The organism is Algoriphagus aurantiacus (genome assembly GCF_035156405.1).
GTDB lineage: Bacteria > Bacteroidota > Bacteroidia > Cytophagales > Cyclobacteriaceae > Algoriphagus > Algoriphagus aurantiacus.
Window position 1 is genome coordinate 57,672 of sequence record NZ_JAXRUT010000011.1, and the last position, 113,781, is coordinate 171,452.

A 113,781-nucleotide genomic window follows, 5' to 3' on the forward strand; every position below is an offset into this window, starting at 1 on the left:
CCTATTTTACCAATCAATTCTCAACCCATATACCTAATCATATGAAAAAATTCAATTTACTTTTAGTAGCACTTTTCGCTTTTGCAACGGTCGCCTTTGCGCAAGCCCCCATCAAAGTAGCCTGTGTAGGCAACAGCATCACGCAAGGGCCAGGCAGAGACAATCCTGAGAGTTACCCACTTCAGATGCAGGCAATTTTGGGTGATGCATATGAAGTAGCCAATTTTGGAGTAAGCGGTAGAACTTTATTACGCAAGGGAGATTATCCGTATTGGAATGAGCCACAGTTTCAGCAAGTGAAAGATTTTCAGGCGGACATTCTCGTGATTATGCTGGGTACGAATGACTCTAAACCCCAGAACTGGAAATATGCTTCGGAATTCAGACAGGACTACCTGGATATGATAGCTGAGTTCAAAAAGACCATGCCAGCAGACGGCAAAGTATATGTAATCATGCCAGTGCCTGTAACCCGTGAAAATTTCGGAATCACTCCCGAAGTGATGAATAATGAGCAGCGAATGATGATCATGGATATAGCTAGGGATTCAGGTTCTGAGTTGGTGGATTTATATACTCCATTGATGGACAAGGCTGATTTACTTCCTGACGGCGTACATCCCAATACCGAAGGCTTGGGGATTATGGCTAGTGTGATTGCTCGGGCGATTAGGTTGTAGGAAGAGGGAGGTTGGAAGTTGGAAGTCCGATGTTTGGTAAAACCCTCTAGGTTTTTAGAAATCTGGGGGGGGTTGGTTTTTTATTGCCTACAAACCCAATCTGCTTCCACTCTCCCTCGATGGGATCATTTTCTCTTTGATGGATGGAAAAACGGAGATAGGAAACTGAGATTGCTTCTTCACTAATACATCGCTCAGTCGTATCCGATAGCTACCTGATGACGATCTGTTGACCAAATCAGTATAAAAAAAGCTTTATGAATTAGGACTTCCCGCCTTCGGCGATTCTGACATTCAGGATAAAACTAATTTGACTAATATTGAATAACTATGTTGCGCTCTCTGCGTGACCTCTGTGGTAAAAACCATTCTTGCTATACCAGCAGTAAAAACAAAAAAACCACAACCCTTGCGAGTTATGGTTTTGGAAAGTAGGTCTATCGTTTCTTACTTACCTCCAAGTGCATTAGCACCAGAGACTATTTCTAGAATTTCATTTGTAATAGCTGCCTGACGTGTTCTATTGTACATCAATCGTAGCTCTTTCAGCAATTCACCGGCGTTTTCTGTCGCCTTATCCATCGCAGTCATTCTAGCGCCATGCTCTGATGCATTGCTTTCTAGAATAGCCTTATAAAATTGGATCTTCAATGAAGTAGGAACCAACTCTTCGATAATGTACTTTCTGGATGGTTCCAAAAGGTAATCTGTATCAGGTGTTTTCTCTTCTTCAGAGGAATCTTCTTTTGCCATTGGCAGAAATTGCTCCAACTGAACTTCCTGCGTAGCTACGTTTTTGAATTCGTTGAAAACCAGTACAACCTGATCGTATTCTCCTGCAATAAATGAGTTCATCGCATATTCTGCTGCATTTCTCACATTGTCGAAAGTAAGATCCTGAAATACCTGATAGTAATCAGATACCATCTTGACTTCACGCTTTTTGAATGCTTCAAACGACTTTTTACCAATAGGAAGAATAGTGATATCCTTACCGGCAAACTGTCCAGCTATAGCAAGATTTACTGCTTTAATGATATTTGAATTGAAAGCACCACAAAGTCCTTTGTCCGAAGTCACAGCAATGATCAAGACATTTCTTACTTCTCGCTTTTGAGCAAAAACAACATCTGCCGCTCCATCAGAAGACGCTGATACGTTATTCAGGATCTGTGTCAACTTCTGAGAGTAAGGACGCATCTGTACGATTTTGTCCTGAGCTCTTCTAAGTTTGGCGGCGGACACCATTTTCATGGCCTTAGTAATCTGCTGGGTAGAGACTACTGAGGTTATCCGTTCCTTTACTTCCTTAAGGTTAGCCATCTTGCTTGCGTTGTGCTAGGGTATAAATAACCGGAAGGCTGCTGCCCCCCGGAATTCAAATCAATTATTTTGCGAATTTAGGAGCTAATTCTGCAGCTGCCTTGGAAAGAATTTTTCCTGCTCCATCCACGTCACCTTTTAGGATCAACTCAAGAGCCTCAGGATAAGAAGTATCCAATAGTGTATAGAATTCTTTCTCAAATGCTCTGGCTTTTTCCACAGGAACTGTATCCATCAATCCTTTGGTAGAAGCGTAGATAATAGCTACCTGATGCTCTACAGATACTGGAGAGTACTGAGCTTGCTTCAAGATCTCTTGGTTTCTTCTTCCTCTCTCGATAGTACGTTTGGTAGTGGCATCTAGATCAGAACCAAACTTAGAGAATGCTTCCAATTCACGGAAGGCTGCCTGATCCAATTTCAAAGTACCGGCAATTTTCTTCATTGCTTTGATCTGTGCGTTACCACCTACTCTAGATACAGAGATACCTACGTTAATCGCAGGACGGATACCAGAGTTGAACAAGTTAGTTTCAAGGAAAATCTGACCGTCAGTAATAGAGATTACGTTAGTCGGGATATATGCGGAAACGTCACCAGCTTGAGTTTCGATAATTGGAAGTGCTGTCAAAGACCCGCCACCTTTTACCAAATGCTTGATAGAATCTGGCAAATCGTTCATCTCCTGAGCGATTTTATCAGACTTATTGATTTTCGCAGCTCTTTCGAGCAATCTTGAGTGAAGGTAGAATACGTCACCAGGATAAGCTTCACGTCCCGGAGGTCTTCTCAATAGTAGAGATACTTCACGGTAAGCTACTGCTTGCTTAGAAAGATCATCATAGACAACCAATGCCGGACGACCTGTATCCCGGAAAAATTCACCGATGGAAGCTCCGGTAAATGGCGCAAAGAACTGCATTGGAGCTGGCTCAGATGCCGGAGCCGCAACTACCACTGTATAAGGAAGTGCTCCACCTTTTTCTAAAGCTGCTACTACACCAGCAACGGTAGATGCTTTCTGACCGATCGCAACGTAGATACAGAAAACTGGCTCACCTTTATCGTAAAATTCTTTTTGGTTCAAAATAGCATCGATAACTACGGCAGTCTTACCAGTCTGACGGTCACCAATTACTAATTCTCTTTGTCCTCTACCGATTGGAATCATCGCATCAATAGATTTGATACCTGTCTGAAGAGGCTCGGTTACCGGCTGACGATAGATTACACCTGGAGCTTTACGCTCCAAAGGCATTTCGTACAAGTCACCAGTGATAGGGCCTTTACCGTCGATAGGATTACCCAAGGTATCCACTACACGGCCAAGCATCCCTTCACCTACTTGAAGTGAAGCAATTCTCTTAGTTCTCTTTACTGTATCACCTTCTTTAACCCCTTTGGAATCACCGAAAAGTACAGCTCCTACATTGTCTTCCTCAAGGTTAAGTACCATTGCTTTCAGACCATTGTCGAATTCGAGCAATTCACCGGACTGCGCCTTAGAAAGTCCATAGATACGAGCGACACCATCCCCCACTTGAAGGACTGTACCCACTTCTTCGAGTTCAGCTTCGGTTCTTGCACCAGAGAGTTGCTCCCTTAAAATTGCCGAAACTTCATCAGGTCTTACTTCTGCCATGATATATTAAGATTATGCTTTTGATTAAATTTTACTATCGTAATGATTTTGGGCAAACCGAGTTTTCAATTGTCTTAGTTTGCTACTCAATGACTCGTCAAGCTGACGATCATTTATTTTCAAAATATATCCGCCTATTAAGTCTGGATTTATTTTCTCTACCAACTGTACTGTCTGCTTACCAGAAATCTCTTTCACTACCTCAGCAAACTCCTTACGAAGCATGTCATCAATAGGGAAAGTTGTAGTCACTTCAGCTACCTGAATAGACTTATGTAGATTATATTGGTTTTCAAACTCCTTTGCTACATCAAGAAGAATCCCTTCCCTATTCTTTCGGGAAACGATCACAAAGAACGTCATCGTAAGTGGATCAGATTCTTTAGCAAAAAGTGCTTTTAGAATATTCAGTTTCTTATCAGAATTGATCACTGGATTCTTAAGAACCACTTCCAATTCGTAATCACTATCTGCCAAAGCAGTCAGCCTTTGAAAATCTCTATGCACCTCCTCTAGTCTTCCTTTTTCCAAAGAAAGTTCCATGATTGACTTGGCATAGCGGGATGCTACTCTCTGGTTTGACATGGAGGTGTATTAGTTAAGCTTAAGTTCTTTGATGAATCCTTCTACCAAATCCTTTTGAGACTTGTCATCAGAAAGATTTGCTCTCAACAATTTCTCTGTAATGTCCAAAGAAAGAGAAGCAACCTGATTTTTCACATCTGCCAAAGCAGCTTTCTTCTCAGTTTCGATGACTGCTTTAGCATTCTCTATCATTTGAGCGCCAACTTTCACGGCATCCGCTTTAGCCTCATCGATCATTTTCACAGAAGTATCCTGAGCCTTCTTCAAAATTGTATCTCTTTCCAGTCTGGCCTCAGCAAGAAGTTTCTCATTCTCCGCTTTCAAGTTTGCCATTTCATTTCTGGCAGTCTCAGCAGCTTTCAATGCATTATTGATACTACCTTCTCTTTCGTCCAAAGCAGCTAGCATAGGCTTCCACGCAAACTTGATTAGAATGAAAAGTAGGCCCAAAAAGCCAAATAATTGCCAGAAAATAAGACCGGTACCTGGTGTAATTAAATCCATGGAGTATGTTTTATTTCAGATTGTTCAATAGAAGAAAGAAAAGGGAAAAGCCTAACGCCAATCCCTTTTCAATGTAAATTATGCGATCTCCGCGATGTTTAGCGCGATCAACAAACAGATTACCGCTGCGAACAGGGAAACCACCTCAATCAAGGCTGCAATAATCAACATTGCACCCTGGATTTTACCAGCAGCCTCAGGCTGACGAGCAATAGCTTCCATAGCCTGACCACCAATACGACCGATACCTAGGCCTGCGCCAATCGCAACAATACCTGCACCGATACCAGCTCCCATTAGAGCGTAACCAGCAGTCAACAAGATAATAGTTAACATAAGTTTGAATTTATAAATTGAACAAAGAAATTACTAAAATTAATGATCTGCATGAGAATGGTCGGCTACTGCAGAACCAATGTACATCGCTGAGAACAACGTGAATACATAAGCCTGAATAGTAGCAACTAATATCTCAATTAGATTTATAAAGGTAACCATCAGGGTACTTGCCACACCGATAGTATACGATTCGAAAATAAAGGCCAAAGCTATAAAGCCTAGGATTACAATGTGTCCTGCTGTAATGGCCACGAAAAGTCGAACCATCAAAGCGAAAGGCTTGGTAAACAAACCAATAATCTCTACAGGAACGATAATCAGCAACATCAGTGGCGGTACACCTGGCGTCATAAAGACGTGCTTCCAGTAATCTTTATTACCATTCACATTGGTGATGATAAATGTCAATACTGCCAACACCATGGTGACTGCAATATTTCCAGTCATGTTAGCAGCTCCTGGGATAAGCCCAAGTAAGTTACCAAACCATACAAAAAGGAAAAGTGTAATCAAGTAAGGCACAAAGCGCTTATACTGTGGGCCAATAGCCTCTTTTGCAATATCATCTCGTACGAAAATAACAATTGGCTCAATGATCGCAGCGGCACCTTTTGGAGCGACAGCACCGTTTTTCTTGTAGAATGAAGCCGCAGAAAGAGCTAACCAACCAACTACGATTAACACTATAAATAGCATAACCACGTTTTTGGTGATGGAGAATTCAATGAAGCTCGCTCCATCTACTCTACCTAAATGGTCATGCTCATCGATGAAGTATCCTTCGTGTGCATACTCTTGACCAAAGGCATGAGTTTCGTGATTTTGAAAATCAGAAGATTTAAAAAACTCTAATCCTCTATCACCAGAATAGACGATAACAGGAAGAGGAAGAGTGACATGAGTATGTCCCAAAGTCACCAAATGCCATTCATGTGAATCCTTCACGTGATGCATGATGAAGCTAGTCTTGTCTTCTTCTTGCCCTGCGGCAAAAGTGCTGCTATTAAAAACGAGCAAAAATGCTGAAATTAAAAGACTTAGGGCCAGTATTTTACGCTTCATTAACTCTATTTTTTGAGGGCTACTTTGAAATCGGGCGCAAGTTAGACAGAAAGGTGTAGATATCAAAAACTAAGTAGAACAAAAAAACTACGAAGAAATCTGCGATAAACAGAATTATCTTCTCCATCCCTGGCCAAACAGCCAATCCTATAAAGACAATTGTAGCTATAAATCTCAGAATCATAGCTAATACCATGATATTGAAGAAATTTTCTGCAAATGATTTCAACAGAAACCCGTTCAATAAGCTGATCAAAAAGGACAGAATTAGCATGAAAAAATAAATGTTCCAGATCTTTTCGTGTACAATATCCGGCAATAAAACACAAAATAAACCGATCAACCCTGCGACGGCAGCTGAGAAAAGCAGGAATTGAAGGTGCATATTTTTAGGCAAGCGCATAGTTTTTGACTTTTGCCTGCAAAATTACTTCATTTTTTTTAACTCACTTATTATCCTGCTTCATGGACATCCAGAGCTGGTAGAAAGCAAGGATAATCGACAGGAAACAGAACAGAAGTAACCAGATGGGAAATTTCATATCGCTTTTCTGTTGTAGCCACCAGCCAAACCAAGTTCCTGCCCCTATTATCCCAAAAAGCTGAAAGGAAAGTCCTATGTATTTCACATAAACCGGGGTACCCTTTGGCTTGTAATCTTTATCGTCTTGGCTCATAACAACTGCTTAGAAAGCTTAATTTTGTTAATAATCATAAAGTTATCTCATAAGGAGTTGATACGGTACAAATAATAGACCACAGAATTCGTTCACTAAGTAAATCAAAAGACCTATTTTGCTACTTGAATTGGGCAAAACAACTCATGAGGATATTTTCCAGGTTATCAGTAATCATTCTAATTTTTTGCGGCGCGTGCTCATCTGAGCGCAACACCTTTGTTAACAGGACATTTCACAATGTCACTGCGCATTTCAATGCCTACTACCTTGCAGATGTCAAATTGAAAGAAGTAGAAGCTGAAGTTTTTCAGAATTACAAAGAAGACTACACGCAGATCCTTCCTGTCTTTATTCCACTTGATTCGGCAACTATACAATCCAACGCGGAGAAACTTCAATCTTCCCGTGAATTGGCTTCTAAAGCTATAGAATGGCACAAAATAAGCAATTGGGTAGATGACAGTTATTATATACTCGGAAAACTCGATTACTATCAATCAAATTTTGATGATGCACAAAACACGTTTAAATATATCAATGTAAATTCCAAAAATGATGACGTACGGCATCAGACACTAATCACTTTGCTTCACCTTTATGTAGATCAGGGGGAATTTGAAAATGCGAACTTCACCATTGACTATCTCTCTAAAGAAAGTGGAATATCAGAGGAAAATCGGTATGAACTCTACAGAACGCTCGCCTATTATTACGAAAAAAGAGGAGACAAAAGTGGTGTAATTGGTGCTTTGGACAAAGCCATAGAATATTCTCAAAGTATTAAAGAAGAGTCTAGAATCAACTTTATTCTCGCTCAACGCTATCAGCGCGAAGGCTTTGATGCTTTGGCTCATGAATATTATGAAAAGTCCCTGATAGGAAATCCTCCCTATGAACGCAGCTTTTATGCACAACTATATGCACAACAGGTAGCAGAACTAAATGCGTCAAAAGATCTGAGGAAAGTCCGTAAATACTATAATGATCTCTATGAAGATCCAAAGAACAGCGATTTAAAAGATGTGGTGATTTACGAAATGGCTCTTTTTGAAGAGAAACAGGGAGATACTGAGCTTACCCTTGATTTACTCCACCAAGCTGCAAAAGAACCTGGCAGTAACCCACGGGTGAAAGGCTATATCTACCAGAAACTCGCAGAAATAAATCTTGCTGAATTCAAAGATTACCGGGCAACCAAGTATTATTTAGATTCTGCTCTCACTCATATCAATGAAAGTGATCCAGTCGCTATTGAAATTACAAGCCAGAAAGAATCCCTGGATCAGTATGTATTCCACTTTGAGCGAATCCAAGGCAACGACAGTTTACTGACCTTAGCGAAATTAACTCCAGATGAGCAAAAACTAGTTGCTGAAAATCATATAAAATCAGAAGAAAAGCGACTGATGAATGAGGCGGAGGCACTTCAAAAACCACAAAGCACTAGTATTTTCGACAATCTTTTAGCGTTCAGTGACAGAGGCTCTGGTTCTTCATTTTACTTTGACAATAGTGTTGCGATGCAGCAAGGCGCTATAGATTTCAGAAGAACTTGGGGAAACCGACCTTTGCAGGATAATTGGAGAAGAAGTGCTATGAGCTTCCAAAGTACTGCCCCTACTATTGCCGAGCCAATAGAAAGTGACTCTACGGCTACAGAAACTGAAAGCCTTGTCAGTCAATTACCAACTTTGGATAATCTTTTAGCGGAGATCCCAAATTCTCCTGAACAAATCGAAACGCTAAATCTAGAATTAGAAGAGTCCTATTTTGAATTAGGCAAACTCTTATACTTTGACCTAAAAGAAACCGAGCAGAGTATTGATAACCTAGAAACATTGGTTAGTGAATATCCTATTTCGACTAGAAAACCAGAAGCTTATTATTTATTGTACTTGGCACGAAAAGATTTGGGAGGAAATTCACAGCAATATGTCAGTCGTCTAAACAGCGAGTTTCCTGAATCTCAATACACTTTTTCTGTAAATAATCCTGATGCAGCCTCTGGCAATTTGGCCTATGTGGAATCCTCAAAAAGATACGAGCAAGCTTATAATACATACTATGACGGTCAATATCAGTCCAGTAAAACGATTATAAAATCTGCTCTAGAAGAATATCCACTTACTCGAAATACAGAGCGACTTCTACTACTAGATATCATGGTTACAGGCAAAACTGAAAGCCGCGCCAGATACAGAGATCGACTGGAAAGTTATATTCAGAATTCTCAAGATTCGAATTTAGTAGAATTGGCAAGGAATATGCTGAAACCTATGCTATCTCAGGCAGAACTGGCAGAACTTAATCCTAAAGAAATAGAAGCAAGTGATTCCACCCAAGTTGAGAACATGGAATTGACAGGCAAAGGAGAAGATGAGACGTTGGCTGAGTCACCCTATACATACAGTGAAACTTCAACTCACATTTTTGTGATTGCGATGGAACCAGGGCAGGAAGAAGCTGCAAAAAGTCTTTTGCCAGATTTAGAGAGTTTTCATACTGCAAATTTCTCTAAGGAAAGATTGAGAACAGGGAATATGACTATGAACAGGGAGAATTCGATTTTCATCATTAGCCCTTTTTCAAATGCCGAAAAAGCAAAAGAGTATTATAGTAAGTTTCAAAAAGAATTCAAGTCGGAAGGACTTCCGGATGAGGTGAAATCCAATTCATTCGTGATATCGATTGAAAACTTTCAAGTACTGCACAAAAGCAAAAATTTAGAGGAATACAGGACTTTCTTCAAGTCCACTTATAAGTAAACTATGAGTAATAAAGCAAAACCCCAAACTTCCACCTGGGTATCCAAGACCGTAAAGTACCTTTGGATCGCCTTTATAGCAGGATTTTTTGGTTTCATTCTGTTCGTTTGGATGATCAGTATCAATTTTCTTGGGCTATTTGGATCTCTTCCAGACTTCAAAGCTTTGGAAAATCCTGAATCTGAAATCGCATCAGAATTATATTCTTCTGATGGCTTACTTCTAGGACGTTATATTCGAGAAAACAGAAGTCCAGTCAGTTACGAAGAACTTTCTCCAAATCTAGTCAATGCTCTGATTGCCACGGAAGATGTGCGTTTTGAAGATCACTCAGGTATAGATATGAAGGCCATGTTGCGGGTATTTGTCAAATCCATTCTGCTTGGTCAAAATGCCGGCGGTGGATCTACTCTTAGCCAACAAACAGCCAAAAACCTTTTTAAGACAAGGACGGATGCAAGCAATGGTCTGCTCAGCTCGGTTCCTGGGCTTCGCATGCTAATCATCAAAACGAAGGAATGGATTGTTGCCACACAATTGGAAAAAGCCTATACTAAGAATGAGATTCTTACACTTTATCTCAATACGTCAGATTTCGGGTCGAATGCATTCGGAATAAAAACTGCTTCAGAGACATTTTTCAATAAGAAACCTTCAGAACTAGCCACGCAAGAAGCCGCAGTACTCGTAGGCCTATTCAAAGCCCCTTCTTACTACAGTCCTGTGTACAATCCAGATAATTCACTTAGGAGGAGAAATACAGTACTTGCCCAGATGATGAGAAATGATTACCTGAGCAGGGATGAGTTTGATTCATTATCCGCTTTACCAATTGAGCTAGACTACAGTGTGGCAAATCAAAACAAGGGTTTGGCAACATATTTCAGAGAAATCGTAAAAGCCGACCTACAAAAATGGGTTAAGGAAAACCTTAAATCTGATGGAAGTACTTATGACTTGTATGGAGATGGATTAAGGATTTATGCCACCATCGACAGCCGGATGCAGCGCTATGCAGAAGAAGCAGTAGCTGATCACATGGAAGTCTTACAAGGAAAGTTTTATAAGGAAATGGGCACAAGAGATCCATGGGTAGATGAAAATAACCAGGTAATTCCGAATTTCATTGAAGATGCAGTAAGAAGGACAGAAGTTTACAGACTGCTAAGGATTAGATATGGAGACGACACTGATTCCATTAATCTCAAGCTGAATGAAAAGAAGCAAATGAAAGTGTTTTCTTGGGAAAAAGGAGAAGTAGATACACTGATGAGTTCCATGGATTCCCTCAGATATTACAAAAAATTCCTTCAAACAGGATTTATGAGTATGGATCCACACACCGGACAGATCAAAGCTTGGGTAGGTGGATTGGATCATAAATATTTTAAGTTTGATCACGTAATGAGAGGTAAGAGACAGCCGGGATCTACCTTCAAACCATTCGTATATGCCGCGGCAATTGAAAATGGATACAGCCCATGTTATAGCGTTATCGATCAGCCAGTGGAAGTCTATATTCCGGGTCAACCGGCATGGAGTCCTTCTAATGCAAATAGCAAATTCACTTATGAGAAGATGACTATTCGACAGGCCATGGCACAATCAGTCAACTCTGTCACTGCTTACATGATGAAGAAGCTGAGTCCAAAAATAGTAGTGGAAACAGCCCGCAGATTAGGTGTAACAAGTGACTTAGAAGAAGTACCAGCGTTGGCTTTAGGAGTAAATGATGTCTCCATTTTCGAAATGGTGGGAGCTTTTGGAACATTTGTCAATAAAGGTGAGCATACCACACCTTTCTACATTGATAGAATTGAAGATAAAAATGGAAATGTAATCCAACAATTCACCACTAAGAAAAGACCAGCAATGAGCGAGGAGCATGCCTACTTAATGACTTATATGCTTAGAGGAGGATTTGAAGAACAGGCTGGAACCAGCCAAGGTGTGCCTTATTCGCTTCGTGAAGGAAATGAACTTGGAGGTAAGACAGGAACGACTCAAAATGCATCCGACGGATGGTACATAGGTATGAGTAAAGACCTAGTGAGTGGGACTTGGGTTGGTGGTGATGATCGCGCTATCCATTTTAGAAGCTGGATAGAAGGACAAGGCGGAAGAACTGCTAGACCTATTTGGGTAAATTATATGACAAAAGTATATGCGGATGAAAGTTTAGGATATACCAAGGGGCCTTTCCCTAGACCAGATCGACCACTAAGTATAGAGATAGATTGCGATGTCTATGAAAAGGAAAGCCAACGATTTGCTGATTTTGATTACGATGCGAAGAAAAACGATTTCTAGAATAAATATAAATCCTCTTTCAAACAGCCTTAATCCAAGGCTGTTTTTTTAATTTTAGACCATGCAGTCATCCTCCTTTTTGCCTACTGACCATCTTACGCTTCCCGATCACCCGGGAGTGTATAAGTATTTCAATGAGGAAAATGAATTAATCTATGTAGGCAAAGCAAAAAGCCTTAAAAAGCGGGTAAGCAGCTACTTCAATAAGAATACTGGAGTCAATCTCAAAACCAGAAAAATGGTGAAAGATATTCGTAGAATAGAAATAACATTGGTGGATAGTGAGTTTGATGCGCTACTTCTTGAGAATAACCTGATAAAAAAATCTCAGCCAAAGTATAACATTCTTCTCCGCGACGATAAAACATATCCATATCTGTTGCTGACAAAGGAGAACTTTCCCCAAATTTTTCCGACAAGGAAAATGATTCCACGAAGGGGGACCTATTTTGGTCCCTTTGCAAGTGTGAAGGCAATGAATAATGTGCTAGACTTGATCCGGGAGTTATTTACCATACGAACCTGTAAGCTTGATTTATCTCCTTATAAAATCGCTGAAGGAAAATACAAAGTTTGCTTAGAATACCACATTGGAAATTGTCAGGGTCCATGTGTCGGATTGCAAAATGAGGCTAGTTACCTAAAGGAGTTGGAGCATGCCAAGCATGTTCTAAAAGGAAATCTTGGAGTGGCAAAAACTTATTTCAAGCAGGAAATGCAACAGCATGCAGAGAATCTGGAATTTGAAAAAGCTCATAAGATAAAGGTAAAGCTTGATTTACTTGAAAAGTATCAAGCCAAATCACTGATTGCAAGCCCTTCGATTAACAACCTTGATGTATGTACAATAGTCTCCGATGAGAAGAGTGCTTATGTAAACTTCATGCGAGTGAAAAACGGTTCTTTGATCACATCCAAGAATGTAGAGCTCAAAAAGAAGCTGGATGAATCAGATGAGCAATTGCTTCTAACTGCATTAATCCGACTTCAAGATCAATTCCAAAGTGAGGCTGAAGAGGTTTTGTTAAACATTGAATTGACAGAACCAATTGAAGGATTGAATGTGTTTATGCCAAAAATTGGAGACAAGAAAAAGCTAATTGAGCTCTCTCTGAAAAATGCGCTATACTACAAAAAAGAAAAAGCGATGTTACTTGGCCTAAATCAGGACAAGAAAGACCGTGTGATCCGCCAACTTCAACAGGATTTAAGCTTAACAGAAATACCGGATCACATCGAATGTTTTGACAACTCAAATATCCAAGGCACAAATCCTGTGGCCAGTATGGTGTGCTTCCTAAACGGTAAACCCGCTGTAAAAGAATATAGACACTATCATATAAAAACGGTAGTAGGACCAGATGACTTTGCAAGTATGAAAGAGGTGGTAGGGCGTAGATATAAGCGCTTATTAGATGAAGACAAGCCATTGCCAAAGCTTATAGTAATCGACGGCGGAAAAGGCCAGCTTTCCTCAGCTGTAGAAGCCCTGAAAGAATTGGGAGTCTATGGACAAATGCCAATTATCGGTATTGCAAAACGACTGGAGGAAATCTACTTTCCAGGGGATTCGTACCCAATTCACATTGACAAGAAATCTGAAAGCTTAAGACTATTGCAAAGAATTCGTGATGAAGCGCACCGATTTGCAATTACATTCCACAGAAATGTGAGAAGCAAAAATGCATTTGGAACTCAGCTCACTGCAATACCCGGAATTGGGGAAACTACTTCCGACAACTTATTAAGCCACTTTAAATCAGTAAAGAAAATAAGTGAGGCTAGTGAACAGGAAATAGCTGAGGTAATTGGTGCCAGTCGAGCAAGGGCTTTAATAGCATGGAAAGAAAAAAATAAAGGGGCTTAAAAGCCCCTTATTATTTTACCACTCCCAGAGGGAGTTTTCATATTCTAATAATTTGTACTCAAATTCGAGCGCATTTACATAAGCTTGCATCTCAGGATTAGGATGATCTACAGCCACGAGATCCGCAATCAATGCTTCCTCCGAATTAGTAAACCTTCTAACCACAGATCTGAATAACCTAGTTTCGAAAGCTTGGTCATAGGTTAAGCTTTTAGAAATGTTCTGAAAATTAATCCATCTTGCTTCAGGATGATCTTTGAAGTAGTTATAGAAGTCTTTGTATCGAATGAAAGCAATAGTTTTTTGACCAGCGTTAGAATTGGTTTCAGAAGGCATCACCAATTCAAGATATTTGATATCAAATACCATATCTGAATGATGCTTGTCAAAAACAAAATCTTCTCTAAAATCAAGGTAATACAATTGCTTAGAGAAGATACTATCCCCAGTGGCATTCAACCAGAAATTATCCTGAAATTCAGCAATAGATAATGGCTGCGTAAATTCTTCATCGCCAAAAACCTCTAATGCATTCTCCTCCACAATGGCTTTGTAAATCTGATTTATAATTCCATTTGCTTTGGTATCTCCTTGCCCATATAGAGGTTTATTGTACTTTTCACGAAGGTCAATTCTTCTCCATACACCAATTTGGTACATTTTATCATCTTCTCTGATCCTTTTGGCGGAAAAGACGGTGTCCATATCAAATTGACGATCACCATATCCTGAAGGACTCACGCTTGTAGCTAGAATCTGTGCCTCACTCGCGAGTGGCGCAATGCCTACTGCAATCAGCAGGGATAGGATTAATTTTGGAATAAACTTTTTCATAATCATTCATTTATCTTAATCCCCAATAATGTTTTACTTAACACGAATAGGGACAACTTGTCTTAATTCTGAAGGAATTTTATTTCCCCTGAAGTTTGTTCTAGTTACCTGTCTGATTTCAAAAACCACAACATCACCAGTTCTTGCACTTTCTAATAACGAACGCATCGCTAAACTATTACCATTGGAAATCTGAACAGTCTGTCTTGGGACCTCATTTCTCAATAATCTCATTTCACCACCAGTCACTTCGAAAGCAGCATCTTTAGCCATTGTTCTTGCGAAAGTAGGTTCTGCTTTCGCCAGCATCTTAAGCCCCATCAGAGAAGCTATTGCCTGAGCTTGGCTCAAATCAATTTCAGATCCATTGGATGTAACTGGAACTAAAGAAGGTAAAGGAACCGGCTTAATCTCATAATCAACGTTACCAATTTTATTACCTCCACTACTCACTCCAATATCAACTTTGCCAGATGCTCCTGGAACTATAGTCAATTGTCCTGGCTTACTTCCTTTGATTGATTGCCCATTGGTAACAGTAAATTCCGGGGAATAAGTATTACCTAAAGCAGGAACTTCAATCAACAACTCATTAGCGCAATCTGCATAGAGCTGATTGACTACTTCCGAAGAAACCTTAATAACCGGTTGGGCTACGAAATATTCATACTCTACTGGGAGTGTCTTATCCTCACCACCAATATTGGTGATAATTTCACCATTAATAGTTCTTCTTGCCAATCCACGCTCATCATACTGAGTTGCCGGAGTCACAGTAAATTCAATCTTTCCGAAGCCTTTCGGATCTACTGGGACAGCACGGCCATCGATAGTCATCGTCGGAGCTGCTGAAGTAGAACTGGAAGCAATAAACATATCTGCTTCAAATTTGGTGCCTGCTGCTACTACATTTGATAAGGCTGCAATTCTAGCTTCAGTCACATCCGCTTTGAAAAAGAACGAGCCGATTGTGTTCTGTACCGCTGTCAGTGACTCACTTTCAATATTTAATACCTCATTTTGATACTGAGAAATCAAAGCAATAACTGCGCCCACAGGAGATTTCACAAAGTTAAGTTTCTCAAAACTCATGTTCCTTGCCTCGCGATCATTTGCAAATAATTCAATGTCTTTGGCATCTTTTGCAATTGCATCAAACGTTAAGTCTCCAAGACCAACACTAGACAATATCTCAGTGATTTGAGCAGGATAAGCATTCAGCCTAGCTTTCATCTCCTCACCTTTACCCTTGTTAACGAAGATATTACCGGTAATTTCTGTATTCTTAAGGTTAGCATTAACAAAGTTACCTTCGTCATTCTTGGCATTAGATTGTTCAATCAAATCCAGTTTGATATCTTCTAAGTAATCAGTGATCTCAGCTGTTGCAGTTCTGATTTGCTGTGCTGCAGCCACTTTAGGCACATCTACTTCCTTATTACCTTGTTGCTCTACAGTATATGCGATAGACTCAACTGTTTTTTCATTCTTATTGATAAAATTCCGGGATGTTCGTTCCATCCCATCATTAATAAGCACAAATTTCTGGAGGATTTGGTTGCTTACCTGAAGGGCCAATAGGGCCGTTAAAACCAGGTACATCATACCAATCATCCGCTGTCTAGGTGTCTCTTTAGCTCCTGCCATTTTTAAGTTTTAATGGATTGTAATTTGAATTGAAGAGAAATTAACCTTTCATAGCGGATAGCATTCCACCATAGATTTTATTCAATGAACTAACGTTCTGATTCAATTTTGATAATTCTGTTTTGAAAGCCTGAGTTTCTTTGCCTGCCTCGGTAAGTCCTTCCATAGCTGCAGTCATGTTTGAATAGAATTTATTCAATGTCTTCACATGACTATTTGCATCTTGAAGCTCCATCTCATAGACAGAATTTAATGCAGATAGATTTTTGGTAACTGTTACCACTTGATTATGATAAGCTTTCGCATCTTGAGATGCAGATGACATTTCAGTAAGTGCAGCTGCTGTTTTGCTATATGAAGCGTTCATATCCACCAAGGTCTTAGCAGCAGTTTTTACATTTGTAGCATATTCGTTAGTAGCTACAGCTGCATCTGATAGGTTGCCCATCTTCTGAGCTGAGGTAGCTAGATTTTGCATGCCTTTACCAAGGCTTTCTATCAATTCCGGACCTACTTTAGCATTAGCAAGCATTTCATCAAGCTTTTTTGAAACCTGATCACCACCAGCTACTGTTCTTTGTGATTTTGGAGCTCCTGGTGCATCACCTGCAAGTTCTGGATATACTTTTGACCAATCCACCTCTTCGTTGCGTGGCTCGAATGCAGAAAGGAAAAATATTAATGCCTCAGTAGATAGTCCAACTCCGATCATGAGATTAGCAAACTGCCAATCCAAGATTTTGAACATGGCACCAAGAATAACTACTGCTGCACCGATACCGTAAACCTTCGGCATCCAGGAGGAATAAAATTTAGCTGAGAAAGAGTTGCTGTTACTAGCCATGTGTAATATTGAAATTAAAGTTTTAAGGTGATTTTCGTTTGTATAAGAGTATTTTACTTATCTTCTTCGTCTTGTTGAATTTTTCACATCCATTGAGCCTGAGCGACCAATGAATGTCATTTTTGTTCTGAACCCGATGTGAGCCTGCGCGACATCTTCGTACTCATAAGTTCTTGTACTTGTTTCAAGAAAATGGGCGATATCTTTCCAGCTACCACCTCTTACAACTTTTCTTGGTTCGTTAGGATCCTCGTAAACTGGATTCAAATCCCAAGTAATAGAACTTGATGTGGTTGCATAGGCATCAAGTACCCATTCTGAAACATTTCCAGACATATTGTACAATCCATAACCATTTGGAGCAAATACATCCACAGGTGCAGTATATGCAAAACCATCATCTATATAATTACCTCTTCCAGGCTTAAAGTTTGCCATTAAGCAACCTCTTTTATTCTTCAAGTATGGGCCACCCCACGGATATTTGGCTACCTCTTTACCTCCTTTGGCAGCATACTCCCACTCTGCTTCTGATGGAAGTTCAAATGCCGGGCCGTCAAAATCGACGTCATCATTTGCTCTCATATGATAAGTCCTCCATTCACAATATTTTTTAGCCTGATCCCAAGTAACTCCGACAACAGGGTAATTATCGAAAGCAGGATGATCAAAGTAAAACTCCATCAATGGATCTCCATAATGATACGCAAAGCTTGTCGACCAAACTGTAGTATCTGGTCTTAACTCATCATAATTCAATTGAGGAGGATCTTTAAGAGTTGTAGGTGTACCTGTTTCGTAGGTTCCGCTTTTCACAGATTCTAAGAATTGACGGTACTTGTTATTGGACACTTCATATTTGTCCATAAAAAATTCCGAAATGGTAATTTGCTTGTTCAAGGCAGATTGAGTGAATGCGATATCTTCATCAGCTTGACCCATCCAAAAAGTACCAGCCTTTACTGGAACCATATCATATGGAAGATTCTGTTGCCAATTTGTACGATCCGCAACACCCGTCACTTCACCTCTTCTATTCATCTTTTCGCTAGCTGAACCCTTCTTACTAAAAAGACCGCAACTCGGCAAAAGTGTCACTATTGCCAAACCTAAGGTAATGGACATTAAGCGAACATTGATTTTTCTATACATAAATGACGTTTTTTCGTTCATCAAATAATTACGCTCTGTAAACTATTTTCAGGATTCGAAATTTAGCTGAATTTGGCACATAAATGCAAATAACCTGCCAAAATATGGGAAAATGATAACACCTTGTTAAAACATATCCCAAACATAAATTTACTATATCAGAGAATTTCAAAACCTAAACCTTGGTGTTCTTTGAATTACTCGTTGTACTTCCCTACTAACATTTGACAATGTGTAGCGGAGCATAAGTTCATGACTAGTGGGAGATTTAGCCTCCACTCCACTAAATACCAAATCAAATGCATATCCTAACTTAAGGGAATTATCACTTAATAAGCTGTATCCAAGAATTAGGGATACTGATTCCTCTCCTCTAAAACCAAACCCTCCACTTATCTTATTCTGATGAGTAGCAATAACGCTCACTTCATAAGAAAAATTATTAAATGACACTGATTTTAAAAGAAAACTAGGCTCAATAGTGAGTTGACCCACTGGCCTAAATCTATAACCAACCAACAAATATGAGTGGTTTTTTAACTGATTGGCGTATGAACCGTCTCCAAAATCAAAGTTAGGCTCATTTATATGTCTGCTGCTAAGCCCTATATAATAGTCACGCCCATCTAATAATAAGCCTGCCCCAAAGTTCAAATTTATTTGACTCTCTTTACCTGCAACAGGAAGGTTGGGCTCAGGGTTCACTACTATGAGTTCACCATAATCTAAAGAGCTTGAAAACATACCTACATATACTCCAAAACTTAGGATTGATCTATTGAGTTTTTTATGATATGCTCCCTGGAGATTAATTTCCAAATTTCCAGTAGCGCCTATTTGATCATTGACAATGGTAAGACCGTAACCTATATTTTTCCCTTCAAGTCTTCCTTGTGCTGTCACCAACTGAGTAACTGGCGCTCCACCTTGTCCAGAATTTGTGGTATAATTCAACCACTGAGAGCGGTGTAAGGCAGAAAATCTAAATCCGCCGTCTTTTCCAGCAAAGGCAGGATTGTAATACATGCCGTTGTACATGTACTGAGTAAATTGAGGATCTTGCTGGGCCATCAGCGAAGAAATCTCAAAAAAGAACAATAAGAGAAATGAATATCTCAAAAAGTATTTACCATGGCCTCTTTGAATCATTGTATCGTGGTTTCGTCGAACATAATATCTATTGTAAGAATTTAAACTGAAAAACCACAGATTTAGGTTCTATGTTTTACAAATTATTCGCCTTTTTGATATAAAGCTCTAGTGCACCAGTCATACTTGGGGCATTTGGCATAGGCGCTTCAATATCCAGAAACAAATCCAAATCTCTAACTGCTTGGGCTGTAGTAGGTCCAAATGCAGCTATTCGAGTGTTCCCCTGTTCGAAATCAGGAAAATTAATCTTCAATGATTTGATCCCAGAAGGACTGAAAAACGCTAAGATGTCATATTTAACATCTGCCAAATCAGACAAATCTGCCTCTAAAGTGTGGTAAATGATAGCTTCAGTAAATGCAATCCCATTTTTCTCCATGTATTCAGGGATATCGTCTTTACGGATATCTGAGCAAGGAAATAAATACTTTTCTGATTTATGCTTTTTGAAGTAATCGAATAAATCCTGTGCAGTCTTCTGACCTACGAATAATTTACGCTTTCGGATTACAATATACTTCTGAAGGTAATGGGCGGTTTGATCGGAAATACAGAAATACTTCATATCTGCTGGCATTTCGATTTTGAAATCTTTGCAGATCGCGAAGAAATGATCAATAGCATTACGACTTGTAAAAATCACGGCTGTATGCTTGAGAATATCAATCTTCTGCTTGCGGAATTCCTTTGGTAAAACTGGCTCTACCTTTATAAACTGACGAAAGTCAATCTTCAGGTTATATTTCTCGGCCAGCTGCACGTAGGGAGAATTTGCGCCCGCTGGGGCTGGTTGAGATACTAGGATACTTTTTACTGGTCTAAACCTGTCTTTGGTAACTGCGCTCATGCTTCTATTATTCCTTTTTGGTGATTATCGAGATTAATGACCCAAATCAAGCACCAATTTGGCCAAGATTAAAAAGGGCACTAATTCTGCGATGCAAAGGTAAGTAAATAAATGGTATTTCTTAAAACCCAATCTATTCACCATAATTAAGAACAATCCTATAATTCCTAAAATGTATATCCAGAAAAACCCAGTAAATGTAAGCTCTAAGGCTGTATTAATAAGTGAAAATTCATTGAGTAAAAAAAACGCACATACCAGTATCAAGGCAATTGTCGCAATAAACACTATCCGCAATAAATAAAAGAAATGAGGGAATTCTAGTTTCCCCAAATCAAATAAATAAGACAAAATTTTAATGGCTGTAAACTTGAGAATAGTGAGTATAAAAATCAATAAAGCTCCTCCTAACCAAAGTATAATTAATGTATTGAAATTCAATACTATTCTTGCTTCTAGCCATTCTTGACGAAAAACCACCATACCAGTCACCATAGCGAGGGACAAAAGCATATTAACTATAACCACATATAACAGAATATCTGCAGAAAAAAACTTCTGCAAACTCCCACTTTCAGAAAAATCTTCTGCATTTAGCAATGAAACCGGTTTGATCATCATTGCGAAAATGAATGGGTATGCCAATTTATAGAGTGTAATCAACAATAAGGAAATCAGCAGCCCCACCACAAAAAAATCACGAATGCTTTGCCGATCAAAACTTCTTTTTTCTGACAGCAGGCCCTCTTCATTTATGCTGGATTCTGAAGCCTCAGATTCCAAGATTTTCTTTACACTTGCCTGAGTTGAAGAAATCCCATCTTTAAAAACTGTTAGACTCACTTGATCACCTGAAAACACTCTTTTGAGATTCCCTACTTGTTCTGTAAATGCGGTATCCTGATCGGTAAAAAACCATAGTTTTTCCCCAATAAAAACTACTGAATGATCAGGAAATGCGAATGAGAAATAGGCTAAAGGAAAAGTCTCTAGATCCAAATCCAAGACCAATCTATCATTTGAACTAAACCAAGTCTCTCGCTCACCTTCTTGCCACTTTGAATTGTAATCTTCCAAAACCTGTGAAAAGGTTTGCTCCCCTACTGCAAAAAGCAGTATTAATAATAGTATTGACTTGTTGATCCATTTTTTCATACTCAAAATCTGGCTAGATAGCCAAAATGTATCCTAGAATAGGAGAATTGTAAGGGTTGCAAATTAGACTTTCCGACTCCGTATATAAATTTAAATACACCAGAGCCAGTATCCAGATTGATTCCCGCACCAAAAGAAACAGGTTTATCAATCGACTGTGCAAAGTACGGGTTTTCCAGAATCCCAAAGTCAGCAAAAACCATGAGAAATGAGTTTTCACCAAAAAAAAGTCTTTGTTCCATATTTAGGTAGCCATAAGATCTAGCGAAAAAGTAGTTCTCATTAAAGCCACGAATACTTTTCAGCCCTCCCAGGCGAAAAAGATCATTTAAGAGAAGATTTTGGTTTTGAGTAAAACCTCCACTTCCTCTAAACCACATTCCCCAGGTTGGTCTGATGAAAATATGTTTTTCAATTTCGCCCTTTCCCAAATATTGCGGACTGTTCAAATCCAAATTATCATAAACCTCTTGGGGAAATCCAGTATTCTCCAAAATCCTCTTATTTCCCAAAGCAAATTCACTGTTAATATAAAACCCCCTCCTAGGAAAAAAAGGAGAATCCAACTTATCCAAAGTCCATCCTAACCCGTATTGATTCCATCTGTAATCTGCCACATCCGGTAGTTCAGTCACCTCATCGTAAGCTTCGGTATTAAGTACATCGCTGGATTGTCTTCTTGTAAAAAAACGCAGATAACTATTCTGGTTCAGATGATACCCAAAGTCCAAACTCAAATACCTATTTAAAAAAGTAGAGTCTTGCTTAAGCAAATTGAACCCTACACTTACATCCAAAGGTGAATTAAATAAAAACGACTCTTTTGCAGAAATATCCAGAGACTGTGTCGCTATGTTTAGCCGTTGCCAATGGACAGCCACATCTCTTCCTTTCCCTCCCAAATGATACAATTCCAGATCTAATTGCCCAGTGATAAGCACTTTCCCCGGCTCATTTGCATTGGGCAATAATCCTATTATCCCGTCCAGTACATTGGTATTTCTGTCTCTCAAGGTAAATGTGGGCTGAGCCTTTTTGATCTGAAAATCAACCTCTGGAGCTTGTGCCTGTACGAAATAAGGAGAGCGACTGAGCACTTGATTTGCCGCATCCAGTTGTTTTTGGGAAAAAGGCAAGCCGGGTCTAATTCCCGTTATGTTCTGCACATAATTCGCTTGAGTTTTGGTGTCTCCGGCTACTTTCACACTATCCCAAAGTATGAGTGGGCCTGAGTCGAAGTTAACTACTGCAGAAAGCGTATTGCCACTTCGCTGAATACTATCGAGTTTTATCTGGGCAAAAGGAAAACCATTATTCTCTGCCTCTCTGACTACATTTCTAATCCACTGTGAAGCTGAAGCATATTCGCGGGTTATCGGGTCCATATCTTTATAAAATTCCTTTGGCACATTTCCTTGAGAAATTGATTCCCAGAAATACTTCTCTCCAAGAGACAATTTCACCTGCAGGGAATCTTTGGAGATTTTTTCTTCGGTTGCAAAAAGTTCGAGATACCCTGCATTTTGAAATGAATTTTGAATTGAATCGATGTATTTCTCTCTTTCTAGATTCGAAGAAAAAGCAACCCAAGTGGAATTAAGCTGGAGCTCATCACTTGACCATTTTACCCAATAGGCATTTTGAGCTTGGCAAATCTGTCCTCCAGCCAGAAAAAAAAGGAAGCATGCCAAAAGGAAGGTTTTCAAAGGGCTGACTGGGATTGATTATATTCGCAAAATAATAGAATTCAAATTGGCAGGCATATACATACATATTCCTTTTTGTAGGCAGGCTTGCCATTATTGCGATTTTCATTTCAGCACCAACTTGGACAGAATGGATCAGATGGCTGAAATGATTTGTAGGGAACTGGAATTAAGGGCAGATTATTTTCAAAACAGGAAGATAGAAACCATCTACTTTGGCGGTGGAACTCCGTCACTTTTACCTCCAAAATTGATTGGAAAAATTCTAGACCAAATTGCCAAGACTTACAATTCGAATTGGCGAGAAGTCACGCTTGAGGCAAATCCTGATGATTTGAGCGTAACTAATCTTACATCATGGAAGACCCTAGGCATAGATCGTCTAAGTCTGGGGATACAGAGTTTTGATGAGGAAGTCTTGAAATTCTACAATCGTGCACATTCCTCCGCAGAATCTAAGTCGGCGATACTAAAAGCAAGGAAAGTTGGATTCGAAAAATTCAGCTTGGATTTGATCTATGGATACCCACAGCAAAATCATGACCTGTGGAAACGGGATTTATCTGAAGCAATCAGCCAAAATCCCGGGCACATCTCTAGCTATGCACTTACTGTAGAACCCAAAACGGCACTTGGGAATTGGACAAAAAAGGGGAAATTTCAGCCTGCTGAGGAAGATTTCGTCGCAGAGCAATTTGAAATCCTACAGGAACAAACCGATAAAGCTGGATATATTCAATACGAGGTTTCCAACTTTGGTAAGCCTGATCAATTCGCATTACATAATACAAACTACTGGAAAGGTGTGCCCTACTTGGGTGTGGGCCCTAGTGCCCATTCATTTGATGGCAAAAACAGAGGTGCAAATCCTTCCAACAACTCGCTCTATATGAGAAGTATAGGAAGCGGGACTATTCCATTCATTGTGGATAACCTTTCTAATGAGGAGAGATTAAACGAATATATACTTACTGGACTGAGAACACTTTGGGGAATTGATTTTGGAGATATTCATAGGGATTTTGGCCAAGATCTTTTGATTTCCAAAGAAGCCATCCTATCCAAAATGGATTCAGAAGGCTGGCTCATTTGGAAGGATAAAAACCTATCTTTGAGCAAAAGCGGAAAACTGCTCGCAGACAGCATTGCAGCAGCACTTTTCGTTTGAGAATAACACTGTTATGGGGAGAGACGGATATTTCAGCAGAAAAAAGGAAGTTGCACCACTTGAGTCGGCTTTCAATGATCTGCTCAAAGCATACCGATTGGAAGGTAAATTCAGGGAAAAATCGTTGGTTCACGATTGGCCGGAGCTTGTGGGCAAGACCATAGCAGACCGAACTACCTCTGTTTTTATCCGAGACAAAAAACTCTTTGTAAAACTAAGTTCAGGACCAATCAAGAAGGAATTGTTGATGAACAAAAGTAAAGTGCTCTCGATGATAGAAGAGAAATATGGTGCTGGTGTAATAGACGATCTGGTGTGTTTGTAGCTCCCTTGAATTCATATGAATATAATTATTTTTCGATGGTCATTACCTGTCCCGAAAATCGGGATGGAATCTCGCATACTTGATAATCATCCCTCCGTGTGACTCTTGAGTCATGCTCGATTTCATCTCAGGGGTTCTTCAATTTACACTTTTTAACATCTGGTCACGTTCAGTAACTTATCCACCTTCACTATTTTCCAATCTGTAATGAGTATTATTGTGGAATCGCATCCATGATCAAACTACCACCAATCCATATCGGAAAGCTAAGCTTACTGCTCGCCATCCTTGTATGGCTTTCCTTGTTATTTGTGAATTTAGTGCGACTGGTTGGGGTCCTCAATCAAATAGATTCTGGTATTGCAATCGAATTCACCTGGATCTTGCAAACCTTATTCTTCATAACTGTTTACAGTTTTTATAAATATTCGATCACTAAAAGCACTCAAAGTGATTTTCTCAATCTAATATGGAGAGGCGCATCAACTGGGATTTTCGCAGTAGCCATCTATATAATCATTGAATTGTTTTATAACTCGCTTGGTGAAAGTAAGCTCGCAACAGACCCATTTCTTAAAACATTTTTCTACCATGTTCGCTTCGGACTAGTAACGATGTTTTTGGTTTCCACATCGATCTTATGGCAGCATCTTATACTATACCAAAAGACTAAGCGAGTAGTCAATCAATGGCAGACATACGAAATAGCCATGTTAGTAGCCATGTTTTTAGTCTTTTTTGACAGAGATTATAATGGATACAGCTTCTACTTTGGTATGGTGCTTTTAGGGATTTTAGCAGTTATACTTTCGACCAATTTGAAATGGATTCCCTACTTGACTTTCAAAGAAAAGTGGAAATCCTTGCTTTTCCTTTCCATTATTATTTCGGCTATATGCTATTTTCTTTGGTATACTTATTCAGTCGATAAAGAATACGATTATTCAGTTAACCTAACATGGAATTTATTTCTGATTTCTCTTTTTTGGTTTGTCTTGGTTTATGCAGTTCTCAGCTTTTTAGTCACTCTTTTTAACCTTCCTACCTCATCGGTTTTTGAGCAAAAGCTTACAGAAGCGATTAATTTCCAGCGCTTAAGTCAGTCCATTCAGCCTGAAGAAAATGAGGAACAAGTGCTGGATATTCTAATGGACTCGTGCATGAGTGCGGCATATGCCGATGCAGCCTGGCTGGCTATGACCAGCGAAGAATTCCCTGACGGCTTTTTTCAAGAGAGGTTTATAGATCGAAAGACTAGAGAAGAGATTTCAGATTTGATCGAGCAACAGAAAACTGCACAAGAATGGGCATCTGAAAAGCGTTCAGACAATCTGAGTCCAATTAACCTTAAAATCGTTCATCCAAAATATGAATCTGTTCTCTTGGTTCCTCTGGTCATAAATAAATCTGTAATAGGTAAAATAGTGCTGTGCAAAGAAGTGCGTGATGGGTTCAACAAGGAGATGTTGAACATTATCAGCACTTTTGGAAGACAAGCCTGTATTGCAGTAGAAAATCATCGGCTGCTCAATCAAGCTATCCTAAACGAACGCTATCAGGAGGAATTGAAAATCGCCCAGCGTGTGCAGAAATCTCTGCTTCCTGCCATACTGGATCACAATCAGTCTTTTGATATTTGCGCCTTTTCTCACGCTGCTGATGAAGTCGGTGGAGATTATTACGACACCTATAAACTTGATGAAAATAGGTATGTGTTAATAATTGGAGATGTATCCGGTAAAGGAACGTCGGCGGCTTTTCATATGTCCCAAATGAAAGGAATTTTCCAAAGTCTTATTCAGCTGAATCTCAGCCCATCAGACTTTATGGTAAAAGCCAATTCAGCGCTTAGTAAATGCCTAGAACGCAACCACTTCATAACCGCATCGATATTTATTATCAATACCACAGAACAAACTATCTGTCATTCGCGTGCAGGTCATGTACCTACCCTTTTTCACAAGAAAAAAATGAACAAATCAGAGTATTTGGAGATTGATGGCTTGGGTTTGGGTATTTTAAGAAACATGCAATATCAAAAACACGTTGTGGAAAAGACACTTACCTATCAATCAGGTGATGTGTTAGTCCTATTCACAGATGGAATAGTGGAAGCAAAGAATGACAAATCCCATCAATTCGGTTATGAGCGCATCAGAACCTTATTAGAAGTATATCACGAACTAGATCCACAAGAAATTCAGACAAAAATCATTGATTCTCTGCATGAATTTGTAGGTGGAGACAGATTGATTGATGATGATTATTCTATGATGGTAGTGAAATTCACCAAACAAAATAAAGAAAGCTAGAAGATGATAACGATAGAAACCCAAGAAGAAAACGGTCACGATATTTTACTACTGAAAGGGGAAGTGGATGCCAGCAACTCGGTAATACTAGATGAGGCGATTACCAAATTGGTTGCTGAAGGAAGCAATTCTATTTTAGTAGATGGCTCAGGTCTGGAATACATTTCTTCGGCGGGTTTAGGTGTATTCATGTCTTACCTGGAGGATTTCCAGGAAAAAGAAATTGATCTTAAAATCTATTCGCTTTCCGATCGCGTATTCGAAGTGTTTAAAATTTTGGGTTTGGACAAACTGATGCGTATTTATCCAGATAAAAAAACTGCCCTCCTAAACTGAATGAAATATCAGATGAAAATATCTTGTCAAACCACAGCACTCTCCGAGTTGCGTGTCTTTTTGAAAAAGACACTGGGAGAGCTAAAGCTGCCTGACAACGACCAACTCCAGATCACTCTGGCGGTGGAAGAGGTATGCGCCAATCTGATCATCCATTCCCATAAGTGTAACGCGCTGGATTATATCCAACTCAAGATCAAACAAAATCCCGGCAAATTGATTTTTGAAATTACCGATGAAGGTAAAGCATTCAATATGCTTGATTATGAAGTGCCGGACCTAAATAAAGTTAAAGGAGAAAAGCGAAAAGGAGGTTTAGGCATAATTTTGGTCAAGAAGATAATGGATGAAATCGAGTTTGAGTCTAGCAAAGGCATAAATACCTGTCGGCTGATCAAATGGTTTCAGTCCTAATTCTTGTTAAAAGCTTAGTATTCGGGACTTTTGACTTGAAATCCTAATAAATTTGTAAAATTGCATTCTAATTCTGCCATTTAACACATGACAAACCGAACCATTTCGGCATTTATTATCACCCTCCTCTTAGCGTTTGAGTCTCCCGTGTCAGCGATGGCTTTTGTTCAAGTATCTGAGCAGGAGGACCCTTTATTGACAATAGGAGGTAAAGCTGTAGACAAGGATGAGTTGATATACCTACTTTCGAAGGGCAATAAATCTGAACCCGGCACTCCGGGAATGTCCAGAGAGGAGTTTGATGAGAATTTTGATCTTTTTATCAATTACAAACTAAAAGTAAGAGAGGCTGAAGCTCAAGGTCTTGACCAATCTGAGGAATTCCTCAGAGAGTTCGAATCCTTTAGAGAAAATCTCAAGGCTCCATTTTTAATAAGAAACTCTTTGGAAGAGGGAGAATTAAGAAAAGCCTATTCACGGATGCAGGAGATTATACGAGCCAGTCACATACTTCTCCAATTTCCGCCAAATGCCACTAAGGAAGATAGCCTTATCGTCCTGCGTATGGCCTTGAAAATTGAAGAGGAAATAAAAAACGGAGGAAGTATAAATGAACTTGCGGTAGAATATTCTGATGATCCATCAGCACAAGTGAATAAAGGTGATTTGGGCTATTTCTCTGCACTTCAAATGGTACAACCGTTCGAAGACGCAGCGTTTTCTCTTCAACCTGGCCAAGTTTCTGATCCAGTGTTGACCAATTTCGGGTACCACATCATCAATGTGAAAGATCGTCAACCCAACCCTGGGCAAGTAAGAGTCTCACACATATTAGTGAGGATAGATGAAAATTCAGAAAATGGTGAAGACCTTGCCAAGCGCAAAGTGGCAGACATTTACAATGAGATTCAGAAAGAAAGTACTATATGGGAAGATATTGTAAAAAATTATTCTGAAGATCCTGCTAGCAGTCAAAAAGGAGGAATGCTTCCTTGGGTAAGTATTGGATCAATGATCCCCGATTTTGAAATGGCGGCATTTTCATTGACTGAAATAGGTGAAGTATCACCACCTATTAGAACCCGATATGGTTATCATATTCTGAGGTTAGAGGACAAAAAGCCATTGGCAAGTTTTGAATCAATGGAGGAGAGTATCCGCTCCAGAATTTTGAGAGATTCTCGCTCAACTATGATTCAGTCGCAGGTGATGGCTATTCAGAAATCCCGGTACAATTTTGACGAAAACGAAGAAAATGTAGCCAAATTAAGATCGGAATTAAATACTACCTCAAAGAATGATTTTGCTAAGTCTTTGGCCGAAAAAGATCAAGCAAATGATCAACTCTTTACCCTTAAGGGCAAAAGCTACAACGCTCAGGATCTTCATGATTATATAAATGAAGAGGAAATCAGCCTACAAAGCAATAGCGGAATTTTCGATGTCTGGTATGAACGCTTCTTGGCTTCAGAACTAAACAAAGCTGAGGAAACTGATTTGGAAGCAAATAACAAAGAATACCAAATGCTCTTGAAAGAATATAGAGATGGTATTCTGCTGTTTTCCCTCATGAACGAGAAAGTCTGGCAAAAAGGACTGATGGATTCTGTAACCCAAAAGGCGTTTTACCAAGAAAATATTGAGAATTACCAGTGGAAAGAAAGAGTAAACGCCCTCATTGTAAAAGTCCTTGACATGACCCAATTGGATGCTGCAAGGAAATTTCTTGAAGGTAAAACACTTTCAGATGAACTTATCTCCTCTTTCGAAAGTAGCTACGAAAGCACTAATTCCTTGGCTTACCAAACAGAAAGTGGAAATATCGAATACAGTGATCATCCTGTTTTATCCAAGGCAGATTTGAACGCAAGCTATCAAGAACTTGAAGCTAACGGGCACTTGCATCTAGTGATCCTTGGTGAAAAGACCAATGCAGGCCCTAAAAAATTCGAAGAAACGCGTGGATTAGTAATACGAGACTACCAAGAATATTTGGATAAAAGCCTAGTGGAATCCTTACGGAAAAAGCACCCTATTAAGATTAATCCAAAAGCTAAAGAGGAAACTTTCATAGCTTTGAATCAATAATAATTTATAAAGGAAAACCGCCACCGAAATATCAATAGGCGGGAAAACACACATGAAATCGAGCATGACTCAAGCGTCACACAGAGGGATAATTATAAAACCTGCGAGATTCCTCCCGATAGCTATCGGGATGACCTTTGAAAGAAAAATATAAACACATGAAATTGTTAAACCGACTTACCTTCACTCTAATTGCCAGCTTGCTGATTACTGCATCATTAGCACAAGAAGCTCCACCCACGGGTCAGGTTCTTGATAAAATCGTCGCTAAAGTGGATAATTATATCTTGCTTGAGTCAGACGTGCAGAAAGCATATATGGAAGCTTTATCTCAAAATCAACAGGGACAAGTAGCTCCTACAAGATGTCAAGTTTTTGAATCCTTGATGATCAATAAATTGATGGTGGCCAAAGCTGAAGTCGATTCGGTAATCGTCACTGATGCAGAAGTTATGCTCCAAACAGAACAACGATTCAGTATGGTAATGCAGCAATTTGGCGGAGATGAAGAGACGCTTGTACAAGCATATGGAAAAACTTCTGATCAGCTCAAGGCAGAGATAGAAGATGTGATCAAAGAACAACTAATCGTACAACGCATGAGAAGTCAGATCACTGAAGGATTGACTGTTTCTCCAAATGATGTTAGAGAGTTTTTCAAAAGTATCCCTACCGATTCTCTTCCATTGTTCACTTCAGAAGCTACAGTAGGTCAAATCGTGGTAAAACCTGAAGTAAATGCACAGACTAAAGACGATATTTTTAAGCAGTTAAATCAGTTCAAAAAGGATATAGGAGAAGGTAGGGCTGAATTTGCGGATCTTGCAAGGCAGTATTCGGAAGATCCAGGCTCTGGAGCACAAGGAGGCGATTTAGGCTTTTTCAGAAGAGGTGAATTAGCGCCTGAATATGAATCAACTGCATTAGCTTTGAAACCCGGAGAATTGAGCGATCCAGTAGAATCAGCATTTGGTGTCCATCTGATTCAATTACTCGAAAGGCGTGATGATGGATCATTCAATACTAGACATATCCTGAGAATCCCTAAAGCTACCGAGGCCGATATAGCAAAAGCAGAGAGATACCTTGATAGTCTAAAAACAGAAATCGAAGCGGGAAGAATGGACTTTGCCAAAGCAGCTAAAGACTTCTCTGATGATAGAAATACCTCAGATAATGGCGGATTCTTCACCGATCCTTCCAACAATTCAAATCGTCTTTCCTTAAGAACTCTTGAAGATCCACTTCTATTCTTTATGATAGATACTATGCAAGTAGGCGATATCACGATGCCTATGCAATTTGAAGATCCTAGAGAGGGTACCAAAGTTCGCATTCTCTACTATAAGGCAAAATACCCCGCTCACCGGGCAAATATGGAGGATGACTACGAAAAGCTAAAAGCAGCGGCCCTCCGTAAAAAAGAAGATGATCTTCTTAGCAAATGGTTTATCACAGCCAAAGAGGATATTTTCATTGATCTCGATCCGACTTATGATCGATGTAATGCACTCGCAGAGAAATAACAAAAAATGCCCGAGAAAAACCTCGGGCATTTTTTTATACCAAAGTATAAAATCCTAGCTGCCTATTTCTTACGAAATAGTGTCTTAAATGCTAATCCTATTTGTTTCAATCCCTCTTTGAACAAACCTTTAGATTCCTTCAGTTTCGGCTTAATATCTTCAGCTCGTTCCTTGAATTCGCGTTCTAAAATCTTCTTACCTTTATTAAACTCAGCCTCCAGTGAAGTTTTATTCTCTTTCAAGTCTTTAATCTTTTTTTCGATGTCTTCCTTCGCTTCAGACCCCGCTTCAGATCCTTTTTTGACAAGTTCTTCGATTTTATCGCCAATTTCCTTAAGTACTTTTTCTATGTCTTGAGTAGTGGATTTCTTTTCTTCCATGACTAAAAGTGGTTAGATGAACTGATACTTCTCAATTTAATTACTTTTTTTTGAATGACTCTTTTCAGAACAAGAATATGAATTGAAAACCCCTAATTATCAACAGATTCTCCAGCCTGAGTTTGTTTTTCGTAAAGCTCAGCATACACTCCTTTTTGCTTCATTAAAGACTTATGATTACCTCGTTCGATCACTTTACCATCATCCAGCACGATGATCTGATCTGCTAGCTTGGCTGAGGAAACCCGGTGGGAAATAATGATGGAAGTGCGATTTTGCATAATTTTCTTCAGCGCAGTCAAGATCACATTCTCCGTCTTGGTATCCACCGCCGAAAGGCAATCATCCAAAATAAGAATTTTTGGTTCCTTTGCTATCGCACGTGCAATAGATACTCGCTGCTTCTGCCCTCCGGAGAGCGTAATCCCCCGCTCGCCCAACATGGTTTCAAATCCTTTGGGGAATTCCACGATGTTCTGATAGACATCAGCATCTTTCGCAGCCTGCTCAATAATCTTTGGATCCGATTCCTCTATTCCGAAAGCAATGTTATTCCCGATACTATCTGAAAACAGAAAGACATCCTGCGGTACAAAGCCTATTTGTCTTCGAAGATCAGAGATAGAGAACGAATCAATTGGATAGCCATCAATCTTGATTATGCCGCTGCTTGGGTCATACAAACGCATCAATAGATTCGCAATTGTAGATTTCCCTGATCCTGTGGTACCGATGATTCCTAGTGTTTGTCCTTCTTTGATTTGGAAGCTGACATCTTTTAGCGCATTAATTCCAGAATCAGGATATACAAAAGACACATTCTCCAATTCCACTGTACCATGAATATCTCTCTTGATTTCATCTGTGCTTAGAATGCCATTCTTTTCATCCAAGAACTCATTAATCCGAGTCTGAGAGGCTGATGCCCTCTGCACAATACTTGTCACCCAACCTAAAGAAGTAACTGGCCAAGTCAGCATATTTACATAAAGAATAAACTCAGCAATCACCCCATAACCAATTTCGCCACTGATCACCTGTAATCCTCCAACATAAACCGTAATGATGGTAGAAATACCCACTAATGCCATTATGATTGGAAAAAACAGTGCATTGACTTTGGTCAATCGAATTGATTTCACTTTGTAATCATCACTTGCGGTAGCAAAATCATTAGCACTATCACTTTCTCTAACGAAGGCCTTCAGTACGCGAATTCCCGAAAAAGCCTCCTGAACAAATGTGCTCAACCCGCTCAGACTGCGCTGAATCTTCTCGGATCGCTCATTGATCATATTATTCACATAATAGATACTCAAGGATAGGACTGGCAGTGGCAAAAGCGCATAAAGCGTCAGTATAGGATTGACAGTGATCATATAGGTGATCACCAGAGGAAAGAGTATCAGTAGATTCAACCCATACATGATTGCAGGGCCAAGGTACATACGCACACGACTTACATCTTCTGTGATCCTAGCCATCAAATCTCCAGTACTATTTTTCCTATAGAAGCTAAGAGGTAATTTTTGGTAGTGATCGTAGATCTCATTTTTCATATCATACTCCACTTTTCTGGACATGATGATGAGTGTCTGTCTGATGAAAAATAAGAAAATCCCTCTCAGCAAAGCCATAACTAAGATCAAAACTCCAAAGACGAAAACGAATTTTAGAAAAATATCCTGTGCCTGATTTCCCATTCCACCCTGTGCTAAAGGCTGATAAATAGAAAAACTTTCAACCACATAATCTATTGCAAGTCTGACAAGTTGCGCTGGGATAATTACGAAAATATTAGAAATCACCGTAAAAAGTATCCCCAAAAGGATCAAGCCCTTGTATTTGAATAAATACTTATTGAGTCGCCAAAGTGGTTTCACCAAATAAAAATTTTAAAATGTAGGAAATTGAATAGGAAAACTGGGTATATTAATCCTTTGAAGGCCAATAAAAGTATTTAATTTTGTATCGGCTATTTTCGCAAGGAGTACCCAAATATAACACATTCTAAAAAGCTAAGTTCACATGTTAGAGATTAAAGCTACCGAAACAATACGTGAAGGTTCAATCTTTGGCCAAATCACCAAGATGGATCACGAGCAATTGGTGATCTGCCACGATGAAGCAACCGGCCTAAAGGCATTGATCGGAATTCACAACACCACCTTGGGCCCTGCACTGGGCGGAACCCGCATGTGGCCTTATGCTTCTGAAGAGGAAGCTATTACAGATGTCCTTCGTCTTTCCAGAGGGATGACTTTCAAAAATGCCCTTGCCGGATTGAATCTCGGAGGTGGCAAGGCAGTGATTTTGGGCGATCCAAAATTAAAAAATGAAGCTTACCTCAGACGTTTCGGAAGATTTGTACAGAGTCTCGGTGGCAGATATGTGACAGCAGAGGACGTAAACATGAATACTTCTGACATGGAATTCATTGGTTTAGAAACTCGCCATGTCACTGGACTTCCGGAGATTAAGGGCGGCGGCGGCGATCCTTCTCCGGTCACAGCCTATGGAGTGTACATGGGCATGAAGGCTGCTGCAAAAAAAGCTTTTGGCTCAAACTCTTTGGAAGGAAAAAGAATCGGAGTTCAGGGCGTAGGTCAAGTGGGCAAATACTTGATAGAGTATTTGGTCAAAGAAGGAGCTAATGTGTTAATCACAGATATTTTCGAAGACAAACTCCAGGCAGTAGCCAAAGCTACTGGAGCTCAAGTAGTAGATCCAAATGTGATTTACGACTTGGAAATGGATATCTACTCTCCATGCGCCCTCGGCGCTACGATCAATGATCAGACCATCGATCGTCTGAAATGTGCGGTAATCGCTGGTGGTGCAAATAACCAATTGAAAGACGAGGCGAAGCATGGCCAAATTCTGGTAGAAAAGGGAATTGTGTATGCACCTGACTTTCTTATCAATGCCGGTGGTGTCATCAATGTAGGTGCGGAATACTTCGGTGGATACAATAGAGATACCGTTTACAAACAAACTGAGAGAATCTACGATACCTGTTTGGGTATTTTGAATAAATCAGAAAAAGAAAACATCCCTGCACAGCAAGCTGCTATTGAAACAGCAAAAGCAAGAATTGAAGCTATTGGAAGAGTGAAGCTTTCTTTCTAAGCAACATAATATCCTTACCACAACCACCGGGAATGACTTCCGGTGGTTTTTTTGTCTCATCCCACTAGGTAATAGCCACCTCAAATTACCTATATTTGCAACTCATTTCGAAGACATGCTAAACAGAAGAATACTCAGAGTAAAGGCTTTTCAAAACCTATATGCATACGAGCAGTGCAAAGGTTCCAACCTCAACCTGTCGAAAGATTTTATCCGAGCCTCATTTATGCCGGATCTGAACAGTATGGAAGTGCAAGATAAAACTGCACTTAACAAAGAAGCAGAGGAAGCAATCAAGCTTTTTGATCAAAACCTTACTTCAAGAGACTTGCTCAAATCAAGTGAAGCAAGCAGAAAAATCAAGCAAGTGGTTTTGGATGCTCTGAAAAAGTTTCATGAGGCAAACGAAAAAGATCACCAGTTTCTCTTGAAGAACATGGTGGTATCTGCCGAACGCATTCCTCAGTTATATTTATTGGCTATTGAGCTTTTGCAGGCATTTGCAAAGCATGTAGAAAAAGAAATTGAAAAGAAGAAGAAATTCTCCGGAAATAACCCGGTTGGCTTTGGGAATGAGCTCAACTTTCCAACCAATCAAGTGCTAGCTACTCTGCGTGAATCCGATTCATATAAAGCTGCATTAGCTAGAAATAACGTCAATTTGAATGATATAGAGCTTGAAATCAGAGAATGGTTCCGAGACTACATTAAGCCTTCTGAGCAATATCAAGCTTATCTTCAACTAGAGAGCCCAACGATTGAGCAGGATTTTGACTTAGTAGATAATTTGCTGAAAAAAGTCATTTTCAAAAATGAAGTCATCTTAAACTATTTCTCCGAAAAAGACCTCAACTGGACTGAAGATAAATCAGTAGTTAGAAGCCTAGCTTCCAAGGTATTAAAAAATGCGGCCAATCTTAATGAGGAAAATGAAAGCCAAATGCCGGAGATTGCCATGAACTGGGACGAGGATAAGGAGTTTTTTCAAAATATCTTTAACTTCACCATTGAAAATGATATAAATAGTAAAGCTCTTATCACTCAAAAAACTAAAAATTGGGATATTGACAGACTCGCTTTCACCGATAAAGTAATTATCTCGATGGCGATAGCGGAAATGAAAAATTTTCCCAGCATCCCAGTCAAAGTAAGTATTAATGAGTATATCGACATTTCTAAGACATACAGCACCCCTAAAAGCAAACAATTTGTAAATGGATTGCTGGATGTGATGGCGAAAGAGTTAACCGATAGTGGAGAAATCCGTAAGAGTGGTAGAGGACTATTGGACAATAAATAACATAACTATGAGCAAGAGCAGTAATTCACTCATCGCATTCTTAATAGGTGCAGGCGCGGGCGCAGCACTTGGAGTACTATTTGCACCAGATACGGGAACAAATACCCGAGATCGACTTACTTTCAAACTTTCTAAATACAAGAAAGAGTTGGAAGAGTTGATTGACGATTTAGTAGATGGAAAAGAGATGCATCTCAATGAGGCAAAATCCGAAGGTAAGCGTGTAATCTCGGAAGCAAAAAACAAAGCAGAAAATCTGCTTAGTGACGTCAATAAGTTAATAGATCAAATCAACCAAGGAAATAATTAATAGATATGAAAATCAACGTAATGAATATGGCGGTATTTTCCGTCATGCTTGCATTGGGAACTTCATGTAACCAGAAGAGTGACCAAGATGCCAAGATCCAAGCACTTGAAGATAAAATCGCACAACTAGAGACAAATAACACTGCTATTACTCCAGTAAATGCACAGGCTACTTCAGTTGCTGATCCTGCCACATTGGGTGCATTTGAGTTTGAAGAAATGGAATACGACTTTGGTGCAATCAACGAGGGGCAAGTGATAGAGCATGTCTTTAAGTTCACAAATAATGGTCAATCTCCATTGGTAATCTCAAACATTACCGCTTCTTGTGGATGTACTACTCCTGACTGGTCAAAAGCTCCAATTAAATCAGGAGATGAAGGTTATGTGAAAGTAGTATTTAACTCTGCTGCAAAGTCAGGAGCACAAGCTCCTACAGTAAGTATCCAAGCAAACACCAACCCAACTGTAACCCGATTGAGAATGAAAGGCACAGTTACTCCAAAAATTGCAGGCGCCGCCGCTCCAGTAGGCCCGGTTAAACGATAATTATGATTTCTACAATATTAGCTCAAGCTGCTGCAGGTGGTAGTGGTATATTAGGACAAGTATTCCTTTTCGGTTCTATTATTTTGATTATGTATTTCTTCATGATCAGACCTCAGCAAAAGAAACAAAAGGAAAGCAAGAAATTTATTGAAGAAATAAAAAAAGGGGATGAAGTAGTAACTATAGGTGGGCTTCATGGCAAAGTAAGTTCTGTAGAAGGCGATGCCGTGATACTCGAACTTGATAGAGGCCTTAAAGTCAAAGTGGAAAAATCTGCGATCTCCCTAGATTTCTCTAAGAAGACAGAAATAAAAAAATAAACTGAATTTTGCCGGAAACCAAAAAATCCTCTAAAAGGATTTCTCCCAAAAAACTCTCTAATCTAAAAGTGGTAGTTCTCTGCATCACAGCAGCTACCACTTTTTGGATTTTAAACGCCCTCAATAAGGACGACTACAATACTGTTGTCGATTTCCCAATTGACCTCATTTACGATCAAAGCCAGTTTGTCGCTGTGGCAGATCTCCCAAAAACACTGGAAATTGAAATTTCAGGAAATGGCTGGGATCTACTCAGAAAGTATTTTAATTTCAACAGCGATTCTTATCCTATTGAGCTGAACAACCCTGCCTCAAACAACTACATTCTTACCGCGGATCTCAAAAGATCTCTTGGAGAATTTCTTTCTCCAACACAGCTGGTTTCAGTTCTTCAAGATTCACTGAAGTTTAATATTGACCAAATTACAACCATTGAAGTCAAGCCAGTCCTTGACTCGACAAGTTTTTCATTAGGCAAGAATTTTAGAATTATCGAACCTGTTACATTTAGTCCGGAAATCATTACCCTCACGGGCCCAAGTTCAGCTCTTGATAGCCTCACCACTTTCCCTATTTTTCTAGACGAAAACCGAATAAATAAATCTATTGATAAAGAAATCACCCTTGCTGTACCTGAAAACTTGGGTAATCAGGTAACTATTGAAGAGGAGAAAATCCGTGTAAAACTGGGGATTGTCGAATTTCTTGAAGGCAACAAACGTCTAAAAATTAATAAATTAAACTTCCCTAAATCAGTCACATTAGTGGATGAAGATGTTGTGATTATGATTTCCTATTTGGTAGATGAGCGGAAATCAGCTGAATTGAAAGAACTAGAGTTCGAAGCAGTACTGGATTACTACAAAAGGAATAAGGCAGACAGCACACTTACCGTCCAAGTGAAACCAATGCCAGATTACCTTGAACAAGTGGTGGCAGTACCAGCAATCCTAAAACTCAAATATGAGTAAACACTATCCCGTTTTAGTAGGAATAACCGGCGGAATCGGATCTGGAAAATCCACTGTGGCAAAGATTTTTTCTATACTTGGTATTCCCATTTATTACGCTGATGATCGAGCCAAATGGCTGATGGGAAACAATGAGGAACTCAAGACTCAAATTAAAGATGCTTTCGGGTCTGAATCTTATCTTTCCGATGGTAGTCTAGACCGAAGTTTTCTAGCAAAAACAGTCTTCTCTAATCCTGAGAAAGTCCAATTAATTAACTCACTTGTTCATCCTGCCGTTGGAAAGGATTTTACGGTTTGGGCCTCTGGCCAAAGCTCTCCCTATGTACTAAAAGAAGCAGCTTTGATCTTTGAGACAGGAAGCAACAAAACACTGGATTTTGTAATAAATGTTAGCTCTCCTCTAAAAGTACGTGTGGCTAGAACACTGATGCGGGATTCTTTTCGCTCCGAAGAGCAGATCAACCAAATTATCAATCAGCAACTTCCCGACGAACAGAAAAATGAACTGGCTGATTTTGTGATCAAGAATACAGACAATAAACTCCTGATTCCACAGGTTTTGGAAATACACCAGCAACTGATTTCTGGGTCTTAGATTTTTATCATTTGTGATAAAAGCCATTTAATTCTTATTTTTCTTCTTTCAGCACAAATCCACCCTTCAATTATCATATGAAATCGAGCATGACGAAAGCGCCACAGAGAGGGATGATTATCCTCCATGCGAGATTCCACCTGCCTGACAGCAGTCAGGTGTGACCAATAAAATCAAATTATAATCATATGAAAGGATACAATCCTAAAGATTGGTTTAAAATTCTATTTTTAGTCCAAAAGTCTGACACACTAGTCAAGCTTGGCCCATTCATGGTCGTAATTTTTATTTACTCTTTAGGAATAGCTTGGCTGGAGATGGATTACCTCAATATTGGGAAGAATAGCTGGGTTCAGAACATCCCGATCATGCACAGCTTACTTAGTTTTGTCATTTCCCTTCTATTAGTTTTCCGAACAAATACAGCCTACGACAGATGGTGGGAAGGAAGAAAGCTTTGGGGACAATTGGTCAACATCAGCAGAAATCTGGCGCTCAAACTAGCTGGGATTCTGGACAATAATGATGAAGACAGTAGGCGCTTTTTCCGAAGGACTATCCCTATTTATGCATTTACCCTGAAAGAACATTTACAGAATACTGTGACGCTGTATATGCTGGATGATGAGAAAGATGAAGAAATAAAGCCTGAGATCGACCCCGAAAAACATGTGCCAAATCAGGTGGCAAAATTGATGTTTGCCAAGGTAAATGACCTTTATAAATCAAAAAAAATCACGGGAGATCAATTAATCATTTTGAACCAAGAGTTGGTTTCCTTCACTGATATTTGTGGAGCTTGCGAACGAATCAAGAATACGCCAATCCCATATTCCTACAGCTCCTTTATCAAAAAATTCATTTTGGCTTATGTGCTTACCCTTCCGCTAGGATACGTTTTCTCGCTCGGATACTATGCGGCTCCTATCGTGACCTTCATTTTTTACGTCTTAGCCAGTTTGGAATTAGTTGCAGAGGAAATAGAAGAACCTTTTGGCAACGACGCAAATGACTTGCCGATGGGAAAATTGTCACAAAATATCCAAAAGCATGTGGAAGAACTGATCTGATTAGTCTTTCAAACACACTACAATTTTGATTGCTGAAATTTTGTTCGGTATTTCATTGAGGAATCTTGTCATTGAGACATTTTTTCTTTGGAAGCAAAAAAGTCTCAAATAAAAATCCAATGGGTGAAAAACTAATATTACGCACGGTAAACGTGACTCGTTATATCTTGCCTCTACGTGAGGGTGGCTCCTTGCCTGCCCTTGCCGATGCAGATGATGGATTCAAATATGTTCTGAAGTTCCGTGGAGCTGGTCAGCGGGAAAAAGCCCTTATTGCAGAATTGCTGGGTGGAGAAATCGCAAGAGCCTTGGGATTGAAAGTGCCGGAATTAGTTTTTGCCAATTTGGATCCGGCATTTGGAAGATCCGAGGGTGATGAGGAAATTCAGGACTTGCTCAAAGGAAGCCAGGGACTAAACCTTGCTTTGCATTTCTTGTCCAGTGCGATTAATTATGATCCAGTTGCCATGAGCACTGATCCCTATCTTGCTTCCAAAATCGTATGGCTGGATATGTTGATCACCAACGTTGACCGGACATTTAGAAACACAAATATGCTACTATGGAACCGAGAACTTTGGCTTATTGATCATGGTGCCTCCTTTTTATTTCAGCATGCCTGGGTCAATTGGAAAAAAAATGCTGAGGGACCTTTTCCAATAATTAAAAACCACGTGCTTCTTCCAGTAGCTTCAGAGCTAGACACTGTAAATAAAGAATTCAAAAAGATTTTGACGTCTGAAAAAATCAACCTAATTGTAAATACTATTCCAGAGGAGTGGCTACTTGCCGGAGGTGACTCTGAGCATATAGCTGAGATCAAACAGGTGTACCAAGATTTCCTCAATCTCCGCCTTTCTTATTCCGATCAATTCATAAAAGAAGCCCAAGATGCAAGAACAGCACTTATATGAGTACGCGATCATCCGTGTAGTTCCACGGGTAGAAAGGGAGGAATTTATCAATGTCGGAGTGGTTATCTGTCATTGGAAAAGGGATTTTCTGGCTTGCAAGATACATCTGGACACTAAAAAATTACTGACTCTAGACCCTCTGGCTGATGTGGAAATGATCCAACTAAATCTGGCTTCATTTGAAAAAATATGCAGTGGTGCAGTCAATGGAGGAAATATCGCTTCCATGGATTTAGCCTCAAGATTTAGATGGCTTACGGCCGTTAGAAGCTCTATAATCCAGACTTCGAGACCCCACTCGGGTTATGCGGATGATTTAGAAAAAACGCTAGAAAGGTTGTTTCAAGAGAATGTAGGGTAATATCGTATACGAGGTGAGAAATAAAAAGCGGTAAGTAGTAAATTGTGGATGGTTCCAACAGGAATCTAAGGTCAAACTTGTTTGGTTCAAGACTCCAGTCTTGGACCTCTCTCAATGCAGTCTTTAGACTGCCAGAGAAACCCTTGTATAAAATCCTATTTTTCAACTACCCATTTTCCGTGAGTGAGACACTCACGGAGGCTTTAGTGTTAAAACCGACTTGCAGATAAAAAGCGTGGAGATCAGATCCCCACACCTTCTTCTAAAAGTGTTATTTTCCTAAGAAATCTTATCAAAGCCCAGATAAGGATGAAGCACTTTAGGCATGTTAATACCATCTGCCGTTTGGTTATTCTCCAAAATAGAAGCAACAATTCTAGGCAATGCCAGGGCACTTCCATTCAATGAATGTGCAAGTTGAGTTTTCTTATCTGCACCTCTAAAACGCAACTTCAATCGATTAGACTGGTATGTCTCAAAGTTAGAAACAGAGCTCACTTCCAGCCACCTCTCCTGAGCAGCAGAAAATACTTCCATATCATAAGTCAGAGCAGATGTAAAACCCATATCACCTCCGCAAAGTCTCAGTACACGATAAGGCAATTCCAGCTTTTGCAAAAGTCCTTGCACGTAGCTGCTCATACTTTCCAGTGTTTCGTAAGATTTATCAGGATGTGTGATCTGCACGATCTCCACCTTGTCAAACTGATGGAGTCTGTTGAGACCTCTTACATGAGCACCCCAGCTTCCCGCTTCTCTTCGAAAGCAAGGAGAATGCCCCACATTTTTTATAGGAAGATCACTTTCAGAAAGAATCACATCACGATAAATATTCGTGATTGGAACCTCACCTGTCGGAATCAAGTACAAGTTATCAGCATCTGCATAATACATCTGACCTTCCTTATCCGGCAGCTGGCCAGTGCCCAAGCCGGAGTCTTCATTGACTAAGATCGGTGGCTGAATCTCCTCATATCCTTGTGCCAGCGCTTCGTCTAAAAAGAAGTTGATCAACGCACGCTGTAGTCTAGCTCCTTTCCCTTTATAAATAGGAAATCCCGCTCCTGTGATTTTCACCCCAAGATCAAAGTCAATGATATCATACTTCTTGATTAAATCCCAGTGAGGAAGCTTATCAGCATGTAGTGTTGGGATTATTCCATTCTCCAGCACCACCTCATTATCCTCTGCTGATTTACCAGCTGGGACAGAAGCATGGGGAACATTTGGAATCGTATAAAGCAAAGCCCTCAATTCCTCCTCAGCTTTGGAGTTTTGATCTTCTAGATCCTTGATCTGAAGTTTGAGTTCTGCTGTTTTTTCTCGGATTTGAACTGCTTCTTCAGCTTTGCCCTCGCGCATCAATGTTCCAATCTGCTTCGATATAGCATTGGATTCACTTTGTATTTGATCACGCTCTGCCTGAGTGGATTTTCTCAATTCATCCAGCTCCACCGTCTTATTTAGGACAGTTTCTGCATTTGGGAAATTTCTCTTTTGAAGTCCGGCGAGTACACCGGCGTAGTTTTCTCGAATATGATTAATTAAAAGCATCTTAAAGTCTTTGAAATTGAAGCTCCAAAGATAAGCATGTTAGCGAACAATGATATCTTTACTCACACTTGAAAACGGCCCATCTAGCGCTTTTCCATCTGTACGTAGCAAGCTAACTTTCACTTGATAAGTACCTGCGGGGAGATTTTCTACTCTGACAGGAGCCATATGATCAATTTCATAGTTTAGGTCATTTACTGCAATAGCAACTTTAAGCCCATCAAGTTTCATATCCCCCCCAATGACCAAAAAATCAATAACCACTTCGCTACCAACTTCATACATTTGATCTGAGCGGGGAAAATTCAAGGCGAGATAAGGCTCAGCCGAATAAGGAAACGGCCTAGAGTTTCCAACTTGAAAATCTCTATCCACATAATTCCCAAAATTTTTCAAAGCTAACCCTTCTTCATCAACCAAATATGCCACAACTCGGTAGCTGCCTTCTGCTAAGTCTCTTTGAAATATCGGCGAATAAAATCCTACCGGATCCCCGCCATTCAAGATATTAAAGAGTTTAAACTCTTTTGTTGCGTTTAGGTCAAATGGAAAATTCTTTACATTATACTCAAAAGGAACCTTCCCCGGTTTGAAGATCTGATTTCCCAACGGGGTATATAATTCAAGGATGGCATCGGGATATGCTGCCTGATCTTCATACTGAAAGAATTTTACCTGTGGTGCGGAAGGCGGTTGAGCATCTTGGCTAGAAGGCATATCTACTATTTCCTCATTGACTCTCTCTTTCTCGGAAGAACAAGCTGAGAAAAGCCAAATCAATGAGAGTAATGTCAGGATTTTATTCATACAGCATGTAAATTGAGATTAAAGATATTTAATTTTAAAGATTAATTAGATCTTGAACTATAATACATCCCCACATGGACATTCTATTTGATGAAATCCCAAGTTTAGATTTAGCTGATTTTACGGCTGGCACTCCAGCGCAAAAAGCAGCATTTGTACAGAAGCTTGGAGAAGCTTATCAAAACATTGGCTTTGTGGCTATTAAAAACCATGGCTTGTCACAAGACCTTCAAGATAGACTATACGGCTCAATAAAGGACTTCTTCAAACTTCCTGATACGGTTAAATCCAACTATGAGAAACCAGAAATCGGATTTCAACGCGGCTACACAGGTAAGGGAAAAGAACATGCCAAAGGCAGAAATACAGGTGATCTAAAGGAATTTTATCATGTAGGGCAAGAACTCAGCCGAATCCCTGATACTGATCCCATCAAATCCGAATATCCTCCAAACATCTGGCCTTCGGAGCTACCTGAGTTTCAAAACGATGCCAATGAAGCCTACCGCACTCTTGAAAGTGCCGGGAAATCCATGCTTAAGGCCATCGCACTTTCTTTGGATCTGAATGAAAATTATTTTGAAGATAAAGTAGCCTATGGAAATTCCATTTTGAGACAAATCCACTATTTCCCAATAGAAAATCCCGATGAAGTACCTGCTGATGCAGTAAGGGCTGCGGAGCATGGAGATATCAATTTGATCACACTATTGATGGGAGCAAGTGCAGACGGACTTCAAGTGTTAAGAAGGGATGGAAAATGGATTCCTATCACGGCACTACCTGACCAATTGGTAGTGAACGTAGGTGATATGCTGGAGAGATTGACGAATAAGAAATTGAAGTCTACTATTCACCGGGTGGTCAATCCACCAAGGGAGAAGATGAACACCAGCAGATACTCTATCCCATTCTTTATGCACCCCAGATCAGAAATGGATTTGACCTGTCTTGACAGCTGTGTAGATGTCTACCATCCAAAACAATTTGAAGACGCAACTGCAGGTGAATTTTTGGAGGAACGGCTTCGTGAACTTGGGCTGAGAAAATAGGGATGTCGGTAAAGCAAGTCCGATATTACTTATTTTTGAAAGACATACTAGCTCTTTCTCTTACTGCATTTGGTGGACCGCAGGCTTTTCTTGCGATGTTGCTGGAGCGTGTGGTCAAGAGGAAAGCATACATTCAGGAAGATGAGCTCTGGGAGCTCAATGCGCTATGCAATATGCTTCCAGGCCCATCTTCCACTCAGCTAGTCTGTGCAATTGCCTACCGGGCGGGAGGTCCCAATTTAGCTTATCTCGCGCTACTCGTATGGATTTTACCCGCCACATTGCTCATGATTTTTGCGGCCATGCTCATTTATTTTCTTCAGGAAAACACTCCTGGAGCGTTGAATTTTGCACGATTTATTCAGCCAATGGCAATTGGTTTTATCATTTTTGCCGCGCAAAAAATAATTGGGAAGACAATTAAAACCACCGAGGCAATGGTTCTTGTATTGATTTCGGCATTTGTTTCATTTTTCTATAGTTCCCCTTATATCTTCCCTGTCCTTCTTATGATTGGAGGCTTAAGCACTTCTATCAAATACAAGCAACAACCTAAACTGAAAAAAGATGAACCCTTGAAAATCGAATGGGCCAACTTTTATCTTTGGGGTGGAGTGCTCGTCTTAGCAGCAGTATTGGGGGCGATCACTAAATACCAACCTATCATCCTTTTCGAGAACTTCTATCGGAACGGAAGTTTGATCTTCGGTGGAGGCCAAGTCCTTGTTCCCTATTTATATACTGAGTTTGTTGACTTCAAGCACTTCCTGAGTTCAGAAGAATTCCTTACTGGATATGCTATTTCGCAAGGAATCCCTGGACCTACTTTCAGCATTTCTTCTTATGTAGGAGCTCTTTCTATGAGAGAATTCGGTACAGTAGGTTTTTTTGTGGGAGGAATTATAGCCGCTGCAGGAATTTTCCTTCCTGGAATTTTTCTCATTTTCTTTGTAATCAGATTTTGGGATCAGTTGAAAAAATACCGACCTGTAAGGGCTGCTTTAGAAGGAATTAATGCGGTATCATGTGGAATGCTGATCGCTGCAGCCTACTTGCTTTTTGAACCACTTGAGGCAAATGGTCTGAATATTTTATTTATTCTAGCCACTTATGTGTTACTTCAGTTTACAAAAATCTCATCGCCCCTAATCATTGCCGGCGGGGTAGTGCTAGGCATTATTTATAATAATTTCTTCCTTTAAAACTGATGAAATCGAGCATGACTCAATCGTCACACAGAGAGATGATTATCAGCCTTGCGAGATTCTCCCGATCCGCCGCGGCGGACGGGACAGGCTATGTGGCCTTTTAAAAAACAATTGTAAACACATGAAATTGCTACCTATTCCCTTCTACAGGAACAAGAATAGGCGTTGTCACGTTTTATAATCTAAATTCCCTATCTTTCTTCTATGCACGCCTACGAATACATCAATAATCTGATCCCACCACTAAAGCTTTCCGACAAAACGGGAATGGCTTTGGCATGGATGGAAGAAATCAGAACTGACGTACTTCCAATTATTGATAAGGGCTTTTTTTTAGGTCTTATAAAAGAGGAAAGGATTTTTGAAGTAAATAATCCAGAAACCTTGATTGCCGATATAGAACCGGCCAATCCTGCCTGCTGGGTGTTTTCGGATAAGCATATTTATGATGTGCTACGCGTTAGTTCGGAGCAAAATTCGAATATAGTTGCGGTTTTAGACAGAGAATTAAATTACCTAGGAATAGTAACTCTGGAGGATTCTATATCTGCTTTTGCTGATAGCCTTTCGATAAAATCGCATGGCAGTGTAGTAATTCTATCTATGGCCATGACTGATTATAGTTTAGCGGAGATTTCTAGAATTGTAGAATCTGAAAACACAAAAATCCTCAGCTCTTTTATCACAACTGATCCGCTGGATGACAATAAGATCAAACTCACATTGAAACTCGACCAAACTGAGCTTAGACACATTAAAGCTACGCTGGAGCGATTCGGATATAAAATCATAGACCACTATCAGGAAGAATCCGGAGTGAGCAGCGAAGAAGATAGAATCGGTAACTTGCTAAGATTTTTAGATATTTAGGACATGAAAGTCGCCCTTCATGGCTTAGCTCTGAAAGCAGAACTGTTTTCAGACGTTCAGTCACTTTTCAACGAACTTACTAAGCATCATTTCGAAATATTTGCTACTGAGCAATTTGATCGGCAATTGCGTATGCATGGCAACAAGGCGTTAAATTATTGGGTATTGGAAAGTAGAGAGGATATGGCGGCTATGGATGTTGTCATTTCCATAGGAGGAGATGGCACCTTACTGGATGCTGTCTGCCAAGTGGGTGAGCTCGAAGTCCCAATTTTAGGCCTCAATACAGGAAGGCTTGGCTTTCTAGCTACGGTAGCAAAAGAAAAGATTTCTGATGCCATTGCAGACTTGGCTACAGATAATTATCAGCTAGAAACAAGAACCCTGATATCAGTACAAAGCCATCGAAAGTTATTCAATGGCTTAAATTTCGGTTTAAACGAATTCACCATTCACAAGCGTGATACCTCATCGATGATTACGGTACATACGTACATAGACGGGAAGTATTTAAACAGCTATTGGGCTGATGGTTTAATCGTCTCTACCCCTACCGGCTCTACAGGCTACTCATTAAGTTGTGGCGGCCCCCTCATTTCACCAGAGGCAAAAAACCTGGTAATCACCCCTGTAAGTCCCCACAACTTGAATGTCCGACCAATAATTGTTTCAGATGAAAGTGAGATCAGTTTTGAAATAGAGGGACGGGCAGAGAAATTCTTAATATCTTTGGACTCTCGATCTACCTCAATTTCCTCGGAAGTGAAGCTAAGTGTGAAGAAGGAAAACTTTTCAGCAAAATTGGTAAAGTTGCCTCATTATCATTTCTTTGATACACTAAGACAAAAGCTTAATTGGGGTTTTGACATGAGAAACTGAATAAGTATCCTTAAGACTTAGCCAATTTGAGCTTAACAATTATTAACCCGCTAAATACTGAGATGCGTTTTTTAAACGTTAGGTACTTCATATCTTGCACCGTCTTGAAAAAGGTCAATTTTCAGATTATCAGTTACTTAGTCGTATTTCTGCTGTTTTTTTTCGGTTTTAACCAAAAAACTCAAGCTCAGAATTACGAAATAGGAGGCGGATTGGGTGTTGCTGCATATAGTGGTGATATCATTCGGAAAATAGACCCGGGTCAATTAGGACCTCAAGGCACGTTGTTTGGCAGGAGAAATTTTGACAATGTGTGGTCATTGCGAGTTGCTGCAACTGCGGCACTTCTAAATGCAGCAGATAGTATCAAACCAATAGATCGTTTGGCAGAAGTCAGAGATGGTAGGTTTAGAGCTGGAATATTGGAGGCTTCGGCAGTTATGGAATTTAATTTCCTTGACTACCTTACTCCCAATTCAGGGTTCCGCTTTTCACCTTACGCCTTCTTTGGAATAGGGTATACCTACGCTTTTGCAAAGGGCAATACCTATGCCTTTAACATTTCAACCAAGTATAATGTCGGTACGGTAGTAATCCCATTTGGCGGAGGTATCAAGTATCAGCTAAATAATCGCTGGACTTTAGCAGGTGAATTAGGCTTTCGACCGACTTTAACAGACTACTTAGACAAAATAGATAGTACAGAGCCAACAATTCCGAGATTTCAGGATCCTAACAACCCTGAAGGCCCTTATGGGATTAATTTTGGCAATGCTTATGACAAGGATTGGTACTACTTCTTAGGAGTAACAATTAGCTATACTATTACGACTACCAGATGCTACGCATATTAATAAATCGAGCCTTAGGGCAAATATTCGGAAAAGAAATGGCATTTTTGAACCTCCAAAAAAGTAAGGAACCGGAGACGGCTGGAATGAAGGAAGAATCTGACAATATCAACATCCCAAAGCATATTGCTATTATCATGGACGGTAATGGACGCTGGGCCATGAAAAAGGGGGCCATGCGAATATTTGGGCATAAAAATGGTACTAAGGCAGTCAGGGAGGCGATAGAAGGCGCAGACAGTCTCGGGGTTAAGTACCTGACTTTATTCTCATTCTCAACGGAGAATTGGTCTAGGCCAAAAGCTGAAGTTGATGGGCTAATGGAACTTCTGGTGAAGACCATTTCTGATGAGATTCCTATGCTGATGAATGGCAACTTCAAACTAGAAAGTATTGGAGATGTAGAAAGCCTGCCACCCTCAGCATATAAAACACTGATGAGAGTGAAGGAAATTACCTCTAAAAATACCGGACTCAAAGTGATCTTGGCGTTAAGCTATAGCGGTCACTGGGAGCTCACTCACGCAGCGAAGCACATTGCTCAAAAAGTCTCAGAAGGAAAATTGAAAGTGGAGGACATTACAGAGAAAGTGATGGCCGAACATTTGGCAACAGCCGACTACCCTGATCCAGAATTATTGGTCAGAACTAGCGGTGAATACCGAATTAGCAATTTTCTACTTTGGCAATTGGCCTATACGGAGATGTATTTCACTCCTGTACTATGGCCGGATTTTAGAAGAGAGCACCTCTTTGCTGCAGTTTCCGACTACCAATCACGGGAAAGGAGATTTGGCAAAACGGGTGAGCAAGTTAAATCTTAAGTAATTAATGAAAAAAAGTTTACTGATTCTGTTTTGTCTGGTTTGGGCAAGTTCAGCAATGGCGCAAATACGTTTGGGCCAAAGTCGCTATGCCACAAGCAAGCCAATCGATATTTTGGAGCTGAATTACACTAAGCCCCAAACCTTTAGAATCGCAGAAATAAAAGCTGTGGGCCTTACCACCTTGGATGAAATCGCCATTCTTTCCTTATCTGGATTGAAAGTAGATGATAAAATCGAGGTACCGGGAGATGCTATCTCTAATGCTTTGAAAAAGCTATGGGGACAAGGGATCATCGGAGATGTGAAAATCTTGGTGACAAAAATAGAAGGTGAAGATATTTCGCTACTCCTGGATTTGACTGAGAGACCTAGATTCTCACGAGTGGAATTCACTGGAATGAATAAAACTCAGGAAAGTGAACTTCGAGACAAAGTAAATATCCGGGGACGTGTAGTAAGAGACGATGTGCTAAATAATGCCAAAAGAAATATTGAGAAATATTACTTGGATAAAGGGTTCATGAATGCTGATGTAAAAATTAGGCAGGAAAGAGATACTACCCTACCCAATTCTGTGAAATTGATATTCGACGTAGAGCAAAATGCAAAAGTCAGAATCAATGCCATCGAATTCTATGGCAATGAGGAAGTCAATGATTCTAAGCTAAAAAAGAAGCTTAAGAAGACTAAGGAACATGCAAGGGTAAGCATTTTCAAAGATGGTTATTCCCGATTGACCGATGCAACTGCTACAGACGTTAAGAATACCATTCTATACACGGACTCAGTGTCCAATGAAGAGGTAAAAGATTATATCAATAAAAACTTCAAACTAAATTTCTTCAACGGTTCAAAGTATATTCCTAAGGAATACCGAAATGACAAGGACAATGTGATCAACTTCTACCAGAGCAGAGGCTATCGCGATGCCAAAATCGTTGCCGATTCCGTTTATAACTTTGGGCAGGATAAAATCAACATTGATATTGCCCTGGAGGAAGGTCGAAAGTACTATTATAGAAACATTAGCTTTAACGGGAACTTCATTCACCCTGACCAGGTCTTATTAGCTAAGCTGGGCATACAGAGAGGTGATGTATACGATAAGGAACAACTAGATAAGCGACTCAATTATGACCCTGCTAAAGGGGATGATGTTAGTTCCCTTTACCAAAATGACGGCTACCTATTCTTCGATATAAAACCAGTAGAAGTAAATGTCGCAGGTGATTCCATTGATCTCGAGATGAGAATCTTTGAAGGACCACAAGTAACTGTAAATAGTGTCAATATCAAAGGAAATGAGCGGACATCCGATCACGTAGTAATGCGCGAAATCCGTATACTTCCAGGTCAAAAATTCAATAGAGAACTCCTAGTTCGTACGATTCGTGAACTTTCCACACTAGGTTATTTTGACCCTGAAAAAATCAACCCGGATCTACGTCCAAATTTCGAAGCTGCGACGGTAGATATTACGTTTGAGCTAGAAGAAAGACCAAATGATCAAATTGAGCTCTCCGGTGGTTGGGGTGGATTCTATGGTTTCGTAGGTACAGTTGGCCTTTCGTTCAATAACTTCTCGATCAAAAACATCAAGGACTTCTCCAAGTGGGATCCACTGCCTGTAGGTGATGGACAGAAGCTTTCCCTTAGAGTTCAGGCCAACGGTCGATCTTTCCAGAACTACTCCGTATCCTTGACAGAGCCATGGTTTGGTGGCAAAAAGCCAAATGCATTAAGCTTCTCCTTCAATCACTCTGTACAGCGACAGGTAGATTTCTACAATCAAGCTAACTTTGGAGCTGAATTAGGCTTTTTCAAAATTACTGGTGTGACTATGGGTCTGGCAAAGCGGGTAACCTGGCCGGATGATAACTTTAGTATCAGTAACTCCTTGCAGTTCCAAATTTATGAGTTTGATCAGTTTGGTACTTCATTCGGTCTAAGCTATCCTACAGGAACCTCTAATAGTCTCACTTGGAATACAACCATTGCCAGATACAACCTTGATAATCCAACCTATCCAAGATTTGGTTCTAATATTATTTTGTCCACAGCGTTTACTCCTCCTTATACTTCATTAAACAAGAATATTAATGATGAGTCCACAGATCAGGAAAAATACAAATGGCTAGAATACCATAAGTGGATGTTTGATGCATCGATCTATACACCACTATTTGGTTCAACAAAATTGGTAGCCAGCGCTAGGGCTCATATGGGCTTTCTGGGATCCTATGGCTCAAAGTTGGGAATTATTCCCTTAGAGAGATATGTGCTGGGAGGTGATGGTATGACAATGAATAACTTTGCCTTAGGTCAGGAAATAATCGGTTTACGTGGATATGAAAATCAATCCCTTACACCGGGTGCATCGACAAGAGGTCAAGTAGGCGCAGAACCATATGGCGGGGTAGTTTATAATAAGTATGTCATGGAAGTGAGATACCTAATTTCTCCAAATCCTTCCGCAACTATCTTTGTGTTGGGTTTTGCAGAAGCAGGAAACAACTGGGGATCGTACAAAGATTTCAATCCATATGATCTGAAGAAATCAGCAGGTTTGGGCGCTAGAATCTTTATGCCAGCATTTGGTCTTTTGGGTATTGACTGGGGCTACGGTTTTGATACAGCTCCAGGAGCTTTTAAGAGAAGCGGCTCACAATTCCACTTTACCATAGGTCAGCAAATAAGATAAGAATGCATTTAGAGCAGGGAATAGTTAATTTATGTAAAAATTAACGTTATAAGAATGTCGAAAAATCTAGTCATTGTTAACTTCCCAAACTCATGAATAAATCGCTGAAAATTGTATTTTTGTCACTCTTTATGCTTCAAGCGGCACCTTTAGCTGCTCAGAAGTTCGGATACATTGATTCGGAATATATTCTAAACAAGCATCCAGACTACAAAGTAATCCAGCAGGAACTAGAGACTTACAGTTCGGAATGGAAGAAAGAGGCACAAAATTTGGATAAAGAGATCAAAGATCTTTCTGTTCAGCTAAAAGCGGAGGAAGTACTCCTCACAGAAGAAATGTACCAACATCGGCTGGAAGAAATAAAATTGAAACAAAAAGAATCCCAAGAATTCAATAGTAGAATTTTCGGAATAGACGGGCAGTACTTCCAAAAACAAGCGGAACTGATGCAGCCACTTCAATCCAAAATCTATGACGCTATTGAGATAGTAACGAGAAGAAATAATCTGGGAATGTTATTTGATAAGGCTGCTGCACCATCGGCAATTATCTATACAGATCCCAGACATGACTATTCGGAGTTTGTCTTGGAGGAATTGGGAATAGAAGAAAACAAATAAATAGAAACAAGAAATGATGAAAGTAAAAGTTATCCTTTCCGCAGTAGCCTTGCTTTGCGTAGGATTTGCAGCTCAGGCTCAAGATGTAAAGATTGGTTACACCAATGTTGAATTTATCATGGATTTGATGCCAGAAATGGAGCAAATAGCTGCTGACATTAAAGATTATGAAACTCAGCTTCAAACCACTATGCAATTAAAAGGCGAAGATTTTCAACGTCAGGTTCAGACTTATCAGCAAGCCATGACCACTATGACTGAAGAAGCTAGAGCGGCAAAGGAGAAGGAATTAACTGACCTGCAAACAACTTTGCAAAAAATGGAATCTGACTCTCAGATCAGTTACCAGAGAAAATTAGGTGAGCTTCTTTCACCTGTTCAGACTAAAGTGATCAATGCAATCAATGCAGTTGCAGCTGAGAACAACTATACGCATATCTTTGCTGAGTCAGCAGGACAAGCCCCTATCCTTCTTTACACTAAAGAGGAAGATAAATTCACTGAATTGGTTTTGACCAAGTTGGGTCTTGAGATGCCAGCTGCTCCGGCCGCTCCAGCTACGAATTAATTAACCACGAATAAATTTTGAAGCCGCTAATTCGATTTGAGTTAGCGGCTTTTTTTGTGGAAATACTCTTTAAACCACAGAACGCGGAGGTTTAAACAGAGGTGCACAGAGAGATTGGAGTTAAGGGTTGAAGGTAAATGGTTAATTGTTAAAGGTTAATAAACACAGAGATAAACGGAGGAAGTGGGAGATGCATGGAGAAAAGAGAGGCGAAGAATTAAAGGTTAAACGCTAAAGGTTAAAGGTTTCGTAGTTGTCACAGTGGATTTTAACGATTAACAAATTAACTTTTAACGGAAAGAGAAGAGTCATGCCCAAGCGTAATCCAAAAGATGTAATCAGTAAAAGCCAAGAGGCCATCTTGGTGGATTTCTATGCAGATTGGTGCGGACCATGCCATACCATGGATCCAATTATCGATGAAACGCTAAACGAGCTGGGAGGGAAAATAAAGCTGCTGAAAATCAATATTGATAAAAGCCCTCAACTAGCTCAGCAATTTGCCGTACGCTCTATCCCAAATTATATTCTTTTTAAAAAAGGTAAAATCCTCTGGAGAAAAGGAGGCTTGATTACCAAGCGGGATTTACTTCAGGCATTGAAAGGGTTTGTTTAAAAATCATAGAAGGATAAAGGATTTGTTAAAGTCAACATTTGAACAAATAGCACTTATCCCATTAGTTTTTTTCTTTCCTTTCTTCTCTTACATTTGGAAGGCAAAAGCAACCTGTCTATCATTTTCTGTCGATACAACTCAATTGGATGATGCAGGTATAAAGTTGAGATCCCAATACAATCTAATCCACATTACTGGTTTATTCGTCAAATAAAGCTTCATAGTCCTTTGGCATCTCAGTTAGGAGTTTGATTTGTATGTCTTTGTAAAAGACTTCTGCGGCTTCACTCTGCAATTGGATTTTTCCTTCAATCAGAGGAACCTGATCTCCATCCTCGTTTTTATAGCGGGAGTTTTCCAATACCATGGCCACCTTTCCATTCACGATATGAAGACTCTTTCCTTCAAAAGTTATAAGTTCGAGCGTAGTCCATCCTCCATCGGGAGTTTCAAAGTTGGAAGACCTAAGGCAGAAGACATCTCCACCACTTTGGAATGGGCGAAAAGGTTGAGTTATATCGGCTACAGGGCTCATTTTATCTCCTTCTGCTGGAAAAGAACGGATATCAATGCCCGAAGTGGCCTGACACCAGAAGTCACCCATGTGCCCTTCCATCACCTGAAATTCCTGGGAAAGCATCCAAGATCTCCAGTATTCTACGCCTGCTTCACCGATGGAATGATATAGAATACCTGAGTCCCTAAGCAAATCTTTTCGCGGTTCATATTTTTCAGTACCCCACTTAACTTGGAGTTTTAAGTGATAGTTCTTATATGACTTTCGGGTATAAATGCTTCCATAAATTTCTCCGCTCACCCGTAGAACCGGACCTTCTGGCTCTTCCAGAATTGTAAATACACCAAATTCATCTTTATTATAGCCAATAGGCGGGATATCCACACCGTTAGCATTTTTTGGTACTTTTCCATTATATCCAAGCTTGTGCCTGTAGCTAAGGTAATTTTCCCACTTTGTCAGTTCTGAATCTAAAAGTGACTCCCAATCGTCATTTATCTCCTTTGATGGTTGGACTGCAACAGTTAAAAAAGCTATTAGGGTAATTACAAAGAATTTCATACAGTCGTGTTTTATATTTCAATACTGTAAAATTAGACTCCGAGCTATCGAATTGAATTGTAAAAATCCATTATAAATAAGTACATTTCTAGAGAATTAATATCTGATTATCCGCGATTATGCCAGTTGCCTTAGTTTCTTCGCTTTGTCCGGCCGAAAGACCCGCCACAGCGAGGCAAGCCGAAGACGGGTGACCGAAGTGGCCTCAATTCTAGAGTTTACCATTCCCAGATGGTGCTTTTAAATCCCTGCTGGCAGAAAAGCAGATATACATAATTATTATTAAATGAAACGCTATTTATTACATACTCCATTTAACATTTACCATTTTGAAGCCAGTGAATGGCAGCATCCGCTCCACAATCACACATACTTTGAAGTTATTTTTATTCTTCAGGGGAGTGGAATCCATAACATCAACGGTAACTTCTTTGACTATGGACATGGGGATGTTTTTCTTCTAGGTCCAGAGGATTTTCATTCCTTTGATATCCGGGAATTAACCGAGTTTTGCTTTATTCGATTTAATGAACCTTTCAGTAGAGTACTTTCGGAAAGCGATGAATCCAAGTGGAAACCCATCATAGAAACTTTGCTTCATATCCCTTTGCAAAGCCGCGGGTCATTAGTAAAGGAAAAGCAAGATAAAACCAAGCTGCTAAACCTGCTTTCTGTCCTTGAATGTGAATATGAAAATAATCAATCCCCATATTATGAAATAGTTCGTGACAGCCTGATGCGCAGTATTTTGATTATCCTTGCTAGAAAACTAAGACAGTCCGACGAAGCTGGTCAGGTTACGTCCTATTCTGATTCGGTTGAGTCTATCCTATTGTATGTGAAGAAAAACATTTATTTCCCTTCACGACTAAGCATCGAAGAGTTGGCAGAGAAGTTTAATATGGCTCCAAATTACATCAGCATTTTTTTCAAGAAACAAGTCGGCGAATCGATCAAACAGTACATTACAAATTATAAATTCGGACTTATTGAAGCCAGACTTACCTATAGCAAACTTACCCTATCAGAAATTGCCCATGAGTTTAGTTTTACGGATGAAAGCCATTTTTGCAGGCAGTTCAAAAAATATTGTGGAGTTACTCCTTCGGAGTTTAGAAAGAGAAGTTAAGGCCTTTTCTTATCCCTATTGACATTTTATTACTCACCATGAAGGGGTAAAACTTTGAATAGCCATGGGTAGAACCCATGGTAAAAAAGATAAAAGGCCGCTTCCCTCCTGCCTGCAGATCATGTGGGAAACAGGAGCTATTGCAGAAGGATGGAAAAGAGTTCAGCGTAGGTCAATTGCCTGTAATTTCCCACTTGGCCTGAATGGATGAGGAAAAGTGTGTTTCTCTGATACTTTTGAAGAGCAAAAGTATCCAAAACTCTTTGCCCGAGTCTATGCTTCAAATCTACTAGTGGATCGGGGGAATCGAAGCGTTTGCAGACCGATTTGATTTTTGAGACTTGTCTGCGCCTAAAAAACCACATATTCTCAAGGGCATCTTCCTTCACACTAAGCCATGTGCTAAATTGTAGTGTCTTGTTTAGAGAGTAGAAACGGAAGGTCACTTAGCAACGTTCATCGGTTCGTTCAGCTTATGGCGAAGCTAGTAAAGTGAGTTCTCTGCGTAAAACTCTGTAACCACCGTGGTTAAATAAAAAAAACTCCCAAATTGGGAGCTTTTAATACTATATAAAGAACTTCAAGCGAATCACTTCCTGCTCTGAAAGGAATCGATAATGTCCTCGCTTCAAATCTTTTTTGTCCAATCCTGCATAGACCACACGATCAAGTGAAGTCACATCATACCCCAAATGGGCGAAGATTCTACGCACTATTCTGTTTCTTCCTATGTGAATCTCCAGACCAAGGATAGTGCGATCCAAAGACAATACCTGCATGTCATCTACATCCGCTTTTCCATCTTCCAACGTCAAGCCTTCAATAATATCTTCTTCGTCTTTCTTGGTCAATGGCTTATCTAAAGTCACCTGATATATCTTCTTAATCTCATTAGAAGGATGAGAAAGTTTAGCAGCTAATTCACCATCATTGGTGAACAACAGAAGCCCTGTGGTATTTCTATCCAATCTACCAACTGGGAAAATCCGCTCCTCGCAGGCATTCCCAACAAGATTCATCACCGTTTTACGATCCATAGGATCATCAGTAGTCGTGATGAAATCTTTTGGCTTGTTCAGTAATACATAAACTGGCTTCTCAGGATTGATTTTTCTACCCTGATATACTACCCGGTCAGTTTTCTTTACTTTGCGACCTAGCTCAGTACAAATCTCTCCATTCAACGTAACCAATCCTTGGCTAATCAATGAGTCGGCTTCCCTTCTGCTGCAAATTCCAGAATTGGCGATGTATTTATTCAAGCGAATAAGATTATCTTCAGTCTCCAATTTCTTCTTCTTTTGTGGAAGGCTGTCGAAGTTATAATCCGGTCTCTCAACGTTCGTGTCCTGATCTACGAAACGCTTTTTGCCAAATCCTCTTGCCTCTTTCTTATCTGACTTATAAGTGGGTTTGCCTTCTGCAAAAACCGGTTTTTGATCCTTGCCACGTCCTTTGTAAATAAGGCCGCCTGGCTTTTCAGAAGATTGTGGTTTTCCTGATTTAGTATCTCTGTTGTAAGGCTTTGGCCCTTCAGATTCCTCTTTTTTGGGGAAAAATTGCTTCTTGCCTGCACCCAAGTCCTTCTTATCAGAGAAGTCAGAACCCTGCTCTTTCTTGCTTCCAAATGGAGTTTTAGAACCAAATTTTTTCTCCCCTAGGTTTTTAAATCCTGCCTTTTTGTTTCTAGGCTTTTTGTTGAAGTCTGAAAAATCATCTTCGCTTTTGCTAAACGGCTTCTTTCCTGAGCCAAAGTTCGAAGAGCCTGAATCTTTGGATTTATTGAACCCTTCCGATTTTCCTTTGTATCCTCCTCTTTGTCCTGAATTAGAAGAGTTGAATTCCTTTTTTCCTTCGCCGAAAAACGGCTTTTTTGAATTGTTATCTTTCATAGATTTGCAGCATCACTGCTGGATTGATTGTAAATAAAATAAGCGCTTGGTTTTCAACCGCTTAATCGGGCTGCAAAGGTACAGCCTATCTAGAGATTTATAATCATCTCCCTCAAAAATTTTCCCAGCCTATGAGTTCTGATTTTTGTAAAAATATTCAGTTGCCTTTCGGACAGACCCCTCACTAAGCAATAATCGGCTGGCAGCCTCCTCATCCAGTCCGGTTGCCTCCATAATCATGTAGATGCCTCGTTGCACCAACTTAGTATTAGAAAGCTGCATATCCACCATTTTATTGCCTTTCACCCGTCCAAGCTTGATCATCACAGTTGTTGAGATCATATTGAGAATAAGCTTCTGCGCTGTGCCAGATTTCATCCTCGTGCTTCCAGTGATGAATTCTGGCCCTACCACTGCTTCTATTGGGTGATCCACTTCCTTAGAAAGTGGAGAGCCTGGATTGCAGGTAATGCTTCCCGTCAAAAGGCCGTTTGCTCGTGCTGCTTTCACACCGCCAATGACATAAGGAGTAGTCCCAGATGCAGCTATTCCTATTACTGAATCATTTTCATTGAAACCATACTCCAAAATATCATTCCAAGCTTGATCAGAATCATCTTCGGCATTTTCTACTGATTTTCTGATGGCTCTATCTCCTCCCGCGATAATTCCTAGCACCATATCAAAAGGGACCCCATAGGTCGGTGGGCATTCAGAAGCATCCAAAACACCAAGGCGGCCACTGGTACCTGCTCCGATATAAATCAATCGCCCACCTTGCTGTATCCTAGGCACGACGTGATCTATCAATTCACTGATGTTAGGAATTACTTGCTCTACAGCCAGCGGAACTCTCTTGTCCTCCTTATTGATATTATGGAGCAAATCCAACAAATCCATTTGCTCCAAATTGTCATAATGGGAGGTGCTTTCAGTTACTTTCATGTGATTATAATTGTTTTTTAAAGGTCACATGGAATCTCGCAAGGTAAATAATCATCCCTCTGTGTGTCGCCTACGACATGCTCGATTTCATGAGTTTATTGTTAGTTTTTTAATGGTCAGATAGCCTGTCTCACATGGTTGATAATCATACCTCCGTGTGAAGAATGCATGATGCTCGATTTCTTCTGTTCTTTTGGCTTGGCCCAAAAGAACCCTGCCTACCGGACAGGCAGGCAAAAAGCCAAGTCTCAGCAAAGCTTCTGCCGCACACACCAGCCGCCCGGCCCGCTGCTGCGACAGCCCAACGCGCCCTAACAACAAGCAAATGTGCTGATGCGGTGGATGCTGGGAAATAATCATCCCACTGCGTGACCCTATAATGCTTGATTTCATAGGGTCTCTTGGTGGTAAAGTGTCAAGCCTGCAATCGGACTTTCAATTATTAAGTTTACCTTAATTTGCACATCTGAGGCAGCTTTGCGAAGAATGTCGCTGTTGTAATAGGCGATAGAACCCACAAAATTCACACGCTTCTCAGTATAATCCCTATACTTCATCACATGCTGTTTGAAAAACTCCTGGAAGGAATTGTAGTAAAGCATATAGCAGTATGGATTGGATTTATGTTCAGTGATAAATCTACAAAAACTCGCCATATATCGATTAGGAAAAGGCTTCTGATATACGTGCTCCTGAATAACTGTATTAGTTAGATGAAAGTTATCGATCAGTTCTTGTTTGATCTCGTCAGGCATTTCATCATTGATAAAATCTTTCAAAAGCTTTCTGCCAACATAACCTCCACCACCTTCATCTCCGAAAATATAACCTGGTGCTGGGCGCCTATCCACTATTTGCTTGCCATCATAATCACAACTATTCGATCCCGTTCCCAAGATACAGGCAATTCCGGCTTGATGACCACATGTTGACCTTGCGGCTGCAATAAGGTCATGATCCACTGTGATTTTAGTCTTTGGGAAAACAGTTTTCAATGCAGTCGAAACTTCATTCTTGCGATCTGGAGTTGAGCAACCTGCCCCATAGAAAAATATTTCATCAATTTCACTCGCCAAATTAATCAGGAAATCACTCTGCATTTGTATAGCCATCTCCTCGGAGGTTTGATAATATGGATTAAACCCAATACCTCGGTGTTGGCTAATTTTACGATCGGAATGAATTACTCTCCAGTCCGTCTTGCTGGATCCACTGTCTGCGATTAAAATCATCTATGCTAATTGGCCAATGGCCTGAAATTTTTCAAATACTTTTTCCGTATGCGGAGCATCAGGTAGCTCTTCTGTCAAATCCTGCCCAGCCCAGTGCTCATAATGCATGCCTTTATTCCAAAGTCTTGAGCTTGTCACATCGTATATTACACCTTGATAGGCTATCCATATTTCAGGTTTATCCTGTCCATTTCGCAATGCAAGCTGTTGCTTAGTATATATCTTCATTAAAGAAGCTTGATTTGAGCATTAACCCAACGCTCAGGAATCTCTCCTTTTTGAGCCATCTGATAGTCCGCGTAGCTGCACGGAACTGTGCTTACTCTATCATACTTCTCAGTTTCATTATGTGGGATTTCCATCCACCATTTGCCACTTCTCTTACTTTTATAGAAAACAAGCGTATTTGGTTTGGTGTCCAATGAAACGGTGTACTTGGTGTAATCACTGCTTTTGAAGGAAAGACTGTCTTTACGGGAATAAAATCCTTCTAAGAAATACCAAATCATCACTGAAACTACCTTCGCAGTCTTATTTGCGGCATCGTCATAATATGGCTCATAGCCATAAATTCCGATAGAACTGAGTTTTTCATTCGTTCCGGCAAACCAGCAAATCTGGCAAGCTTCTTCCGCCGTCAACCCGAAAGGCTCAGCATTCACTGCTCCTGGAGCATCCGCAGACTGAATTGCGCATAAGTCAAAGCTCAGCAAATCTGCATTTCTAATCAATGGCTCAACTTCTTTAAACTCGCTCCTCAATTCTCCCAAACGTACATGCTCAAAATAAAGCTTCTCCACCACATTGATTAAGGATGGATCCACTAGAAAACTCTGATAAGCTAAATGTGCTGAGGAAAAGAGGAAATTAGGCTGATGAAGAATAATTTCCTGCGTATGCTGATCAGAAAGCGGTCCATCTTCTTCCATATCCAGTTTCGCATCTACGGTCAACAGACTAACTAGCTTCTTCATTTTCTGGTAAGACAAGTATTGCCCATAATCCAGATCGTGGGACCCTCCAAAATAGATAGGAAGAATCTGATGCTTCATCAGGAAGTCACCCACTTCCTGCATTCTTTGGTAGGTATCACTTAATTTATCTCCAGAAATCAAATCTCCCAAATCCGCTACTCTATAGGCACCAAACCCCTTTTTAAGATCATAAAGCTTCTCGCGAATTTCGCTACTTCCCCTATCTGCACTCTCAATTTTACCGAGGCCCCGGTTTTCCTTGATTCCGACCAAGGCAATTTGCACTCCTTTTAGATCGGGAAATTCCTCTCCGAAAAAGTGAATTTGCTTGAAGAATGAATTGTTTGGGTATTTTTTCTGCCAAAGGTACTCGGCTATAGGATCAAAGTAGGATTGGATATTCATAAGGGGTGATAGTCTTACGTAAAAATAATCAAAAAAGGGTTTAAACCCGAAATTTGCGTCAGACTTCCTATTGCGATCCAATTCCGATAACTATCGGGACGGGACAGGCTATAACAGATTCCAATGCAGAATTCGGGTTAAACAAAAAATCCCGCCTGAGCGGGATCTTTTTTTTTTATTAACCTCCGAAGTCATCAAATCGGATGTTTTCCTGAGGAATTCCCAGATCATCAAGCAACTTCAATACTGCTGAGTTCATCAAAGGAGGGCCACATAGGTAATATTCTACCTCATCTGGCTCAGGGTGATTTTTCAAATAATTATCGTACAATACTTGGTGAATGAATCCAACGTATCCGTCACCTTCATCGTCTGGAGATTTTTGGATTTTCCAGTTATCTTCAGGAAGAGGCTCGGAAAGACCGATATTGAACTTAAAGTTCGGGAATTCTTTCTCTATATCTCTGAATTGAGGCACGTAGAAAAGCTCCTTTTTAGATCTACCACCATACCAGTAAGAAACTTTTCTGCTAGTTTTCTCTGTGTGGAAAAGGTGAAAAATCTGTGCTCTCAATGGCGCCATACCTGCACCACCACCGATGTAAACCATCTCGCGCTGGGTAGGATTGATGTGGAATTCACCGTAAGGACCTGAAATAGTTACTTTATCACCAGGAACTCTAGAGAATACATACGAAGAACAAACACCAGGATTCACATCCATCCATTTGTTATTGGCTCTATCCCATGGCGGTGTAGCAATACGGATCGTGAGCATTACTATGTTACCTTCTGCTGGGTGATTGGCCATGGAGTAAGCTCTGAATAGCTCCTCGTCATTCTTCATAGTCAAGTCCCAAAGACCAAACTTATCCCAGTCACTTTGATACACGTCATCTGGGTGACCTAGATCAGGATGTGGTGTGATATCCATTCCTTTGAAGTTCACTGTGATTACAGGAACGTCAATTTGGATGTATCCACCAGCTTCAAAATCAAGAGTTTCCCCTTCAGGCAGTTTAACCTTGAATTCTTTGATGAACGTTGAAACGTTATAGTTAGAGATAACTTCACACTCCCACTTCTTGATACCGAAAATCTCTTCAGGTACCCGGATCTTCATGTCATTTTTCACTTTCACCTGACATGCTAGACGGACGTTACTTTGTTGCTCTGCTCTACTTAGATGGCCTACTTCGGTAGGAAGAACTTCTCCTCCACCTTCTTCGACCACGCATTTACACATAGCGCAAGTTCCGCCACCACCACACGCTGATGGAAGGAAGATTTTTTGCCCGCCAAGTGTAGAAAGCAGGGTTGTTCCCGCTGCTGTTACAATTGGAGAACTTTCGTCGCCATTGATAATAATGTTGACGTCTCCAGAATTGACTAGTTTAGACTGCGCAAAAAGGAGAATAAATACCAGTAGCAGTATAATTACTGTAAAAGCTACGATGGATGTAATAATTACTGAACCCATGAAATTTTGGTTTAATTTTTCTTATGGATTGGCCCAATACGGGAGCACAAATATATTTATTAATCACTAAAAGAGACCAAATCATTGTTCAAATTTGAACCGAATAATCAAAACCTTTTAGTAGTAACTCGATTAATTATTTAAAAGGTTTAGTAAGGTGGTCAACCGGCCCTTTAACTGACGACGATCAACGATGAAATCGAGGAATCCATGCTCCAATACAAATTCAGAACTTTGGAATCCTTTAGGCAAATCCTTACCAATGGTCTCACGAATTACTCTTGGACCAGCAAAACCAATCAATGCTTCTGGTTCTGCAATATTGAAATCCCCCAACATCGCGTATGATGCCGTAACTCCACCAGTAGTAGGATCGGTAAGCATCGATATGTAAGGAACCCCTGCTTGATCTAACAACGCAAGCTTAGCAGATGTTTTAGCCATTTGCATTAAAGAAAATCCAGCCTCCATCATTCGAGCTCCTCCAGATTTAGAAATCATCAGGAATGGAATTTTATTTTTTAGGGAGTGATCAATAGCTCTGGCGATTTTCTCACCTACTACTGAACCCATGGATCCCCCGATAAAATTAAAGTCCATACAAGCTATGACGATATCCAATCCGTTCATTTTTCCTACAGCAGATCTCACAGCGTCGTTTAACTCTGTTTTCTGGATTGTGGCTTCTATACGGGAAACATAAGGTTTGGTGTCAGTGAATTTCAAAGGATCACCAGATTTCATATTGGCATCCAGCTCTTTGAATTTGTTGTTGTCAAAAAGAATTTCGAAATATTCCTTCGAACCGATTTTCACATGAAAATCATCATCCGGGCAGACGTAAGCATTATTCTTGAGCTCTCGAGTATGGATGATATTTCCATTTGGAGTCTTAAACCAAAGGCCATCGGGTGCATCTTTCTTCTCAGCTGTAGATGTTTTGATGCCTTTGTCAGTTCTTTTAAACCAAGCCATATTGAGTTTTTAGATTGTTTTTTTGACGAGTCAAAGGTTACAAATTTAGTCGTTATATCCATTAAATAAAACCTCTTCAGAAATAGGCCCCGAAATCAATTCTGTAAAAGAAAACTAGCCAATGGGCAAAATCGCTTTTTAAGCGATGATTATTTAGCTTATTTTGAGTTCTATAAATAAGGATACAATAATTACTTAAGAATCATCTAATACCCAAATTTCCACTCATGAACCTCGCCGTTCTACTTCTTATTTCAGCAGTCATCTTATTCATCGCTTATAAAGTTTACGGTAAAATTGTATACCGAAAATTTGGCTTAAATGATAAAAATCCGGCACCATCACATACGCATAGAGATGGAATTGATTATGAGCCAAGTAAACCTATCGTAGTTCTAGGGCATCATTTCGCATCTATTGCAGGGGCTGGGCCGATAGTCGGGCCGATCATCGCCGTTACTTTCGGCTGGATTCCCGCAGTTATCTGGATTTTGGTGGGCGGGATATTTTTTGGAGCAGTACATGACCTAGGTAGTATGGCTACTTCTCTCAAAACTGACGGAAAATCAATCGGAGTAATTATACGAAATCAAATCGGGATGAAGGGAAAGCAGCTATTTGTCATCTTTAGCCTCTCCACGCTTATCCTTGTTATTGGTGTGTTTGCAGATATTATTGCCAAAACATTTGTCACAAATCCCGGTGTAGCGTCTGCATCCATTCTTTTTATTCTGCTGGCAATTGCATTTGGGATCGTGAATAAACTAGTGGGTAATAAAAAGACTGCATTCATAATCATCTCAGTAATTGGAGTGGTCTTGATGTACTTTTTTGTGTATTTAGGCATGAAGATGCCTTTTGTGCTTGATTATAAAATATGGGTTTTGGCACTTTTGGCTTATGCATTTCTTGCTTCAGTAACCCCGGTAAGCATGTTGCTTCAGCCTAGGGATTATCTTAATAGTTTTTTGCTTTACGGATTGATTATAGCGGCTGTCCTAGGTGTTTTAATTGCCAATCCAGAAATCCAGATGAGCAATGAAATCCATGTTTCCGATGAAAACTTGGGTTTTATTTTCCCAGTCTTATTTGTGACCATCGCCTGTGGAGCCATCAGTGGGTTTCACTCCCTCGTTGCGTCTGGCACTACTTCCAAACAATTGAATAAGGAATCAGATGCCAAATTGGTAGGGTTTGGGGGAATGCTGATTGAATCATTTCTAGCCATTATATCTGTAGGAGCAGTAGTCATTTTGTCTAGATCAGAATACATATCCCGTCTTTCAGGCGAAGGTCCGGTTGCTCTTTTCTCTACAGGTCTGGGAGGAATGATCGCCACGCTGGGGATTTCAGAAGAATTTGCTGTAGGCTTTGTAGCCTTGACGGTTTCAGCTTTTGCACTTACTACCTTGGACACTTGTACAAGATTGGCCAGATTTACTTTGCAAGAATATTTTGACGATGTACCTCAGGCGGCAGGTCAGTATTTGGCTAAAAATCGATATGTGTCCACAGGAATTGTGGTTGTTTTCTCTATTCTTCTGCTACTCTCTGGGGAATTCACGACACTCTGGCCAATTTTCGGTTCAGCTAATCAACTACTGGCAGCTCTTGCATTATTAACCATCGCAGTGTGGCTAATCAAGAAAAATATTAATGCACTCTTCGTGACCATTCCTATGTTTTTCATGTTCACCGTGACCCTTTCTTCATTGGGTTTGTTTGCCTGGAAAAACTTCCAAGATGAAGTCTATGTGCTTTCCATTATTGCAGCTCTGCTATTTATTTTAGCGATCTCCTTAATGATTTTGGCTTCGAAAAGCCTGAAAAAAGAAGTCAAAGAACCCGCAAAGGTTCTTTGACTTTTGAAAATCACTGGGCCTGGAATACCTCTTCCACTTTTATAGGACTTCTCAGAGAAAAGTGCAAAACTAATAAACAATGCCTTTCCTATATTCGAGCAGTCCGGTTATACCGGGGAGATGCTCTTTTAGTTTGATATAAGGCATGTTTAGCTTAGTTATATTTTTCTGTATTAGGCCTGAAAGTCCTCCAGCTATGCCAGAATTCTTGGTAAGCTTTGAGGCGTTTCAGATCTGATTGGTTTGGATCAGGAGATTTCCCGATAAAGGAATAAGCAACAGAATCCAGATAAAGTGTATCTCCTGTCCAGATGTGTGACCTTGTTGAGGACGGAATCTCGTAAACTGCAAAACTCTGGGTATCCTTGTTTAAAAGGAGCACAATGTCCTTTTCACCGACGTGATCACGGATAGATTCAGTCTCTTTGAGTGTGTTCCAGTCATAGGCTTTGGCTCTATCACCAACTTCCACTCCTATTACCCAGGATTTTTCATTCCAAGAAAAAGGATCTGTGCCTGTGAGTTTGCTTTCGCTTTTACCTTTTTCAAATTTGCCCAATGAGTCATATTTCGAAATGAAATTTGGATCCTCAGCCATAATTCCCCCTTGTGGAAAGGCTTTGAAAAAAGCTCCGGCAGTCAACTGAGTGGATTCAATTTCATCCAGTTTTTTACCTTTTAACTCACCTGTAATTGCTTCTCCTGTGGCTTGTTGCCACCAACTTCCTGTCTCCGAATCTTCAAACATAGCATTGAAATAATCCATTCCTACCAAACGGAATTCTTCGGCCTTTCCATTTACAAACGGAGAATAAACCCGTCCTGTACGACATACAGAGCAGTAGGTTACCATCACAGGATTACCTGCTAGGGTATCTCTCACCTGATGATGATAGACTATGTAGCGGATGGGGTAGGCTTTGGCTTCTTCTCCATTTTGAATGGCAATAACCAGAGTGCTGTCGTTACCTTCAAAAGAATCCCGGTTGTGAAAACTGAGCTCTTTGGGTTCTTCAAACATGGCATCAGCTGCCATTTTGAAATTGAAAATACCGATAAGCCCAACAGTGAGTAACAGACAAAGGAAAGGAATCCATTTTTTTGAACCGGAAATGGCTGGTTTGAGGCCAATGACTATCAAAATCAAAGCGACAACCCAGAACGCTACTTTATTGCGATGCAGGAAGTAGGCAAAATCAATAGTATTCCATTGCTGACTGCCTGGCAAAGGCATAATGAAGTAAATTCTCAGAAATTCAAACAGCAACAAAAAACCTAAGCCACAGTAAAACAGGATTTTCATATGACAATTCGTTCAACGGAATATGATATATTGCTTACTACCCAGATGAACCCAATATTCCATCTGTAGCATGGAAAATTCATACATTTGAATTGGCTATCGGGAAAAAAGAGATAAGCCCAAATGCATTGATACAAGTGGGCTTATCCAGAATTATAGGGAATTAAATACCTCTTTTGCTTTTTTAGGAATTCTCAAAGCAACTGTGAAATTGATAAGGTAATCGGCAAATGCCGCATCACCATGAACCACATCATCTGGAGTAGAATTCTCGATATCTGTCACACTTTGCGTTCTGTTTCTAATCAATGCAATAGGCACATTAAGCGTTCCTGTCACATTTCCCAACATATAGCTGATGCCTGGCTCTACAGAAATAATATAGCCCGGTCTTCTGAAGCCCTCACTACCTCCAAAGGCATCACGTACTGGAATTCCCTCAATTCTTCCTCCAAGAGAAGCTCCCAGACCATGCACTTTTTCAAATGACTTGAACACACCAGTTCTAACCGCAAATTGATCCGGAACACTCATAATAGCTTCATTTTCACGTCTTCTGTTAGTGACAGTTCCATTGGTTTCCTTCGGATTGAACATATAAAATCCATCGTAATACCAGAAGAAAGTTCCGCCTACATTCCAAAGTCCTTGGAAGTCCACTATCAGTCCAGTGCCACCATCACCCAATTGAATAGATTGATCTACAGTCATTTCAGTAGGTGTTGCTTCGTCTCCTCTGTAGAAGGTACTTGTGGCGGCATAATCACCAGTTGGGAATTTGATTCCAAGCCCAATTGCTGTATTCCCTTTTTTGGCTTTTTCGCCAGAGAGCAGCCAGTACCCTGCACCTATTCTCATATCTCCGAATCCTTTGGAATAAGTAGTATGTCTATCAGTTCGATTATGTTCATACAGGGAGCTGCGCTCGTTATATTGAAAAGGAAGAGATACGATCCCGTAAAGCCTTTCGGAAAAAGCATAACTGATATTGATGTCTAGCCCATGTTGATAGTTGATCACTTCGGTTCCATCCTCGATGCGGTTGGGTTCTTCGTGGGTACCTCTGAAGTGCCTGAATGATTTGAAATAGCGGTAGTTGGCACTGACGTTCCATTCACCCTTATTGAGGATATTTCCCTGACCCACTGCATTGCCGAGCCCAGAGAATTGCCGGATGGCAACACATCCCTGAGCGTATGAATTTAAATAAGCTAAAGACAATGCGATAGCCAATACTATTATTTTGGTATAATTTTTCATCTGTTTATATTTTTAGTTTCAATGCTCGATTTCATGAGTTTGTTGTTAAATAATCAATTATCTGCGCCGTCAGTTTTGGCGACATCAATTGTGTATTGTGCTACATTTCTGCCCTGAGTAGTGCCTACTGTAGCATCAAAAGTCCAGTGAATACCTCCGTAAACCCTAGATATTGCGGCTTCTTCCGCCCACTCTTGGAACATATTTCCCTCCTGAGGAAATAGATAGGTCAATACTTCAGCAGCTGCAGCGGAAAATACAGAATGGCCAGAGGTATAGCTTGGGAAATTCGGTGTACCCGCAATAGTCTCAAAACCCTTGATCAACTGGATAGGCCTAGGATAATAGTAATAGTACTTGGCATCCCAGCAGCTGATTCCTCCGTCCATGATCGCCATATTCATATAGGCAAAGGCCCGGGCGGTACGGATAGAGTTAAGCTTGTATTTAAGGATATATTCACCCGCTATGTCATTCCAATGCCCGGGAGGCGTATAAGTATTGAGGCCATCTTGCCAGAAATTGGCTATCCTCCTACGCTCTTGTGTGACATTATCAGCATAATCCTGCAACATCTTTACGTCCTTCTCAAAAGCTTCAGATCCAGGAGCCGGTGGAACCTCAGGCCTGGTATCTTCTACATTTTGGATGCTCCACATTTTCACTTTACCAAATAAAGGTGTCAATCCAACTGGACGAGCAGGACTTTCCAAGTTTTCCCATTGCCAGCCAAATCTCTCAAATGCTGCTGCTCTAAGGGAATCGGAAACTGTCTTTGGTGCCTGTGCATTTTTCATTCCATCATTAGATGCTCTCGCAAGTGCGATAGTGCCGATCTCCTCTCCTATTTTCTTTCCTGCTTCCAAATCACTTGGCACATTTTCTCCCGCCAAAATCAAGCTTTCCAAATGCTGCTGCTCTAATTGCTGCAAATATTCAGCTTCTAAAGGAAACATGGCAGTCAAGATTTTCCTGGAAACTGTTGCCAAAACTGCTCCTTCCGAAGGATATGAAGGCAAATTATTGGAAACATACGCATGAGGGATATCCGCATCTACCTCGTAAGGGGCAGGTCTTTTATAAAGAAATTTGTAGTGCCATGCAGAAATCAATCCATCGTATTGTGCTACAGAAAGATATGCCAAAGCCCTGCTCGCATAGGGAGGATGTGCAAATGGGAAAGCAGGAGGACCTGCCGGATTAGCCGGATTAGGAAGCGTGTAGGATTCATCTACATTTGGTCCTGGTATCAAATTGTACTTGGCAATAAGCCCCAGTGCAACTTCGTTCCATCGAAGGACAGCATTATTGGTCCAATGATCCACATTTTCCCTTTCATCACTGGACATGGATGCAATTCTCGATTTCACCCCTTCCACTTCTGCCAAAAACTGCGTGGAATTCTCAGGGGTAGGTTCATCCACAGAAATATCACTTCCAGAGGCAATCAGAATCGGTTTCCAAGTACCAGCTTCCTGATCAATCCCTGAAAACTCATAGCTCTCAAATTCCAATTCTGTATTTAAATCCATGTTGCATCCCGTCACAGTGACCAGAGTAACAAGTACTATTATTGTTAGTTGAAGTATTTTCATGCGATCAATTTTTAGGAGAGAAAAGGCCAAATTGATAGGTAACTCCAGCACTGAATACTGACAATTCAGGTGCATTGCGGCCGTTAATTACCCTACTGTAGGATGCTACCAATCCGAGTCCTTTTGGATTATTTAAGAAATACTGCGCAAATGCCCCTATCCTGTCCATATTTACTTTATTGGTAGGCTGAGGTGCATTGTAAGCTCGAATATCATCACCGGAAGTAGAAATGGAGGAGTTGTAGCTCAATTCTGCTCTAAGGGATTTATTCATAAACCACTTACCTACCACGGCTTCATAAGTCCATGCACTTGGAACATCCATCCATGAGGTGAAATAGCTGCCATCATTGTAATAATACTCGCGTTCAGCTTCTGTGTAGCCTTTCCAGATGTAGCCCCCGTTTCCTCTCAGGTATAATCCGGAATTCCACTCATATTCCACCAAAGCGCGCCATGCTAGCTGAGGTGCTCCTATTCCCAAACTGTAAGGTTGGTAATCAGACAGGTAATTGGAAACGGGCGAAGAAAATACCACAGAACCGAATGCGGTCCACTCCCCTTTTTCACCATTTTTGCGTAAGGCTTCATACTTAAGCCCTAGAGTCAGATCCTGAATTCCAGAAGTTCCAGCAAACTTGCCACCATTTGGTGTAGTAGAATTGGTACTCACATAGGGCAGACCCACATATGCATCCAAACGCTTGGTAATTCCATAAGCTGCCATCACCATAGCAGTTTTTCGCTGCACCTTGGCAATCGTTCCGTTTTTGCGAAGGGTTTCTCCCTCCCAATAATGATCAAACTGTCCATACTCGAAATTGAGCAGGAAGCAAATATCACCCTTTGGCATCATCAACCCATCAGTAGGGGTTTGTGCCATGGATAAATAAGACAGCCCCAATCCTCCGAATAGGAGAATCAGCGTCCTGAAATAATTTTTCATGTGTTATAATTGATTTTTGAATGGCCACCCCGATTGCTCGGGGCAGGCTATGGAATCTCGCAGGTCTTCTAGACATCCCTCTGTGAGACGCTTAAGTCATGCTCGATTTCATAAAATGTCTTTTTGATTCTGTATAAGTAAGAATGTGTACTGTTCTCCCTCTTTGAAACGGGGGACAAGAGACACATTTCATCTAGCACTCATAGAATAGAAATTCCATAAGTGTAAATGCTAATAAAATAGAATCAAGAAAACTGAGGCGGGGGGGATTCTATACCTTCAGCAGGATTTATGTACTGAAAAAAAACATAGCCTATAGTGTAATCAATAGGTGCTTGTGAGTAAGCCTTGAATAAAAATGGATTTGGCTGGATATAATCTTTTACAAAAAACTTAACCGTAATACTACTGTTATGATCTTGAGGTAATTCATCCTCTGTAATCACAGAAATCCATTTCTTCACCGTGTTGTCTAAAACTCGACGCTTAGCATCAGGCAATACAATCAGCTGTAGGGTATCATTTTGATAACGTTGCTTAATTGCCCTGTAATATTTTCCATTCTTTTCGTAAGGAGTATTGGTAGTCTGGAATTCCTCTTGGTTGGCCATATATGGCATAGAAAGGGGGATTTCAATTAGCCTCTCATCTGCTTCTAATGAACTTTCACTATAAATCAAATCCTCCCACTTACTCTCCAGATGCTGGTCATAGGAGAAATAGAATGCATAGTAGCCAAAATGGTACATGACAAAACATGCTAAAAGTAATATGGAAAGGGCTTTTTTCAATTCTAGGTTTATTACAGGTCGAAAAGTATTAAAATTCAATTTGTAAAACCAACTCTTTCTTGAATTAATTGTGTATATATTTCCTCAAATACTACTAAATCAAAATCATTCTTTAAAAAACTCCCCTAACTAAAATAATATTCTGACAAGGTCAAAACACACAAAAGGATAAGAACGGCAATTCCATACGTTTTTAGGACTTTACGACGATTCATCCTATCCATAAACCAAAGTACTAATACTGGACGGATTAATCCTGCAACAAGACTGACTACGCAGAAATAGAACAGAAACCAAATGAGGATTAGCATAGCTGACATCATTTGGTAAAACTAAAAAAGGAACAGCAATGCTGTCCCTTTTCATCTATATATCTAAGCGAAAATTACTTCTTACGCTTGATCTCCTTCATTTCATAACCTTCAATTGTATCCTCGATCTCGATATTATTGAAGCCCTTAATTGAGATACCACATTCATAACCGGCTTTCACCTCAGCTACATCGTCTTTGAATCGCTTCAATTGATCGATTTCGCCCTCGTGGATTACGATGCCATCCCGGATTACGCGGATTTTATTCTTTCTGGTGATGAAACCATCTGTAACATACGAACCTGCAACAGTTCCGATCTTTGTGATTTTGAAAACTTCACGAACTTGGATATTACCAGTAATTATTTCTTCAAATGTAGGTTCTAGCATTCCCTCGATCGCATCCTTGATTTGGTTGATCGCATCGTAGATGATAGAGTAATGTCTGATTTCGATTTCTTCCTGCTCTGCCAATTTCTTAGCATTAGGAGAAGGTCTTACCTGGAATCCTAGGATAATCGCATCAGAAGCAGAAGCTAGCAATACATCAGATTCAGAGATCTGACCCACGCCTTTGTGAATAATGCTCACTTTCACTTCATCCTTAGAAAGTTTCAATAGTGAATCAGAAAGTGCTTCTACTGATCCATCCACGTCACCTTTGATGATGATATTAAGTTCTTTGAAAGAACCGATTGCCAGACGGCGACCGATCTCATCCAATGTAATATGCTTCTTAGTTCTTAAGCTTTGCTCTCTTTGGATTTGCTCTCTTGAGTTAGCAATATCTCTAGCTTCACGCTCTGTATCGTAAACCTTGATGATATCACCTGCCTGTGGAGCTCCTCCAAGACCTAGCACCTGAACGGGAGTAGATGGTCCAGCTTCTTTCAGTTTTTTGCCTTTATGATCAAACATCGCTTTCACACGACCATGATGCTGTCCGGCAAGAATAATATCTCCAATTCTCAAGGTACCTGCCTGAACCATAATGGTAGAGACATAACCACGTCCTTTATCCAAGGAAGCTTCGATGACTGTACCCGCAGCGTTTTTGTCAGGATTGGCAGTAAGCTCTAATACTTCAGATTCTAAAAGTACTTTTTCCAAGAGCTCATCTACACCTTCACCAGTCTTAGCGGAGATATCTTGAGATTGATATTTACCACCCCACTCTTCTATCAAGAGGTTCATATTTGCAAGTTCCTCTTTGATCTTGGCAGGGTTAGCATTTGGTCTATCAATTTTATTGATAGCGAAAATCATTGGTACACCAGCAACTTGTGCGTGGTTGATTGCTTCCTTAGTCTGAGGCATGATGCTATCATCAGCCGCAATTACGATAATCGCCACATCGGTGATTTTCGCACCTCGGGCTCGCATTGCTGTAAATGCTTCGTGACCAGGTGTGTCAAGGAATGCAATCTTATGACCTGTTTTGGTCATTACATCATAAGCACCGATGTGCTGAGTGATTCCTCCAGCCTCATCTGCAGTCACTTTGGCTGTACGGATGTAATCGAGCAGGGAAGTTTTACCGTGATCGACGTGTCCCATTATAGTTACAATCGGGGCTCTTTCCAGTAATTCTTCTGGAGAATCCGCTGCTTCCACTTCGATCTCATCTTCGATAGATTTGGTGAATTCTACTTCATACCCAAATTCATCTGCGATGATAGTAATGGCTTCAGCATCCAATCGCTGGTTGATAGAAACAAACATTCCCAATGACATACAAGCTGAAATAATCTGATTCACTGATAAGTCCATCAATGCAGCCAAGTCATTTGCAGAAATAAATTCTGTAACCTTTAAGATTTTAACCTCTTCCGTTTCAAAATCTACATCTCTTTCTCTTTCAGCCTTCTTGTCTCTACGACTCTTGCCTTTTCCTCCACCAGCGCTCTTACCCTGAAGACGGGCTAAAGTTTGCTTGATTTGATCTTGTATTTCCTTTTGGGTAGGTTCAGCCTTCTGAGCTCGGACAGGAGCACCACTTCTTGGTGCATTTCCACCTGGGCGATTGCCACCACCCTGATTAGGTCGCCCACTTGGGCCACCACCTGGACGATTACCTTGGCCTGGTCCTCCTGGCTTGTCAATACGCTTACGAGGTCGTTTTTTATCTCTACCTCTTTCATCAGAAGAAGCCACTGGCCCTCCTTTTTTCTTAGGTCGATCTGCCGGAAGTTCTATTTTACCTAATACCGTGAGCCCTTTAAGAGAATCTGCTTTTGCAGAAATCACTTGATCCTTAACAACTGGTGGTACAGGTGGACTCGGCTGCTGTGGGGTGGGCTTTGGCTGTTCCTTCTTCACCTGAGGTGCTAGCGGAGCAGTTGGCTTTTTATCTTCCTGAGCTGGTCTTGGCTGAGGCTTATTATGTTGCTGAGCAGGCTGAGGCCTCTTAGGGTCTCCATGCTTTTGACCGTACTTGTTTTGGCCATGCTGTTGCTTATGCCTAGGCACAGGACTAGTATTCTTGCTCAGGTCAATTTTACCCAAAACTTTTATACCCTCTAATTTTGGGGGATCGGAAGAAATTTTCTCCGGATCGGCAGGCGGAGTAGGTGCAGAAGATGGCGCTGGCTTTGGCTCCTCGGCTGCTTTTGGAGCAGGCTCGGGAGTTGGTGCAGGGGCAGGTGCAGGTGCGGCAGGCTTTGGCTCTTCCTGCGCTTTGGGCGCAGGAGTAGGAGCCGGCTTTGGCACTGGTGCTGGCTTTGGCTCCTCTTTTGGAGTTTCTGGCTCCATTGAGATAGGCTCATGGCGCTTACCTATAGAGAGGTGCGATGCCTCCTCTTTATCTAGAGCAGAAGATTTGAACTCCTTATTCAACATCTCAACTTGATTCATGTTGATTTTTGAATTCGGATTATTCTCCACCTCATAGCCCTTTTTAGCCAGGGATTCAACTATGGTTGCCGTACCCACGTTGAGTTTTCTGGCTATTTGGCCTAAACGCATCATTTTTTCTTCTGACATAAGCAAAAACTTCTTTCGAAATCTTAAATAATTAGGGTATTACACGGGGGTTATTTCCCGTTTTATTGATCAAATTCTTGTCCGAGTATCCTGAATATCTCATCGACAGTTTCTTCTTCAAGCTCTGTTCTTCGAGTCAGGTCCTCTTTAGTCAAGCTCAATACGCTTTTCGCAGTATCCAAACCTGTCTTTTTTAATTCGTCGATGATCCAGCCGTCGATTTCATCAACAAACTCCATCAAATCGACATCTTCTTCTTCGTATTCGTTCAACTCACGGAATACGTCGATTTCATAACCCACCAATCTACTGGCAAGTTTGATATTATAGCCACCCTTACCGATAGCCAGAGATACCTGGTCCGGCTTAAGGAATACGGATAATCTTTTTGTTTCTTCATTCGCAGTGATCGAAGAAACCTTAGCTGGACTCAATGCCCGAGTGACATATAAGTCCAAATTCTCTGTGTAATTGATTACATCAATATTTTCATTCTGCAATTCTCTTACCACTGCGTGGATTCTAGATCCTTTCATTCCTACACAAGCGCCAACTGGGTCAATACGGTCATCGTAAGATTCCACAGCAACTTTAGCTCTTTCGCCAGGCTCTCTTACAATCTTAATGATTGTAATCAATCCATCGTAAACTTCAGGAACTTCATTCTCAAATAAGCGCTCCAAGAAAACCGGAGAAGTCCTGGAAAGGATAATCTTTGGGTTACCATTGGACATATCCACTCGGTGAACAATCGCCTTCACGGTATCGCCTTTTCTGAAGCGGTCTTTCGAAATCTGCTCTGCTTTGGGCAAGATCAGTTCGTTGCCGTCTCCATCCATCAAAAGGATCTCTCTCCCAAGAATCTGGTAAACTTCAGCACTTACGATTTCACCTACTAGCTCCTCATACTTATTATACAGGAGGTCCTTTTCAAGATCCTTGATTCTCTGGATCAATGTCTGACGAGCCATCTGCACAGCACGTCTACCAAAAGCTTCTAATTCAATTTTCTCGTAAACTTCTTCTCCTATCTCAAAATCAGGCTCGATTTTACGGGCTTCCGTAAAGCTGATTTTATCTAAATCCCAAATATCCTCAGAATTGTCGTCAACAATTTCGCGGATACGGAATATCTCAAGGTCACCTTGATCAGCATTAATGGTCACATCGAAGTTTTCATCAGTTTCAAACTTCTTGCGGATCATCGCTCTGAACACATCTTCTAAGATACGGATCATTGTAGGTCGATCCACATTTTTAGATCTCGCAAATTCAGCGAAGGATTCTATTAAGACTTTGGCATCCATTTGATTTATTTAAAAGATACTTGTACAATTGATTTCTTCATCTCTTCGAAAGGAAGAGAAACTTCCTCCTCTGTGGCTTTTTTGCCTTTTCCCTTTTTCACCAGTAGTTTCACACCAGTTTCTGATACTTCCAGAAGTTTACCTTGAATTTCTTCTCCAGAGGTCAAAGAAATCATTAGCTCCCTGTTGATATTTTTCTGAAATTGTCTTCTACTACTCAAAGGAAAATCTAACCCAGGGGAAGAAACCTCCAGAATATAAGCTTCAGGCATCATGTCTTTTGCCTCAAGTTCTTCCGAAACCGCCCTGCTTAGCTTTGCGCAAGCCTGGATAGTCACACCTTCATCTGCGTCCAAAAGGATATTGAGAAGCTTTTTGCCCGATTTCTCAGATAATTTCACTTCTACAACGAAATGATTTTCATCTGGAAGATGCTTCTCAACGATCTCTTCGATAGCTTGTTTCAATTCAGTCATAGTATGCATAATGAAAGAGGGGACATATGGTGTCCCCTCCAGAAACTTTCGAATACGACGCAAAGGTAAAATAATTTTACAGTAAAAACAATGAGGATGAAAAATCATGAGATAGGGATAATCAGGTTTTTTCTGACAAAAAACTTCAACAAACTAAAGCTGCCTGAGAATCATTTAATTTTGTTACCAAAAAATATCCCGATTCTATCAAATTTGTCCCATTAAGATAATAATTTTGCCGACCCCCGTTTAATATGAAACCTTAGCGTAGTATATTAAACTCTCAACTCCAGTAAATACAATCAATACCTAAAAATGGGATTATTTGACTTTTTCTCTAGTGATATTGCAATCGACCTCGGTACCGCAAACACCTTGATCATTCATAAAGATAAAATTGTAGTAGACGAACCTTCAATCATCGCAATCGACAAAACCACCAATCGTGTATTGGCGGTAGGACGTGAAGCGATGAACATGCATGAGAAAACACATGAAAACATAAAAACTATCCGTCCATTGAAAGATGGGGTAATCGCCGATTTCTATGCCGCAGAGCAAATGATCAGAGGTTTGATCAAAATGATCCCGGGACAGAAGAAAGGTTTATTCCCGCAGTCCCACCGCATGGTGATCTGTATTCCTTCTGGAATTACCGAGGTAGAAAAACGAGCGGTACGTGACTCTGCCGAGCATGCTGGCGCCAAAGAAGTGTATATGATTTTTGAACCAATTGCTGCGGCCATTGGTATCGGGATCGACATCGAAAAGCCAATGGGATCCATGATCGTGGATATTGGAGGTGGTACTACCGAGATTGCGTTAATCGCTCTATCAGGTATTGTCGCAGATCAGTCTATTCGTGTAGCAGGTGATACTTTTACCAAAGATATTCTAGACTATATGCGTCGTCAGCACAACTTGCTGATCGGTGAGCGTTCTGCCGAAAAAGTGAAAATTGCGATTGGTTCGGCTTTGACAGAGCTCGATGATCCACCAGAAGATTACGAAATCAGAGGTCGTGACTTGATGACAGGTATTCCTAAGGTGATCAAAGTTTCTTATTCTGAAATTGCTTTCTCCTTGGACAAATCAGTTTCCAAAATAGAAGAAGCCGTATTGAAAGCTTTGGAGATTTCTCCACCAGAACTCTCTGCGGATATCTACGACAACGGTATTCACCTTACAGGTGGTGGAGCTTTGCTGAAAGGCCTTGACAAAAGACTACATCAGAAAACCAAACTTCCTATCCACATTGCAGAAGATCCGCTGAGGGCTGTAGTGAGAGGAACAGGTACTGCCTTGAAAAACGTACAAAATTTCCGAACCGTATTGATGACATAAACCCCGAATGCTACGCATCCTTCAATTCCTTTATAGTTTAAGGTCTTTTCTCTTATTTGTTTTGCTTGAAGTAGTGGCAATAGGATTAATTGTCTCCAATAATTCACCTCAGGGTGCAGCTTTCTTCAATAGTTCAAATGCATTAACCGGATCTGTACTTAAGACCCGCTCAGATGTAGTGGATTTCTTTTCCCTAGCGGAAGATAACGAAGCACTCCTTAGTCAAAATGCAGGATTGCTTGAGCAACTTAAAACAATGAATGCTATTCCCGATAGTATGACTATCGAATTGGATTCTGCAATGGAGAATCAGTTTAATTTCAGAGGCGCTCGAATCATTAGCAATTCTCTTCGGTTTTCAGAAAATCATATTACCCTTAATAAAGGGTCTAAAAATGGTGTAAAACCGGGAATGGGTGTTTTTAACGAACAAGGAGTCATTGGGAGAGTGAAGGCTGTATCTAAAAACTATTCAGTAGCCTTCTCCTTGCTAAACACACAATTGACGATTTCTTCCAAAATCAAAACCAATGATTCGTTTGGATCCATTAAATGGGATGGAAAGGACTCAAAGAAAACCAAGCTTCTCTATGTTCCCCGTCACGTAACAGCTAGCCCTGGAGACACTGTAGTCACCACTGGATACAGTGCTGTTTTTCCGGAAGGAATTATAGTAGGTATTATCGAAAGCGTAGATCAAGGTGAAGACCCAAACTATTTAGACATTGTATTAAACCTTAGCGTAGATTTCAGCAAGGCTCACTATGTGTATTTGGTAGAAAATACTCAATTAGAAGAGCTTGACTCTCTTAACAAGCAATCAGCTATAGACAATGAATTTTAGAAACCTGATCACAACTGTCTTCCTGGTGATTAGTCTATGTGTCGTGCAGATTTTGCTACTGAAAAACGTAGCGCTGTTTGGTGTGGCTTTTTGCTTCATTTATTTATTGGCTATTTTGACCTTCCCGATTAATATGCGAAGCTTTTCGTTGATCTTAATCAGTTTTGGACTTGGCTTGTTAATCGATGTCTTTTACGATACCCTTGGTCTTCATGCAGCAGCAGCCACGCTTCTAGCTTTTCTTCGCCCCTATTGGCTAAAAGCAATTAGTCCCAATGGGGGATACGACGAGAACAATAACCCTACGCTTCCAGAAATGGGAATTGGCTGGTATGTCAGCTACTCATTACCTTTAGTTTTTGCTTTTTCACTGATGTTTTTCATTGCCGATCAGTGGGGAACAGGGGGATTGTTTGGTGTGCTAAACAAAAGCCTTTTCTCCTCGATATTTACAGTCATTTTGGCTATAATTGTACAACTACTGTTCTTCAAACGTAGGAGAGGAATCTGATGAACGACCAAAGGCCCGTAGTAATAATTATCTTTGTTTTCTTGATAGGTTTGGTGCTTTTGACCAAACTATTTATGATACAAGTGATGGACGACAGCTTTATTAGAAAAGCTGAACGAAATGCTATTCAACGAGTAGTAGATCACCCCTATCGTGGATTAGTTTACGACCGAAAGGGAAAGCTGCTAGTGTACAACAATCCCATTTTTGATTTGATGATTGTTCCAAAGGAATTTGAAGTGGGTGATACTACCCGTTTCTTAGAACTTTTTGGGATTACCAAAGATCACTTGATCGAGTCGTATCAAGCTGCGCGAAAATATTCCTCCGTAAAGCCATCCACCTTTATCAAGCAAATATCTACCAATGAATTTGCTAGAATCCAAGACTTCCTAATCGATTACCCAGGTCTATTTATCATGACTCGGTCTGTGCGCTCTTATCCTAATCCTATCGCTTCTCATGCTTTGGGTTACATCGGCGAGATTAGCGGAAGACAGCTGGGGCGTGACAGTTCAGGGTATTATGTGCAGGGCGATTATGTAGGTCTGAGTGGAATGGAACGCTTCTATGAGGATGAACTTAGAGGCGAAAAAGGAGTGAAATACAAAATGGTCAACGTACGTGGAGTGGACAAAGGCCCCTTCAAAGACGGTGAATACGATACCGCATCTATAGCAGGACATAACATCAACTCCTCCATAGATATGGAGCTTCAAATGTATGGGGAAAAGCTGATGATGGGAAAGACTGGATCTGTGGTAGCCATTGAGCCAAAAACCGGCGAAATACTCTCCATGATCTCCGCTCCCTTTTATGATCCGAATAGTCTTACCGGTTCAGATTTCGGCAAAAGCTACTCTGCTCTAAATGCATTGGATACAAAACCTCTTTTCAATCGGCCGATAATGGCTACCTATCCTCCGGGGTCGATTTTCAAGATCGTACAAAGTCTGATCGGTCTGCAAGAAGGTGTTTTGACTCCTGAAACTACTTTTGCCTGCAATAGGTCTTTAGTTGCATGTCACAATCACCCTTCACCGGTCAACTTATTTGGAGCTATTCGAAACTCTTGTAATCCTTACTATCATCAGGCTTTCCGCCAAATCATCAATCAGGAAGTTTCCAGTAACACCTATAAGGACACTGAGATTGGGCTAGATGTTTGGCGTGAGCATGTAATGAAATTTGGACTAGGTGGAACGTTGGGAGTTGACATGCCAAATGAAAAGAAAGGCCTGGTTCCGAATAGTGGTTACTATGATCATTATTATGGAAATGGCCGATGGAAATATTCCACCATCTACTCTCTATCAATTGGTCAGGGAGAATTATTGGTTACTCCACTTCAGATGGCAAACCTTGCGGCTATCTTCGCAAACAAAGGGTATTACTACACACCACATTTGGTAAGGGCTATAGACGGCGACAAGAATCAAATCCCTCAAGAATACCTCACTAAACACGAAGTAGGTGTAGATGCCTATCACTTTGATATGGTGCAGGATGCAATGGTACAAGCACTATATGGTACAGCCCAGCGTGCGCTCATGAAAGACATCCAAATCGCAGGAAAAACTGGAACTGCACAAAACCCTCATGGGGAGGATCACTCTGTGTTCATTGCTTTTGCACCAAAAGACAATCCTCAAATAGCCATTGCAGTCTATGTGGAAAATGCAGGCTGGGGTGGTCGAGCTGCTGCGAGTACAGCTTCTCTTATGATCGAAAAATACCTTAAAGACAGTATCTCCAGACCTGATCTTGAACAATACGTTATAGCTGGAAATTTTATTTATTAATGCGCGAATCAGATATCAACATTAATCGGGTGGATTGGATCACCGTTATGATCTATTTCGCATTGGTAATGCTAGGTTGGTTCAACATCTATGCAGCGGTTTATGATGGGCAGGTTGACAAAAGCATTTTTGATTTCTCCATCAATTCTGGAAAGCAACTTGTCTGGATAGGTACGGCTATAGCGATCATCATTATAATCATGGCTGCAGATTATCGGCTCTTCGAAAATCTAGCCATCCCTATATATATTGTATTCCTTGTATTGTTGCTTCTTACTCCTTTTCTGGGAAAAGAAGTAAACGGGCAAGTGCTTACCATTGGAGTTGGTTCTTTCCGCATCCAAGCAGGAGAGTTTGCCAAGTTTGCCACAGCTTTAGCATTGGCCAAGTTTATGGAGAGACCGACTTTTGACCTCTCCAAACCCCAACATCAACTACGAGCATTTGCTGTGCTCTTATTACCAATAGTGCTGATCATTCTTCAGCCGGATACAGGTACAGCCATGGTGTATTTTGCCTTTTTGATCATGTTTTATCGCGAGGGTCTTCCACAAAAATATTATGTGCTTGGTATCGGCTTTATTGCATTGGCCCTACTCGCTTTGGGTATAGAAAACAACCTTTATTTGGCAGGAGCAATAATGGTAATTGTCATCATCCTGATCCTACTGGGAAAAAAAACACCTCAGCAGATTATCGCCTTTAGTGTAATAGGAATAGCATTAATTGCTTTCACTTATAGCCTTGACTTTGTAGTCTCCAAACTCCCTGAGCATCAGCAAAACAGAATCATGGTACTCTTCAATCCAGACCTGGATCCACTTGGGGTAGGCTGGAATGTTACTCAATCTAAAATTGCTATCGGTTCCGGTGGACTTGCAGGCAAGGGCTATCTGCAGGGTACTCAGACCAAATTCGACTTTGTCCCTGAGCAACATACCGATTTCATCTTTTGTACCTTGGGTGAAGAATTTGGCTGGCTTGGTAGCTTAGTTGTGATCGCACTATTTGTCACCTTGCTTACCAGATTAATTTTCATGGCCGAGCGCCAAAAGAACAGATTTAACAGAATATATGGCTATGGTGTAATTTCGATTTTGATGTTTCACTTCATGATCAATATAGCCATGACGATTGGCTTGTTTCCTGTGGTAGGTATTCCGTTGCCATTCTTTAGCTATGGAGGATCTTCGCTTTGGTCATTTACCATTTTGCTGTTTATTTTTATCAAAATGGATAGCGCCAGAGCGCTTCAGCTGGGAAGAATGGGTTAAGAATGCAGTAGTTTATTAAGCCAGATTTGCTTCTGCGGTTCTCTATTCTTGATTGCAAATGGCGTGTGGTAATGATGCGCCTTTAAAAAATTAATCTGTAGATCTTTCCACTGCTGAGCTGTAGATATCACATTCATATTCTTTAATTCCTCGAAAAGTCTCTGGCTGATTTCTGGATAATCTTGTCTTCCCAAGTAATCTAGGTCAGCATCACAGATGATTCGTTGAAGATGATTTTGTGGGTTTTGAGGGATTTTAGTAGCCATCACCAATCCTTTTACTACCTCAATATCTTCTGGCTTCATACCTAAGTTCTTCATAATGGTTTCAGCCATTCCAGCACCAACTTCTTCATGATTTGCTGAGCCTTTAAGAAATCCCATATCATGAACAACCGCACCTGTTCTCAATAGATATCGGTCTTTTTCAGAAAGCTTTTCCCGCTTGATGTATTGATTACAAACATTCAATACGTCGATCGTGTGATCTAGTGCATGGTAAGTCAAAGACTTAGGCAAATTAGCCTTAAGATTGGATAAAACTTGGTTTCGAAGAGCACGGTATCCTTGCATGGATTGAAACAGGACTGATGGCTAAAAGGCTGTCTTTATTGCGTAATACAATATAAAAACAAACACTAAACCAATATTAAATGATAAGTATCGAACGGAAAGATTGACGTTTTTGAATTTCTCAGCTGTGATCTTGGCATTAATATAGACCTGTTCTCCCAACTGATCAAAGAGCCGACCCCTACTTGTATTCACTTTCTCCAGCTCTTTTACGTAATCTTTGATAGGACCATAAGATGAAATAATATTCCCAAAAAAGAATACGCTCTTGTCATAGTTGCTCTCGATCTGAGGCATGAAGCATCTGAAACTATAATAAATAGAAATAACGCTGAACACAAACCAAGTCCCCATAAATCCATAAGTCAGAAAGTCCGAGGATGCCAATTCGATCAAATGCTCATAAAACTGAAAGAACACATTCATCAACAAGCCATAGAAAGACAGCACTAAACCAGCTTTGATCTCAGAAGCTTTGATTAAATCACGCAAATACATTATTACGTACCAATAATTATCCACGGCATCGATGCCCGGTTCTAATGGAGGAAGATCTTTCAGGTCTTGGAGTTTCTTACGCATTGATTAAAAAAAGCTTGCTCAACATATCAACATGCATAATCAAGATAATCTGTGAAATAAGCAATTCCTATAAATTAAGGAGATTTGATTGTATAATAAGAAAAAAGAGCTAAAAACTAGCTCTTTGTACTCTTTTAGTATTGCTTGTAGCATCAAACTTCAAACTTTCTATACACAAGTAGGAGAAATTCCTGAACAGGTTCAGTCTCAGCTTTCCAACCTAACTCGCCCACATAGCGTGTATTGACCAGACCAATTGCCTCATCAAATGAGCCACACTTGTCTATGGATTTTAGCGCATGCTTGAGTAGGTCAGCATTGCCTTCAAAAAGCTCTTTGGTAAACATAAAGCGCTGATTGATAGCGAGACTTTCTGCTAGCTCGCCCATTATACCTTTCATGCCTTTATATGAGAGCGTCTCAAACCTCGCTTTCAAATTATTGGGATCTAAACCGCCCGTAGTTCCATTACTATAGCTAGTTTGGGCCGTCTTGGTAGGCTCTGGTTCTGCTACCTTTACAGGCTCAGGTGTACTATTATTAATGCCAGATGCTGCTATTTCCATTTCATCGAAAAATGAGCTTTTGGATTCCTGCTCTTTACTTGGCTCCGGTCTTGAAGTTGGCTCTGGTTCTGGAGAATCCTCAACCAGATATGCATCCAAATCAAAGGGCTTAATATCTCCAAGTGTGGCTAAAAGCAAATTAACCGATTCTAATGATTCATTTATTGCCTGATAATTAGCCGCAACTGCACGTAGATACGCACTTTCGTCATGACCAAATCCCGCCTTATCTATCAAAAAAGTAATCGCTTGATCATGCCACTTATAATACCTTCTATTTTCCTTTAGGTATTCGTTGATTTGACCAGATGGTGCTTTTGAGATCTCATTTTGATAAAATGTAACAGGGTCAGTAGCAAGTTGGACTGCCTGGCGAACAGATGTTTCCAGCAGGGGTTGTAATTGCTCTTTTTCTATTTTTATTCTTCTAGAAAGCACATTCATAAACTCTGTCAAAGCTTCATGCACTGTAATATCACGGTAATCAAAATATGGACTACTTTTAAGCTTGCCTAATTCCTCCTGCCATAATTCGAATAGCCTTTTGAGAATAAAGAAATTCACCTGGGTACTGTTGGTCAGCTTCACAATATCCTGCCCCGTCATGTATTGCTTGGAAGAGAAAAACTGTCCGCAAACAATCGCGGCATAGTCTTCGGCATATTTTTCTAAATAATTGCTGTTAATTTGAGTTGTCATTGAAGAGTGGTGTTTACAAAAGTCAACGAACAAATGCCTCAAATCGTCATAGAGAATCTATTTAATCTGAGAATTAATTCCATTAGCGTTCATCGTAAAGTTATCGAAATTATTCATGAAAATGGTATCGACTGGATGCATGCGTGTGGGAAAAAGGGCAGATGTACCACATGCAAAATCATTTTGAAATCCGGCGAAGAAAATCTCTCCGCTCCTACCAAAGTGGAAATTGATTTTCTTCAACAAGGCAGATTACATGCTGGAGAAAGATTGGCTTGTCAAGCGGAACTTCCATCAGGTGAGATTGTTGTCCGAGTTGGCAAATTCAATAAATTCCCACATATAAAATATAGCGAATAGCATCAGCCATGTTTTTAGAACCTTCAATTGGTAGTATTAAATCCTCAGGAAATAAAGGTCAGATAGAGGTGATTTGTGGATCAATGTTTTCTGGAAAAACAGAAGAATTGATTCGCAGGCTGAATCGTGCCAGAATTGCGAAGCAAAAGGTAGAGATATTCAAGCCATCGATTGACAAGCGCTACGACGATAATGATGTGGTTTCTCACAATGACAACTCTATCCGATCAACACCGGTTAATTTTGCAAATGACATCCTATTATTAAGTGGAGATTGCGACGTAGTGGGAATTGATGAGGTGCAGTTTTTCGATGAGCAAATCGTCCCAGTGGCACAAAAGCTAGCCAATCAAGGCAAGCGCGTAATTCTCGCCGGGCTTGACATGGATTTTGAGGGAAATCCTTTTGAACCTATGCCAAAACTGATGGCCATCGCTGAGTATGTCACTAAGGTGAATGCTATTTGCATGAAATGTGGAGACTTGGCAGCTTTCTCGTTTAGGCTATCCCAGGCGAAAGAGAAAGTGGTACTAGGAGAAAAAGAAAGCTATGAAGCTCGCTGTAGAAAATGCTTTTTTGAGGATAAGAAATGATTGAATGTCAGTTGTCTTGTGTTGGATGTCCGGTGTTGGATGCTTGATGTTGGAGTTCGCAGTGGGCAGTTTTGTATGCGAGTCATTTCGAAGGAGGGGCGACTGAGAAATCTCGTTTTTGCTTTAAGCGATTTCTCCTTCACATTCCTCGTCGTCGAATGACTATTCCCTCTAGGCAAGTCTTAACTCTCGATTCTTGACTCTTGGCTCTTGAATAATTTACTACTTGAAAATGTAAATAGAATGCTTAAAAAAACCCAAGGGATAGTTCTTAGTGCCATTCGATACAAAGAAACGAGTATCATCGTGAAGATATTTACCCGGGAGCTTGGCCTTAAATCTTACTTGGTAAACGGAGTACGCACGCAAGGCAACAAATCGAAAATAGCATTATACCAACCGCTCACCCTACTCGATCTTGTCGTTTATAATAAAGACAACGGTGGTTTGCAACGAATCTCCGAAGCTCAGTTACACAGAGCAAATCAACGTATACCTTTTGATTTCACACGAACCGGCATTGCACTTTTCATAACAGAGGTAATCAGTAAATCTATCTATGAGAATTACCAGAATGAATCTCTTTTTGATTTTCTCAAAGAATGCGTCCTTCATTTAGACAGCAAAGAAGTGCACCTCGGCCAATTTCCATTGGTCTTCCTAATCGAAAAAGCCAGCTTTCTCGGCTTTGCTCCAGAAGAAGCCTTAGGTTTTTTGTCAGAAAGTCGATCACAGCCTTTTTCAGTTTCAGAACTAATTCAAGCTGAAAATTACCTAAAAGCACTTATGAATGACTCATTCAACAACGAGGCTAAAATAGGAAAAGCCCTTCGTCAGAAACTTCTGGACCACTTGCTCGACTTCTATAGCCAGCACTTAGATAATCCCGGAAACTGGAAGTCACTGGTAATTCTTAGGCAATTAAATACCTAATACCATCTAAATCATTGAAATAACATTCTATACAGAATAAATATTTGGTTAATACAAACACATCGGTTAATATTGTGACATCACCGTGAATGAGCAAGTCAGCCCACTTTGACTTGAGTGTTTCCTGCAGATCTTTTTTGCTCAGAAAATCATCCACGATCTCAAATACCGCATTTGCCACATTTTATTTATTTCATACCCTCTTTATGTACAACATAGAAGAACTCAGACTCAGATTATTATCTGAACTGAAGGAAATCGCTGAGGAGCTAGGTGTCAAGAACCACAAATCTCTAAAGAAAGACGAACTCGTCTATGCTATCCTCGACCAGCAGGCTATCACCCCAGAGCAAGCCCTGCCAAAAAAGAAGCCTTCAGCTACAGAAGAACCCGCCAAGCAAGCTGAAAAGCCTGTAGAACCACCAAAACCTGCTCCAGCAAAAGCATCAGAAGAGCCGGAATACAAGCCTAAATTCAAGAGACAAAACGTAACAGCAATTCCGGATGTATCCGAAACTCCTGCTGATACCAAAGACTCAGAATCAAAAAACACTTCTGAAGCTCCTAAGCCTAAAGAAAATAAGGCCGACTGGAAAGCTAAAAAAGAAGCTCAACCAGAAAAAGTTGAGAGAAAACCTCAGCCAAAGCCCGAAGCAGGGGCCGAGGAGCCAAAAACATTCAGACCAAGACGCAAAGTCTTCGAAGAAGCTGAAGCTACTTCAGAAACCAAAGAGGAAAAGCCAGCAAACACGCCCGCCCAGGCTAAACCTGAGCAGGAAATAGAACTTCCAAAAAGAAGAAATTTCAAATCTCCCGACGAAGTAATGGCACCAGCTGCCGAGACTGTTCCTCATTCCAATCGCAGACGACCGGGAGTGAATCCTCGTGAATTTGATGGAGTGATCGATAATGAAGGAGTCTTGGAAATGATGCAAGAAGGCTACGGCTTCCTTCGTTCATTGGATTACAACTACCTAGCTTCGCCGGATGATATCTATGTATCACCAAGCCAAGTGAAACTTTTCGGACTGAAGACAGGAGATCATATCAAAGGATCTATCCGTCCTCCAAAAGAAGGTGAAAAATACTTCGCACTCTTAAAGATTGCCACTGTCAATGGCAAGACTACAGATGAAATAAGAGACCGTGTTCCTTTTGAATACCTGACTCCACTTTTCCCTGAAGAACGATTAAACCTATCAACCACAGGAGATAAATTCTCTACAAGAGTGGTTGACCTGTTTGCTCCAATAGGAAAAGGCCAAAGAGGTATGATCGTAGCGCAGCCAAAAACAGGTAAGACCGTTTTGCTGCAACAGATCGCAAATGCTATTACTAGAAATCACCCTGAAGTACACCTGATGATCTTACTGATCGACGAGCGTCCTGAAGAAGTGACAGATATGGCCCGCTCGGTAAATGCTGAAGTAATTTCCTCCACATTTGATGAGACTGCCGACAGACATGTGAAAGTGTCAAATATCGTTTTGGAAAAAGCCAAGCGCATGGTAGAAGTAGGTCATGATGTGGTAATCCTTTTGGATTCCATCACCAGACTCGCCCGTGCACATAATACAGTGGTTCCAAGTTCAGGAAAAATCCTTTCCGGTGGTGTGGATGCTAATGCTCTACACAAACCAAAGCGTTTCTTCGGTGCAGCTCGTAACGTAGAAAACGGTGGTTCATTAACCATTATCGCCACTGCTCTAGTAGAGACAGGTTCTAAAATGGATGAGGTGATCTTTGAAGAATTCAAAGGAACCGGTAACATGGAACTAGCCTTGGATCGTAAGCTTGCAAACAGAAGAATCTATCCTTCTATTGATGTACTTAACTCAGGTACACGTCGTGAGGATTTATTGATGGACAAAGAAGAAATGCAGCGTGTATGGATCCTTCGTAAGCTCATGAGTGATATGAACTCTCAAGAATCTATGGAATTCCTGCTTCAAAGAATGAAAGGAACTAGAGATAATGCTGAGTTCTTGATCAGTATGAACGGGTAAAAATCTCCTCATTATATAACCCTTAGAAGCCCTTGATTTTAAATCAAGGGCTTTTTTTGTTTAAATACTTAATCCAAAAAATACTTATTGAATGGATTTGCACATTAGCAATAGCTCGCAAATGGATGTCAAGTATTTATTTTTGAATGTGAATAACATTTTTTTGTATTAATTTACAGATTCAAATTCAACACTCCTTAACTTTATGTTACCCTAAAATTACCACCCTTACTAGCATGAAATACTTAATAAGTAAACAATCTTAGTCACCCTAGTTTTAATTTCTTAATCCTATCCGTTTACGTGATACCTAATTAGTAAAAATTTCTTTTACAGTTAGTCTTTGAGGTTTGCCCTACCTGAAAGTTTAATTGGAACCATAAAGGATGCTTTTTCCCCAAACTAAAAGGATCTACCATTTCGAGTCAAAATGGAGGTCAATTCTCAGGTGCTTTTTAGTTGTTTTCTCCTTTTGCTGGAGTTCAGGGAAGAGTTATGCCCAATATGCCAGATCTGTCACAGCAACTAAAAGCTATACTTCAAGTGGAAGTTTTACTATCACAGACCTTGCTGATGTAACTGGATTTGATCCTAACAGCGAATTTTTTGCAGTTGCTAATGTAGACATCTTGCTTGTTGGCGGCGGTGGTGGTGGAGGAAAAGGAGCTTTTTCCGGTGGAGGTGGAGGGGGCCAAGTAAGAATTGAATCTATTGATTTGAATCTAGGAGAATCCTTAGGGATCACTATCGGACGAGGTGGTCCTGGTGCAGGAAAACCGGGAAACACAAATTCAAATAATGGGGTGGATGGTGAAAGTACAGTAGTAAACTTAAATACAATCGCATATATAGCAAGTGGGGGTCAAGGTGGGGCTGGAAATGGTAATGGAGGCAACAGCGGTAATGGAAATCCCGGTGGAAATAGAACTGGTAACGGTCAAAACGTCAAAGGCGGTGGAGGCGGAGGTAGTGGTGGCCCAGGGATCGAGGGATCTGGAACAGGAGCTTCTTCCATAGGAGGAAATGGTGGAGAAGGAATATATAATAGTATTGGTGGGGGTTATTACGGAGCTGGAGGGGGTGGAAATGGTAGAAATGGCGGGTTTGGCGGGAGTAGTTCAGGAGGAGATGCAAACCCATCTGGTTCTGGAGCGGATGCTAGTGGGAATTCTGGTTCAGGTGGAGGCGCAGGACATCCTTCTAGTGCAGGTGGTAATGGCTCTGATGGAAAAGTAGTCGTACAAATCACATACAGAATCCTCCCGGTCGAATTCCTTTCTTTTATTGCTACCTACCAATCCACAGAAAGATCAACTCTTCTAGAATGGTCCACTGCAAAAGAATGGGAAAACTCCCACTTCGAAATCGAGCGGGCAGATAATTCAGTCAAAGAGTGGGAAACAATTGGACAAATTAAAGGTGCAGGTTACTCTAGTCAGCCTGTTGAATATGTATATCAAGATATGAACTTGCCGTTGGCAGGTGGAAATATTTTCTATCGCTTAAAGCAGTTCGACTTTGATGGGGATTCAACTTACAGCATGACTAGGGCTATTCGAATAGTACCTATGGCTGGCACAACCTACTGGAGAGTTTACCCTAATCCGTCTACAGGAAATCCGATTAATCTAGAGATGATTAATAAAGCAGCTTACAACGATGAAGAATTCATGGTCAGGTTAATATCAGTTACAGGTCAATATGATATAATTGAAAACGACTCCCCTGCCCAACTGAGTGCTAAGCTATCAGATATTTTAAAAGGTAAGGCATCCGGTATTTACACTGTTGAGATCAGTTGGGGCGCCCAACGGGAATATCATAAGCTGATATTGAGAAAGTAGAAACCTGCACAATAATTAATAGAAAACATGAGTTAAAAAAGATGTTTAGTTTAGTTTAGTTCAGTTGGACAGTGTCTAATGTGTTAATTGCATATCTGCATATCAAATCCATAAAAACCCATTTATCACCCTTGGTTAGTTTAAATCAAGGGCTTTTTAGTTTTAATGCTAATACGTATAGAAAGGTTGTGCATTGATTTGATCCTTAGAAGTGAGATAGACATTAGCAAAAAATGAAGCGTCTTTTTGCGTCTTCTACGAACATATTATTGTATTAATCTATCCGTTTAAATTAAAGTCTGATTACCTTTGCACCACCCTAATAGCTTAATCAATAAATAGTTGGCGCACCCTAGCCCGAATTTCCAAGTTTTATTAAATGAAGAATAGATTTCTATTCGTATTTATGATTTTTTGCTGCACCCAAATTTTTTGGGGTGGAGCGGTGTGGGGGCAATGCAGTGGTTGTTCTGCAAATAAGACTTATTTAGGTCCAGCAACAGTTAATAATATAAATGCTAATTGGACCCCTACAGGCAAAATTAACAATGGGTCGTCAGTAACACTTTTCAATGGGACAAATACTAATTATTCATGGGCAGAAAATGATTTACAAATAGGAGGAATCATTTTATCAAATGGGGCTGACCTGAGTCTAAATAGATCAAACCTAGGAAACAATCCTGGTTTTTCAATCCAAGGAGGGTGTATAGTAATCGGAAGTGGATCTGTCTTAAGTTTAATCTATATAACAGAGTTAACCAATGTAACTATTTGTATAGAGGATGGTGGAAAATTAATTCTGGATTCAAGAGAAGAAACTCGAAATGACTTCTCACTTGATGGTGTTCAAATCAATTTACAGAGCCCTAATGCAGAGATAGAAATTGGGGATGCAGATTTTGTCATTGGAACAGGGGGAGTTACAATTTCAGGCTGGACAGGGGATGCTACTGGACTCTGTCCATCCACAAGCTCCGGAGTCGCCGGAAGCTCTGGAAATATCTCATGGACAGCAGACAGTGAAGGGTCAGAAATATGTAAAATCTTAAATGCTAATTCATCCTGTGGCCCTACAGGTTGCGATGTTATAGTGAATGGGAATACCATTACTGGCACAATTCAGGATGGTTCAACCATTTGTGTTATAGGAAGCAGAGGATCTGCAATTGATTTGCAAAACAAAGACAATCTGATTATTTGTGTTTCAGCCGGAATCAACCTATCTGGTTTATTTTCAAACTACAATTCTGCTAAAAAAATCACTGTAAATGTCTATGGTACTGTATCTGGGAATTTAACACTAAACAATTCACTTAGCTCATTTAACGTATTTTCAGGTGGACAATATAACAGTTATGGTACCCTAACTATTCAAAATGGAACCGCCTCAAACGAAGGTACCATTACAAATACTGTCAATGTATCTACCACTTCTGCTTACTTTAATTCAGGAACTCAATCTGGTCAGGTCACATTAAACAACTCCGCTTCTTATACTAATTTAGGATCAACCACAAATTCCGTAATTCTTAATAATATTTCCTCCTATTCAAATTCAGGTTATCAATCAGGGGATGTTACCATCATGAATCCAAATAGCACCTATACTATTAATCCTTCAGGAACTCATTTAACCGGCACAATAAATACCAATAATGGATTAGTGATAAATCAAGGGGTGACGGGTGCTCAAGTCAACCTTTCCGGCAATGGTGAATATAGAAATGAAGGGACTCAAAATAATCAAGTTTTATTATCGGGAAACAGTAATTACAGAAACTTTGGAATCACCAATGGTAATGTGTCTCTTTCTGATAATTCTAATTACACAAGCTCAGGATCGCAAACAGGAAACCTCACTATTAATAGTGGTGCTTCTGTTACAAATTCAGGTACTTTAAACTTAACTAACCTGAATTTCGACACGAACAATTCTGGAATGGTTTTTAATAGTACCTCCACAAGTACTTTGAATGTAAGTAACTCAGCTACAATGTCTGGTACCATTACACTGAATGGAACTTCCACATTCAATGATAATGTCACTTTCACCACAAATAACGGATCTACAACTGTTCTAATGGATGGAAGTGCCTCATTGAATGTGGCAGGCACCTTTAACCTCGCAAGAAATAGCACATTTAGTTTAACAAATTCTAGTGGAGCTTCTCCTCCAACCACAGTTACAGTTGGAAACCTTAACTTTCCAAACGATGGAGGAAGTAGTATAAGGCCATTGAATATAACAGCTAATACAATTTTTAATGTTTTGGATGTCGCTAACATTCAAAGTGGAACTTCTCAACTTAACGTAGAAGGGGAATTTAGGACCGGTATAAATAATTTAAATCCTAATACAAACACTTTAATAGTTGGTAACAATGGGTCAGGTACACCTACTCGAATTCACTTAAGCGGAAATGGAAATCTCAGTATTACAGGCAGTGCATCAATAAGTAAACACATTTCGGCGGAGGACAATAGCTCAATAGGTCTTACCGGAAATCTCGTGATGGAAAATAATGGTGATAATTCTTTCACTATTTCTGACAATGTTTCATTGTCCGTTCAGGGAAATACCACCTTAAACAAACCAATGTATGCGTCGGGAACCTCCTCAGTTAATTTGGCAGGTGACCTCACTTTACCTAATGTAAACAGTGAATTAGTAATAAATGATGACGCAAATTTTTATGTAGGTGGAAACACTTCAGTCGAAAGCCCCATAAGAATGAATGATAATTCCTATGTGACCTTTGATGGGAATGTAAATCAACCAAACGTTGGAGGAGCTGTTTTGGATGTAAATAATAATTCTGATGTCTTAATCACTGGAAATCTAACAAAAAGTGGAGGCTCAGTAGATGTAAGTGGAACAAGCCAGCTAGTAATATGTGATGCAAGAAGACCTAGTGGCACAATTACAGGCTCCTTTCCGAGTGCAGGTTCGAGCGGTGTAAGTATTGGGGCCTCCCCCGCTTACTATGGTGGCTGCCGCATCCTCCCGGTCGAATTCCTTTCTTTTATTGCTACCTACCAATCCACAGAAAGATCAGCCCTTCTAGAATGGTCCACTGCAAAAGAATGGGAAAACTCCCACTTCGAAGTCGAGCGGGCAATTAATTCAGTCAACGAGTGGGAAACAATTGGTAGAATAGAAGGGAATGGCTATGCTGATAGACCAATTGCCTATAGTTTTACAGATGACGAATTACCTCCAGCTGGAGGAAATGTTTTTTTCAGATTGAAGCAGATAGACTATGATGAATCATTCATTTATAGTAACACAAAAGCCATTCAGGTACCTAGTCTCAAAGGAAGTGGTGAAGCCTGGATTGCCTATCCAAACCCAAGTACATACGGAACTGAAGTTGGGATAAAATTAATTCAGCCCGAACGCTACCAAGAGCAAACAATTTATATCACTCTTAATAACCTGTTCGGGCAAACTGAATCCTTTTCATCCGCCTCTCCTGAAGCGATTTCCTCTACGATTTCCAGCTGGCTGAATGGCTCTGCTTCCGGACTTTATGTTTTGGATATTAACTGGGGAAATCAAAGGCAGCAAATCAAGATGGTGAGAAATTAATAGCGAAAATCTTCAAAGATTATCTTCTCAACTATTGATATAAATCAAAATATTATTTCAATTTTGTGCTAAATGAATCTATTATACGATGCCATCGTCTAATAAAACGAATCATTCGGAATAAAATTCTAAATACAATATTTGAAACACAGTTTTTAAGAGATGAAATCGAGCATGACGCAAACGCCACACGGAGGAATGATTATCCGTAATGCGAGATTCCCTGCCTGACGGTAGACAGGTCCCGAATCAAGTTCGGGACAGGCTATCCCGTATCCTTCGTCACGGGACAAGTTGTGACCTATAAAAACAAATGATAAACACATGAAACACACCGCTTCTTTTCCCAAAACAATATGAAAAAACATTATCTACTCGGCCTTGCCTTTATCTTGGCTTTATACTCATGCAATGACAGCTCAGATCCAATTAGCGATGGGCCAATTATTGTCAATTCTGACAGTGAGATGCTATCTGCCCGTGTGAAAATGGATAATGCAGGTGTAATAGGTCTAATTGATCCTAATGCACCAGCGGGCAGGATTCAAGAAGAAGCCACTGACCTGCCTTTAGTATTAGTTTCTCAGGTTGATGCACCCGAATTTGATGGCAAAAAACTAAGAGCTACACATGTTGACATAGACGGTAACTACGCGTTTGTATCTTACAATACTGAAGGTGATACTTATTTAGGTGCTGTTGATATTTTCGACATCACAAATATCTATAGCCCTGTGATTAGCGAACAAGCTATCTTCACGGATACTGATATTAGCTCCTTAGAATATAAGAATGGCAAGCTTTACTTAGCTGCTGCTGTAAATATCGATGAGAATGCGGATGTAACTTCCCCTGCTAACTTAATCACTGTATCTGTTTCTGGCGGAAAATTTACTTCAGACTTTATCTATACTTCATTGCCTGGTTTTGTGGCAACAGATCTTGCAAACACTAATTCCAACACAGCTGTAACCAGCGGAAATGACGGAATAATCGGACTTTATGATGCTTCACAAACTCCAGGAACTTCATCTGAAATTGAGGATCTTAGAGCTGTGGCATTTGGAAGCGATAAACTAGCAGTTCTTAGTGGTACTTCTGGTGTACATATTTTAGATCCAAACAGCCTTTCGCAAGTTGCTAATATTCCTTTGACCACTGATGTAGCTGGCGCAAAGAGAACTCTAGCAATCGATAACGGCAACCTTTATGTATCTGAAGGAGCAAATGGTGCTGGTATCTACAAAATGACCGACGGTAGTTTAATTCAAAAATTAGCTATTCCAATCCGTCCTGAGGATGTAGCTGAAGGTGAAATTGTGACCAATGCAGTTTCTGTGGACGACAACTTACTATTCATGGCAAATGGCGCAGCTGGAATCTCTATCTCAGATGTTTCCGACTTAGCTGCAATCAAACAATTTGGCGTTTTGGACCTAGATGGATCTTCCAATTTCGTTAGAAATGAGGAAGAATTCGTATTTGTAGCTACTGGGTTTGGTGGACTACAGATATTGAGAATCAATAAAAGTGAAGGATCAACAGATATCTCATGCGAAGGATTGTCTAGCTATTCTGGAAATGCCAACTTAAATGTCAACAGCAATGAAACCCAGTCTTATTCCGGTTCCTCTGTATTGAAAAATGTAAATATAGGAGGCACATTCTTATTCTGTGGTTCATTAGCAATCGAGCAAAACTTAAATGTCAATAGCGATGGCTTGATGACAGTAAACGGATCATTTGCCTTTGGTCAATATCAAAAGAATACAAGCTTAACTATCAACAGCCAATCCAAACTTCAACTTCAAGGTAGCACTGTAATCTATGGAGACCTTAGATTGAATAGTGGAGCGATTCTAGAATTCTTAGGAGAAGGAAACACAATTACTGTTTATGGTACCGTAACAATAAATAGTGGAGCTCAAATTATTGGTAATTATACTGATACAGAAGGAAAGTTGAAATAACTTTACTTCTCCACCATAATCACTAAACCGACTCAGATTAACGAGTCGGTTTTTTTTTCTAAAGATTCTACGCAACCAGCATTCCGTATACTTGGTTTTTTATGATTATTTTGCAACCCCAAATTGAGAAGTCAATTATTTTCAGTCAGTTAATTACAATTCAATTGGATTCTACTCAAATCATGTTAAATTTGAAATACATTTTTATTACTACAAAAGCATCATGCCTATAAGATGATTTTACCCAATAGACATTCTTTCTGCATTCATAAACTTCTGGCATATTCGTTTGCTATATGTTTGCTATTGATTGGGGTGAAGGGAGAGGCTTTTGGGCAGACTCAGACTTTTTCGACTCCGGGATCGGATACTTTTATTGTACCCGCAGGCGTAACTTCAATTACAGTAGAAACCTGGGGAGCTGGTGGGAGAGGTGGTTCGAGATCAGGTTCTAATGGAGATACTGGTGGTGGTGGCGGCGGCGCCTATTCCCGAAGTATTCTGTCAGTTACCCCAGGGCAAACTATCAATTTTTATGTAGGTTTTCGTGCATTAACAGCTGATCCTGGAGAAGACTCTTGGTTTCTAAGCAATACCACGGTAATGGCCAAGGGCGGAAATTCTGTCGGCCCAAATATTCTTACAGGCGCCACAGGGGGTTCAGCAGCAGCAGGCTATGGAACCGCTAAGTTTAGCGGGGGAGATGGAGCCAATGCAGGAACAGATTCAGGAGGAGGTGGGTCATCCGCTGGGATAGCTACAAATGGAAATAACGCAACTAATCAAACCGGAGCAACAGCACCAACCGGAGGTGGAGATGGTGGAGATGGTAAAAGCGGAGGTCAAGGTCGTGGAGAAGATGGATCACCTCCCGGAGGTGGAGGCGGTGGTTCTAAACGAACCAATGCCTCCGGAACAGAACAGGTAGGGGGATATGGCGGAAATGGTCAGATACGCATTTCCTACATTGCTTTGACATCAGCAACAGGTACGGATAATCAATCCGTATGTGAAGATGATCCTATTACCAATATTACTTATTCTCTCCCTTCTGGCTCATCTGTATCTATAGTTAATCTTCCCGCAGGATTAACGTCAAATTATAATAGCGTAGCAGGGACAATTTCAATATCCGGGATTCCAACCACAAGTGGCACGTACACAATCAATGTTACTACTAGCTATGGAATAAGTCTTACTACGAATGGATCTGTAACCGTCATACCAAATAACACTGTTAGTTCTTCCTCACCGGATCAAACCCGATGTATTAATACAGCGTTAGCCAATATTACTCATACCACTACAGGAGCAACAGGGATAGCCAATGACGGGGTATCAGGAGCAAATGGTCTCCCTCCGGGAGTTAGCGCCTCTTGGAATGCAGGCGTAATTACCATATCTGGTACGCCAACCTCAACAGCTGGAAGTCCTTATGATTATTCCATCCTTTTAACAGGTGGTTGTGGAGAATTCTACGCCACAGGAACTATTACTGTGACACCTGATAATACGGTAAGTCCTGTGGGAAGCCCTGACCAAACTCAATGTATCAATGAAGAATTGGTTGATATTATTTTTAACACCACGGGGGCGACCGGAATTGCCAATGATGGAATAGCTGGAGTAAATGGTCTCCCTCCGGGAGTTAGCGCCTCTTGGAATGCTGGTGTAATCACGATTTCAGGGACTCCAACTTCCACTGCTGGCAGCCCATATAATTATTCCATTCCTATAACTGGGGGTTGCGGAAATATCGTTGCGACAGGTACAATTAATGTCACTCCTGATAATACTGCAACTCCAATAGGAAGTGCAGATCAAAGTCAATGTGTTAATGAAGCATTGGTCGATATTACATTTAATACAACTGGTGCCTCAGGAATTAGTAATGATGGCGTGCTAGGAGCAAATGGGCTGCCTCCAGGAGTTTCGGCTACTTGGAATGCTGGAGTAATCACGATTTCAGGTACTCCAACATCCACTGCAGGAAGCCCGCACAACTATTCCATTCCACTTACAGGGGGCTGTGGAAATATCGTAGCAACAGGAACCATCACGGTGACTCCAGACAATACGGTCTCGCCAAATACAGCAGTTGATCAAACACTTTGCATCGATACCCCTTTAACTGAAATTACTTTTACAACTACAGGAGCAACAGGAATTGATGATGATGGAGTAGATGGGGCAAATGGGCTTCCACCAGGAGTATCAGCAACCTGGAGTGGCAATATTTTGACTATCTCTGGATCTCCCTCAGAATATGAAAATAACCCTTACAATTATTCCATTCCATTAATTGGAGGCTGTAATGACCTGTACGCGGAAGGAACAATCATTGTAAATCCAGCCTCTGCCATCACCTCTGAAAATATGTCAGATCAACGGATCTGTGATGGGGATACTTTTTCCGAACTTTCGGTGACTGCTACTGGAACGGGCACCCTTTCCTATCAGTGGTTTAGTAATGATGATCCTGACAAAACAGGCGCTACTCCAGTAGGTACAAATTCTCCTACCTTCACCCCTCCGGCGGATGCAATAGGTACCACCTACTACTATGTCGAGGTGACCAGCGACTGTAGCCCAATAGCTACCTCAAGAATTATGGAGGCAATTGTGGAACCGATTACACTTATCACATCCGAAATCGATATTTCTGATGATGTAGAATGTTTTGGAGATGGATTTGATCCGCTTACAGTAGTTGCGGAAGGAGCGGATTTGACGTATCAATGGTATGTTAATACCGATCAGCAAAATAGCGGGGGTACTTTAATTCCAAATGCTACTTCCAATACATATACCCCTCCATCTACTGACATCGGAAGTATTTTATTCTATTATGTGGTCGTTTCAGGTTATTGCACCTCAGACACTTCAGTCATATCAGGCGAATATCGCGTAAACCCTCCCGAAACAGTCATCGACGTCGATCCTGATCCAACAAATTATACTATTTGCCGTGGAGATGCGTTTCCTGAATTGTCAGTTTTAGCATCCGGAGAAGGAACAATTACCTATCAATGGTATAGCAATGACGCTCCTCAAAATACTGGAGGAACTTTGATCAATGGAGCGACTGAGGCAACCTTCACTCCACCGAGTGATGTAGTGGGAACTAGATATTATTACGCAACAGGACGAAGTAATTGCGGAACAGTGCCAACCGCAGTTTCGGGAGGATTCACAGTTACTCCCCTTTCAGCAATTACCAACGAATCACTGAATGGCCAAGAAATCTGCGAAGACCAGGGGTTTTCTTCTGTTTCTATAGAGGCAGAGGGTACAGGTACACTATCGTACCAATGGTTCAGTAATACCTCTGCAGTAGCCGATACACTAGGTATTGAAGTTGTCGAACTTTCGGGAGAAAACAGTGACTCTTTTACCCCTCCTACCACACTAGGAACACTATACTACTTTGTCAAGGTTTCGAGTGATTGTGGTCCAAATGCACTTTCAAATATCTCAGGAGCATTTACCGTCAACCCTCTCCCAATTCCAACCTTAACTTCCGACGTGGATGCAGATCCTGTTGTCTGTGCTGGTACGTCTGTAACATACACGACCGAGTCTGGTCAGTCCAACTATATCTGGGATATTCCTGGGCAAGTCGAAAATTCAGATTATACCGTTTCAGCTGGAGGAGTCGGTACCTCAAGCAATACGGTTACTTTGACATGGTTAACAGATGGACCCAAAGATGTCACGGTTTATTACACAGACCCTAATGGATGTACCGCAAGTAGTCTTGCTACCAATTCAATTACCGTAGATCCACTTCCTGTTCCTACTCTTACTTCTGATTTAGATGCAGATCCGGTTATTTGTGAGGGTGGAACTGTCACTTATACGACAGAAGCTGGACAAGATGATTATATGTGGGATATTCTGGGGGTTCAAGGGACTGATTATACTCTGACATTTTCTGGGCCATCTCTAGATGAGAGTAATAGTATTCAGGTTACTTGGTTTAGTGATGGTACCAAAACTGTTAGTGTTTCTTTTACAGATTCCTCCACAGGATGTTCTGCTTCGAGCTCTGCTAGCAATTCAATCACAGTTGATCCACTACCCGTCCCTACCTTTGTATCAAGCCCCGGAGTCAACGTCTGTGAAGAAATTGACGAGGTGACCTACACCACCCAAGCCGGGAATATTAATTACATCTGGAACATACCCGGTGTAGCAGGCACTGATTATCAGATTACAGCCGGTGGGATTGGCAGCACAGACTCCACAGTCAGCCTCATTTGGCTCACATTGGGTAATAAAACTGTGGAAGTCGGCTACACAGATGGAACAACAGGTTGCCTTGCTTCAAGTCCTGCAGTTTCAACGATAAATGTAGAACCATTAGCTACTGCAGGTCCTACTTCTGATCCTTTTCCAAGCGTTTGTATTAGCAATCCAAACCTTTCGCCATTTACCCAACCCACTACCGGTGTCAACGACATAGGAACTCCTACTGGATTACCAGCAGGAGTGAGCGCTGTTTTCAACTCTGCTACAGGAAATATTGGATTTTCTGGAAATGTCAGTTCTGCTGCACCTGGCTTATATTCGTATAGGATACCACTTATTGGTAATTGCATTAATGGTTTAGAAGCTACAGGTACAATTGATGTAACGCCAGAATACCAATTGACATCAGTTAGTTCAGTTTCGGCAACTTTAGCAGGAGGTACCGCAAGTATTACTATCAATGGAGATGCGGCTTCTCTTCCTAACGGAGAGTATGAGGTTATATATATTTTAGACGACGGAATTAACCCTCCTGCTGAACACACCTCATCTTCTTTCACTGTAAATAATGGCCGAGGTAGCTTTTCTTCCGTACCACTTGTGGATTTGGATGTAGAAGCTTACCAACTAACTATAAAGACTGTTAGAAAAATAACTGGAGGTTGTATCACTGAATTGGATACCAATGACCCTATCAATACGACCTTCTTTAGTGTTTGTGGCGCACCTTTTACTGAAGATGGAACCTTCTTTGTTCCTGCCGGAGTATATGAAGTATCAATTCAAGCTACTGGGGCAGGTGCAGCAGGTGAGTCTGAAACTGTGACCATTTCGGTTAATCCTGGACAAGCCTTAGGGGTTTATGTAGGCCAAAGTGGCGGAACGGGAAGTGATCGAGATACCTGGGTAACTCCTGATTCCTCACTTCCAGACCCTGAAACCTCCAGTTTTATTTATGTAAATGGTGGTGGAGGAGTTGGGCCTGATGGACAAGTAAACATATCTTACTCCTGCCCTGATTCTAATGATGTTGATTGCATGGAGGTGATTGACGATGGAGCAGTTAGTGGAACAACAATTATTCGCTTTATATGTGATGATAATTGGGAAATCCCAGAAGGGTTAGTTGAATTTTCAATTTACTCAGTTGGTGCAGGTGGTGGTGGTGGAATGGGTCCCACTGCTGGTGGTGGTGGAGGTGGTGGTATTGCCTCAACCACAGTAACAAGTACTGCCCAATATGGATTCCCAGCTAGTAATTCTCTAAACATTAAGACAGGTCAAGGTGGAAATGGAGCATCTTCAGTAAATGTAAAAGGCGGAAATGGAGGTAGCTCTGAGGTAACCGGAACTGTCCCAGACCCAGGAGGAAATATTAACATTAATCTCAACGCCCTGGGAGGCGGGGGAGGTGGATCTTTTAACAATCTAAATGGTAGTAATGGAGCATCGGGTGGTGGTGGTGCTTACAGTGATCAGTCAACTGACACCCCTGGTTATGGAGGCTCTGGAATTCCCGGACAAGGAAATGATGGGGGAAATGGAGATAGAGGAAATAAACCCAATCATGCCCGTGGAGGGGCTGGAGGTGGAGGAGCCGGCAGTGTCGGAGAAGATGGAGGTGGTGCAGGAGTTGGAATATCAAAATCCGGAGTTGGAGGGGACGGATCAACTTTTGAATTAAATGGTACTTTTTACGGTTATGGAGCCGGAGGTGGTGGGATTGGTTTTAATTTCAATGGTAATCCCAATACACCAGGACTAGGAGGTACGGCAGACGGAATTCAAATAGGTGGTACCGCTACCGATGATGGTGTGGGTGGTAGTGGAACTGCCTTAACTGGTTCTGGTGGAGGAGCAGGAACGACCGGAGGAGGTAATGGTGGCCAAGGTGTTGTTTATATTACTTACTTCAACTATCGCATCCTCTCTGTCGAATACCTGTACTTCAATGCCAACTACAATGCATCACACAGAGAAGGAATACTTACATGGGCGACAGCCAAAGAGTGGGAAAACTCGCACTTCGAAATTGAACGGGCTGTGAATGATGCACGTAACTGGGTAAAAATCGGTGAAGTAAAAGGTCAGGGTTATAAGGACTCTCCTACTTTTTACAATTTTGAGGATAAAGATATTCCTGCTTCAGGCGGAGATATATTCTATAGGCTGAAACAACTAGACATCGACGGATCATACTCTTACAGTGTCACACGTTCCATCCAAGTCACAGGCTTAAAAGGCAAATCTAACTGGATCGTTTACCCAAATCCTAGCAGTCCTGGGAATTACGTAACGGTCGATTTACTGAACAGAAGCAGCTTTAGAGATGAGCAAATCCTAATCAAAATATCAGATGTAAAAGGGGTTTTCCAGTCTTATACTGTAGGCACGGTTGAAGAGGTAAGTATAGCTGTTAATAAATACCTAGAGCAAGCAGCTCCTGGAATTCATATTGTTCAGTTAATATGGGGCGACCATATCGAGCAACTTAAAGTCTTAAGAAGATAAAATAGTTGCTAAATAGGGCATGCTGAAAAACGCCAGTAATAGCTCAAAAGCTATCATTTTGAATGATTAACCCATTTTTCATACGAACGGTTTTTCAGCAAGTGCAAGCTTATTGATGACAATAGGTCTTTATCCATGCATCAGAAAATCTCAAAATCGATATTTTCAAGCTAGCCTCAGCCATACCATCTTCTACGTTGGCCTCATTCGAGGTATAAGCATACATCTTCACTCGGCCGCCTTGAACCTGGCATACCTGAGACTTTTTCAGCAAGCCCTAAATACACATAAAGCCCTTATGATTGATTTCATAAGGGCTTTTCTCTTCAAGCAAAGTTTGTAAACTCTACTTTTCTTCCTCTTCCTCTCTCTTAGGAGCTTTCGGTTGTCCCAGCCCCAAACTCCCTTTCAGACCACTAAACGTGGCTCGCCACCAACCGCCAAAAATGAATTTGGACTTATCTCGCTCGAAGTAGATTCGTGAAGTCACCCGATGATTAAAAAAATTTCTCGGGTTATTACTTTTGGTAAATACATTAGCGAGAAAAGTCATTATCCCAAGCTTCCCTCTTCCCCGTTCCAAAGTCAAAGAATCCAAAAACTCAATCCTCAGATCCTCATACTTAAAGTTCATATTACCCGTAGCAACATCATCGTCCATTCTAAAGCCCCACTTCCCATCTGTGACACGGCCATCTACCACTTTTAGGAATAGTCCTTTTGTCAACATGTTGTTCAGAAGTGTGAGGTCAAACTCGCCAAGTTCCACATCCACATCCATAGGATAAGGCGCCCCAAAATACATGTTAGTATTTAACTTCACTTCCCCATCTCCCATTAACTTTGAAGTCGCAGAAAGCATGGCAGATTTTAAAGGAAATTCCTCACTACTTTTTCGCATCACAAAAGGAACAATATACCCGTCCAAATCTTCAAATCTAATAGAACCAGGTAGCATTGCCTTCGGAGCAAACTCCTGATATCTTACATTTCCATTCTCAACTATTACTGAATCAAGTTCCAGGTTAAATGGTGCATTTTCCATCAGTTCCTGAGGCATAGGTTTTATTATGCCTTCTTTTAAAGGAATTCTCTTGTCTCTAAACACATCTATCTCTAGGCCATCAAGCCTTAGTACATGTGCCTTTAGATTTTTATTGATGAAATACTCATCAAAATCTATCTCTTCTAGCTGAACCTTTTCTACAAAAGCATCAATAGTGTTGTCCTGGAAACCTTTTTGGCGTAAATATTCATAGCGACCCAATGCTGGCTGAAAATGCACACTGTCGAGAACAAGCATATTATCCAGATACCTTATTTTTCCAATTCTCAACTTATTGAGGCTATCCTTTGTATAGACTTGGTAGTTCGAAAGCGAAAGACTCAAGTCCTTTTCTAAAAGAACCTGAGGGCTCAAGTCTGTGTTTTTATTCATCAGATCAAAATTGAGTGCCATTAATCCAAAATTGACATTATGAAATGCCATTCTAGGAATCTGTCCCGACTCTTTATTATGTAATACAATGTCTCCATTGTTAATCAATATATCTTGAAGTAAAATAGACTCAATTAGGCCTATTTTTTTTGTGTTTGATGAATCTTTTAATTGCTTAGGATTGCGTGATTTACTGGCTGTATCGAGATATACATCGATTTTGGGATTCATTAATCTCAATTGTGTAAGGTCAAAAATACCAGTAGATTGGATATCTCGGATGGTGTTATTTCTCACACCTAGTTCATCTATTTTGGCTGAAAAAATAGGCGAACCAGGACTCCCTGTAAAAGTACTAGGGACTATTTCAAAATTTGAAAATATTGTTTCATCAGCCGAATTATCCACATATAGATTAGAGAATTTGATCGTGTGGATACTGTCTGGCAAAGTGTATGAAAAATCATTCAGCGTAAGATTAATCTCATCAAACAAGCTAGCGATATCCTTACGGGCATTAGCAGCAGAGTCGAGAGTCAAGCCACTGATCCCTAAGTCGAAATCGGTGTGTATTGATTCAAAATCATCTTCTCCCACTCTATACTTCAAGCTTAGCTTCGAATTTGTAGCTTCAATTGCACCAATTGAAACCAACTCAATAGATTTCGGAAGTGTTTTAACCATGCCTTGACTAGCATTTTCATCACTTACCTCCTTCTGATAATCCCTATTAATCTCAAGATTTATCGTACTTCCATCTACAGCAAGCTTATCGAGCTGCAACTGATTCTCAAATAGGAATAACTCAATATCAACACCCTCAAATGATACACTTGGCAGATTCAAGGATAGGGCAATTTTGCTCTCGATAGAACTACTTGGACTTAGCGTGAGGTTATCTATTTCAATTGTCTTGGAACGAGAATTAAACCGAAGACCATCTGTATCCACCTCATAATTCCCTCCTGCTACACTAAAGTCATATTTCCTCAAAATCAGGTCAATTTCATCTGAAAAAAAAGTTCTCTCAGAGCTGCTAACCTGTCCTTCTTCCAGATAAAAGCCTTTTAAATTCAAAGACAGGCTATCTTCACTCAGAGAAATATCCTTCTTTCCGGCGAAGTTTCTGTATTGAACTTGCCCATTACTAAAACTTATAGAATCAATCTGAATTGAAGAGAAATAGGAAGTGAGCAAACTCTCTATTTCATCAGATGATTCTACAAGGGAGTTCGTCGAATTATCACCACTACTATTTTTCCTAAATCGAGTAAAATTTGCCACTGGAGATGGAATCAGAATTTGATTGATTATCAACTTCTCATCCATGTAAGCCGACATAAGATCTATCCCCTCTACGCGAAATTCTGGAACAGATATATCGAGAATAACTGACTTGCCATAGGTATCAAGAATTGCCTTAGTAGAATCAGGATTTTCAGGTCTCAGTGTGAAATTATTTACCACTACAAGAGAATTTTTGGAATCTATCAATACCCTATCTGCTAAAAATTCATGAAGATTATCTCTCAATTTAAGTCTGTATTTATCTAGACTAAGTACCATTTCCTCTGCCAGGATTTGGTTTCTCACGTCGCTGTCCAAATTTGGTTGCAAAAAGACTTTTTCTAGTAACAGACTAAATTTCTCAAATCCTATATCATCACTTCTAACTCCTTTGTCATTCTTAAACTGAACTTCTCCATCTCTAAGATCCATTTTCCCAATGGAAAGCTCATCCATATAGCCCTCCAAAAGCTCTTTGACTGGTACTCTTTCTAGATTTTCTGCACTTTGGCTTAGCTCAGTAATTTCCACTTTGGGAGATTGAATTAGCATCTCATCAATATAAAAAACCCCATCGTTATACAAACGCTTCAAGTTAGCCTTGGTAAGCTCAAGTCTAGGTAGAGAAATACGCATAATTTGGTCAGCCTGACCTCCTTCCAATGCAGCTTCTCTGGGCTCCAAACGAACATTTTCAATGATAATCTCATCTTTGAATGAAGACACACTCATCCTATCTCCGTAGATAAAATGGACGTTATCTGACAGATACAAGTATGCATTTTCAATATCCATTGCCGCATCTTCTCCATAGAAAAACTGATCAGTTTTCCTGGATTCATCCTCACCCAAATAAAATTTGATCATTTTGAAATCAAGCTTTTGGATTTCAATCCGATTTTTGAGTGTATCTGCCAAACTATACGTAGTGAACTTTCCACTATTCACCGACAGTTCCTGAACTTCAAATGATTTGAGTATTCCCTGAATCAGTTCATTTAGATCTCCAGTCGCGGTACTATCTTTTTCGCTGATGATATTTTGTTCGACTGTAAACTCAGGATCATTTAAGACAATTTCATCAATCAAAACATTAGAGGTCATAAATGCCTGATTCAGATCAACGTTCCCGACACGGAGTTCGCTCAAATAGACATCATAGTATGCTTTACTTTCGATTCCTTTATCTGAAGTAAGCCGAAAACCATTCATTTCGATGATGTTATCCAGAGAACTTATATAGACATTCTCAGATCTAATGGAATGCACCCCGTCTGGAAGTGGAAAGTCCACATTATCCAATTCAAACTCAAAGCCTCTGGCATTGAAAGGAGTCGTCCACTCCTCTTTGGTCGCCCAGTTGATATCATTCACTAATAACCTGGTATTCTCTGCTTTTAGAGACTTTTGGCTTAGGAAGTTCAAAAAGAATAAATCGGCATTATTGATTTCCAATTCACTTATATAAACCCCTGTGAAATTAATTTTATCAATTATCTTTTTAAGTTCATCTTCAAGTGCTTTTACAGGAGATTCTTTTTCCTCACCATCTTGCTTTGTTTCACCATTACCTTCTGTATTATCATTAGGAGGTAATTCCATGCTAATATTTGGATTGTTAAACTCTAACTTTCCCACATACAAAATCTCTTCAGAAAAATCGAACCATAAATTTGTTAGTGCCAGCTGATCCAAGGTCAAATCAAATAATGCTTGATTTTGACCAGGTTTACGCTCTCCCGTAGGCTTCATGACTATTCCATCCATGAAGAGACCGCGTCGAAGTAGAGAAAATCTGACTCGATTAAAATCAACTAAATAAATATCCTTAGCTGCTTCATTGATTTTTCGCCTTGCCCAGCTGGAGAGCAGGAGGTTGGAGCCAAAATAGACTACGAACTCCAAAAAAAGTATGGATAAAAAAGTAAACATAACCCATCTCAAAACTTTTTTTCGAAAAGGATGTCTTGAATGCTTTTCTTTATGCTCTTCTGTCATTCAGCTGTTTTTTCGTCTAAAATAGACATTTAAGACAAATTTAAACGAAAAAAGCAGCACTTCAGTGCTGCTTTTCTATGCTGTAGGAGAAGGATTCGAACCTCCACGGGGCTGTTAGGCAATAGTCCGGTTGAATTACGCTTTTTCCTTGATTCCCCACCCCCGAGACAGGAGGGCTTGTCTGCCAGTTTCAACATCCTACAATGATGAATTTTTCTCTTTACTGGCCTTTTGCCAATTGATATGGTTTTAAAAAAAACCAATGGTTTAATAGGTTTGATAAGCAGTATTCTAAAAGCAGCTGAAAGCTATTTACTGCAACAATTTTTTATTTTGCTGACTCAAAATTAGAAATACCATTGGTTTATTAAAATTCTGATAACAATTAAATTAATTTTTTACAGATTATATATAAATAACATTCATTAATTATAGATTCAATAAAATATAGAGTGATTTAAGCTAACTCACTAAGGATTCAATAATGAGAATTATACGCTATTTATGCCAAATCTTATTGGGGTAATTAGATGCAACTCAAAATTAAAATTTTGAACCCTTTAAGAAAAGGGCATAAAAAAAACCATGAAACAAAATTTCATGGTTTTAGTCAATTAACAATAAACCCAAAATAACCTGCTGTAGGAGAAGGATTCGAACCTCCACGGAGTAGTTAGGCAAATTTACGAGCTCGCTAAATGCTTTATCCTATGACCTCCACCCCCGAGACAGGAGGGCTTGTCTGCCAGTTTCAACATCCTACAGTGTTGTGTAATTTCAATGTATTTTGAGTGGCTACCGTGTGTTGCTCTCTTTGTATGATTCAAATATAGCAGACGAGTTTGTTTTTTAAAAATAATTCAAAAATAAAACTGAATATTTACAGTATTTTTAATGAAATCGTTTGAAAAATACAGTATTGATAAAAACGGCATTAATATCGAGCCGTAAATTGACTATTTTTCAATGAATCAGAGCAATATTGCCGATACGGCCTAAAAATACCTGTTTTGTTGCCAAAATCACATCATTTTCAACAAAAAATTGAACATTCACCAATTTCACCGCACTTATTCAAAATTTACATAATTCTCCCATTTATCTAAAACCGCTCGAAAATCTTCAGGCATCGGTGCTTCGAAGTATAGTTTTTCCTTAGTCACTGGATGTACAAAACCCAATGACTTCGCATGTAGCGCCTGTCGTGGTAAAAGATTAAATGCATTGTGGACAAAAGTCTTATACTTAGAGAATTGAGTGCCCTTGCGGATTTTATCACCTCCATAGGTTGCATCATTGAAAAGCGGATGCCCCAGGTGTTTCATATGAGCACGGATCTGATGTGTACGCCCGGTTTCCAGATTACACTGAATCAGCGACACGTAACGCAACCTATTCAGCACTTTCCAATGAGTCACTGCATGCTTACCCTGGCTACCATCAGTAAACACATCCATTATCTTTCTGTTCTTCGCGCTTCTCCCCACATTACCAGTGACAGTGCCGACATCCTCATCCATCTCACCCCATACAAGAGCCAAATAGGTCCGCTCGATGGTATGATGAAAAAACTGCGAAGCCAAATGTGTCATCGCATCTTCAGATTTCGCAATTACCAATAGCCCAGAAGTATCCTTATCGATGCGATGCACCAATCCTGGCCTTCCTTCATTGCCCTTCATCTCTGGGAGATTTTGAAAATAATACACCAAGGCATTCACCAACGTACCTGCCCAGTTACCATGAGCTGGATGAACGACCATTCCAGCGGCTTTATTTACCACCAACAAATGTTGATCCTCATAGACTATATTTAGCGGAATATCCTCAGGAACAACCTCCGTATCACGTGGGGGCTTGCCCATCAGCACACGAATATCATCCAGTGGCTTTACTTTATAACTACCTTTGATCGATTCTCCATTTACTTGGATCGCACCTGCATCAATCGCTTGCTGAATCTTATTTCGGGTGGCAAAAGCTATTTTATCTGTCAAAAACTTATCGATCCTGGTTGGTGTCTGGCCTTTGTCAATTACAAATTTGTAATGCTCATAAAGGTCTACCTCTTCCTCCTCAAAATCTTCGTCTGGTTGCATGCTCATGCTGCAAAAATAAGATTATCAAGCTTAACTTTGGCACCTCTTCAAAAAAGCACGATAAATGCTATTTCCAAATCCAGTTCCTGTTCAGTTTCTTACCCATCCTATTCTTGAGAAAAAAGGAATCGAATTTGCCATTAAGCGGCTGGATTTAGTCCATCTGGAAGTTTCTGGAAACAAGTTTTTCAAACTCAAGTACAATCTAGAAAATGCCAAAAACGAAAGAAAGAATAAGATTCTGACTTTTGGAGGGGCTTTTTCAAATCATATCTACGCCACGGCAGAAGCTGTGAAAGCCGAAAATTTAGAAGCCATTGGCATCATTCGGGGTGAAAGAACCGAACCTCTCAATGCCACCCTTTCACATGCCGAAAGACTTGGAATGCACCTTCATTTTATAGATAGAAATAGTTATAGAAATAAAACTGCTCCTGAATTTCTCGCCAGTCTAGCAGAAAAATTTGGTGAGTATTACCTTATCCCAGAAGGAGGAACCAACGAACTGGCCATAAAAGGAACTAAAGAAATCCTAGATATGGAAGATCAGTCATTCTCACATATCTGTAGTTCTATTGGTACAGGAGGCACTTTCTCAGGGCTTTATTCTTCACTTTCTGAGCACCAAAAGCTGGTCGGATTCTCCTCATTAAAAGGCGAATTCATCCATAAAGAAATCGCCGATCTATCAACTACATATCAACTTAGTAGTAAAGGCTCGTACGAGATTTTCACCAATTACCACTTTGGAGGCTACGCCAAGCACACCCAAGAGTTAATCGGGTTTATCTGGTGGTTTTATGAGAATTTCGACATAGTCCTAGACCCTATTTACACGGGGAAAATGGCCTTCGGAATCTGGGATTTGATCCAAAAAGACTATCTCTCCGAAGGCTCAAAAATTCTGATGATTCATTCAGGGGGACTTCAGGGAAATACTGGATTTACTGAAATGACTGGAATTAAACTCCCGAGTCTTTCAATGTGAAACAAGCTCCTCCAGCTACTCGGGATTGCAATCCCGAGGATATATTGATGGATTTGTAATCCACCCAAATCTCAGCTAAAGCCTAGTTTTTATCAATAGAGATTTTATGTTTCTCCAAACAAAAACTCAGTATTGGAACTCAACTAAATTCGGGTCTTTATCTGTAGTAAGGCCATAGATTAGTTTTGAATCCTCATCAACCGTAAAGCCATATAAAGGATAGTCAAGTTGAAATTGGTTTAGAAGTTTACCATTGAAGTCAATTTCAAAAACCCTATTTAATCTCTCTTCTGAACTTATATCTTTAAAGTTTTTACCGGAATAAAGTAAAAAAATTGAAGCTTGGCCTACATAGACATCTAAATACTTTATGGTTAATGTCCTTAGATCAAATTGAGGCATTTGAAAACCCTGGTCATATCTCACTTCAAATTCAGGTATGTTAAGATCCGGGCCCCAGATTGTTTTAATTTCTTTATTGTTTAAATCAATTATATCCAAATAACCTACATTATTGCCAGCAAATACATAAATATTATTTCTCAAATTGCCATTCAATTTCCCACTGAATATGTTGCTAACAATATTGGCATCTAAATCCTCAGGTTTTATTTTTCTTGGTAAATCTGAATTTGCGATCATATCTTTCCAGTTCCCAAAACTAGCAATCGTATCCATCTCAATTGAAAACTCGTAATATTTTCCCCATCCATCAACTAAGGTTGTTAGTAAATTTGTGGATGAAGTAAATGTTGCTTTCGTTATAAACCCTGGTATTTCTAATCCTCTTATCTGTTCAACGGCTAATTTTGAAGTGTCCAAAAGAGAGAATCTACAAAATTTAAGTTGCTGCCCGTCATACACCCAGAATTCATTCTTTACTCCATTATCCATTAGAGGATATCCTATTGTGATTTCTCCTGGCCCTACTCCGTCAATTCCGAGATTACGAATTAGTTTTTTGCTTTTTCGATCAAGGATATGAATTTTATCATCATTAGTTGACTTCTTTTCTGCAATAATTATGATGCTATCCTTGAGAAGGATTTGAGCTGGATTTACAACAAAATCAAGATTATATTTTTTACCTGATAACGTAATTGAAGATGGAAGATCTGATTCAGTAAATCTGGAGAACTTGGAAGAAGCTTCTTTTGGTTGACATGAGACAATGTATATTAAAGCTATTGCTAATATTATTAACTTTTTAACCATAATGCCAATATTGATTTACCTAAGCAGTAGTAGTTTGGATAGATGATACTTTCAACTAAATATAGAAAATATCATTGACCCGCTCCTTGGGATTTGCATTCCCGAGGATATTTGATGGATTTGTAATCCACTTGACTTCAATCACCATGTATAAAATCACCAAAACTCAGCTAAATCTGACTTCCCTTTTCCAGCCCAAAAGCCAATTCGTATTTCAAAATTTGCTTATAAAATCTGGATTACAAATTCTACAAGATTGATTCGGGATTGCAAATCCCGAATAACAGCAATGAATTATGGAATAATCTTAAAATTTACTTCTACTTCAAATTGCACAGATATAACAAATGTCTGACATTTGGAAAGCCCACACCTCTACCTATTACTCTTTATTATATGGCAAAGAACAAGAAAAGAAAAAGCACAGCAAGCAAAAGTCAACCAATCAGCCCAAAGAAATATCTTCAGACCAAGGTCCGGCAATTGCCTATTCATATCTGCTATATTAATGAAGATTGGGAACAGACAAAACTTGCTGAAGTCATCGTAACCAGAAAACATACTAATGGTAATCTTACATTCGGGGCTTATCTGACAGATATACTTGGTATGGGCGTGAAGGATACAATGTTCGGTTTTAACCGAACTACTTTTGAGTTTGAAGAACTTTTGCTGAACATGGGTGGTAAAATGGTAACCTGCGATTATGTATTAGCGCATAATTTAGTGTATGGAGCAGTTGACTTTGCCTTAGAATATGACATTCCCTCCCATAGAGACTGGAATCTCACCCAATACATCTTGGAGGAGGACACCGAAGATATTCCTTTGATGGACCTGGAGTTTGGTGTAGATGGTAAGCCGGTATTTTTATCATACGACGGGGAGGATGAGGATTATTCCTGGGATGAAGATGAAGAGTTTGAAGACGAGGATGCTATTGATGAAGAAGATATGATAAGGAATGCCCAGAAACTTGTTTATTCCACCATTGACCTTGCTTACGAGAAGAGTTTTCCCATCAAACCTGATCATCGCTCTCAGCAAATTAAAGATGCGCACATGCAATTAATTATAACCGAAGAGCCTGATCATGAAATAGAAGAAGAGGAAGCTGATGCCCTGGAATTTCTATATTTTGAACTCCATAATCTCGTGGAGTCAGAGGACAAGTCTGGAATAAAAAAGTTTAGGAGACAAATTTCAGATAAAATCCATCAATACCCAAACCAGCCGATCTTTCGCAACTACTTGGCAAATAGTTACTTTCTAGTAGGTGATGTCGCTGAAGGAGATAAGCAATTTGAACAATGCGTAAAAGATTTTCCTGATTACCTGCTGGGGAGGCTGTTCCATGCCTTCCAGTTGACACAAAATAATCAATACTGGAAAGCTTGGGAAATAATCGAAGGCAAATCTGAATTGCAGGAGCTTATGCCACATAGAAAATCTTTTCATCCTCAGGAGGTTTTTGTTTTCTATGCTGTGGCAATTTTGTGTTTACTCAATTACGAAAACAATTTAGAGAAAACCTTTCCATACTACGAGCTAATTCTTTCCAGTGAAGATGATCCTCTGCGTTGGATTTCGGTTAGCAAAGCAGTAGATGCAGTATCAAAGGCTAAGGCCAATGCATTGGAAAAAAAATTTAACAAGGAGCTACCGCAAATCATGGAAGATTTGGGTGTCATTCCTGATTTCTCTAAATATAGCTAGCCGCAGTTGCTCAGACTGTCTAAAAACCCCTTCAAAATTTCACTAAAAATACCCACTATCCCGATGGGACTTATGGGGTGATTTTTGTATCTTTTTATATGAAATTTATCCAAGGAACTGA

91 protein-coding genes are annotated in these 113,781 nt (G+C 40.2%); 49 read left to right on the forward strand and 42 right to left on the reverse strand.

What is annotated here, in order from left to right; genetic code table 11:
- Nucleotides 1-41 precede the first annotated feature (41 nt).
- On the forward strand, nt 42-680 hold the full coding sequence (locus SYJ56_RS12450; RefSeq protein WP_323834520.1) for a GDSL-type esterase/lipase family protein: 639 nt from the start codon (nt 42-44) through the stop codon (nt 678-680).
- A 447-nt stretch (nt 681-1,127) separates the two neighbouring features.
- On the opposite strand, the gene atpG is transcribed toward SYJ56_RS12450, so the two are convergent.
- From atpG to SYJ56_RS12490, 8 genes are all read right to left on the reverse strand, one after another.
- Complete coding sequence (atpG, locus tag SYJ56_RS12455; RefSeq protein ID WP_323834522.1) at nt 1,128-2,003, reverse strand: ATP synthase F1 subunit gamma; 876 nt, start codon at nt 2,001-2,003, stop codon at nt 1,128-1,130.
- A gap of 64 nt (nt 2,004-2,067) precedes the next feature.
- Entirely contained in the window at nt 2,068-3,645 is a 1,578-nt protein-coding gene (gene atpA, locus SYJ56_RS12460) for a F0F1 ATP synthase subunit alpha (RefSeq protein WP_323834524.1), read from the reverse strand.
- Between the two features lie 24 nt (nt 3,646-3,669).
- Nucleotides 3,670-4,230, reverse strand: coding sequence for an ATP synthase F1 subunit delta (gene atpH, locus SYJ56_RS12465; protein ID WP_323834526.1), 561 nt, complete (start codon nt 4,228-4,230; stop codon nt 3,670-3,672).
- Between the two features lie 9 nt (nt 4,231-4,239).
- Nucleotides 4,240-4,734, reverse strand: coding sequence for a F0F1 ATP synthase subunit B (locus SYJ56_RS12470; protein WP_323834528.1), 495 nt, complete (start codon nt 4,732-4,734; stop codon nt 4,240-4,242).
- A 78-nt stretch (nt 4,735-4,812) separates the two neighbouring features.
- Nucleotides 4,813-5,070, reverse strand: coding sequence for an ATP synthase F0 subunit C (atpE, locus tag SYJ56_RS12475; protein WP_111318661.1), 258 nt, complete (start codon nt 5,068-5,070; stop codon nt 4,813-4,815).
- A gap of 39 nt (nt 5,071-5,109) precedes the next feature.
- Nucleotides 5,110-6,135 (reverse strand): F0F1 ATP synthase subunit A, encoded by a 1,026-nt coding sequence (gene atpB, locus SYJ56_RS12480; protein ID WP_323834530.1) that lies wholly within the window; start codon nt 6,133-6,135, stop codon nt 5,110-5,112.
- A 19-nt stretch (nt 6,136-6,154) separates the two neighbouring features.
- Entirely contained in the window at nt 6,155-6,520 is a 366-nt protein-coding gene (locus SYJ56_RS12485) for a hypothetical protein (RefSeq protein WP_323834532.1), read from the reverse strand.
- A 61-nt stretch (nt 6,521-6,581) separates the two neighbouring features.
- Nucleotides 6,582-6,812 carry an AtpZ/AtpI family protein gene (locus SYJ56_RS12490; protein ID WP_323834534.1) on the reverse strand — a complete coding sequence of 77 codons (231 nt, stop codon included), beginning with the start codon at nt 6,810-6,812 and terminating at the stop codon, nt 6,582-6,584.
- A 146-nt stretch (nt 6,813-6,958) separates the two neighbouring features.
- On the opposite strand from SYJ56_RS12490, the gene porW reads away from it, so the two are divergent.
- The 3 genes from porW to uvrC all read left to right on the forward strand — a co-directional run bounded on the left by porW (nt 6,959) and on the right by uvrC (nt 13,757).
- Entirely contained in the window at nt 6,959-9,580 is a 2,622-nt protein-coding gene (gene porW / locus SYJ56_RS12495) for a type IX secretion system periplasmic lipoprotein PorW/SprE (RefSeq protein WP_323834536.1), read from the forward strand.
- 3 nt (nt 9,581-9,583) lie between these two features.
- Entirely contained in the window at nt 9,584-11,890 is a 2,307-nt protein-coding gene (locus tag SYJ56_RS12500; protein ID WP_323834538.1) for a penicillin-binding protein 1A, read from the forward strand.
- Nucleotides 11,891-11,951: 61 nt separating this feature from the next.
- Nucleotides 11,952-13,757 carry an excinuclease ABC subunit UvrC gene (gene uvrC / locus SYJ56_RS12505; protein ID WP_323834540.1) on the forward strand — a complete coding sequence of 602 codons (1,806 nt, stop codon included), beginning with the start codon at nt 11,952-11,954 and terminating at the stop codon, nt 13,755-13,757.
- A 15-nt stretch (nt 13,758-13,772) separates the two neighbouring features.
- Here uvrC and porN read toward each other — a convergent pair whose 3' ends face one another.
- The 8 genes from porN to SYJ56_RS12545 all read right to left on the reverse strand — a co-directional run bounded on the left by porN (nt 13,773) and on the right by SYJ56_RS12545 (nt 23,094).
- The gene (gene porN, locus SYJ56_RS12510) at nt 13,773-14,591 is read right to left on the reverse strand and encodes a type IX secretion system ring subunit PorN/GldN (protein WP_323834542.1); all 819 of its coding nucleotides are present in this window, start codon (nt 14,589-14,591) and stop codon (nt 13,773-13,775) included.
- 33 nt (nt 14,592-14,624) lie between these two features.
- Nucleotides 14,625-16,238, reverse strand: coding sequence for a type IX secretion system motor protein PorM/GldM (gene porM, locus SYJ56_RS12515; protein WP_323834544.1), 1,614 nt, complete (start codon nt 16,236-16,238; stop codon nt 14,625-14,627).
- A 40-nt stretch (nt 16,239-16,278) separates the two neighbouring features.
- A complete protein-coding gene (gene porL / locus SYJ56_RS12520; protein ID WP_323834546.1) occupies nt 16,279-17,082 on the reverse strand; it encodes a type IX secretion system motor protein PorL/GldL in 804 nt (267 codons plus the stop codon).
- A 57-nt stretch (nt 17,083-17,139) separates the two neighbouring features.
- Nucleotides 17,140-18,234, reverse strand: coding sequence for a T9SS ring complex lipoprotein PorK/GldK (porK, locus tag SYJ56_RS12525; protein WP_323834547.1), 1,095 nt, complete (start codon nt 18,232-18,234; stop codon nt 17,140-17,142).
- 168 nt (nt 18,235-18,402) lie between these two features.
- The gene (locus tag SYJ56_RS12530; RefSeq protein ID WP_323834549.1) at nt 18,403-19,383 is read right to left on the reverse strand and encodes a PorP/SprF family type IX secretion system membrane protein; all 981 of its coding nucleotides are present in this window, start codon (nt 19,381-19,383) and stop codon (nt 18,403-18,405) included.
- 76 nt (nt 19,384-19,459) lie between these two features.
- Nucleotides 19,460-20,233, reverse strand: coding sequence for a uroporphyrinogen-III synthase (locus tag SYJ56_RS12535; RefSeq protein WP_323834552.1), 774 nt, complete (start codon nt 20,231-20,233; stop codon nt 19,460-19,462).
- A gap of 33 nt (nt 20,234-20,266) precedes the next feature.
- Nucleotides 20,267-21,388 (reverse strand): DUF4271 domain-containing protein, encoded by a 1,122-nt coding sequence (locus SYJ56_RS12540; protein WP_323834554.1) that lies wholly within the window; start codon nt 21,386-21,388, stop codon nt 20,267-20,269.
- Nucleotides 21,389-21,390: 2 nt separating this feature from the next.
- A complete protein-coding gene (locus tag SYJ56_RS12545; protein WP_323834556.1) occupies nt 21,391-23,094 on the reverse strand; it encodes a BamA/TamA family outer membrane protein in 1,704 nt (567 codons plus the stop codon).
- Between the two features lie 46 nt (nt 23,095-23,140).
- Here SYJ56_RS12545 and hemW point away from each other — a divergent pair, with 46 nt between their 5' ends.
- The 7 genes from hemW (at nt 23,141) to SYJ56_RS12580 (ending at nt 31,263) form a co-directional block, all read left to right on the forward strand.
- Nucleotides 23,141-24,262 (forward strand): radical SAM family heme chaperone HemW, encoded by a 1,122-nt coding sequence (hemW, locus tag SYJ56_RS12550; protein WP_323834558.1) that lies wholly within the window; start codon nt 23,141-23,143, stop codon nt 24,260-24,262.
- Nucleotides 24,263-24,275: 13 nt separating this feature from the next.
- Nucleotides 24,276-24,587, forward strand: a complete 312-nt coding sequence (locus tag SYJ56_RS12555) for a DciA family protein (RefSeq protein WP_323834560.1) — start codon at nt 24,276-24,278, stop codon at nt 24,585-24,587.
- A 233-nt stretch (nt 24,588-24,820) separates the two neighbouring features.
- Nucleotides 24,821-26,899, forward strand: a complete 2,079-nt coding sequence (locus SYJ56_RS12560) for a SpoIIE family protein phosphatase (RefSeq protein ID WP_323834561.1) — start codon at nt 24,821-24,823, stop codon at nt 26,897-26,899.
- 3 nt (nt 26,900-26,902) lie between these two features.
- Nucleotides 26,903-27,235, forward strand: a complete 333-nt coding sequence (locus SYJ56_RS12565; protein ID WP_323834563.1) for an STAS domain-containing protein — start codon at nt 26,903-26,905, stop codon at nt 27,233-27,235.
- Nucleotides 27,236-27,247: 12 nt separating this feature from the next.
- Nucleotides 27,248-27,649, forward strand: coding sequence for an ATP-binding protein (locus SYJ56_RS12570; protein ID WP_323834565.1), 402 nt, complete (start codon nt 27,248-27,250; stop codon nt 27,647-27,649).
- Between the two features lie 87 nt (nt 27,650-27,736).
- On the forward strand, nt 27,737-29,737 hold the full coding sequence (locus tag SYJ56_RS12575; RefSeq protein WP_323834567.1) for a peptidylprolyl isomerase: 2,001 nt from the start codon (nt 27,737-27,739) through the stop codon (nt 29,735-29,737).
- Between the two features lie 158 nt (nt 29,738-29,895).
- Nucleotides 29,896-31,263 carry a peptidylprolyl isomerase gene (locus SYJ56_RS12580; RefSeq protein WP_323834568.1) on the forward strand — a complete coding sequence of 456 codons (1,368 nt, stop codon included), beginning with the start codon at nt 29,896-29,898 and terminating at the stop codon, nt 31,261-31,263.
- A 62-nt stretch (nt 31,264-31,325) separates the two neighbouring features.
- On the opposite strand, the gene SYJ56_RS12585 is transcribed toward SYJ56_RS12580, so the two are convergent.
- Nucleotides 31,326-31,643, reverse strand: a complete 318-nt coding sequence (locus tag SYJ56_RS12585; RefSeq protein ID WP_323834569.1) for a hypothetical protein — start codon at nt 31,641-31,643, stop codon at nt 31,326-31,328.
- Between the two features lie 92 nt (nt 31,644-31,735).
- On the reverse strand, nt 31,736-33,526 hold the full coding sequence (locus SYJ56_RS12590) for an ABC transporter ATP-binding protein (RefSeq protein ID WP_323834571.1): 1,791 nt from the start codon (nt 33,524-33,526) through the stop codon (nt 31,736-31,738).
- Between the two features lie 145 nt (nt 33,527-33,671).
- Here SYJ56_RS12590 and SYJ56_RS12595 point away from each other — a divergent pair, with 145 nt between their 5' ends.
- From SYJ56_RS12595 to SYJ56_RS12640, 10 genes are all read left to right on the forward strand, one after another.
- Complete coding sequence (locus SYJ56_RS12595) at nt 33,672-34,772, forward strand: Glu/Leu/Phe/Val dehydrogenase dimerization domain-containing protein (RefSeq protein WP_323834573.1); 1,101 nt, start codon at nt 33,672-33,674, stop codon at nt 34,770-34,772.
- A gap of 115 nt (nt 34,773-34,887) precedes the next feature.
- Nucleotides 34,888-36,072 (forward strand): transcription antitermination protein NusB, encoded by a 1,185-nt coding sequence (locus SYJ56_RS12600; protein ID WP_323834575.1) that lies wholly within the window; start codon nt 34,888-34,890, stop codon nt 36,070-36,072.
- 7 nt (nt 36,073-36,079) lie between these two features.
- Nucleotides 36,080-36,382 (forward strand): YtxH domain-containing protein, encoded by a 303-nt coding sequence (locus SYJ56_RS12605; protein ID WP_323834577.1) that lies wholly within the window; start codon nt 36,080-36,082, stop codon nt 36,380-36,382.
- Between the two features lie 5 nt (nt 36,383-36,387).
- Complete coding sequence (locus SYJ56_RS12610) at nt 36,388-36,930, forward strand: DUF1573 domain-containing protein (protein WP_323834578.1); 543 nt, start codon at nt 36,388-36,390, stop codon at nt 36,928-36,930.
- Nucleotides 36,931-36,932: 2 nt separating this feature from the next.
- Nucleotides 36,933-37,250 carry a preprotein translocase subunit YajC gene (gene yajC, locus SYJ56_RS12615; RefSeq protein ID WP_323834580.1) on the forward strand — a complete coding sequence of 106 codons (318 nt, stop codon included), beginning with the start codon at nt 36,933-36,935 and terminating at the stop codon, nt 37,248-37,250.
- A gap of 8 nt (nt 37,251-37,258) precedes the next feature.
- Nucleotides 37,259-38,221 (forward strand): CdaR family protein, encoded by a 963-nt coding sequence (locus SYJ56_RS12620; protein ID WP_323834582.1) that lies wholly within the window; start codon nt 37,259-37,261, stop codon nt 38,219-38,221.
- Entirely contained in the window at nt 38,214-38,819 is a 606-nt protein-coding gene (gene coaE, locus SYJ56_RS12625; RefSeq protein WP_323834584.1) for a dephospho-CoA kinase, read from the forward strand. The genes SYJ56_RS12620 and coaE overlap by 8 nt, the downstream gene beginning before the upstream one ends.
- Before the next feature lie 188 nt (nt 38,820-39,007).
- Nucleotides 39,008-39,889, forward strand: coding sequence for a bestrophin family protein (locus SYJ56_RS12630; RefSeq protein WP_323834586.1), 882 nt, complete (start codon nt 39,008-39,010; stop codon nt 39,887-39,889).
- A gap of 119 nt (nt 39,890-40,008) precedes the next feature.
- Entirely contained in the window at nt 40,009-40,803 is a 795-nt protein-coding gene (locus SYJ56_RS12635; protein ID WP_323834588.1) for a HipA family kinase, read from the forward strand.
- Nucleotides 40,781-41,164 carry a DUF3037 domain-containing protein gene (locus tag SYJ56_RS12640; protein WP_323834591.1) on the forward strand — a complete coding sequence of 128 codons (384 nt, stop codon included), beginning with the start codon at nt 40,781-40,783 and terminating at the stop codon, nt 41,162-41,164. Before SYJ56_RS12635 ends, SYJ56_RS12640 begins: the two co-directional genes overlap by 23 nt.
- Before the next feature lie 279 nt (nt 41,165-41,443).
- Here the strand turns inward: SYJ56_RS12640 and serS are convergent, their stop codons facing one another.
- Both serS and SYJ56_RS12650 read right to left on the reverse strand, forming a co-directional pair.
- On the reverse strand, nt 41,444-42,718 hold the full coding sequence (serS, locus tag SYJ56_RS12645; RefSeq protein ID WP_323834593.1) for a serine--tRNA ligase: 1,275 nt from the start codon (nt 42,716-42,718) through the stop codon (nt 41,444-41,446).
- A 39-nt stretch (nt 42,719-42,757) separates the two neighbouring features.
- Nucleotides 42,758-43,525, reverse strand: a complete 768-nt coding sequence (locus SYJ56_RS12650; RefSeq protein ID WP_323834595.1) for a hypothetical protein — start codon at nt 43,523-43,525, stop codon at nt 42,758-42,760.
- Nucleotides 43,526-43,599: 74 nt separating this feature from the next.
- Between SYJ56_RS12650 and SYJ56_RS12655 the strand changes: the two genes are divergently transcribed.
- From SYJ56_RS12655 to trxA, 10 genes are all read left to right on the forward strand, one after another.
- Nucleotides 43,600-44,577: an isopenicillin N synthase family dioxygenase gene (locus SYJ56_RS12655; protein ID WP_323834597.1), complete on the forward strand. Its 978-nt coding sequence runs from the start codon at nt 43,600-43,602 to the stop codon at nt 44,575-44,577.
- A 2-nt stretch (nt 44,578-44,579) separates the two neighbouring features.
- Nucleotides 44,580-45,779 carry a chromate efflux transporter gene (gene chrA, locus SYJ56_RS12660; protein ID WP_323834598.1) on the forward strand — a complete coding sequence of 400 codons (1,200 nt, stop codon included), beginning with the start codon at nt 44,580-44,582 and terminating at the stop codon, nt 45,777-45,779.
- A 210-nt stretch (nt 45,780-45,989) separates the two neighbouring features.
- Nucleotides 45,990-46,655 (forward strand): CBS domain-containing protein, encoded by a 666-nt coding sequence (locus SYJ56_RS12665; RefSeq protein WP_323834600.1) that lies wholly within the window; start codon nt 45,990-45,992, stop codon nt 46,653-46,655.
- A 3-nt stretch (nt 46,656-46,658) separates the two neighbouring features.
- Nucleotides 46,659-47,534, forward strand: a complete 876-nt coding sequence (locus tag SYJ56_RS12670; protein WP_323834601.1) for an NAD kinase — start codon at nt 46,659-46,661, stop codon at nt 47,532-47,534.
- 104 nt (nt 47,535-47,638) lie between these two features.
- Nucleotides 47,639-48,388, forward strand: coding sequence for a type IX secretion system protein PorG (gene porG, locus SYJ56_RS12675; protein ID WP_323834603.1), 750 nt, complete (start codon nt 47,639-47,641; stop codon nt 48,386-48,388).
- 35 nt (nt 48,389-48,423) lie between these two features.
- Nucleotides 48,424-49,209, forward strand: a complete 786-nt coding sequence (locus SYJ56_RS12680; protein ID WP_323834686.1) for an isoprenyl transferase — start codon at nt 48,424-48,426, stop codon at nt 49,207-49,209.
- A gap of 7 nt (nt 49,210-49,216) precedes the next feature.
- Nucleotides 49,217-51,913, forward strand: a complete 2,697-nt coding sequence (locus tag SYJ56_RS12685) for a BamA/OMP85 family outer membrane protein (protein ID WP_323834605.1) — start codon at nt 49,217-49,219, stop codon at nt 51,911-51,913.
- A 92-nt stretch (nt 51,914-52,005) separates the two neighbouring features.
- Nucleotides 52,006-52,536 (forward strand): OmpH/Skp family outer membrane protein, encoded by a 531-nt coding sequence (locus tag SYJ56_RS12690; protein WP_323834607.1) that lies wholly within the window; start codon nt 52,006-52,008, stop codon nt 52,534-52,536.
- 13 nt (nt 52,537-52,549) lie between these two features.
- Entirely contained in the window at nt 52,550-53,104 is a 555-nt protein-coding gene (locus SYJ56_RS12695) for an OmpH/Skp family outer membrane protein (RefSeq protein WP_323834609.1), read from the forward strand.
- Nucleotides 53,105-53,414: 310 nt separating this feature from the next.
- The gene (gene trxA / locus SYJ56_RS12700) at nt 53,415-53,720 is read left to right on the forward strand and encodes a thioredoxin (protein ID WP_323834611.1); all 306 of its coding nucleotides are present in this window, start codon (nt 53,415-53,417) and stop codon (nt 53,718-53,720) included.
- Between the two features lie 199 nt (nt 53,721-53,919).
- Here the strand turns inward: trxA and SYJ56_RS12705 are convergent, their stop codons facing one another.
- Complete coding sequence (locus SYJ56_RS12705; protein ID WP_323834613.1) at nt 53,920-54,798, reverse strand: 3-keto-disaccharide hydrolase; 879 nt, start codon at nt 54,796-54,798, stop codon at nt 53,920-53,922.
- 286 nt (nt 54,799-55,084) lie between these two features.
- Here SYJ56_RS12705 and SYJ56_RS12710 point away from each other — a divergent pair, with 286 nt between their 5' ends.
- Both SYJ56_RS12710 and SYJ56_RS12715 read left to right on the forward strand, forming a co-directional pair.
- The gene (locus tag SYJ56_RS12710; protein WP_323834615.1) at nt 55,085-55,927 is read left to right on the forward strand and encodes an AraC family transcriptional regulator; all 843 of its coding nucleotides are present in this window, start codon (nt 55,085-55,087) and stop codon (nt 55,925-55,927) included.
- A 64-nt stretch (nt 55,928-55,991) separates the two neighbouring features.
- Nucleotides 55,992-56,138, forward strand: coding sequence for a hypothetical protein (locus tag SYJ56_RS12715; protein ID WP_323834617.1), 147 nt, complete (start codon nt 55,992-55,994; stop codon nt 56,136-56,138).
- Between the two features lie 355 nt (nt 56,139-56,493).
- On the opposite strand, the gene SYJ56_RS12720 is transcribed toward SYJ56_RS12715, so the two are convergent.
- The 7 genes from SYJ56_RS12720 to accD all read right to left on the reverse strand — a co-directional run bounded on the left by SYJ56_RS12720 (nt 56,494) and on the right by accD (nt 63,830).
- Nucleotides 56,494-57,819, reverse strand: coding sequence for a pseudouridine synthase (locus tag SYJ56_RS12720; RefSeq protein WP_323834619.1), 1,326 nt, complete (start codon nt 57,817-57,819; stop codon nt 56,494-56,496).
- A gap of 129 nt (nt 57,820-57,948) precedes the next feature.
- Nucleotides 57,949-58,764: an N-acetylmuramic acid 6-phosphate etherase gene (murQ, locus tag SYJ56_RS12725; protein ID WP_323834621.1), complete on the reverse strand. Its 816-nt coding sequence runs from the start codon at nt 58,762-58,764 to the stop codon at nt 57,949-57,951.
- Nucleotides 58,765-59,153: 389 nt separating this feature from the next.
- Nucleotides 59,154-59,996 (reverse strand): N-acetylglucosamine kinase, encoded by an 843-nt coding sequence (locus SYJ56_RS12730; RefSeq protein WP_323834623.1) that lies wholly within the window; start codon nt 59,994-59,996, stop codon nt 59,154-59,156.
- The gene (locus SYJ56_RS12735) at nt 59,997-60,224 is read right to left on the reverse strand and encodes a cytochrome b5 domain-containing protein (protein WP_323834625.1); all 228 of its coding nucleotides are present in this window, start codon (nt 60,222-60,224) and stop codon (nt 59,997-59,999) included.
- Nucleotides 60,224-61,375 carry a formimidoylglutamase gene (locus SYJ56_RS12740; protein WP_323834627.1) on the reverse strand — a complete coding sequence of 384 codons (1,152 nt, stop codon included), beginning with the start codon at nt 61,373-61,375 and terminating at the stop codon, nt 60,224-60,226. The genes SYJ56_RS12735 and SYJ56_RS12740 overlap by 1 nt, the downstream gene beginning before the upstream one ends.
- 178 nt (nt 61,376-61,553) lie before the next feature.
- A complete protein-coding gene (nqrF, locus tag SYJ56_RS12745; protein ID WP_323834629.1) occupies nt 61,554-62,855 on the reverse strand; it encodes an NADH:ubiquinone reductase (Na(+)-transporting) subunit F in 1,302 nt (433 codons plus the stop codon).
- A gap of 132 nt (nt 62,856-62,987) precedes the next feature.
- Nucleotides 62,988-63,830 (reverse strand): acetyl-CoA carboxylase, carboxyltransferase subunit beta, encoded by an 843-nt coding sequence (gene accD, locus SYJ56_RS12750; RefSeq protein ID WP_323834631.1) that lies wholly within the window; start codon nt 63,828-63,830, stop codon nt 62,988-62,990.
- Between the two features lie 227 nt (nt 63,831-64,057).
- On the opposite strand from accD, the gene SYJ56_RS12755 reads away from it, so the two are divergent.
- Nucleotides 64,058-65,692: a carbon starvation CstA family protein gene (locus SYJ56_RS12755; RefSeq protein ID WP_323834633.1), complete on the forward strand. Its 1,635-nt coding sequence runs from the start codon at nt 64,058-64,060 to the stop codon at nt 65,690-65,692.
- 154 nt (nt 65,693-65,846) lie between these two features.
- On the opposite strand, the gene SYJ56_RS12760 is transcribed toward SYJ56_RS12755, so the two are convergent.
- The 8 genes from SYJ56_RS12760 to SYJ56_RS12795 form a co-directional block, all read right to left on the reverse strand.
- On the reverse strand, nt 65,847-66,995 hold the full coding sequence (locus SYJ56_RS12760; protein WP_323834635.1) for a DUF3179 domain-containing (seleno)protein: 1,149 nt from the start codon (nt 66,993-66,995) through the stop codon (nt 65,847-65,849).
- Between the two features lie 153 nt (nt 66,996-67,148).
- On the reverse strand, nt 67,149-68,255 hold the full coding sequence (locus SYJ56_RS12765; protein WP_323834637.1) for a hypothetical protein: 1,107 nt from the start codon (nt 68,253-68,255) through the stop codon (nt 67,149-67,151).
- Between the two features lie 53 nt (nt 68,256-68,308).
- Complete coding sequence (locus SYJ56_RS12770) at nt 68,309-69,850, reverse strand: vanadium-dependent haloperoxidase (protein WP_323834639.1); 1,542 nt, start codon at nt 69,848-69,850, stop codon at nt 68,309-68,311.
- Nucleotides 69,851-69,854: 4 nt separating this feature from the next.
- Nucleotides 69,855-70,796, reverse strand: coding sequence for a transporter family protein (locus SYJ56_RS12775; protein WP_323834641.1), 942 nt, complete (start codon nt 70,794-70,796; stop codon nt 69,855-69,857).
- Between the two features lie 245 nt (nt 70,797-71,041).
- Complete coding sequence (locus SYJ56_RS12780; protein WP_323834643.1) at nt 71,042-71,587, reverse strand: hypothetical protein; 546 nt, start codon at nt 71,585-71,587, stop codon at nt 71,042-71,044.
- Nucleotides 71,588-71,972: 385 nt separating this feature from the next.
- Nucleotides 71,973-74,882 (reverse strand): translation initiation factor IF-2, encoded by a 2,910-nt coding sequence (gene infB / locus SYJ56_RS12785; RefSeq protein WP_323834644.1) that lies wholly within the window; start codon nt 74,880-74,882, stop codon nt 71,973-71,975.
- Between the two features lie 62 nt (nt 74,883-74,944).
- Nucleotides 74,945-76,189 (reverse strand): transcription termination factor NusA, encoded by a 1,245-nt coding sequence (nusA, locus tag SYJ56_RS12790; RefSeq protein ID WP_323834645.1) that lies wholly within the window; start codon nt 76,187-76,189, stop codon nt 74,945-74,947.
- 5 nt (nt 76,190-76,194) lie between these two features.
- On the reverse strand, nt 76,195-76,665 hold the full coding sequence (locus tag SYJ56_RS12795; protein WP_323834646.1) for a ribosome maturation factor RimP: 471 nt from the start codon (nt 76,663-76,665) through the stop codon (nt 76,195-76,197).
- Nucleotides 76,666-76,980: 315 nt separating this feature from the next.
- Here SYJ56_RS12795 and SYJ56_RS12800 point away from each other — a divergent pair, with 315 nt between their 5' ends.
- The 5 genes from SYJ56_RS12800 to rodA are packed head-to-tail and all read left to right on the forward strand — an operon-like array spanning nt 76,981 to nt 82,440.
- Nucleotides 76,981-78,009, forward strand: coding sequence for a rod shape-determining protein (locus tag SYJ56_RS12800; protein ID WP_057939075.1), 1,029 nt, complete (start codon nt 76,981-76,983; stop codon nt 78,007-78,009).
- A gap of 7 nt (nt 78,010-78,016) precedes the next feature.
- Nucleotides 78,017-78,853, forward strand: coding sequence for a rod shape-determining protein MreC (gene mreC, locus SYJ56_RS12805; RefSeq protein WP_323834648.1), 837 nt, complete (start codon nt 78,017-78,019; stop codon nt 78,851-78,853).
- Entirely contained in the window at nt 78,843-79,364 is a 522-nt protein-coding gene (locus SYJ56_RS12810) for a rod shape-determining protein MreD (RefSeq protein ID WP_323834650.1), read from the forward strand. The genes mreC and SYJ56_RS12810 overlap by 11 nt, the downstream gene beginning before the upstream one ends.
- Nucleotides 79,364-81,166, forward strand: coding sequence for a penicillin-binding protein 2 (mrdA, locus tag SYJ56_RS12815; RefSeq protein WP_323834653.1), 1,803 nt, complete (start codon nt 79,364-79,366; stop codon nt 81,164-81,166). Before SYJ56_RS12810 ends, mrdA begins: the two co-directional genes overlap by 1 nt.
- Entirely contained in the window at nt 81,166-82,440 is a 1,275-nt protein-coding gene (gene rodA / locus SYJ56_RS12820; protein ID WP_323834655.1) for a rod shape-determining protein RodA, read from the forward strand. Before mrdA ends, rodA begins: the two co-directional genes overlap by 1 nt.
- Here rodA and SYJ56_RS12825 read toward each other — a convergent pair.
- The 3 genes from SYJ56_RS12825 to SYJ56_RS12835 all read right to left on the reverse strand — a co-directional run bounded on the left by SYJ56_RS12825 (nt 82,437) and on the right by SYJ56_RS12835 (nt 84,859).
- Entirely contained in the window at nt 82,437-83,012 is a 576-nt protein-coding gene (locus SYJ56_RS12825) for an HD domain-containing protein (RefSeq protein ID WP_323834657.1), read from the reverse strand. The genes rodA and SYJ56_RS12825 overlap by 4 nt on opposite strands.
- A 21-nt stretch (nt 83,013-83,033) precedes the next feature.
- Nucleotides 83,034-83,594, reverse strand: coding sequence for a Pycsar system effector family protein (locus SYJ56_RS12830; RefSeq protein ID WP_323834659.1), 561 nt, complete (start codon nt 83,592-83,594; stop codon nt 83,034-83,036).
- A gap of 152 nt (nt 83,595-83,746) precedes the next feature.
- The gene (locus SYJ56_RS12835; protein WP_323834661.1) at nt 83,747-84,859 is read right to left on the reverse strand and encodes a hypothetical protein; all 1,113 of its coding nucleotides are present in this window, start codon (nt 84,857-84,859) and stop codon (nt 83,747-83,749) included.
- 33 nt (nt 84,860-84,892) lie between these two features.
- Here SYJ56_RS12835 and SYJ56_RS12840 point away from each other — a divergent pair, with 33 nt between their 5' ends.
- The 8 genes from SYJ56_RS12840 (at nt 84,893) to SYJ56_RS12875 (ending at nt 102,919) form a co-directional block, all read left to right on the forward strand.
- Nucleotides 84,893-85,219, forward strand: a complete 327-nt coding sequence (locus SYJ56_RS12840; RefSeq protein WP_323834663.1) for a 2Fe-2S iron-sulfur cluster-binding protein — start codon at nt 84,893-84,895, stop codon at nt 85,217-85,219.
- Between the two features lie 8 nt (nt 85,220-85,227).
- Entirely contained in the window at nt 85,228-85,812 is a 585-nt protein-coding gene (locus tag SYJ56_RS12845) for a thymidine kinase (protein ID WP_323834665.1), read from the forward strand.
- Between the two features lie 243 nt (nt 85,813-86,055).
- Nucleotides 86,056-86,745 (forward strand): DNA repair protein RecO, encoded by a 690-nt coding sequence (recO, locus tag SYJ56_RS12850; RefSeq protein WP_323834667.1) that lies wholly within the window; start codon nt 86,056-86,058, stop codon nt 86,743-86,745.
- A gap of 206 nt (nt 86,746-86,951) precedes the next feature.
- Nucleotides 86,952-88,751, forward strand: coding sequence for a transcription termination factor Rho (gene rho, locus SYJ56_RS12855; RefSeq protein WP_323834688.1), 1,800 nt, complete (start codon nt 86,952-86,954; stop codon nt 88,749-88,751).
- 386 nt (nt 88,752-89,137) lie between these two features.
- Entirely contained in the window at nt 89,138-90,595 is a 1,458-nt protein-coding gene (locus SYJ56_RS12860) for a glycine-rich domain-containing protein (protein WP_323834669.1), read from the forward strand.
- Nucleotides 90,596-90,974: 379 nt separating this feature from the next.
- Entirely contained in the window at nt 90,975-94,187 is a 3,213-nt protein-coding gene (locus SYJ56_RS12865; RefSeq protein ID WP_323834671.1) for a beta strand repeat-containing protein, read from the forward strand.
- Nucleotides 94,188-94,543: 356 nt separating this feature from the next.
- A complete protein-coding gene (locus SYJ56_RS12870) occupies nt 94,544-96,157 on the forward strand; it encodes an LVIVD repeat-containing protein (RefSeq protein ID WP_323834672.1) in 1,614 nt (537 codons plus the stop codon).
- 234 nt (nt 96,158-96,391) lie between these two features.
- A complete protein-coding gene (locus tag SYJ56_RS12875) occupies nt 96,392-102,919 on the forward strand; it encodes a beta strand repeat-containing protein (protein ID WP_323834674.1) in 6,528 nt (2,175 codons plus the stop codon).
- 346 nt (nt 102,920-103,265) lie between these two features.
- Here SYJ56_RS12875 and SYJ56_RS12880 read toward each other — a convergent pair whose 3' ends face one another.
- Nucleotides 103,266-107,642: an AsmA family protein gene (locus SYJ56_RS12880; protein WP_323834676.1), complete on the reverse strand. Its 4,377-nt coding sequence runs from the start codon at nt 107,640-107,642 to the stop codon at nt 103,266-103,268.
- Between the two features lie 1,070 nt (nt 107,643-108,712).
- Nucleotides 108,713-109,747: an RluA family pseudouridine synthase gene (locus SYJ56_RS12885; RefSeq protein WP_323834678.1), complete on the reverse strand. Its 1,035-nt coding sequence runs from the start codon at nt 109,745-109,747 to the stop codon at nt 108,713-108,715.
- Nucleotides 109,748-109,805: 58 nt separating this feature from the next.
- On the opposite strand from SYJ56_RS12885, the gene SYJ56_RS12890 reads away from it, so the two are divergent.
- The gene (locus SYJ56_RS12890) at nt 109,806-110,729 is read left to right on the forward strand and encodes a 1-aminocyclopropane-1-carboxylate deaminase/D-cysteine desulfhydrase (RefSeq protein WP_323834680.1); all 924 of its coding nucleotides are present in this window, start codon (nt 109,806-109,808) and stop codon (nt 110,727-110,729) included.
- 126 nt (nt 110,730-110,855) lie between these two features.
- Here SYJ56_RS12890 and SYJ56_RS12895 read toward each other — a convergent pair whose 3' ends face one another.
- A complete protein-coding gene (locus SYJ56_RS12895) occupies nt 110,856-111,944 on the reverse strand; it encodes a BF3164 family lipoprotein (protein ID WP_323834682.1) in 1,089 nt (362 codons plus the stop codon).
- A 396-nt stretch (nt 111,945-112,340) separates the two neighbouring features.
- On the opposite strand from SYJ56_RS12895, the gene SYJ56_RS12900 reads away from it, so the two are divergent.
- Nucleotides 112,341-113,660, forward strand: a complete 1,320-nt coding sequence (locus tag SYJ56_RS12900; protein WP_323834684.1) for a hypothetical protein — start codon at nt 112,341-112,343, stop codon at nt 113,658-113,660.
- The last annotated feature ends 121 nt before the right edge of the window (nt 113,661-113,781 follow it).

Bases quoted from the DNA above. Each gene is read 5' to 3' on its own strand.
- SYJ56_RS12450 (WP_323834520.1), top strand. From the start codon at position 42: ATGAAAAAATTCAATTTACTTTTAGTAGCACTTTTCGCTTTTGCAACG.
- atpG (WP_323834522.1), bottom strand. From the start codon at position 2,003: ATGGCTAACCTTAAGGAAGTAAAGGAACGGATAACCTCAGTAGTCTCT.
- atpA (WP_323834524.1), bottom strand. From the start codon at position 3,645: ATGGCAGAAGTAAGACCTGATGAAGTTTCGGCAATTTTAAGGGAGCAA.
- atpH (WP_323834526.1), bottom strand. From the start codon at position 4,230: ATGTCAAACCAGAGAGTAGCATCCCGCTATGCCAAGTCAATCATGGAA.
- SYJ56_RS12470 (WP_323834528.1), bottom strand. From the start codon at position 4,734: ATGGATTTAATTACACCAGGTACCGGTCTTATTTTCTGGCAATTATTT.
- atpE (WP_111318661.1), bottom strand. From the start codon at position 5,070: ATGTTAACTATTATCTTGTTGACTGCTGGTTACGCTCTAATGGGAGCT.
- atpB (WP_323834530.1), bottom strand. From the start codon at position 6,135: ATGAAGCGTAAAATACTGGCCCTAAGTCTTTTAATTTCAGCATTTTTG.
- SYJ56_RS12485 (WP_323834532.1), bottom strand. From the start codon at position 6,520: ATGCACCTTCAATTCCTGCTTTTCTCAGCTGCCGTCGCAGGGTTGATC.
- SYJ56_RS12490 (WP_323834534.1), bottom strand. From the start codon at position 6,812: ATGAGCCAAGACGATAAAGATTACAAGCCAAAGGGTACCCCGGTTTAT.
- porW (WP_323834536.1), top strand. From the start codon at position 6,959: ATGAGGATATTTTCCAGGTTATCAGTAATCATTCTAATTTTTTGCGGC.
- SYJ56_RS12500 (WP_323834538.1), top strand. From the start codon at position 9,584: ATGAGTAATAAAGCAAAACCCCAAACTTCCACCTGGGTATCCAAGACC.
- uvrC (WP_323834540.1), top strand. From the start codon at position 11,952: ATGCAGTCATCCTCCTTTTTGCCTACTGACCATCTTACGCTTCCCGAT.
- porN (WP_323834542.1), bottom strand. From the start codon at position 14,591: ATGAAAAAGTTTATTCCAAAATTAATCCTATCCCTGCTGATTGCAGTA.
- porM (WP_323834544.1), bottom strand. From the start codon at position 16,238: ATGGCAGGAGCTAAAGAGACACCTAGACAGCGGATGATTGGTATGATG.
- porL (WP_323834546.1), bottom strand. From the start codon at position 17,082: ATGGCTAGTAACAGCAACTCTTTCTCAGCTAAATTTTATTCCTCCTGG.
- porK (WP_323834547.1), bottom strand. From the start codon at position 18,234: ATGTATAGAAAAATCAATGTTCGCTTAATGTCCATTACCTTAGGTTTG.
- SYJ56_RS12530 (WP_323834549.1), bottom strand. From the start codon at position 19,383: ATGATTCAAAGAGGCCATGGTAAATACTTTTTGAGATATTCATTTCTC.
- SYJ56_RS12535 (WP_323834552.1), bottom strand. From the start codon at position 20,233: ATGAGCGCAGTTACCAAAGACAGGTTTAGACCAGTAAAAAGTATCCTA.
- SYJ56_RS12540 (WP_323834554.1), bottom strand. From the start codon at position 21,388: ATGAAAAAATGGATCAACAAGTCAATACTATTATTAATACTGCTTTTT.
- SYJ56_RS12555 (WP_323834560.1), top strand. From the start codon at position 24,276: ATGGGGAGAGACGGATATTTCAGCAGAAAAAAGGAAGTTGCACCACTT.
- SYJ56_RS12560 (WP_323834561.1), top strand. From the start codon at position 24,821: ATGATCAAACTACCACCAATCCATATCGGAAAGCTAAGCTTACTGCTC.
- SYJ56_RS12565 (WP_323834563.1), top strand. From the start codon at position 26,903: ATGATAACGATAGAAACCCAAGAAGAAAACGGTCACGATATTTTACTA.
- SYJ56_RS12570 (WP_323834565.1), top strand. From the start codon at position 27,248: ATGAAAATATCTTGTCAAACCACAGCACTCTCCGAGTTGCGTGTCTTT.
- SYJ56_RS12575 (WP_323834567.1), top strand. From the start codon at position 27,737: ATGACAAACCGAACCATTTCGGCATTTATTATCACCCTCCTCTTAGCG.
- SYJ56_RS12580 (WP_323834568.1), top strand. From the start codon at position 29,896: ATGAAATTGTTAAACCGACTTACCTTCACTCTAATTGCCAGCTTGCTG.
- SYJ56_RS12585 (WP_323834569.1), bottom strand. From the start codon at position 31,643: ATGGAAGAAAAGAAATCCACTACTCAAGACATAGAAAAAGTACTTAAG.
- SYJ56_RS12595 (WP_323834573.1), top strand. From the start codon at position 33,672: ATGTTAGAGATTAAAGCTACCGAAACAATACGTGAAGGTTCAATCTTT.
- SYJ56_RS12600 (WP_323834575.1), top strand. From the start codon at position 34,888: ATGCTAAACAGAAGAATACTCAGAGTAAAGGCTTTTCAAAACCTATAT.
- SYJ56_RS12605 (WP_323834577.1), top strand. From the start codon at position 36,080: ATGAGCAAGAGCAGTAATTCACTCATCGCATTCTTAATAGGTGCAGGC.
- SYJ56_RS12610 (WP_323834578.1), top strand. From the start codon at position 36,388: ATGAAAATCAACGTAATGAATATGGCGGTATTTTCCGTCATGCTTGCA.
- yajC (WP_323834580.1), top strand. From the start codon at position 36,933: ATGATTTCTACAATATTAGCTCAAGCTGCTGCAGGTGGTAGTGGTATA.
- coaE (WP_323834584.1), top strand. From the start codon at position 38,214: ATGAGTAAACACTATCCCGTTTTAGTAGGAATAACCGGCGGAATCGGA.
- SYJ56_RS12630 (WP_323834586.1), top strand. From the start codon at position 39,008: ATGAAAGGATACAATCCTAAAGATTGGTTTAAAATTCTATTTTTAGTC.
- SYJ56_RS12635 (WP_323834588.1), top strand. From the start codon at position 40,009: ATGGGTGAAAAACTAATATTACGCACGGTAAACGTGACTCGTTATATC.
- SYJ56_RS12640 (WP_323834591.1), top strand. From the start codon at position 40,781: ATGCAAGAACAGCACTTATATGAGTACGCGATCATCCGTGTAGTTCCA.
- serS (WP_323834593.1), bottom strand. From the start codon at position 42,718: ATGCTTTTAATTAATCATATTCGAGAAAACTACGCCGGTGTACTCGCC.
- SYJ56_RS12650 (WP_323834595.1), bottom strand. From the start codon at position 43,525: ATGAATAAAATCCTGACATTACTCTCATTGATTTGGCTTTTCTCAGCT.
- SYJ56_RS12655 (WP_323834597.1), top strand. From the start codon at position 43,600: ATGGACATTCTATTTGATGAAATCCCAAGTTTAGATTTAGCTGATTTT.
- chrA (WP_323834598.1), top strand. From the start codon at position 44,580: ATGTCGGTAAAGCAAGTCCGATATTACTTATTTTTGAAAGACATACTA.
- SYJ56_RS12665 (WP_323834600.1), top strand. From the start codon at position 45,990: ATGCACGCCTACGAATACATCAATAATCTGATCCCACCACTAAAGCTT.
- SYJ56_RS12670 (WP_323834601.1), top strand. From the start codon at position 46,659: ATGAAAGTCGCCCTTCATGGCTTAGCTCTGAAAGCAGAACTGTTTTCA.
- SYJ56_RS12680 (WP_323834686.1), top strand. From the start codon at position 48,424: ATGGCATTTTTGAACCTCCAAAAAAGTAAGGAACCGGAGACGGCTGGA.
- SYJ56_RS12685 (WP_323834605.1), top strand. From the start codon at position 49,217: ATGAAAAAAAGTTTACTGATTCTGTTTTGTCTGGTTTGGGCAAGTTCA.
- SYJ56_RS12690 (WP_323834607.1), top strand. From the start codon at position 52,006: ATGAATAAATCGCTGAAAATTGTATTTTTGTCACTCTTTATGCTTCAA.
- SYJ56_RS12695 (WP_323834609.1), top strand. From the start codon at position 52,550: ATGATGAAAGTAAAAGTTATCCTTTCCGCAGTAGCCTTGCTTTGCGTA.
- trxA (WP_323834611.1), top strand. From the start codon at position 53,415: ATGCCCAAGCGTAATCCAAAAGATGTAATCAGTAAAAGCCAAGAGGCC.
- SYJ56_RS12705 (WP_323834613.1), bottom strand. From the start codon at position 54,798: ATGAAATTCTTTGTAATTACCCTAATAGCTTTTTTAACTGTTGCAGTC.
- SYJ56_RS12710 (WP_323834615.1), top strand. From the start codon at position 55,085: ATGAAACGCTATTTATTACATACTCCATTTAACATTTACCATTTTGAA.
- SYJ56_RS12715 (WP_323834617.1), top strand. From the start codon at position 55,992: ATGGGTAGAACCCATGGTAAAAAAGATAAAAGGCCGCTTCCCTCCTGC.
- SYJ56_RS12720 (WP_323834619.1), bottom strand. From the start codon at position 57,819: ATGAAAGATAACAATTCAAAAAAGCCGTTTTTCGGCGAAGGAAAAAAG.
- murQ (WP_323834621.1), bottom strand. From the start codon at position 58,764: ATGAAAGTAACTGAAAGCACCTCCCATTATGACAATTTGGAGCAAATG.
- SYJ56_RS12730 (WP_323834623.1), bottom strand. From the start codon at position 59,996: ATGATTTTAATCGCAGACAGTGGATCCAGCAAGACGGACTGGAGAGTA.
- SYJ56_RS12735 (WP_323834625.1), bottom strand. From the start codon at position 60,224: ATGAAGATATATACTAAGCAACAGCTTGCATTGCGAAATGGACAGGAT.
- SYJ56_RS12740 (WP_323834627.1), bottom strand. From the start codon at position 61,375: ATGAATATCCAATCCTACTTTGATCCTATAGCCGAGTACCTTTGGCAG.
- nqrF (WP_323834629.1), bottom strand. From the start codon at position 62,855: ATGGGTTCAGTAATTATTACATCCATCGTAGCTTTTACAGTAATTATA.
- accD (WP_323834631.1), bottom strand. From the start codon at position 63,830: ATGGCTTGGTTTAAAAGAACTGACAAAGGCATCAAAACATCTACAGCT.
- SYJ56_RS12755 (WP_323834633.1), top strand. From the start codon at position 64,058: ATGAACCTCGCCGTTCTACTTCTTATTTCAGCAGTCATCTTATTCATC.
- SYJ56_RS12760 (WP_323834635.1), bottom strand. From the start codon at position 66,995: ATGAAAATCCTGTTTTACTGTGGCTTAGGTTTTTTGTTGCTGTTTGAA.
- SYJ56_RS12765 (WP_323834637.1), bottom strand. From the start codon at position 68,255: ATGAAAAATTATACCAAAATAATAGTATTGGCTATCGCATTGTCTTTA.
- SYJ56_RS12770 (WP_323834639.1), bottom strand. From the start codon at position 69,850: ATGAAAATACTTCAACTAACAATAATAGTACTTGTTACTCTGGTCACT.
- SYJ56_RS12775 (WP_323834641.1), bottom strand. From the start codon at position 70,796: ATGAAAAATTATTTCAGGACGCTGATTCTCCTATTCGGAGGATTGGGG.
- infB (WP_323834644.1), bottom strand. From the start codon at position 74,882: ATGTCAGAAGAAAAAATGATGCGTTTAGGCCAAATAGCCAGAAAACTC.
- nusA (WP_323834645.1), bottom strand. From the start codon at position 76,189: ATGGATGCCAAAGTCTTAATAGAATCCTTCGCTGAATTTGCGAGATCT.
- SYJ56_RS12795 (WP_323834646.1), bottom strand. From the start codon at position 76,665: ATGACTGAATTGAAACAAGCTATCGAAGAGATCGTTGAGAAGCATCTT.
- SYJ56_RS12800 (WP_057939075.1), top strand. From the start codon at position 76,981: ATGGGATTATTTGACTTTTTCTCTAGTGATATTGCAATCGACCTCGGT.
- mreC (WP_323834648.1), top strand. From the start codon at position 78,017: ATGCTACGCATCCTTCAATTCCTTTATAGTTTAAGGTCTTTTCTCTTA.
- SYJ56_RS12810 (WP_323834650.1), top strand. From the start codon at position 78,843: ATGAATTTTAGAAACCTGATCACAACTGTCTTCCTGGTGATTAGTCTA.
- mrdA (WP_323834653.1), top strand. From the start codon at position 79,364: ATGAACGACCAAAGGCCCGTAGTAATAATTATCTTTGTTTTCTTGATA.
- rodA (WP_323834655.1), top strand. From the start codon at position 81,166: ATGCGCGAATCAGATATCAACATTAATCGGGTGGATTGGATCACCGTT.
- SYJ56_RS12825 (WP_323834657.1), bottom strand. From the start codon at position 83,012: ATGCAAGGATACCGTGCTCTTCGAAACCAAGTTTTATCCAATCTTAAG.
- SYJ56_RS12830 (WP_323834659.1), bottom strand. From the start codon at position 83,594: ATGCGTAAGAAACTCCAAGACCTGAAAGATCTTCCTCCATTAGAACCG.
- SYJ56_RS12835 (WP_323834661.1), bottom strand. From the start codon at position 84,859: ATGACAACTCAAATTAACAGCAATTATTTAGAAAAATATGCCGAAGAC.
- SYJ56_RS12840 (WP_323834663.1), top strand. From the start codon at position 84,893: ATGCCTCAAATCGTCATAGAGAATCTATTTAATCTGAGAATTAATTCC.
- SYJ56_RS12845 (WP_323834665.1), top strand. From the start codon at position 85,228: ATGTTTTTAGAACCTTCAATTGGTAGTATTAAATCCTCAGGAAATAAA.
- recO (WP_323834667.1), top strand. From the start codon at position 86,056: ATGCTTAAAAAAACCCAAGGGATAGTTCTTAGTGCCATTCGATACAAA.
- rho (WP_323834688.1), top strand. From the start codon at position 86,952: ATGTACAACATAGAAGAACTCAGACTCAGATTATTATCTGAACTGAAG.
- SYJ56_RS12860 (WP_323834669.1), top strand. From the start codon at position 89,138: ATGCTTTTTCCCCAAACTAAAAGGATCTACCATTTCGAGTCAAAATGG.
- SYJ56_RS12865 (WP_323834671.1), top strand. From the start codon at position 90,975: ATGAAGAATAGATTTCTATTCGTATTTATGATTTTTTGCTGCACCCAA.
- SYJ56_RS12870 (WP_323834672.1), top strand. From the start codon at position 94,544: ATGAAAAAACATTATCTACTCGGCCTTGCCTTTATCTTGGCTTTATAC.
- SYJ56_RS12875 (WP_323834674.1), top strand. From the start codon at position 96,392: ATGATTTTACCCAATAGACATTCTTTCTGCATTCATAAACTTCTGGCA.
- SYJ56_RS12880 (WP_323834676.1), bottom strand. From the start codon at position 107,642: ATGACAGAAGAGCATAAAGAAAAGCATTCAAGACATCCTTTTCGAAAA.
- SYJ56_RS12885 (WP_323834678.1), bottom strand. From the start codon at position 109,747: ATGAGCATGCAACCAGACGAAGATTTTGAGGAGGAAGAGGTAGACCTT.
- SYJ56_RS12890 (WP_323834680.1), top strand. From the start codon at position 109,806: ATGCTATTTCCAAATCCAGTTCCTGTTCAGTTTCTTACCCATCCTATT.
- SYJ56_RS12895 (WP_323834682.1), bottom strand. From the start codon at position 111,944: ATGGTTAAAAAGTTAATAATATTAGCAATAGCTTTAATATACATTGTC.
- SYJ56_RS12900 (WP_323834684.1), top strand. From the start codon at position 112,341: ATGGCAAAGAACAAGAAAAGAAAAAGCACAGCAAGCAAAAGTCAACCA.